Annotated in this window: 89 protein-coding genes (2 of these 89 only partly in view); 23 read left to right on the top strand and 66 right to left on the bottom strand. The window is 46.8% G+C overall.

Annotated elements, in window-relative coordinates:
- The 15 genes from H3H32_RS18140 to H3H32_RS18070 form a co-directional block, all read right to left on the bottom strand.
- A protein-coding gene (locus tag H3H32_RS18140; RefSeq protein ID WP_182464063.1) for a TonB-dependent receptor crosses the window boundary here: on the bottom strand, window positions 1-1,177 show its start. Its footprint begins 1,253 nt before the window's first position; the window shows 1,177 of its 2,430 coding nt (coding positions 1-1,177); its start codon is at window positions 1,175-1,177; the stop codon falls past the left edge of the window.
- A 5-nt stretch (window positions 1,178-1,182) separates the two neighbouring features.
- Entirely contained in the window at window positions 1,183-2,553 is a 1,371-nt protein-coding gene (locus H3H32_RS18135) for an HTTM domain-containing protein (protein ID WP_182464062.1), read from the bottom strand.
- 4 nt (window positions 2,554-2,557) lie between these two features.
- On the bottom strand, window positions 2,558-3,676 hold the full coding sequence (locus tag H3H32_RS18130) for an imelysin family protein (protein ID WP_182464061.1): 1,119 nt from the start codon (window positions 3,674-3,676) through the stop codon (window positions 2,558-2,560).
- 147 nt (window positions 3,677-3,823) lie between these two features.
- Complete coding sequence (locus H3H32_RS18125) at window positions 3,824-4,924, bottom strand: DUF4856 domain-containing protein (RefSeq protein WP_182464060.1); 1,101 nt, start codon at window positions 4,922-4,924, stop codon at window positions 3,824-3,826.
- Window positions 4,925-5,009: 85 nt separating this feature from the next.
- On the bottom strand, window positions 5,010-5,663 hold the full coding sequence (locus H3H32_RS18120) for a LuxR C-terminal-related transcriptional regulator (RefSeq protein WP_182464059.1): 654 nt from the start codon (window positions 5,661-5,663) through the stop codon (window positions 5,010-5,012).
- A 357-nt stretch (window positions 5,664-6,020) separates the two neighbouring features.
- Window positions 6,021-7,262, bottom strand: a complete 1,242-nt coding sequence (locus H3H32_RS18115; protein ID WP_182464058.1) for an exo-beta-N-acetylmuramidase NamZ family protein — start codon at window positions 7,260-7,262, stop codon at window positions 6,021-6,023.
- 376 nt (window positions 7,263-7,638) lie between these two features.
- Window positions 7,639-8,451 (bottom strand): C10 family peptidase, encoded by an 813-nt coding sequence (locus H3H32_RS18110; protein WP_182464057.1) that lies wholly within the window; start codon window positions 8,449-8,451, stop codon window positions 7,639-7,641.
- A 70-nt stretch (window positions 8,452-8,521) separates the two neighbouring features.
- Window positions 8,522-9,700 (bottom strand): helix-turn-helix domain-containing protein, encoded by a 1,179-nt coding sequence (locus H3H32_RS18105; protein ID WP_182464056.1) that lies wholly within the window; start codon window positions 9,698-9,700, stop codon window positions 8,522-8,524.
- Window positions 9,701-9,808: 108 nt separating this feature from the next.
- Window positions 9,809-12,421: an ABC transporter permease gene (locus H3H32_RS18100; RefSeq protein WP_182464055.1), complete on the bottom strand. Its 2,613-nt coding sequence runs from the start codon at window positions 12,419-12,421 to the stop codon at window positions 9,809-9,811.
- Window positions 12,422-12,515: 94 nt separating this feature from the next.
- Complete coding sequence (locus tag H3H32_RS18095; protein ID WP_182464054.1) at window positions 12,516-15,155, bottom strand: ABC transporter permease; 2,640 nt, start codon at window positions 15,153-15,155, stop codon at window positions 12,516-12,518.
- A gap of 136 nt (window positions 15,156-15,291) precedes the next feature.
- On the bottom strand, window positions 15,292-17,994 hold the full coding sequence (locus tag H3H32_RS18090; RefSeq protein WP_182464053.1) for an ABC transporter permease: 2,703 nt from the start codon (window positions 17,992-17,994) through the stop codon (window positions 15,292-15,294).
- A 101-nt stretch (window positions 17,995-18,095) separates the two neighbouring features.
- Window positions 18,096-20,756: an ABC transporter permease gene (locus H3H32_RS18085; RefSeq protein WP_182464052.1), complete on the bottom strand. Its 2,661-nt coding sequence runs from the start codon at window positions 20,754-20,756 to the stop codon at window positions 18,096-18,098.
- 127 nt (window positions 20,757-20,883) lie between these two features.
- A complete protein-coding gene (locus H3H32_RS18080) occupies window positions 20,884-23,517 on the bottom strand; it encodes an ABC transporter permease (protein WP_220472659.1) in 2,634 nt (877 codons plus the stop codon).
- A gap of 99 nt (window positions 23,518-23,616) precedes the next feature.
- A complete protein-coding gene (locus H3H32_RS18075; protein WP_182464051.1) occupies window positions 23,617-23,955 on the bottom strand; it encodes a PadR family transcriptional regulator in 339 nt (112 codons plus the stop codon).
- Window positions 23,956-24,210: 255 nt separating this feature from the next.
- Window positions 24,211-24,630 carry a hypothetical protein gene (locus tag H3H32_RS18070; RefSeq protein ID WP_182464050.1) on the bottom strand — a complete coding sequence of 140 codons (420 nt, stop codon included), beginning with the start codon at window positions 24,628-24,630 and terminating at the stop codon, window positions 24,211-24,213.
- Window positions 24,631-24,761: 131 nt separating this feature from the next.
- On the opposite strand from H3H32_RS18070, the gene H3H32_RS18065 reads away from it, so the two are divergent.
- Complete coding sequence (locus tag H3H32_RS18065; protein ID WP_182464049.1) at window positions 24,762-25,286, top strand: dihydrofolate reductase family protein; 525 nt, start codon at window positions 24,762-24,764, stop codon at window positions 25,284-25,286.
- 590 nt (window positions 25,287-25,876) lie between these two features.
- Window positions 25,877-26,233, top strand: a complete 357-nt coding sequence (locus H3H32_RS18060; protein ID WP_182464048.1) for a winged helix-turn-helix transcriptional regulator — start codon at window positions 25,877-25,879, stop codon at window positions 26,231-26,233.
- Between the two features lie 129 nt (window positions 26,234-26,362).
- Here the strand turns inward: H3H32_RS18060 and H3H32_RS18055 are convergent, their stop codons facing one another.
- The 5 genes from H3H32_RS18055 to H3H32_RS18035 all read right to left on the bottom strand — a co-directional run bounded on the left by H3H32_RS18055 (window position 26,363) and on the right by H3H32_RS18035 (window position 35,417).
- Complete coding sequence (locus tag H3H32_RS18055; RefSeq protein ID WP_182464047.1) at window positions 26,363-28,975, bottom strand: ABC transporter permease; 2,613 nt, start codon at window positions 28,973-28,975, stop codon at window positions 26,363-26,365.
- A gap of 99 nt (window positions 28,976-29,074) precedes the next feature.
- Entirely contained in the window at window positions 29,075-31,669 is a 2,595-nt protein-coding gene (locus H3H32_RS18050) for an ABC transporter permease (protein ID WP_220472658.1), read from the bottom strand.
- A 98-nt stretch (window positions 31,670-31,767) separates the two neighbouring features.
- Window positions 31,768-34,392, bottom strand: coding sequence for an ABC transporter permease (locus H3H32_RS18045; RefSeq protein WP_182464046.1), 2,625 nt, complete (start codon window positions 34,390-34,392; stop codon window positions 31,768-31,770).
- A 145-nt stretch (window positions 34,393-34,537) separates the two neighbouring features.
- A complete protein-coding gene (locus tag H3H32_RS18040) occupies window positions 34,538-34,864 on the bottom strand; it encodes a PadR family transcriptional regulator (RefSeq protein ID WP_182464045.1) in 327 nt (108 codons plus the stop codon).
- 151 nt (window positions 34,865-35,015) lie between these two features.
- Window positions 35,016-35,417, bottom strand: coding sequence for a winged helix-turn-helix transcriptional regulator (locus tag H3H32_RS18035; RefSeq protein ID WP_182464044.1), 402 nt, complete (start codon window positions 35,415-35,417; stop codon window positions 35,016-35,018).
- Window positions 35,418-35,572: 155 nt separating this feature from the next.
- On the opposite strand from H3H32_RS18035, the gene H3H32_RS18030 reads away from it, so the two are divergent.
- Both H3H32_RS18030 and H3H32_RS18025 read left to right on the top strand, forming a co-directional pair.
- On the top strand, window positions 35,573-35,929 hold the full coding sequence (locus H3H32_RS18030) for a DoxX family protein (RefSeq protein ID WP_182464043.1): 357 nt from the start codon (window positions 35,573-35,575) through the stop codon (window positions 35,927-35,929).
- An 89-nt stretch (window positions 35,930-36,018) separates the two neighbouring features.
- The gene (locus tag H3H32_RS18025) at window positions 36,019-36,480 is read left to right on the top strand and encodes a hypothetical protein (RefSeq protein ID WP_182464042.1); all 462 of its coding nucleotides are present in this window, start codon (window positions 36,019-36,021) and stop codon (window positions 36,478-36,480) included.
- Window positions 36,481-36,622: 142 nt separating this feature from the next.
- Here H3H32_RS18025 and H3H32_RS18020 read toward each other — a convergent pair whose 3' ends face one another.
- From H3H32_RS18020 to H3H32_RS17995, 7 genes are all read right to left on the bottom strand, one after another.
- Window positions 36,623-39,220 carry an ABC transporter permease gene (locus H3H32_RS18020; protein WP_182464041.1) on the bottom strand — a complete coding sequence of 866 codons (2,598 nt, stop codon included), beginning with the start codon at window positions 39,218-39,220 and terminating at the stop codon, window positions 36,623-36,625.
- Between the two features lie 70 nt (window positions 39,221-39,290).
- Window positions 39,291-41,918: a permease prefix domain 2-containing transporter gene (locus tag H3H32_RS18015; protein ID WP_220472657.1), complete on the bottom strand. Its 2,628-nt coding sequence runs from the start codon at window positions 41,916-41,918 to the stop codon at window positions 39,291-39,293.
- 64 nt (window positions 41,919-41,982) lie between these two features.
- Complete coding sequence (locus H3H32_RS18010; RefSeq protein WP_182464040.1) at window positions 41,983-44,586, bottom strand: permease prefix domain 2-containing transporter; 2,604 nt, start codon at window positions 44,584-44,586, stop codon at window positions 41,983-41,985.
- Between the two features lie 89 nt (window positions 44,587-44,675).
- Window positions 44,676-47,306: a permease prefix domain 2-containing transporter gene (locus tag H3H32_RS18005; protein ID WP_182464039.1), complete on the bottom strand. Its 2,631-nt coding sequence runs from the start codon at window positions 47,304-47,306 to the stop codon at window positions 44,676-44,678.
- Window positions 47,307-47,409: 103 nt separating this feature from the next.
- Entirely contained in the window at window positions 47,410-49,017 is a 1,608-nt protein-coding gene (locus H3H32_RS38035) for an FtsX-like permease family protein (protein WP_309547165.1), read from the bottom strand.
- Between the two features lie 184 nt (window positions 49,018-49,201).
- Window positions 49,202-50,047, bottom strand: coding sequence for a permease prefix domain 2-containing transporter (locus tag H3H32_RS38030; protein ID WP_309547164.1), 846 nt, complete (start codon window positions 50,045-50,047; stop codon window positions 49,202-49,204).
- 135 nt (window positions 50,048-50,182) lie between these two features.
- The gene (locus H3H32_RS17995; RefSeq protein WP_182464038.1) at window positions 50,183-50,521 is read right to left on the bottom strand and encodes a PadR family transcriptional regulator; all 339 of its coding nucleotides are present in this window, start codon (window positions 50,519-50,521) and stop codon (window positions 50,183-50,185) included.
- 218 nt (window positions 50,522-50,739) lie between these two features.
- Between H3H32_RS17995 and H3H32_RS17990 the strand changes: the two genes are divergently transcribed.
- Window positions 50,740-51,594, top strand: coding sequence for a sugar phosphate isomerase/epimerase family protein (locus H3H32_RS17990; RefSeq protein ID WP_182464037.1), 855 nt, complete (start codon window positions 50,740-50,742; stop codon window positions 51,592-51,594).
- Between the two features lie 84 nt (window positions 51,595-51,678).
- Here H3H32_RS17990 and H3H32_RS17985 read toward each other — a convergent pair whose 3' ends face one another.
- The 6 genes from H3H32_RS17985 to H3H32_RS17965 all read right to left on the bottom strand — a co-directional run bounded on the left by H3H32_RS17985 (window position 51,679) and on the right by H3H32_RS17965 (window position 63,072).
- The gene (locus H3H32_RS17985) at window positions 51,679-54,342 is read right to left on the bottom strand and encodes a permease prefix domain 2-containing transporter (RefSeq protein WP_220472656.1); all 2,664 of its coding nucleotides are present in this window, start codon (window positions 54,340-54,342) and stop codon (window positions 51,679-51,681) included.
- A 134-nt stretch (window positions 54,343-54,476) separates the two neighbouring features.
- The gene (locus H3H32_RS17980) at window positions 54,477-57,122 is read right to left on the bottom strand and encodes an ABC transporter permease (protein WP_220472655.1); all 2,646 of its coding nucleotides are present in this window, start codon (window positions 57,120-57,122) and stop codon (window positions 54,477-54,479) included.
- A 110-nt stretch (window positions 57,123-57,232) separates the two neighbouring features.
- The gene (locus H3H32_RS38025; protein WP_309547168.1) at window positions 57,233-57,649 is read right to left on the bottom strand and encodes an ABC transporter permease; all 417 of its coding nucleotides are present in this window, start codon (window positions 57,647-57,649) and stop codon (window positions 57,233-57,235) included.
- 101 nt (window positions 57,650-57,750) lie between these two features.
- Window positions 57,751-59,904 (bottom strand): ABC transporter permease, encoded by a 2,154-nt coding sequence (locus H3H32_RS17975; protein ID WP_309547163.1) that lies wholly within the window; start codon window positions 59,902-59,904, stop codon window positions 57,751-57,753.
- A gap of 92 nt (window positions 59,905-59,996) precedes the next feature.
- The gene (locus tag H3H32_RS17970; protein ID WP_220472654.1) at window positions 59,997-62,639 is read right to left on the bottom strand and encodes an ABC transporter permease; all 2,643 of its coding nucleotides are present in this window, start codon (window positions 62,637-62,639) and stop codon (window positions 59,997-59,999) included.
- Between the two features lie 94 nt (window positions 62,640-62,733).
- Window positions 62,734-63,072 (bottom strand): PadR family transcriptional regulator, encoded by a 339-nt coding sequence (locus tag H3H32_RS17965; RefSeq protein WP_182464036.1) that lies wholly within the window; start codon window positions 63,070-63,072, stop codon window positions 62,734-62,736.
- A gap of 296 nt (window positions 63,073-63,368) precedes the next feature.
- Between H3H32_RS17965 and trpF the strand changes: the two genes are divergently transcribed.
- The 3 genes from trpF to H3H32_RS17950 all read left to right on the top strand — a co-directional run bounded on the left by trpF (window position 63,369) and on the right by H3H32_RS17950 (window position 65,788).
- Window positions 63,369-63,998, top strand: a complete 630-nt coding sequence (trpF, locus tag H3H32_RS17960; RefSeq protein WP_182464035.1) for a phosphoribosylanthranilate isomerase — start codon at window positions 63,369-63,371, stop codon at window positions 63,996-63,998.
- Window positions 63,999-64,225: 227 nt separating this feature from the next.
- On the top strand, window positions 64,226-64,696 hold the full coding sequence (locus H3H32_RS17955) for a PspC domain-containing protein (RefSeq protein ID WP_182464034.1): 471 nt from the start codon (window positions 64,226-64,228) through the stop codon (window positions 64,694-64,696).
- 75 nt (window positions 64,697-64,771) lie between these two features.
- The gene (locus H3H32_RS17950; RefSeq protein ID WP_182464033.1) at window positions 64,772-65,788 is read left to right on the top strand and encodes a toast rack family protein; all 1,017 of its coding nucleotides are present in this window, start codon (window positions 64,772-64,774) and stop codon (window positions 65,786-65,788) included.
- A 104-nt stretch (window positions 65,789-65,892) separates the two neighbouring features.
- Here the strand turns inward: H3H32_RS17950 and H3H32_RS17945 are convergent, their stop codons facing one another.
- The 10 genes from H3H32_RS17945 to H3H32_RS17900 all read right to left on the bottom strand — a co-directional run bounded on the left by H3H32_RS17945 (window position 65,893) and on the right by H3H32_RS17900 (window position 74,273).
- On the bottom strand, window positions 65,893-66,342 hold the full coding sequence (locus H3H32_RS17945; RefSeq protein WP_182464032.1) for a hypothetical protein: 450 nt from the start codon (window positions 66,340-66,342) through the stop codon (window positions 65,893-65,895).
- 7 nt (window positions 66,343-66,349) lie between these two features.
- Window positions 66,350-66,814: a hypothetical protein gene (locus H3H32_RS17940; protein ID WP_182464031.1), complete on the bottom strand. Its 465-nt coding sequence runs from the start codon at window positions 66,812-66,814 to the stop codon at window positions 66,350-66,352.
- 73 nt (window positions 66,815-66,887) lie between these two features.
- Complete coding sequence (locus tag H3H32_RS17935) at window positions 66,888-67,460, bottom strand: RNA polymerase sigma factor (RefSeq protein WP_182464030.1); 573 nt, start codon at window positions 67,458-67,460, stop codon at window positions 66,888-66,890.
- A 103-nt stretch (window positions 67,461-67,563) separates the two neighbouring features.
- Window positions 67,564-68,517 (bottom strand): transketolase family protein, encoded by a 954-nt coding sequence (locus H3H32_RS17930; RefSeq protein WP_182464029.1) that lies wholly within the window; start codon window positions 68,515-68,517, stop codon window positions 67,564-67,566.
- Window positions 68,518-68,522: 5 nt separating this feature from the next.
- A complete protein-coding gene (locus H3H32_RS17925; protein WP_182464028.1) occupies window positions 68,523-69,095 on the bottom strand; it encodes a hypothetical protein in 573 nt (190 codons plus the stop codon).
- Window positions 69,089-70,063, bottom strand: coding sequence for an AAA family ATPase (locus H3H32_RS17920; protein ID WP_182464027.1), 975 nt, complete (start codon window positions 70,061-70,063; stop codon window positions 69,089-69,091). The genes H3H32_RS17925 and H3H32_RS17920 overlap by 7 nt, the downstream gene beginning before the upstream one ends.
- A gap of 40 nt (window positions 70,064-70,103) precedes the next feature.
- Window positions 70,104-70,961: a transketolase gene (locus tag H3H32_RS17915; RefSeq protein ID WP_182464026.1), complete on the bottom strand. Its 858-nt coding sequence runs from the start codon at window positions 70,959-70,961 to the stop codon at window positions 70,104-70,106.
- A gap of 64 nt (window positions 70,962-71,025) precedes the next feature.
- A complete protein-coding gene (gene bcp, locus H3H32_RS17910; protein ID WP_182464025.1) occupies window positions 71,026-71,475 on the bottom strand; it encodes a thioredoxin-dependent thiol peroxidase in 450 nt (149 codons plus the stop codon).
- 52 nt (window positions 71,476-71,527) lie between these two features.
- Window positions 71,528-73,450, bottom strand: coding sequence for a M23 family metallopeptidase (locus H3H32_RS17905; RefSeq protein WP_182464385.1), 1,923 nt, complete (start codon window positions 73,448-73,450; stop codon window positions 71,528-71,530).
- A 211-nt stretch (window positions 73,451-73,661) separates the two neighbouring features.
- Complete coding sequence (locus tag H3H32_RS17900) at window positions 73,662-74,273, bottom strand: fumarylacetoacetate hydrolase family protein (RefSeq protein ID WP_182464024.1); 612 nt, start codon at window positions 74,271-74,273, stop codon at window positions 73,662-73,664.
- Between the two features lie 203 nt (window positions 74,274-74,476).
- Here H3H32_RS17900 and H3H32_RS17895 point away from each other — a divergent pair, with 203 nt between their 5' ends.
- A complete protein-coding gene (locus H3H32_RS17895) occupies window positions 74,477-75,304 on the top strand; it encodes a M48 family metallopeptidase (protein ID WP_182464023.1) in 828 nt (275 codons plus the stop codon).
- A 126-nt stretch (window positions 75,305-75,430) separates the two neighbouring features.
- Here the strand turns inward: H3H32_RS17895 and sucC are convergent, their stop codons facing one another.
- Entirely contained in the window at window positions 75,431-76,648 is a 1,218-nt protein-coding gene (sucC, locus tag H3H32_RS17890) for an ADP-forming succinate--CoA ligase subunit beta (RefSeq protein WP_182464022.1), read from the bottom strand.
- A gap of 163 nt (window positions 76,649-76,811) precedes the next feature.
- On the opposite strand from sucC, the gene H3H32_RS17885 reads away from it, so the two are divergent.
- The 3 genes from H3H32_RS17885 (at window position 76,812) to H3H32_RS37540 (ending at window position 81,295) form a co-directional block, all read left to right on the top strand.
- Window positions 76,812-77,471: an ABC transporter ATP-binding protein gene (locus H3H32_RS17885; RefSeq protein ID WP_182464021.1), complete on the top strand. Its 660-nt coding sequence runs from the start codon at window positions 76,812-76,814 to the stop codon at window positions 77,469-77,471.
- An 88-nt stretch (window positions 77,472-77,559) separates the two neighbouring features.
- On the top strand, window positions 77,560-80,931 hold the full coding sequence (locus tag H3H32_RS17880) for an RICIN domain-containing protein (protein ID WP_240543807.1): 3,372 nt from the start codon (window positions 77,560-77,562) through the stop codon (window positions 80,929-80,931).
- The gene (locus H3H32_RS37540) at window positions 80,903-81,295 is read left to right on the top strand and encodes a T9SS type A sorting domain-containing protein (protein ID WP_240543806.1); all 393 of its coding nucleotides are present in this window, start codon (window positions 80,903-80,905) and stop codon (window positions 81,293-81,295) included. The genes H3H32_RS17880 and H3H32_RS37540 overlap by 29 nt, the downstream gene beginning before the upstream one ends.
- Before the next feature lie 446 nt (window positions 81,296-81,741).
- On the opposite strand, the gene H3H32_RS17875 is transcribed toward H3H32_RS37540, so the two are convergent.
- From H3H32_RS17875 to H3H32_RS17865, 3 genes are all read right to left on the bottom strand, one after another.
- Window positions 81,742-82,164 (bottom strand): DoxX family protein, encoded by a 423-nt coding sequence (locus H3H32_RS17875; RefSeq protein WP_182464020.1) that lies wholly within the window; start codon window positions 82,162-82,164, stop codon window positions 81,742-81,744.
- Window positions 82,165-82,394: 230 nt separating this feature from the next.
- The gene (gene groL, locus H3H32_RS17870; protein ID WP_182464019.1) at window positions 82,395-84,032 is read right to left on the bottom strand and encodes a chaperonin GroEL; all 1,638 of its coding nucleotides are present in this window, start codon (window positions 84,030-84,032) and stop codon (window positions 82,395-82,397) included.
- A 106-nt stretch (window positions 84,033-84,138) separates the two neighbouring features.
- Window positions 84,139-84,435, bottom strand: a complete 297-nt coding sequence (locus tag H3H32_RS17865) for a co-chaperone GroES (RefSeq protein ID WP_012925587.1) — start codon at window positions 84,433-84,435, stop codon at window positions 84,139-84,141.
- Window positions 84,436-84,690: 255 nt separating this feature from the next.
- Between H3H32_RS17865 and H3H32_RS17860 the strand changes: the two genes are divergently transcribed.
- A complete protein-coding gene (locus H3H32_RS17860) occupies window positions 84,691-85,398 on the top strand; it encodes a hypothetical protein (RefSeq protein ID WP_182464018.1) in 708 nt (235 codons plus the stop codon).
- A 71-nt stretch (window positions 85,399-85,469) separates the two neighbouring features.
- Here the strand turns inward: H3H32_RS17860 and secG are convergent, their stop codons facing one another.
- From secG to tamL, 7 genes are all read right to left on the bottom strand, one after another.
- On the bottom strand, window positions 85,470-85,874 hold the full coding sequence (gene secG, locus H3H32_RS17855) for a preprotein translocase subunit SecG (protein ID WP_182464017.1): 405 nt from the start codon (window positions 85,872-85,874) through the stop codon (window positions 85,470-85,472).
- A gap of 58 nt (window positions 85,875-85,932) precedes the next feature.
- A complete protein-coding gene (locus H3H32_RS17850) occupies window positions 85,933-86,763 on the bottom strand; it encodes a DUF8458 domain-containing protein (RefSeq protein WP_182464016.1) in 831 nt (276 codons plus the stop codon).
- Window positions 86,764-86,847: 84 nt separating this feature from the next.
- A complete protein-coding gene (gene lptE / locus H3H32_RS17845) occupies window positions 86,848-87,414 on the bottom strand; it encodes an LPS assembly lipoprotein LptE (RefSeq protein WP_182464015.1) in 567 nt (188 codons plus the stop codon).
- The gene (locus tag H3H32_RS17840) at window positions 87,404-88,762 is read right to left on the bottom strand and encodes a sigma-54 interaction domain-containing protein (protein WP_182464014.1); all 1,359 of its coding nucleotides are present in this window, start codon (window positions 88,760-88,762) and stop codon (window positions 87,404-87,406) included. Before H3H32_RS17840 ends, lptE begins: the two co-directional genes overlap by 11 nt.
- An 84-nt stretch (window positions 88,763-88,846) precedes the next feature.
- Window positions 88,847-90,328, bottom strand: coding sequence for a tRNA (N6-isopentenyl adenosine(37)-C2)-methylthiotransferase MiaB (gene miaB / locus H3H32_RS17835; protein WP_182464013.1), 1,482 nt, complete (start codon window positions 90,326-90,328; stop codon window positions 88,847-88,849).
- Between the two features lie 206 nt (window positions 90,329-90,534).
- Window positions 90,535-90,768: a hypothetical protein gene (locus H3H32_RS17830; RefSeq protein WP_182464012.1), complete on the bottom strand. Its 234-nt coding sequence runs from the start codon at window positions 90,766-90,768 to the stop codon at window positions 90,535-90,537.
- Between the two features lie 31 nt (window positions 90,769-90,799).
- On the bottom strand, window positions 90,800-93,472 hold the full coding sequence (tamL, locus tag H3H32_RS17825; RefSeq protein ID WP_374191830.1) for a translocation and assembly module lipoprotein TamL: 2,673 nt from the start codon (window positions 93,470-93,472) through the stop codon (window positions 90,800-90,802).
- Between tamL and H3H32_RS17820 the strand changes: the two genes are divergently transcribed.
- Together H3H32_RS17820 and H3H32_RS17815 are read left to right on the top strand one after the other, a co-directional pair.
- Complete coding sequence (locus H3H32_RS17820; RefSeq protein WP_182464011.1) at window positions 93,471-94,229, top strand: TrmH family RNA methyltransferase; 759 nt, start codon at window positions 93,471-93,473, stop codon at window positions 94,227-94,229. The two genes, tamL and H3H32_RS17820, sit on opposite strands and share 2 nt — an antisense overlap.
- A 53-nt stretch (window positions 94,230-94,282) precedes the next feature.
- Window positions 94,283-96,169, top strand: a complete 1,887-nt coding sequence (locus H3H32_RS17815; protein ID WP_240543805.1) for a cytochrome-c peroxidase — start codon at window positions 94,283-94,285, stop codon at window positions 96,167-96,169.
- Window positions 96,170-96,173: 4 nt separating this feature from the next.
- On the opposite strand, the gene H3H32_RS17810 is transcribed toward H3H32_RS17815, so the two are convergent.
- The 3 genes from H3H32_RS17810 to H3H32_RS17800 all read right to left on the bottom strand — a co-directional run bounded on the left by H3H32_RS17810 (window position 96,174) and on the right by H3H32_RS17800 (window position 100,417).
- Window positions 96,174-97,955 (bottom strand): purple acid phosphatase family protein, encoded by a 1,782-nt coding sequence (locus H3H32_RS17810; protein ID WP_182464010.1) that lies wholly within the window; start codon window positions 97,953-97,955, stop codon window positions 96,174-96,176.
- A 163-nt stretch (window positions 97,956-98,118) separates the two neighbouring features.
- Complete coding sequence (locus H3H32_RS17805; RefSeq protein WP_182464009.1) at window positions 98,119-98,925, bottom strand: queuosine precursor transporter; 807 nt, start codon at window positions 98,923-98,925, stop codon at window positions 98,119-98,121.
- 82 nt (window positions 98,926-99,007) lie between these two features.
- Complete coding sequence (locus H3H32_RS17800) at window positions 99,008-100,417, bottom strand: hypothetical protein (protein ID WP_182464008.1); 1,410 nt, start codon at window positions 100,415-100,417, stop codon at window positions 99,008-99,010.
- Window positions 100,418-100,562: 145 nt separating this feature from the next.
- Here H3H32_RS17800 and rbfA point away from each other — a divergent pair, with 145 nt between their 5' ends.
- The gene (rbfA, locus tag H3H32_RS17795; protein ID WP_182464007.1) at window positions 100,563-100,943 is read left to right on the top strand and encodes a 30S ribosome-binding factor RbfA; all 381 of its coding nucleotides are present in this window, start codon (window positions 100,563-100,565) and stop codon (window positions 100,941-100,943) included.
- Between the two features lie 94 nt (window positions 100,944-101,037).
- Window positions 101,038-102,249: an ABC transporter permease gene (locus H3H32_RS17790; protein WP_182464006.1), complete on the top strand. Its 1,212-nt coding sequence runs from the start codon at window positions 101,038-101,040 to the stop codon at window positions 102,247-102,249.
- A gap of 91 nt (window positions 102,250-102,340) precedes the next feature.
- Here the strand turns inward: H3H32_RS17790 and H3H32_RS17785 are convergent, their stop codons facing one another.
- The 6 genes from H3H32_RS17785 to H3H32_RS17760 form a co-directional block, all read right to left on the bottom strand.
- Window positions 102,341-103,447 carry a mevalonate kinase family protein gene (locus H3H32_RS17785; protein WP_240543804.1) on the bottom strand — a complete coding sequence of 369 codons (1,107 nt, stop codon included), beginning with the start codon at window positions 103,445-103,447 and terminating at the stop codon, window positions 102,341-102,343.
- Between the two features lie 2 nt (window positions 103,448-103,449).
- Window positions 103,450-103,677 (bottom strand): type II toxin-antitoxin system MqsA family antitoxin, encoded by a 228-nt coding sequence (locus tag H3H32_RS17780; RefSeq protein ID WP_240543803.1) that lies wholly within the window; start codon window positions 103,675-103,677, stop codon window positions 103,450-103,452.
- Window positions 103,674-103,991 carry a DUF4258 domain-containing protein gene (locus H3H32_RS17775; protein ID WP_182464005.1) on the bottom strand — a complete coding sequence of 106 codons (318 nt, stop codon included), beginning with the start codon at window positions 103,989-103,991 and terminating at the stop codon, window positions 103,674-103,676. Before H3H32_RS17775 ends, H3H32_RS17780 begins: the two co-directional genes overlap by 4 nt.
- Window positions 103,991-105,214: a sugar MFS transporter gene (locus H3H32_RS17770; RefSeq protein WP_182464004.1), complete on the bottom strand. Its 1,224-nt coding sequence runs from the start codon at window positions 105,212-105,214 to the stop codon at window positions 103,991-103,993. The genes H3H32_RS17775 and H3H32_RS17770 overlap by 1 nt, the downstream gene beginning before the upstream one ends.
- 93 nt (window positions 105,215-105,307) lie before the next feature.
- On the bottom strand, window positions 105,308-106,669 hold the full coding sequence (locus H3H32_RS17765; protein ID WP_182464003.1) for a Gfo/Idh/MocA family protein: 1,362 nt from the start codon (window positions 106,667-106,669) through the stop codon (window positions 105,308-105,310).
- Window positions 106,670-106,849: 180 nt separating this feature from the next.
- Entirely contained in the window at window positions 106,850-107,956 is a 1,107-nt protein-coding gene (locus H3H32_RS17760; RefSeq protein ID WP_240543802.1) for an MBL fold metallo-hydrolase, read from the bottom strand.
- A gap of 347 nt (window positions 107,957-108,303) precedes the next feature.
- Here H3H32_RS17760 and H3H32_RS17755 point away from each other — a divergent pair, with 347 nt between their 5' ends.
- The 3 genes from H3H32_RS17755 to folE all read left to right on the top strand — a co-directional run bounded on the left by H3H32_RS17755 (window position 108,304) and on the right by folE (window position 110,311).
- Window positions 108,304-108,951 (top strand): zinc ribbon domain-containing protein, encoded by a 648-nt coding sequence (locus H3H32_RS17755; protein WP_182464002.1) that lies wholly within the window; start codon window positions 108,304-108,306, stop codon window positions 108,949-108,951.
- Window positions 108,952-109,143: 192 nt separating this feature from the next.
- Window positions 109,144-109,605 carry a 6-pyruvoyl trahydropterin synthase family protein gene (locus H3H32_RS17750; protein ID WP_182464001.1) on the top strand — a complete coding sequence of 154 codons (462 nt, stop codon included), beginning with the start codon at window positions 109,144-109,146 and terminating at the stop codon, window positions 109,603-109,605.
- On the top strand, window positions 109,568-110,311 hold the full coding sequence (folE, locus tag H3H32_RS17745; protein WP_182464000.1) for a GTP cyclohydrolase I FolE: 744 nt from the start codon (window positions 109,568-109,570) through the stop codon (window positions 110,309-110,311). Before H3H32_RS17750 ends, folE begins: the two co-directional genes overlap by 38 nt.
- A gap of 97 nt (window positions 110,312-110,408) precedes the next feature.
- Here folE and H3H32_RS17740 read toward each other — a convergent pair whose 3' ends face one another.
- A complete protein-coding gene (locus H3H32_RS17740; protein ID WP_182463999.1) occupies window positions 110,409-111,335 on the bottom strand; it encodes a sugar phosphate isomerase/epimerase family protein in 927 nt (308 codons plus the stop codon).
- 120 nt (window positions 111,336-111,455) lie between these two features.
- Here H3H32_RS17740 and H3H32_RS17735 point away from each other — a divergent pair, with 120 nt between their 5' ends.
- The gene (locus H3H32_RS17735; RefSeq protein WP_182463998.1) at window positions 111,456-112,403 is read left to right on the top strand and encodes a threonine ammonia-lyase; all 948 of its coding nucleotides are present in this window, start codon (window positions 111,456-111,458) and stop codon (window positions 112,401-112,403) included.
- A 59-nt stretch (window positions 112,404-112,462) separates the two neighbouring features.
- On the opposite strand, the gene H3H32_RS17730 is transcribed toward H3H32_RS17735, so the two are convergent.
- Entirely contained in the window at window positions 112,463-112,714 is a 252-nt protein-coding gene (locus H3H32_RS17730; RefSeq protein WP_182463997.1) for a hypothetical protein, read from the bottom strand.
- A 41-nt stretch (window positions 112,715-112,755) separates the two neighbouring features.
- Between H3H32_RS17730 and H3H32_RS17725 the strand changes: the two genes are divergently transcribed.
- Together H3H32_RS17725 and H3H32_RS17720 are read left to right on the top strand one after the other, a co-directional pair.
- Window positions 112,756-113,178: a GNAT family N-acetyltransferase gene (locus tag H3H32_RS17725; protein ID WP_182463996.1), complete on the top strand. Its 423-nt coding sequence runs from the start codon at window positions 112,756-112,758 to the stop codon at window positions 113,176-113,178.
- 164 nt (window positions 113,179-113,342) lie between these two features.
- The gene (locus H3H32_RS17720; protein ID WP_182463995.1) at window positions 113,343-114,659 is read left to right on the top strand and encodes a PQQ-dependent sugar dehydrogenase; all 1,317 of its coding nucleotides are present in this window, start codon (window positions 113,343-113,345) and stop codon (window positions 114,657-114,659) included.
- A gap of 70 nt (window positions 114,660-114,729) precedes the next feature.
- On the opposite strand, the gene H3H32_RS17715 is transcribed toward H3H32_RS17720, so the two are convergent.
- On the bottom strand, window positions 114,730-115,343 hold the 3' portion of the coding sequence (locus tag H3H32_RS17715; protein ID WP_182463994.1) for a hypothetical protein. Its footprint extends 1,126 nt past the window's final position; only the last 614 of its 1,740 coding nucleotides appear in the window; its start codon lies beyond the right edge, outside the window — the gene reads right to left on this strand; its stop codon occupies window positions 114,730-114,732.

Here is a 115,343-nt window from a genome sequence, read left to right as displayed (position 1 = left end):
GATTGCCCAGTGCAAACCGACCAGCAGCCAGACCAAAAAAGCGGGAGTTGAATTTCAGTCGGTCGCTGATTTGATAATCCAGTATAGCAGCCCCCAGATTCCAGTTGACGTTAAACCAGTTCCGTGCCCGAACGGATTGATGCGGATCAATAGCAAACTGTGCATCCGTTAATCCACCGGGCTGGTGAGCGAGGTAGTTCATATAGGTGTACTGAACCGTAAGCGACAACTTATTCGTGAAGGCATAGGTAGCAGAAGCATAAGCGGTGTTCACGTTAAACTCCGAGTTAGGCCGCCAGCCGTTGCCTGATTTATGTTGGAAGAAGGTATAATACTGCAGCTTTTTAACGGTGCCGCCAATGCTGTTTGTCGTGTTAAAAAATCCCCATGATCCCGCCGTTGCCCGTGCCGTTACTTCAATGGGTTTATTGACTGGGCCTTCTTTCAATTTGAAGTTGATGAGCCCCCCGAATTGCGTCCCGTATTGTAGAGAAGAAGCGCCCCGCAGTATTTCAATCCGGTCGGTTAATTCGGCGGGTGGCGAATAGTAACTTTCTGGGTATCCAAGGGCGTCGGCGCTGATGTCGTAGCCATTCTGACGGGTGTTGAAGTTGGTTACCCGATTGGGATTCAGGCCCCGTCCGCCGATGCCTAACTGAATGCCAGCCCCGTCGTTTTCCCAGATGTTGAGCCCGGCGACTTTGGCATAAATCTGCCGACTGTTGTTGGTCGCTTTATTGGCCGTTATATCGTCCAGTACGATTACCTCACTTTTTTTACCCGCATTGATAGTGGTTCCTTCTATCGCATTTAGGCGAGTAATGCCAAACGTTTTACTCTTTTCAGCCCTCACTTCAACACTTGTCAATTGCTGAATAGATTCGTCTAAGGTTAGATTAATGGTCTGATTGCTAGTAAGTTTAAGTGTGCGGACTACCGACTTGTACCCAACCGCCGACACTTCAAGCGTGTAATCACCAGGTTTTATTCTTTTTAAACGGTAGCTGCCTGATGAATCACAAACCGTAGCATACTCGGTGTTTGTTAATACGAGGGAGGCATTGGGAATGCCTTCGCCCAAAGCTGTTTTTACGTGCCCCTTCACCGTGAAGGTTTGGGCCAGTACGGGTGAGGTTATCGTTAGAATCAGGAAAAGTAGTATACCGTTTTTGTTCATGCTGCTTATTGGCGAAAGGGCAGAATCCAGGGTTTGTGGCCAAACGTTTCCTGTTCTGTTGCCAGATTAATGGTACTGTCAATATAAAGACGGCTGCCGCTGCCATTGAGCGTTACGTAGCTTTCGGCCGTTACAATCGGATTTTTGATTCCTTTTTGCTCATAGTCTTTGGCCAAAAAATGGGCGTATTGCAGAATCATATCGGGCTGTGTAGCCATCATAGTTTCCTGCAAAGGAGTCAGGTATTGTGCGTTAACGATTTCGGATTGTCGCCCAGTTGCGGGATCTTTTACGTGAAAAAAAGCCGTTCCGCCTTTTTCCATGAGCATGACTCGCCACGAGAATCGATAGCCTTCTTCGGTCCAGTATAGTTTTCCCGGATATAATAGAAAGCGGAAAGGAAGTAGTAGTTGAATCGTAAAATGAAGCCCCAAAATAGCCCAGATTAGCTTTTCCTGAAAATTGGACACTGGCCACACCCCTAAATCCCCTTTAGGGGTGTGGTCGGCGCTAGGTTTCTGATAGTTTCGGAAAAATTGAATAATTCTGATATGCGTCTTTTCTGAAAAGAAAATCGGCGTTACGGCAATCATGATGTACGGAAACACGCCTATTTTAAAGAGCAAACCCGTAGCCAGATGAAAAAGGACAACAAAGGCATAAGCTGGTTTTCGGGTTTTATCCCATAACAGAAAAAAGCCTACGCCCAGATCGAACAGAGCCCCGAACCAGCTAAAAGCATAAGCCACCCATAGTTGGGTTAGCCAAGGGCCAATAATGGGTAAGTGACTGTTGGCCGGCAACCATATTCTGAGCGGAAGGGCGGCTATCAGCCAGTCATAATTGAGTTTGGACAGGCCCGCAAAAAAATACACCAGCAGCAACTGGAGCTTAAAAATGGAGATTGTCCAGGCAGGAACCTGCGTAACGGTAAGCAAGGGCTTACGGAAAACATCAATCGAAAAATACCGATTGGCAGGAACCAGTATCAACAGAAGCGCAAGGATGCTGATGAAATAGTAATGGTTGAGATAGGTGGTCTTATCAATGAGTTCTACGTACGTAAAGCACAGGAAAAACGTTAGGATAGCCACCCGATAAAACAAACCCAGGGCAATGAAAAGTGACGAAACGATGAGCAGCCCGAACAGACAATACATACCTGTTTCGCCGAGTGGCTGTACGCTTTCGAAGCCGTAAAACGTAAAATGAAACTTCGGTTTGATATAGAAAGCATACACCCAGCCCTTCAGTACAAAACGAATGGTGCTCAATAGCATAATGCTCCCGAAGGCGATCCTGAAGACGGCCAGGGGAGCAATGTGCTGTTGCCCAATAAAAAAGGAGCTGATTCTCTCCTTCAGGGAGTCGGACATAACCTTAATCGCCGTCGTTATCGCCGTAGGTTATCAGAATGCCCAACGAGGAGGTCATATCTGTTTTGAGCAATACGAGTAGCTTTTGTAATTCTGTATAAGTAGTGGTAACAGAGGTTGGGTTCGTTTTGATGGCATCGGATAGCGGATCGGACAAGGTTTGTAACTTAGCCGTAGCTGTCGCAAACTGCGCTTTGATTGCATCATTCAGCGAGCCACCAGTGCTTGATTTAGCCCCTATCTGCGTCAAATATTCGTCGAATCCCAGACCATCGCCCTGGGCGCTTTTTCCCAGGTAAATATTCTGAAACGCCTGTATATGTAGCAGAGCTAGTTGAACCGACATTTTGGAATAATACCCCTGCACCTTTTCGGGGTAGGTAACTCCCATCGATTGTATGCCAGCAGGAATACCGACCTCGTAATTTTTGAATACATCGAAATCGTAATCTAACTGATTGACTAGCTGACCTGTAGAGCTGCCAACATCCGTACCCGTAGCATTGAGAAACGTAGCGGTGTAGCCCGAATTCCAGGCGTTTACCACGGTTGTAATATTCGTTTTCATTTCGGCAGATAAGGCAGCCAGATAGGCTTTCCGATTGGCCGCTTTACTGTCAGTGGTATATTGTAGGAGGATGGCGTTGTTATCAGCTCCTATGCCAAACAGCAGATAATCGAGTGCCGGAAGTCCTTTTGCGGCCAGGTTAGCTAACAATACCGGGTTGTACGTGCCTGAGCTGATATTGCTATTGATCTGAGCAACATCGGTAGGATACGTGTTTGTGTTGACCCGCAAGTTCGCCTGATCGGCTGGCCCAAAACCAAAAGCCGATGTTGCCTGCCACTGTTTATAAGCTGCCTGAAAGGCTGCCTGTAAAGCCGTTAGTTTGGCTGCATCGGGGCTGGCAGTAAAGGCAGTGACAGCAGCATCCAGATTCGTGGCTGTTGTCTGAAAGGCGGTATAAGCCGGGAGAATCAGGTTGGTACTCAGATTGGTCAGCATAGCCTTCCGGTCAAATGAAGTGGCGACCGGAGTCTGGTCATCACTTGATTTCGAACAGGACTGGGCTCCGATAATGAGTCCGGTTGCGGCCAGGGTTATAAGAATGAATGTACGCATTTCAGGTTGTTTTTATGGTAGAAAAACCATCCACGCCAGACGGGTGTGGATGGTTTAGTCAAGTTGAGATTCTATTGATTCTGCGGATTCTTTAGAGGCTATCGAGAAGTCCACAGAATCGTAGCATCAATAGAAGCCACAGAATGCTTACAGTACATCTTTTACTGAATCAAAGTCATATTGCTTGGCAATGGCATCTCTAATGTTGTTGACATCTGTCAGCGTCAGGTCGTAGAAGTTTTTAGGAAATAAAGCCAGTATAGCGTCGATTTGGGCGTCGGTGATTTTGCGCTTTGGGTTGTATTTCAATGAGTACACAAACCCATAGCATTCTGAAAGGCGACTGTTTCTTACGATGTTATCACTGATCGACTCTTTCACTTCTTTCACTTCCTGAAGTGCGGCTGCTCCAACCACTCGTTCAAAAGCCTCTAAAATGATGGTAGCCTGCGCCTGATACGTTTTGGTATCCTTGTTGCTGATTGCAGCCCGACCTTTCAGGAAAGCATCCATGAATAGCTTATTCGCATGGTAACCCGAATCGACCTGGGTTGTGTAGCTGCCCCATAATTTAGCCCCCGTTTTATTGGTCGGAAAGTCAATAGGAACACCCCAATAGCCAAACGCCAGATCCCAGGCATGCTCCAGCGCTGTTCCTTTACCAGTTGTTACGGTCGCATTATCGAGCGAATTATTGATGGCGGCAGGCATATAATTATTTGCGATCTGATAACAGATCAGCCCGCCCATCATGGTTTTGTTAAACACCTGTGCATAGTTGACACCCGTTGCGGTCAGCGCATATTTCGATGCTGCATTGGCCGAACTAACGCCTACACCGGCAACACCCCGGCTAGCGGGTTTGCCTGTTTTGCTAACCGCTACCAGACTGTCGATAAATCGATTGACATCCGTCTGTAACAGCGAATAGCACTGATCTTTTAATTGCAAGCCTGACGCATTATAGGTTAAAGAAGTTGAGAACGGTGAGCTGGTATTGGTAAACATGTTTTTCAATTTGTCTCCATCCAGCGTACCTGTAAGTGCATTCTTCATCAGGTTCGACATTTCAGTAACCATGCCCAGGCGAGTAGTTGATTCCGAATAATCGACATTGGTGAAATTATAGGTGGTTGGTACTGTATATACCGGAACTGCATCAACTGTAGTGGGATTGTCTTCCTTGCAACTTACGGCAAGTAATAGAACGGCAGAAAAAGCGCTGAGTGCTAGAAGTGATCGCTTCATTATGACTTTGGATATGTAGACAATTAGTTCGAGCACAAAAGTAGAGGTCGCACTAAGGGCTATCAATACCCCCGAGGGGGTATATTTATAATAGGTCTAAATAAGATATGTCATTTAATGTGTTGATTGTCAGTACTAATTCAGACGCATTTTTGAACGTGAAGCCCATCTTTTTGATGATATTCTTCCGGTGTGTTTTTATGGTATGAATGCTCAAAAAGAGTTTTTCCGCGATTTCTTTGTTCGTCTTACCGTCTGCAATCAAATTGACGATTTCCGTTTCGCGGGCTGATAAAGTGGGGCCTTCTTCGCTCTGGTGGAGAATTGGCTGATTATCAAAAAGCAGCTCTACTGTTTTGTTACAGAGGAATTTATGGCCTTTCGCAGTGGCGTGAACGGCGCTGATGATCTCTTCGGGATTACATTCTTTGGAAACATGATTCCTGAGTCCCTGATTAATTGCCTGGAGAAGTTCAGCTCTGGAATGGCGGTTCGATACTACTAGTACCTTCTTTAAAACGGAGGCTTCCTGGCTGTTTTTTAATGTATCGATACTAAAATGAGCATCATAATGGGTATCGATCAGGATAACATCCGGGTTCAGATCAGCAATGAGTTGTATAAGCTCCGGCAAGGTGGTCGCCTGGCCTGTAACACGTATATCTTGCGTAGTAGATAGGATGTTAACCAAACCCTCTCGTGTCAATGACTGATTATCAGCAATTAGGACAGAGATCATGTAGGCTTTATTTTATTTATTCTTGTTATAAACAGTAGTGCGAAGATGGGGCTTTTGAGGTTGTTTGATGTTAAAAAGTAATTAATGACGCAAGGAGAGGCTCGTTTATGCGAGAATTGCTGAGCCGGGAAACGCGTTTAGCTGGGTAAAAACGCCCTAGGTTACCGAAGATGTAAGCCGGTAATTTGTCTTTGTAAGACCTATGTCAATGGCGGGTTGAGCACCGTTGGGTTCTATTTCTTGTTGGTGGTGTCAGTTTTGAGAAACTGACACCACCAACAAGAAATAGGGCTTTCGCTGCGCATCAATGCGTCGATGTGTCTGACTGAGATTCAGTAGCTGTGTTTAAGGCCTACACTAAGGATAAAGCAAATACTTTTTCCGCATCTGTTTATAGGCCGATAAACCCGGCTCCCAACTCTTCCGGATTTCTTTTTCGGAGACGCCCGCAATGATTTGCTTCTGGAGTGCTTCGTTCCCACTTCGAAAGTTAAAATTGCCGATTTGTTTGCTATAGCTCGTATCAAAAAAACGGGCTTTGTCGGGGTAGGCTTTGTATAACTCCATCAGCCATTGCAGATTGAGTTGCCGGGTTTTGCGAAAGATATTGGTGTCGTATTTTCGTAAGTCAAGTCCAAAGCAATCCTCATTCTGGTGGAGTGGTGTTTCGCTCATACCTTTGATACTGACTGGCTTAAACGAGAACGGATAAATGCCTTTGAGAGCGGGCGCACCCAAAACAGTAAATGGCATATACGTGCCACGTCCCTGGCTGATGATCGTTCCTTCGAACCAGCAAGTGCTGGGGTACAGCATGATCGACTGCTGCGTATTCAGGTTTGGCGACGGTAAAATCGGTAACGTATAGGGCGTATCGTGCGTATAATTCGCAACCCTGATGATTTTTAGTTTACATAAATCCTTGCCCGGTAAGCCACCCCAGCCTTCGCCGTTAATCATTTGTGCAAATTCAGCAATCGTACAACCATGCGTAATCGGAATGGGGTGCATCCCAATACCCGAATACAGATGTTTTTCCAAAATAGGGCCATCGATAATAAAGCCGTTCGGGTTGGGGCGATCCAGAATCATAAGCTCCTTACCGTGTTCGGCGCAGGCTTCCATCACGTGGTTGAGCGTATTGATGTAGGTGTAAAAACGGCAGCCCACATCCTGAATATCGAACACCATCAGGTCGATATTTGCTAATTGCTCTTTAGTGGGTTTCTTGTTTTTGCCGTACAGAGAAATAATCGGGATGCCGGTTTTTTCATCGACAGCATCGTCCACTTTAGCGCCGTTACTGGCATTTCCCCGAAAGCCATGCTCAGGTCCAAAAACAGCTACGATGTTGATTCCCAGACTCACTAAGCTGTCAACACTAGGTTTATTGCCGATAATGGACGTTTGGTTAACGACCATCCCAATCCGTTTGCCTTTCAGATAAGGAAGGTAAGCGGAAACCTGATCGGCTCCGGTCACGATCTTGCTGGCTTCAGGCGTAGCGACTGTGAGTTCCTGCTGAAACAAGTCTGGACGATTGATCGGGAACAAACAAACGAGGAATAACGGAAGTAAAACGAGGGTGAATGTTTTCATGAGCAAAGCTTCAACAATAGGGAACAATATCTTGCACCGGCGGACCAGCTGATTTTTAAGTTGGAAGCTGTTTAAACTTTTATAAATAAACCTAAAATTGAGTGTTTTTGTCATCCCGACGCAGGAGGGATCTTCAGTAGAGTCCATAAAAGAACCCTCTACCGAAGATCCCTCCTGCGTCGGGATGACAAAAACTAATTATGGCCCGATTATCGAAAGCTAAAAACAGGCTCATGATTAAATATGATTTATACAATTGAAATCTGCATAAATCTTGATCATCATAAAAATCAGCCGGTCCGCCGATGCGGGGCTATTAAAGAAGCAAGTTGCTGATAAATGAGTTTGTGAACAAACGCCCGCGTGAAACAAATCGTTATTGTGGTCTGGGGCTAACGGTTACAAAAGCTCTCAGTTTTATGTCATCAGCTACATCAATGGGCTTAAACAGATCGTACCAACCGCTACGTTTTCCGCCTGAACCATAATTGATGTGGACCCAAAACGTGTTGTTTTCGGATTGGTAGCCATCAATAACCGTCGAATGGCCGTAGGTTGAGAAGTTGCCGAAATGAAAATACACGGGCCGTTTGGCGTCAATTTCTGTTTCGATCAGCTTGATAACTTCATCGGATTTCAGAACATGCTCAATGTTTTCCTTCCGGGCAATGGCATTTAACTGCTCCTGAGGGATAGGAATAGGTTCAGTAAACGAAACATAAAATTCGGCCTGACAGGGAAAGTAGGTTTCGAGCTGCTTTACCGGATTGACCATTTCCAGGTAATGGTCTGTTCCAAAGTCCTTTCGGATAGCTTCGGCTGTCATGTAGGAAAAACGCGCCACCGTTTTCTGGGCTACTTCCGGTGTGTTTGAGTCAATGCGAGTCGCAAACTGATTCCACGAAAACGAATGATTCGATAAGGTATCCTGAATGGTGTATCCTTTGGAGCACTGATACGAAACAACGCCCGTAGGTCGAAGTTGGTGGTAGTAGAGAATTTGAGCCAGCGCTGTACTCCAGCATCCCAATACATGGTTGTCGGGGGCATATTGGGCGTATTTCCCAAATTGATCCCACTCGGTTTTTAGCAGATACGTGCCTTTCAGCGAAACGGGCTGCTGGAGTTGGGCGAAAGTCGTTTTGGCAATGAAGAACGATAGAAATAAAGTTAACCAGACGCGTTGCATAGCGATTGTGTTTTGCGTTGAACAAAAATTGTCGGGAGCAAAACAAAGGGCCTGGCACTCGAAAAACCTCTCATTTTAGCTTTTGAGAGTTCTCACTTTCGGTATTGGGAGCGATTTGGGCGCTATACTGCCGGGGCGATAGCCCGGTGATTGATTTAAAGACCCTATAAAAACTGGCTTCTGAATTAAACCCGGTTTCTAACGCGATTCCCAGAATGGACAGGTGTTTATAAGCCGGATCGGTGAGCCGGTGTTTGACTTCTTCAACCCGCCGTTCATTGATGAGGCTACGGAAGCTTTTATCGAATTCGCTGTTGATGACTGCCGAAACTAAGCCCGGTGAACTGTGCAGCCGACTCGCCAGACTGTTGAGGTTTAACTCGGGATCTAGAAAAAGTCGATCCTGCTCAAGGGCTACGTCAATGCGGTGCTTTATGGTCTGCACTTGATCATAAGGTAGTGTATCGACTACGCGCTTGGGTGATGGCTCGCTTTCCGATGCATCGAAAGCCACCTCGAAAGGCACTTGCTGGTAGCCCATAATGCCCAGATAATAGACGGTTGCGGCCAGATACACGTAAAACAGTTGCCAGTGAACGAAATAGCGATCGCTCAGCGACACACTGAAATCGAGGAAGATATTGATAACCAGCAAACCGAAAATTCCGCCGGTAGCAATCAGCACATTCCGCAGCCATAAGTAAGTCGGGTAGGATGTGCTGGCAATGGTATTAAATAACCACTGGCGATACCGGACAACGCGTCGGTAGCTTAAAAAACCGTAAATCGCCCCCGACAGTACCGACAGTATATCTTCGACCTCTTTAACCGCATTGAAGTGAAGAGCTTCGGCCAATTGATCTTTAAGGGCGAGGCTATCCGTTGTTTGTGTCTGGATATAAACCCAAAGAGCGTGCGCAAAAAAGATCAGGGTAGGGGCAAAATGAAGGAAATACGATCGCTTAACCGTAAAGCCCTTTTGCGTTAGCGAGACAACATAGAGATATAGTAAGGGCTGAAAGGTCAGATCGAAGGCTAATGGGAAGTAGCGTAGGTACGGATTTTGCCATAAGCCTAATGTATGCAGCAGGATTTTTGCGCTGAGAATGCAGAAAACGAACAGGATCAGTGCCAGAATCCGCTTACTGACATACTGGCCATACTTTACTAGCAATAAGGCACTATAAACCAGTCCCTGAGAAATACCCAGAATAACGATCAGATCAAAGAGACGGAAGTTTATGTCCAATGGATTTTCGGCCAGTTGTAGCGGCCAATGCTACAAAGCTAGCCGTAAAAATATCTTTCCGTATCCTTGATCTGATCGCCATAGCGGATAAGCTGGAATAAAGGCCAGTTACTCACTTCGTAAACTCTTCACCGGATTCACCAGTGCCGCTTTGAGGCTTTGGAACGAGATGGTTGCCAAGGTAACCCCAATCGCGACCAGCCCCGAGACGGCAAAAATCCACCAGGCGATGTCGGAATGATATGTATACTGCTGTAGCCAGCCATTCATGAAATAATAGGCTATTGGCGAAGCGATCAGGAGCGAAATAACGACTAGTCCAATAAAGTCTTTCGACAGAAGTTGCCATAAATTAAAGACCGATGCACCAAGCACTTTTCGCACCCCAATTTCTTTCGTCCGTTGTTCGGCGACAAACGAGGCTAAGCCAAACAAACCCAGGCAACTGATAAAAATAGTGAGGATAGAAAACAAAGAAGCGAGTTGACTGATACGCTCTTCATCCCGGAATTTCTGCTCGTGTTCATCGCTGGCGAATTTGTAATCGAATGGACCACCGGGATTATACTTCCGGAAAACGGGCGCAATTTTAGCGAGAGCCTCGCTCGCACTCACCTGCGGATTGAGCCGAATCGTAATGAAATTGGTCCAGTGATAATTCAGCTTGAAAACCGTTTGTTTGACAGGTTCGAAAGGGGAGTTCGTGACGAGGTCTTTCACGACGCCAATAATTGTGTATGTTTCGCCAGCCCATTTGATTTGTTCACCGACTGGCTGTTTCAAACCCATATACTTGATGGCGCTTTCGTTCATGATCAGGCCAACGGAATCGGTTGAGAAGGCGTGGGAAAAATCACGACCCTCTTTAATCTGCCAGCCGACCGTTTTGCCAAAATCATGGGTACAGGCAACTACGTCAAAATCGACGGGCTGATTGGGGTCTCTGCCTTTCCAGTCTAACCGGTAATCGCTCGAAAAAACGCCAGTCGTGGGCATCCATGATTCGGCCACGTTGGTAACCGCGCCGGTTTGCAGCAGGTCGTGGCGAATAATATCGTAATGCTCAACCAAATCCGGGGTATTCATTCGAATACTCAACAGACCAGCCCGGTCATAGCCAATGGGTCTGTTTTTGGCAAACTGAATCTGCCGGAAAACGATGATGGTGCCAATAATGATCGTAACCGATACCGTAAACTGAACCACAACCAACACCTTACGCGGCACAGTTGCAAAACGACCAACTCTAAACGTACCCTTTAACACTTTAATCGACTGAAAACCTGACAAATAAAAGGCCGGATAGCTGCCCGCGATCAAGCCTGTCAGTAGACTGAAACTCAGACTAAGGACCCAGAACAATGGATTACTCCATAAAATAACCATCTGTTTGTCGGCAATTTGATTAAACCAGGGGAGCGCAAGCTGCACGAGTAGCAACGACAACACAAAGGCCAGCGCAACGACCAGAAACGACTCGCTGAAAAACTGACTAATCAACTGACTGCGAACCGAGCCAACAGCCTTACGGATTCCCACTTCTTTAGCCCGTTTTTCGGAGCGGGCCGTGCTTAGGTTCATGAAATTGATACAGGCCAGCAATAGCACGAAAGCACCAATGATCCCAAATAGCCAGACAAACTGAATACGTCCCCGAACCGGCACTCCATTCTCCCAGTCCGAATACAAATGCCATCGACTCATGGGGTGCAAAAAAACCTTAGGATCAAACTTGGCTTCGTCTTTGGCATGAGTCGCTTTTGTGTGTTCGATTTTGGCCGAGATTTTGTCAAAATCGGTATTAGGGGCAATCTGGACGAGTAACAGGAATGAGTTCAAGGTCCAGTTATCTTCATCCTGCGCTCGTTTCACCCAACCCTGATCAGCCACAAATTGCGCCCAGGGAAGCAGGTAGGCTACGTCTCTGAATTCTGAATTGTTTGGGAAATCATCGTAAACGCCGGATACCTTAACGGCCAGTTGATTATTGACCTTCACGATTTGGTTCAACGGGTCGGTATTACCAAAAAGGGCTTTGGCTACGGAGGCCGATAATAGAATAGACGTTGGGTCGTTAAGCGCGGTCGGTGTACCAGCCTGTAGCTTTAGGGGTAGCAGTTGAAGGAATTCAGGCTCCACGTAAGATCCCCTTTTGGTAAATTTATTGGTATCATGTGCCAGAATCTGTTCACCTGTTCCGTGTGTGAGTACGACCTGGCTAAAATCGCTGCTATAGTCGTTTTTTAGCGCCTTCCCCAACGGAATGGGTATTGCTTCGCTGGTGGACGTTGTTCCATCAACCGTTTGTTGCAGCATGACCTTGGCAATGCGGTTGTAATTTGGATTGAATTTATCAAATGACAATTCATCATATATCCACAGGCCAATCAGCATGGCCACGGCCATTCCTGCGGCCAGTCCACCAATGTTAATAAATGAATAAACCTTGTTCTTAACGAGGTTTCTAAACGCGATTTTGACATAGTTGCGTAGCATGTTGGGGCTTAGAAAAAAGGGTGATGGATATTGACTTTTAGTACGTTTAGTCAGTGGCCGCAGTAACTTCAGTACGTTCAATACGTATCGCAGGCGGGCTTTTTGCTCGCCACTTGTTTCAACCCAAAAGGCGTAAAGTTCCATCAGGTCGCCCTGCACTTCTTCGCGGGTGTCAGGGTGACCGAAGCGGTCGAGCAGCCAGCTGGCAAGACGGGGTGGTTTCATGGGATTATGATTTGTAGAGACGCGATCCCTCGCGTCTCCTGACCGGATGGTTTATGGCTAACCCATAGGAGACGCGAAGGGTCGCGTTTCTACATTATTCTGAACGTAACGATTGCACTGGATTCACTAATGCCGCTCTGACGCTCTGGAAACTGACCGTCAGCAAGGCGATAACGCCCATCAACAAGCCTGTTAGCGCAAATACCCACCACTCGATGTCGACTTTGAATTCGAAATTCTGGAGCCATTGACTCATGGCGTACCAGGCGATGGGGGAGGCAATCACAATGGCCACCAGCACCAGTTTCAGGAAGTCTTTCGAAAGTAGGGTGATGATGCTGCCAACCGATGCCCCCAGCACTTTTCGCACGCCAATTTCCTTGGTGCGTTGCTCAGCCGTAAACGTTGCCAGACCGAATAGCCCAAGGCAGGCAATTAACACCGCCAGAAAGGTGGAGACCTCAATGAGTTGCGCGGTTCGGGTTTCGGACTGGTAGGCTTGTGCCAACGATTCATCCAGAAAACTGTAATCAAATACCTGATTCGGAAAGGTGGCCGTCCAGGCTTTTTCAATCTGGGTCAATGCGGTCTGTACAGTCTCGGCTGTGGGCTTCTCGCTTTGCAGCTTGATACTGGCCTGATAAAAATTATTGGGTACAACCTGGATCAGTGTCGGATCGATTTTCTGATGTAATGAGTTGACATTGAAGTTTTTAGTGACTCCAACAATGGTGGCAAACTCTTGGCCGTCTCCATAATACACCCGTTGCCCAATGGCCTCTGCGGGACGACTGATGCCCATTCGATTGATAAATACCTCATTGGCAATGACTTTAAAGGAGGCAGACGATGTATCGGTATCCTTCAGTTTCTCGCCGGCCAACAATTGAATGCCATAGGTATCCATGTAGTGCGAATCGCCCATTTTCATCTGGGTTTTGATCTGAAGCCACTTGGCTTTAGCACCCTTTCGGTATTCCATCCCCTGCATCCAGTTGCCCTCTGACGATGCACTGTTGAGCGAAAAACTCACGTCCTTGATCTGGGGCGATTCAATAAGTTGGCTTCGAAGCGCCTGCAATTTCGCGGGTTTGTTATCAGGAAGCCCAACCGTGATGATGGCCGCTTTATTGAAACCCAGATCCGCATTTCGGAAAAGGGTGAGTTGCTGGTTAATGAGAAAGGCACTGCTGATGAGAACCAGCGAAACGGTAAACTGAACGACTACCAAGCCCTGCCGCAACGTAAACCACTGATTCCCCTCCGGTAACGTATTGTTTTTTAACGCCCAGATCGGTGCCATGCCCGACAATCGGAACGCTGGATAAACACCCGCCAGGACAGTTGTTAGAACCGCCAGTATGAGCGCAAAGAGGGCCGTTTGCCAGGTGAATAAATCCGGGGATTTTAGTGGTACCACTAGTGTAGTAGCCATGGCCGGAAGCATAATCCAGGCTAAGAGAATGGCCAACACAACCGCGAGAAACGTAATTAGCCCGGCCTCTGTCAGGAACTGGTAAATCAGCGACCAGCGATTACTGCCAACCGCTTTCCGAATGCCCACCTCTTTTGCCCGTTTGAATGCCTGTGCTGTGCTTAAATTGATGAAGTTAAAACAGGCAATCAGCAGCACCAGCAGGCCGATGAACGACAGGGTTTTGAGTAAAGGTAAATTGGCAGACCGTCCGCCCAGGTTGTTACCATAATGAATTTCGGACAATGGGTTCAGGTAAAATCGGGTGGCAGCCAGCACGTCCTTACCCATGTATTTGACGACTATATGCTGGAAGCGACTGGTTAATTGGTCAGGGTTAATGTCATTTTTCAGCAGTACATACGTCTGAAAGTTATCATTCCGGCTATTCCATGTATTAAAATCAAAATTTGGATCGATGTTTTTAACCGTAGCAAATGAAATCAGTAGATCAAATGGAAAACTGGTTGTTATCGGATAATCTTCCAGCACACCAGCCACCAGTAAATCCTGCTTATTATCGAACTGAATGGTTTTGCCAAGCACGTCCGTTTTGCCAAAATACTTTTCGGCATACGCTCGTGTTAACACAACCGTATTGGGTTGCGATAGAGCTGTGCGGGGATCGCCTGCTACCCACTGATAATCGAGCAAATGAAATAACGCATTATCCGCAAATACGAATGATTCTTTGAATCGTTTGTCGGAGTTAGGCACGGCGAACGTATTTCCACCCCACCTCCGAAGCAAGGGAACGACTAGTTCTGCTTCGGGCAAGTCGTTATGTAAGGCGTTTACCATGCCGGTGTACGTACCCGGATACCTGTACTTGTCGTTAAGGTTTTCACCTTCAACCCGATACACCCGACTCCCATTGGCGTGATTTTGGTCATAGCTTGTTTCATGCCTGACAACTAAAAATATCAGTACTGTACAGGCCATGCCCACGGCCAGACCTGTGATATTGATGAACGAATACCCCTTGCTTTTAGAGAGGTTTCGAAAGGCGATTTTCACATAGTTGCGTATCATAGAAGGACTTAGTAAAAAGGGGTTTGGGTACTCTAACGATGACTTAGGTTTGGCCAGTGGCCGCAATAATTTCAAGGCATTCAGGCTGTATCGCCAGCGCGCTTTTCGCTCGCCCACCGTATCGACCCAATGGTCATACAATTCCAGTAAGTCGCCCTGCACCTCTTCGGCGGTATCAGGATGCCCGAAGGTCTTGAGGAGCCAGTTGGCCCAGCGGGGTGGGGTCATAATGGATAATGATTGTAAAATGGATAATGAATAATCGGGATCGCCCGTGCGGTAAAATGATTAATGGTCGTGACGGTGATTGTGTGTACTAGGCTGGGATTTCATTATGCATTATGCATTATGCATTAATCATTATTCATTCCGACCGAAGGGAGGTAATCGGGTTCGTTAGAGCGGTTTTAAAACTTTGTACGCAGATCGTTATCAACGTAATGGCTAGCAGTAAGGCGGGTGGGATAACAAAGACCGTCCAGCCCAGATCGATGTGAAACGCGTACTTGTTGAGCCAGGCGCGGGCGACCAAATAAATGATTGGAATGGCAATAACCGACGCCACGCAAACCAGCTTCACGAAATCTTTGGATACGAGCACCAGCAAACCACCAACGGAGGCTCCAAGTACTTTCCGAACACCGATTTCTTTGGTCCGTAATCTGATCACAAAACTGGAAAGTCCCAGCAGCCCCAGGCAGGCAACGACGATGGCGAGCACGGCAAACAAACTAAATACATTTCTCAGCCGACTGTCGGCTTCATATTGCCGATTAAAATGTTCATCGAGGAAAAAGTACTCAATCGGATTTCCCGGAAACGCTTTTTTGTAAAGTGTTCCAAGATCGGCAATGCTGCGGGCGGCATCAGAAGGGTTCAGGTTCACCGATATATATTTCCACTCCGTACGGGTTGGATAATAGAACAGGATTGGATCGTATTTTTCTTTTAATGAGCGCTGATGGAAGTTTTTCATGACACCCACCACTCTGCAATGAACTTCACTCTGGCCAAGCACAAAGATTATATCCTGATTGACGGCTTCTTTCGCCGTTTTATAGCCTAAGCCTTTCGCAACTTCTTCATTGATCAGAACCCGGTCATTTTTACTCTCCTTCGAGCCAATCGCTGAACTGTCCGTGGCAACAAAATTTCTCCCGGCTATCAGGTCAATGTGATACGTGGGAACGAATTTTTCGTCGATCTCCATCAGATACGTATCGAAATAATGCTGCTTATCCTGATTTGCTTTTCGCACAACGTTCCGGTAACGGATCATGGTGCCGGGAATATCCGACGTAGCCGTCGCGTTCTTCACGGAAGCACTGTTTGCTAGTTCAGATTTGAAATACGTGTATTTACCCCAGATCGTTGAGTCCGTAATGGCGGGTGCTTTTACAATAAGAACCTGATCTTTTTTGTAGCCCAGATTCCCATTGCGCATGAAATTGAATTGCTGGACGACAATAACGGTGGCAGCAATCAGAATAATGGACAGGATGAATTGAAATGACACCAGCACTCGTCTGAGCGAAATACCCGCGTTTGATTTTACAACCAATCCCTTCAGGACTTTCACGGGCTGGAAGGTCGACAGGACAAATGCCGGATACGCACCAACCAGCAACGCCCCCGCCACAAAAATGATCAGAACGGCGACCCAGAAGAATGGCTCATGCCCTAATCCAGTTGAGAAAAAACCTACACTTATATCCTTGCCAATGAGTTTGTTAAATAGAGGCATGAACAAAACGGCAATGACCATGGCGACCACCAGCGCGAACGTATTGATGATAAACGATTCAAGCAGGAACTGTCCAATCAATTGACCCTTTTCGGCCCCCACAACCTTTCGCAGCCCCACTTCCTTAGCCCGCTCCATTGATTTGGCGGTGGATAAATTGATGTAATTGATCCAGGCGATAAACAGGATAAACACGCCGATAATTGCCAGAAAATAAATCTCTCGTTGACTGCCATTCGCTTCGGCTTCTTTGAGATAATTAGAGTTGAGGTGAATATCCGTAATCGGCTGTAACTGGAAAGACGATTTGAAATTCAACTCGTTCATTTTTGCACCCAGATAGCGCTGGATGAATGCCGGAAATTTCGCTTCCAGCTTTTTAACATCTGTTCCGGGAGCTAATACTACGTAGTTGTAAAACTCCGGCCAGGTCCATTCATTGTAACCCCATTTAGGGCCAACCGTAGCGAACGAAATCAGCATATCAAATTTGATATGTGAGTTTTCTGGAACGTCCTGAAACACGCCTGTTACGTTCATGGGCATTCGCCCGTTCATTTTAAGCGCTTTCCCCAGCGGGTTCGTAGTGCCGAAATATTTCTTCGCTGTACTTTCAGAAAGTACAATCGAATTACTTTCTGACAAACAACTTTTCCGGTCTCCTGCAACTAAGGGGTAAGAAAAGACAGAAAAAAATGAGGCATCTGCCAGATAAATATTTCCTTCGTTGAATGTTTTGGGTTCGCCTTTCGCATCAGCATACGAAAGGGTTGAGGCATTCATAAACAGCGAAACGCTGACCATACGGACAAAATCCACTACTTCCGGAAAATCCGCTTTCATAGCCGGACCTACCGCCGGATGATTTGCAGCCGTAGTTGTTACATTGGCCATGTTCCCGGTATTCGAAAGAGGAACGCGGTAAATGTTTGTCACATTAGCATTGAAGCGGTCGTAGCTTGTTTCAAAATAAACGTATTGAAACACAAAGAAACAGGCCACTATACCAAGTGCCAGTCCGACTATATTAATGGCCGAGAACGCTTTGTTCCGCCACAAATTCCGAAACGCGATTTTGATATAGTTTTGTAGCATGTCGGGATTCAGAAAAAAAGGTGAAGGATACTCAGTTTGTGCTTTTGGTTTGGCCAGTGGCCGTAACAGTTTCAATACATTCAGGCCATACCGCCAGTTGGCTTTTCGCACGCCCACCGTTTGTACCCAATAGCCATAGAGTTCCAGCAGATCGCCCTGCACCTCCTCGCGGGTGTCAGGATGACCGAAGTGGTCAAGCAGCCAGGTGGCAAAGCGGGGCGGGGTCATAGTGGATAATGGGCAATGAACAATGGTTAATGGTCGTGACGGTGATTGCTTGCCCTATGCTAGGATTTAATTATTCATTATCCATTTTACATTATTCATTATTATTCACTCCGAAGGGAGGTAATCGGATTCGTTAAGGCGGCTTTGATGCTTTGGAAACTGACGGTGATCAGGGCAATGGCAATGGCGATGAAAGCCGCCAGCACGAATACCCACCACTCAATGTCAATTTTATAGGCGAAATCCTGTAACCATTGGCTCATGGCGTACCAGGCGATCGGTGTGGCAATTACAATGGCAACCAGTACTAGTTTCAGGAAATCTTTTGATAACAAGGCCACTACACTGCCAACCGAGGCTCCTAATACTTTCCGTACACCAATTTCTTTGGTACGTTGCTGGGCCGTAAACATGGCCAGACCAAACAGACCCAGGCAAGAAATGATGACAGTCAACCCGGCGAAGATGCCAAACAGTTGTCCCACACGTTGCTCAGACTGATAAATGCGGTTGAAGCGTTCGTTCAGGAACGAATAAGCAAAGGGGGTATCTGATTGCGCTTTCCATTTCTGCTCTAGCGTTTTCAATAAGCCTGGCATATCGGTGGTGCGAATACGCAGGGCCAACTGGTAATTATCTGCCCCATAAAACATCACCAAGGGAGCAATTCGCTGGTGCATCGACTCGAAATGGAAGTCTTTGACAACACCAACGATGGTGTATAGACGACGACTTTCCGGGCTGCCATTGCCGATGGTCCAGAGTCGATGACCAACGGGGTTTTTCCAGCCGAACCGCTTGGCTGCGGCTTCATTGATCAGGATGGCGACGCTGTCGGAAGGAAAGGCTTTCGAGAAGTTTCGTCCCTGGGCAAGGCCAATACCTAAAGTCGGCAGGTAGTTTTCGTCGATGTAGTAGGTTTTTTCCCGATAGATGGCCGATTGGGCAGAGGCACCCTCTGGCTGGAAACCATCGTTGCCGCCGTTAGAGGCCCCCGCGGGCAAATACCCGGCCTGCGTTACATCGACTACCTGCGCTAGTTTCGCCAGTTCATCGCGAAATGCTTTGCCTTTAGCTCCGAGCGAATACGAGTCGTGTAATACCAGCACCTGATCTTTATCGAAGCCTACCTTTTTGTTCTGAATAAAATGCAGTTGTCGGTAAACAACCATCGTCCCGATAATCATACCTATCGAAACCACAAACTGAGTTGTGACGAGGGTATTGCGTAGCCATCCACTCCGGAAACCGGCCCGTATCTGGCCTTTCAGAACACTTACGGGTTTAAATGCCGATAGAAAAAAAGCAGGATAGCTGCCCGCCAGTAGGCCAATCATTAGGGAAGCCAGAAGAACACCTGGTAACATCATGCCCTTCAATAATGCCGTAAATTCAAACTGCTTGCCGGATAATTGATTGAAGCTAGGCAGTGCCAGGGCAACAATCCCTAAGGCAACCAGCAACGCCATGAACGTGACCAGAATCGACTCGCTCAAAAACTGCCAGATTAGTTGCTGCTTAATTGACCCCAGTACTTTCCGAATGCCCACTTCCTTAGCCCGGCCTGCCGAACCGGCGGTGGATAGGTTCATGAAGTTGATGCATGCAATCAGCAACACAAATACGGCGATGATCGAAAAAATATAGATGTACTTGACGTCGCTGTTGGGTTCGATTTCTCCCTCAAGATCCGAGTGCAGATGGATGTCGGTAACAGGCTGGAAACCAAACCCGAATTGATCTCCTTTTTTTGTGAACTCAGCCAGACTAATACCGAAAAGCTGTTGAATTTCAGAGCCGATGTGCTGGGCTACCATACTTGGCATTTTAGCCTGTAAACTGGCAATTGAATACCCTGGGCGTAGCACTACGTAGGTGTAACAACCACTGCTGAGCCACGTATTCCGGGATTCAGTGGAGCTGAATGACCCGAATATATCATAGTGGAAGTGCGTATTCGACGGAACATCCTGGCAAACGCCGGTTACCCGATAAGTGCCTCGCGTTCCTAGTGTCAACGTTTGGCCAATGGGGTCCTGTTCGCCGAAGTATTTCTTCGCAATCGTTTCGGACAGGATGAGGGTATTGGGTTCAGTTAATACTGCTTTGAGACTCGATCCAGTCCCCCGGCCTTTTAGCAAGGGTATCGAGAAGACGTTGAAGAAGTTGGAGTCGACAAACACAACATGTTCTTCCTTAAAGCTGTCGTTATTATGTTTCACGATAAATGTTCCTTCCTGATCAAACCGCGTAACTGCTTCTACCTCTGGATAATCGCGAAGCAGCGTTGGCCCTAGTGGTACGCTTACGGGAGCCGTATTGATGTCCTTCCCGCCAACCTGCCCGTGGATATTCGCGCGGAAGAGTCGATCCGCGTTGGCGTGATAACGATCATAGCTGAGTTCATGAGTAACAAACAATACAATCAGCAGGCACGTCGCCAGTCCAACGGCTAGCCCAACGATGTTAATGGTCGTGAATGCTTTGTGAAGAACAAGATTTCGCCAGGCGATTTTCAAATAGTTGCGTAGCATGTTCGGGCTTAAAGAAAAGGGTGATGAGTAGTCAGTTAAGGGTTTCGGCTTGGCAAATGGACGTAGCAGTTTCAATGCACTTAGCGTATACCGCCAGCGCGCTTTTCGTTCGCCCACCGTTTCGAGCCAGTAGGCATAAAGTTCGAGTAGGTCGCCCTGCACTTCTTCTGAAGTGTTAGGGTCGCCAAAGGCTTCTAAGAGCTTTTGTGCAAAGCGGGGCGGTTTCATAGTTTTGGACTATGTAGAGACGCAATCCCTTGCGTCTCATTGGCGTCAGCAATATTTCGTTTCATCCCAAAGACATCCAGTGTAAAAACCATCCGGAGTAGGAGACGCAAAGGATTGCGTCTCTACATTATTCCGACCGCAACGATTTAACCGGGTTAAGCAATGCAGCCTTTATACTCTGATAACTGACTGTGAGTAGCGTAACTGCCAGCGCACCCGCACCCGAGACAACGAATATCCACCACGATAACTCCGTTCGGTACTCGTATTTGTGGAGCCAGTTGCCGAGGAAATAATACGCGATGGGCGTAGCAATGCCGAAGGAAATGATAACCAGCAGAACGAAATCTTTCGACAGTAAGCCCCACACACTGAAGACAGAAGCCCCCAGCACTTTCCGCACACCGATCTCTTTGGTCCGTTGTTCGGCTACGAACGAGGCTAATCCAAACAGACCGAGGCAACTGATTAAAATGGCAAGAATAGCGAAGCCTGAAGCCAGTTTTCCAATGCGCTCTTCGGCGGCAAACTTTAACGCATATTGCTGATCCGTGAACCGATAATCGAACGGGCTGCCTGGATTGAATTTCCGGAATACCGTTTCGATTTTAGCCAGCGACTCACGCGTACTTCGATTCGGGTTGAGCTTGATATTAATGACACTGGCCCAGCCATAATCCAGCATATAAACCGTCTGAAAAACAGGTTCGAAAGGAGAGGCCATGAGCATGTCCTTAATGATGCCGACTATTCGGAACGTCTTGCCGTTCCATTTCATCTGCTTGCCTACAGGGTCTTTTAGTCCCATATACCGAGCGGCTGTTTCGTTGATAACCATGCCGGATGAATCGCTCGGAAACTGTCGCGAAAAATCGCGTCCCTGAACAAACTGCCAGCCCACCGTTTTTCCGAAATCGTGCGTTACGGCAATCGTGCCGAAACTTTCCTTGAAATTTGGGTCTTTGCCTTCCCAACTGAAACCGCTGTTCTGCGAATTCAGGTCGGTTGCTGGCGTCGATGAGGTCGACATATCCATGACAGCGCCGGTTCGGATCAGATCATCGCGGAGGGCATTATAATGCTGATGCAATTCCGGCGTATTCATCGCAACCGTAATCAGCCCACTTCGGTCATAGCCTACCGGCCGACTCTTGGCGTACTGAATTTGTCGGAACACGATGATCGTTCCGATAATCAGCGTCACCGAAACGGTAAACTGTATAACCACCAATACCTGCCGGGGAATCGACGCAAACCGACCAACCCGGAAGGTGCCTTTAAGTACTTTAACCGCCTGGAACGAAGATAGATACAACGCCGGATAGCTTCCTGCAATCAGGCCCGTTAGCAAGCTAAACCCAATGCCCGTGAGCCAGAAAATCGGATTGGTCCATAAGATCCCGATCTTTTTATCCGCTATTTCATTGAAAAGGGGGAGGATTAACAAGACCAGTACAATCGATAGCGCAAACGCGAATGTAACAACCAGTAACGATTCGCTAAAAAACTGCGCAATTAACTGGCTACGAACCGAACCCACCGCTTTGCGAATGCCGACTTCTTTGGCCCGTTTTTCGGAGCGTGCCGTTGACAGATTCATGAAATTGATGCAGGCCAACAGCAACACAAACACGCCGATGATACCGAACAACCACACATACTGAATCCGCCCCTCCAGGTTTCCCGATTTATCCCAACCCGAGTAAAGGTGCCACTTGCTCATGGGTTGCAGATAGACTCTAGGCTTGATAAAGGCCACTTCAGGGTTATGTTTTAGGCGGACATCTTTGATTTTCTCCGACACGCCTTCAAACGTTGCATTGGGCGCAATCTGAGCCAACACCTGCCAGGAGAAATTGCCCCACTCCACGTTGTCTTGTGCTCGTTTTACCCATGCTTCCGACGAAACGTATAAATCCCAGGGAGCAATGAATTTCATATCTCTGAACTCCGTATTGTAGGGGAAGTCTTCATACACGCCCGTTACTTTTACGTCCAGTTTGTTATCGATTTTTATCAATTTACCCACCGCATCAGTTGTCCCGAACAGCGCCTGCGCTACCGACTCCGACAACAAAATCGAAGCCGGGTCTTTTAAGCCAGCCCGTGTACCACTGAGCATTTTCAGCGTGAGCATATCAGGCGCATCGGCACTCAGGTAGTTACCGGTTTTGGTGAATTTGTTGTCGCCATAGGCCAGGATGTGATCGCTCGTCCAGGAAGACATGATGACGTGTGAAAAGTCATCGGCGTAAATTTTCCGCAGCTCCGGGCCAATGGGTGCTGGATTATATTCGCCATGAAAGACTTCTCCATTGAACTCCCCGGTTTGCATGACCTTGGCGATGCGGCCGTAGTTCTGAAAATACCGATCGTAGGAAAGCTCGTCGTAGATCCAGAGGCCAATCAGCATAGCTACGGCCATACCTACGGCTAACCCACCGATGTTGATAAAGGAGTATACCCGGTTCTTGACCAGATTTCTCAGCGCGATTTTTAGATAGTTTCGTAACATAGCAGGACTCAAAAAGAAAGGTGGTACGGCATTCCGGATTGGATCATGTTCGGTTGCTTTTCGGTTGGCCAAAGGCCGCATTAGTTTCAATACATTCACACTGTATCGCCAGCGCGCTTTGCGTTCGCCCACGGTTTCGACCCAGTATGCGTAGAGTTCGAACAGGTCGCCCTGGACTTCTTCCAGTGTGTCGGGGTCGCCCCACCACCTCAGTAGTTCGGTTGCCCAGCGGGGTGGTTTTTTCATAATGAATGAAGATTAATGGATAATGATTAATGGTGTTGTGGCTGAGATTGGCTTTGCCAAGGCTTACAGTATCCATTGTTCATTACTCATTGTCCATTTTTAATTTCCCATTAATTGAAGCGTTTGGGGAGGGAGCGCATTCCATAATTCCTCACGAACCTGTTTAACCTCCTGCAAGGCTCTCCGCCCAGCAGCCGTAACGCTGAAAAACCGCTTTCGACGACCTCCACGCTCGGCGGTAGCTCCACCCATTTCGGAAGCTAGAAAACCCTTTTCGGCCAGACGTTGCAGCGTTGTATGAACGGTACTAAAGCCGACAGAACGTCCGGTTTTTTGCTCAATTTCCTGCGTAACCGTTACGCCGTAGGCGCTTTCGCCTAGTATCGCAACCGTTAGCAGAACGATCTCTTCAAACTCTCCCAAAAAGGCCCTTTTCATAGCAGAGGTTATTTTATACGATAATGTCGATCAAATGCGGTGCCAACTCGGGAATTGTGCCTTAAATGGTCTTTAAAGGCTGATTTTATATGAAATAGCTTACATCAGATGTCCGATTTTGGACAATGGGTGTCCGCAAAACGGACATCTGGAGCAATCTGCCCGAGTGCGGCCGATTTATTGGATAGGGTATCAAAAAGAGCGCCCAACCAGTTAACTGATTGGGCGAAGGGGAGAAGAAAAGATAACCTAATATTAGACTGCTTTTTTTGCCGTATAGATAGCCTTTAAATCTTTGACTATCGTTGCGATGTAGGCAGATTGGTCCTCAGGAGCACATGCCTGTATATCGGAATCAAGAAGTTTATAGTGAATAGTGATGTCTGTTTGTTCATCCCAGAGCGTAATAATAATACCTACGTGATCGGAATCGTCAACTTCAATGAACGGGACTACCTGAGGTATAGCCTTTCGAATACCGTTCATAAGGCGGTACTCAAAGCTCGGTTGCGAGCTTTGATTGTTAAATAATTGCATGGCAAAATAGTGAGTAGGGGGGTAAATATAGCCGTTCTGGACCTGTAGGCCATATTCTATGTGTTGGAAAGCGGTTAAAGGAATGGTTTGCTTAAACGGACAGATCCTTATAACGGGTCGAAAACGGATATTTTTCATTGAGAAGGACAACGACGTGTTAGACTTCATTGTTTATATAACGAGCTAAGCGTTTTTTTAGCCGCCGATTTTTATTTTTACTCTTGTTGGGCTTTCGCTTAGTTCTTGACTAGTAACAGAATAGTTTACCTATGCGCGCTATAATTTTAAATCTCGCTGTCAGCTTAGATGGCTTTATTGAAGGGCCTAATGGAGAATATGACTGGTGCTTTACCGATCAGGACTACGGCATGACCGACTTCTTAGCACGTATTGATGCCCTGTTTATGGGTCGGAAAACCTACGAACTACTGACCAACCCAGACGAACCGGCCAGTAACTACGCATTTCCCGACTATAAACGGTATGTCTTTTCGAATACCCTTCAGGAAGTGGAAAGTGGCTTTGAGCTGATTCGTGGGGATCTAAAAGCCCAGGTAAATGGGCTTAAAAGTCAGTCTGGTAAAGATATTTGGCTATTTGGTGGGGCCGATCTAACAGCCGCGTTTCTGGAAGAAGGGTTAGTCGATGAGTTGCTCCTGGCGATTCACCCCATTATTCTGGGAGGAGGCAAGCCATTGTTTACGAAGAGTAAGGAGCGAATTAACTTGACATTAAGTGATTCTAAAACATATTCAAGTGGTCTTGTTTCAGTTTCTTACAAACTAAAAGAGTGAACCAGAAATCTGCCTATATGAGTAAATAAGGATGATTTTTTGCTTAAGTAGAATGAAAAAGCATAGCAGAAAATCCGCTATGCTTTTCAAACCAACCTAATCTGAAAAACGGTATCTCCTTCCCAAATGGGGAGTAGATCAACCGCATCATTGTCTTTGCGGCTTTTGCAAAAGCCTTACTATAGCCACCCTGCCGTTTCAGCCACTAATACTTTTCCGTTCTGGTTGAATTTAGCCGTAAGCCTTCCTTAATCATTCCTCAGACTGAGATTCCCCAAAGGGTAACACAGACAACATAAAAAATTTAATAAACCAACAGCAGATAGATATAGAACAAGACTTTATGGTTACTTGTTCGCTGGAGGCAAGGAAAAAGGAAAGATGCCCTCTATAGAGTAATGGATAGACTTTTTCTCTAAAAAAGCCTTGATGGTAAGTTGGTTGACAAATGAGTTTTTAGAAAAGGAGTAGAGCCGATACTTTATTTCTTTACTTTATTTGAGAAGTCCATCAACAAAGTTCTGGGTAAACGGTGCGTTGGGTAATCGCTCAGCGTAGCCTGAGTTACTCCTAAAAAGTTAGTTACAACCATGAGAAAACTAAGTTCTACGAACTACTACAATCAAACATTTCTGGAGGAGAAGTGCCCGTTGAATGAGCTTATCCATCTATTGAGCAAACGCTGGCTAACAGAAGTTTTATTTAGTATCGAAGAAGGCAACAATCGGTTTTCGAGCCTGAAAGACGATTTAGAACACATTAGCGATAATATTCTGGCCGATCGCTTAAAACTTCTGGAACAATACAAGTTGATTGTCAGGAATGATACAATCCGGGAGATTCCCACCAGAGTCGAATATGCTTTAACACCAACTGGCGAACGATTAAGCGAAATGCTGGATGGCTTGTGTAAGTTTTCGGAACATGAAATGAAATTGGGGGAATAACGGGGTAATAATGGGTAATGATTAATGGATAATGGATAATGGATAATGAGGTTTGCTGAGCTGTTTGGGCCAAGCAACATTATCCATTATTCATTGTCCATTAATCATTAATTATTCAGACCGCAACAATTATTCAGACCGCAACGATTTAACCGGGTTCATCAAGGCGGCTTTGATGCTTTGGAAACTGATAGTCAATAACGTAACCAGCAATGCCCCCAAACCCGCGACGGCAAAAATCCACCACGAGAGTTCGGTTCGGTACTGGTAATTCTGGAGCCAATTTGATAGCACGTAATACGCAACGGGAGCTGCCAGGCAGAAGGCTACCAGAATCAGGATCACGAACTCTTTTGAGAGTAACCCCCAGACGTTGAACACCGAGGCACCAAGTACCTTTCGAATGCCAATTTCCTTAGTCCGTTGCTCGGCTATAAAGGATGCCAACCCAAATAAACCCAGGCAGCTAATCAGAATCGCCAGGATGGCAAAACCACCAGCCAGACCGCCAATACGCTCTTCGTTTCCGAATTTTCGGGCGAACTGATCATCGGCAAATTTGTAGTCGAAAGGGGAGTCTGGGCTGTATTGTTTAAATACCTGTTCTACTTTCGCCAGCGCTTCATGGGCTGATAGCTGCGGAGCCAGGCGAATATTGATCGTGTTGACATTTCGGTAATTAATCGCAAAAAAGGAGGGGTTGACCGGCTTGAATGGATCTTCTTTCACCATGTCTTTGATGACACCAATTACTGTATAATCCTTGCCGCTCTGCCGTACTGTTTCACCAATTGGGTTTTTGAAACCCATTAGTTTTACGGCCGCTTCGTTCAAGATCATCGACGAACTATCTGTTGTAAAATCTCGAGAAAAATCCCGACCTGCTTTCACTTGCCAGCCAATCGTTTTGCCGTAATCGTGCGTGATGTAATTCGACATCACTAGTGGTTTACTATCGTTCTTTTTGCCTTTCCACGAGATGTCGGTTGTACCACCAGACTGCGATGTAATAGCGCCCGATGATTCGGACATACCCGCCACGGCTCCTGTATTGAGCAGATCAGTACGCAAAGCCGTATAATGTCTGGCCAGTTCAGGGGCATTCATTCCAAGTTCAATCAACCCACTGCGACTATACCCTATGGGACGGTCTTTGGCGTGTTCGATCTGCCGGAATACGATGATGGTGCCAATAATGAGCATTACAGAAACCGTAAACTGAAATCCCACCAGCACCCGACGGGGAACGGTAGCCGAACGACTGGTTCGCATGATGCCCTTCAACACTTTAATTGGCTGGAAAGAGGATAAGTACAAGGCTGGATAACTACCTGCAATCAAACCGGTCAGCAAACTGAAGCTTAGGCCGGCGATCCAGAAGGTTGGATTTGCCCACAAAACGACCATTTTTTTGTCGGCCACTTGGTTGAAAAACGGCAAGGTGAGCTGTACAAATAGAAGAGAAAGAATAAACGCGAGTGCCGCCATCAGCAGTGATTCGCTGAAAAACTGCGCAATGAGTTGGCTTCGTAACGACCCAATCGCTTTTCGAATGCCCACTTCCTTGGCGCGCTTCTCGCTTCGGGCCGTAGATAGATTCATAAAATTGATGCAGGCCAGCAGCAACACAATAATGCCAATGGCGCCAAACAGCCAGACAAATGTGATGATCCCACCCGTATTGATCCCGTTTTTGAAATCGGAATACAGATGCCATTTGCTCATCGGATGCAGGAAAAATTCGGGTTTATAGCCCGGTGGATTATCCCGCTTCATCCGAATGTCCTTGATTTTAGCCGATACCAGATCGAAATCAGCGTCTGGCTTGAGTTGGGCGTAAATCTGGTACGAATTGGAATCCCATTGGTCCTGGTCGCGTTTGGCCCCTTCATCATTAGCCGAAAAGAATTTCCAGGGAACCAGAAAGGTTACGTCGTTGAAGGTGTTGTTGGCTGGGAAATCTTTGTAGACACCCGCGACCTTCACTGTTTGTTTATTATCCAGTTTGATTAGCTTGTTGAGCGGATTTTCGGTGCCGAACATTGCCTTGGCGAGTGATTCGGAGAGCAGAATCGAATTGACATCATTGTCTCCGAACCGTGTGCCCGACACCACATTCAGCGATAGCATATTGATAAAATCAGGCTCAACATAATTCCCTGTTTTCAGCAACTTCTGTTCTCCAGACGCCAGAATGACCTCACGCGTTACCGTCAAGCCAACCGATTCGAAATCAGGGTATTTACTCCGAAGTTCCTGCGCCAGCGGAATCGGTAGCACATCGTAGGACGATTTCTCTGCATCGAACTTGACAAACTGCCAAACCTTAGCCAATCGGTCGTGGTTGTCAAACTGCTTATTGAACGACAGTTCATCATAAATCCATAGGCCAATGAGCATAGCTACGGCCATTCCAGAGGCCAGCCCAAAAATGTTAATGAAGGAATACACCCGGTTTTTGAGCAGATTCCTAAACGCGACTGTGAGATAATTACGTAGCATAGTGGTAAACGCTGGGGTTGGGTATGAATTTTTATTTGTAGAGACAAGGCATGCCTTGTCTTTGCGTAATAGGCTAGGCCGCATCAGACTGATTACATCTTTCACGTAGCGCCAACGGGCTTCCCGCACGCCAAACTGCTGGACGCGTTGCTGAAACAATTCGTCCAGATCACCTTCCAACTCATCCACGCGATGCGCAGGGAGGAGTAGGCGCAGGAAGTAAGTGGCTAAGTGTTTCATGAGTTTGGGATATGTGTAGAGACGCAATCCTTTGCGTCTCCTGACCGGATGGTTTTGGCTGACGCATAGGAGACGCAAAGGATTGCGTCTCTACACAAATTACTCCGACCGAAGGGAGGTGACCGGATTCATTAACGCGGCTTTGATGCTTTGGAAGCTTACGGTTAGCAGTGCTATGCACACGGCCAGCAAACCAGCCAGCGCGAATACCCACCATTGGATGTCGATGTGGTACGCGAAATTTTGCAGCCACTGATTCATGGTATACCAGGCAATTGGGCTGGCAATCAGAATGGCAATGGCAACTGGTTTTAGGAAGTCTTTTGATAATAAGGTAACTACACTGCCCACCGATGCGCCCAACACTTTCCGAACGCCAATCTCTTTGGTACGCTGCTGGGCCGAAAAAGAGGCCAGGCCAAACAAACCCAGACAGGCAATAAAGATGGCTAAACCCGCAAAAACGCTCAGAATTGTTTGCTGACGCAGGTCCGCCTGGTACATCTGGTCGAATTGCTGATCTAAAAAGTGGTACTCAAACGGATAAGCGGGTCGCGTTTTGGCGTATAGTTGCTGGATGGTCTCAATCGTAGCGGGTAAGTTGCCGGGTTTCAGTCGGATTAAAGCCGCCCGTCGATCGTCGTTTGGAGTAATCACCAACGGCTCGATGGCATCTTTCAGGGATACGAAATTGAAATCTTCAACCACACCAATGATTGTCCGGTTTGTGCTGTCGTGCAATGTATTTTTTATCCATTTTCCGATGGCCTGATTCGGAGTCCAGCCTAATCGGGTAGCCGCCGTCCGATTAATCAGAGCCGCCCGTGTTGTATCGGAAGGGTATTGGGGCGAAAAGTCCCGACCCGCTACTACTTTGAGACCCAGGGTTTTTACAAAATCGAAATCGGCAAACTCTGTTCGGGATTTCCATCGATTGGGATGGGCTTCGACATCAAACATATGCCCATCGAAAAACCCACCCGGCTCACCCGACATCATCGAAACGGCCTCTATCCGGCTCTGGGCCAATAATTCCGGTTTATGCTTCAGGATGAAATTATAGATATCCCCATTGTCAATAGGAATAACCAACGTTTGCTCTTTGTTATAGCCAAGCTGTTTGTTTTTCAGGTAACTCATTTGTTGAGTACCGATGGCTGTTCCGAGCATCAGTAGAAGCGAAATGCTGAACTGTACCACCACCAGCACCTGCCGTAACGAAACACCGCCTTTGCCCAGGCGCAATTTGCCTTTTAGAGCCTGAATAGGTGAAAAAGCGGCCAGCACAAACGCCGGATAGCTACCCGACAGGAAGCCCGCTACCACGATAATCCCGACGAGAAACAGCGCAATGGGTCCTGCATAAACGGGTAGGTTTAGTGGGTAGCCGAGCAGTTGTTTATAGAAGGGTAGGGCCAATGCCAGCAAGCCCAGCGAGAGTACGCAGGAGAATGCCGTTAGTAGGAGCGACTCGCCAATGAACTGCCAAACTAGGTGTCCTTTAATAGCTCCCAGTACTTTTCGAACCCCAATTTCTTTTGATCGCTCGACTGCCCGAACCGTCGACAGGTTCATGAAATTGATACAGGCTACCAGGAGAATCAGAACGGCAATCGACAGGAAGATGTAAACCACCCGCTTATCGCCATGCTTAGTGCTGTCGGGGGCCGCCTGTTCGAAGTAGATGTCACGTAACGGGGTGAGTGATAGGTTGAAATGAAATCCATATTCTTTCATAATCAGTCCCATATGCTTCTCCATGAAGCGCGGAAAATTCCGCTCAACCTGCGCTTCGGTTGTTGTTGGGGCCAACTGCACATAGGTGTAAATGCCGTTATTGATCCATTTGGTCATGTACCCCCGGTCCTTGTAGTTTTCTAGTGGTATCACCAGATCAAAATCCAGGTGAGAGTTGGCGGGTACGTCCTGCGCAATGCCCGTAACTTTTACGGGTAAATCTTTATCTACTTCAACGATTTTGCCCATAGCATTGTCGATACTACCGAAGTATTTTATGGCTGTCGACTCGGTTAGTACAACACTCGCTGGTTCGAGCAATACCGTAGCCGGATCACCTTTGAGCAGCGGGAAAGAAAAGAAGGTGAAGAAAGAAGGGTCAGCGTCAATGATTTTCCGCTCGTGAAACGATTTGTCCTGGGCTTTCACCAGTGCATCGGTAGGATTTACCCGCACTGCCTGAGTGATTTGTCCTTTAAAATCGTTCAGCAGCGCCGGTCCGTATGGTCCCGACAGGTATGAGACGCCTACCTCTTTCCCTTCGTGTTCTATACCCCGCATGACGCGGTAAATGGATTTCCCCTCTTTATGGAAATTGTCTACGCTAAACTCGTTCATGATGAACAGGAAAATCATCAAGCATACCGTAATGCCCGTAGACAAGCCCAGGAGGTTAATGATGGAAAAAGCCTTGTTTCGGGTCAGGTTCCGAAAAGCGATTTTGAGATAATTACGTAGCATAGCTAAATGGCTTGGTCTTGGGTATTCAGTAGGTTGTTGTTTCAATAAAGAAGGCCGCATCAAACTGATGACATCTTTCACATAGCGCCAACTGGCTTCCCGGACACCAAACTGCTGGACGCGTTGCTGAAACAATTCGTCCAAATCACCTTCCAATTCATCGAGCCGATGCGGAGGGATGAGTAGGCGCAGGAAATAAGTGGCTAAGTGTTTCATGAATTTGGGATATGTGTAGAGACGCAATCCTTTGCGTCTCCTGACCGGATGGTTTTGCTGACGCATAGGAGACGCAAAGGATTGCGTCTCTACACAAATTACTCCGACCGCAGAGACCGTACAGGATTCACCAACGCGGCTTTGATGGCCTGGAAACTTACCGTTAGCATAACAATCACGAGCGATGAGAGTAACGTCAAAACAAAGACACCAGCTCCGATAGCGATGCGGTAGTTATAGTCCTGAAGCCATTGATCCATAGCGTACCAGCCAATGGGGGCTCCAATAACAAAGGCAATAACGAGTAGCTGTATGAAGTCTTTGGTTAACAGGCCAATGATGCTGGGAATGCTTGCCCCCAATACTTTTCGGACGCCAATTTCTTTCGTGCGCTGTTGAGCCGTATAAGCCGCTAAACCAAACAAACCCAGACAAGAAATGAAGATCGTGAGACCTGTAAACAAGCTGGTTAACAAGCTCGTCCGTTGTTCGTCGGCAAACTTGGCTTTATAAGATTCGTCGGCAAAAGTGTATTCGAACGGATAGCCGGGATTGTATTTCTTGAAAACGGCCTCTGCAAGCTCCAGATTCTGAGCGGTCGTGTTTGCTGGATTTAATCGGATACTTGTCCAGGACAATGGAACTGAACCCTTAGGGCCATGAACAAGAACCGGATTAATGGCTTCATAGGGAGAGGCAAAAATGAAATCCTTCACTACGCCAATTACTTGCCAGTTGCGGTTGTCGAACGAGACAGTTGCGCCAATTGGCGTTTTCAGGTGCATCGTTTTGACGGCGGTTTCGTTGAGTAAAACGGCGGACGAATCGGTTGGATATTGCCGGACGTCAATTTCTCTACCCGCGATCAATTTTGTGCCGGTTGTTTTCAGAAAATCGGCATCGGCGGCAAACCGATCGAATTCAATATCCTTGTCGGCTTTTGTACTGCCGGGCCAGGAAAGCCCCCATTGTCGGGACGAGATTGTTGTGATCGGGCCGAGGGATTTGCTCACGGCAACAGCCGCCCCACGCTGAATCAACTCCTGTTGTAAGGAACCATAATGGTCGGGCAAGTCGCCGGAGAGATATGAAAACAGAAGATTGTTTCGATCGTAACCGCTTTCCCGATTTTGGGCGTAGTTGATCTGGTGTTTGATGACCAACGTGGCGATAATCAGTACAATGGCGAACGTAAACTGAGCAATCACCAACCCTTTTCTTGGCGAGAATACGGCATGTACTGACTGAGAAATTCCTTTCATAACTTTAACCGGCTGAAAATTAGCGAGGTAAAAGGCGGGGTAGCTGCCAGCCAGCAAACCCGTGAACAGTACGAAAGCAAGAGCCGCTCCCCAAAAACTAATCGATCCAAACGATAAGGAGAGTTGCTTGCCTGTTACGTCGTTAAAGGTTGGAATGCACAGCACGATCAGTAGTAGGGCCAGGATACCTGAAAGAAACGTAAGCAGTACCGACTCGCTGATAAACTGAAAAATCAAGGCTGATTTCTGGGCGCCAGCTACCTTTCGAACGCCAACTTCCTTGGCTCGTTTTTCGCTTCGGGCGGTACTCAGATTGATGAAGTTGACAGCCGCTATGAGCAGAATAAGGGCCGCAATTATTCCGAATAAGCGTACGGTAACAATCTTGCCTTCAGTGAGTTGGCCATTTTCCTGTTTGGAATACAAATGCCATTGGCTAGCTGGGTGCAGGAAAATCTGCCGGTTTGTTACATCTTCGACCACCCCTTTAAGATGATTTGCGGTCAGGCGCTTGATCTTCTCATCGACAAGGTCTGAGTTGACTTTATCTTTTAGCAGGACAAATGTGTAATTGTTATTCGATGCCCATCCATCCGAATCCCAGCTTGGCGTTACAAACGCAGTCCAGGGCAGAAGAAAGGATACATCGCTAAATTGAGTATTCGTTGGTAAATCATCCAGAATACCCGTCACCGAAAAGCTATTCTTATGATCGAGCTGGACGACTTTTCCTAACGCATCGGTTGTGCCAAACAGCTTTTCCGCCAACGCTTTTGTAATAACGATGCCATTATTTCCCGAAAGAACTTTTTCGCGATTGCCAGCCAGTAAAGAAAAGTCGAACAGGTTCAAGAAGGAAGGGTCAGCGTAGGCACCTTCTGAGTTCAGTTTTTTATCGCCCGCCGTCAACAGAAAACCGGTGGGGCGGAAGCGAATAGCGTCTTCAATATCAGGATAATCCTGTTTTAGAGCAGGTGCCAACGGCTTTGGCGTAGTGCCCCAAACCTGTGCATTTCCACTGAATATATCCCGGTTATAGACTTGAAAAAGCCGATCTGTTTTGGTGTAAAATCGATCGTAGGTCAACTCGCTTTGTATCCACAGGAAAATCAGTGCCGATGCTGCCATTCCGACAGCCAGCCCAGCGATGTTAAGCGATGCATAGCCTTTGGCCCTCATCAGGTTCCGCCAGGCGATTTTAACATAATTGCTAATCATAGTTGGGGTCAGGAAAAAAGGTTGAGGGTATTCGTTAGTCAGTTGTTGTTTTAGTAAGGAGGGTCGCATCAGGCTGGGCCGCATCAGGCTTATGACATCCCGAACGTAACGCCATCGAGCTTGCCGAAGGCCAATCAATTCGACCCGTTGCTGGAACAACTCGTCTAAATCGTCCTCCAGCTCGTCGGCCCGATGAGGAGCGAAGAACCAGCGAATCAGGTATTTCGCCCAGCGAGATTTCATAATGGATAATGTAGGTGAATTAAGTAGTACTGTTGTACCTACGGGCTTCAGCCCGTTTTTCAGTTAGGCTCATACACGGGCTGAAGCCCGTGGGTACATTCAAGAAAATTGATCATTCATTATCCATTATTCATTTTAAAAGCCATCACATCCAGATCGTGTTTGGAATCGACTCCCACATCTGATTGCGTACCTGCCGAATTTCTTCCAATGCCCGACGACCAGCCGCCGTAACCGAGTAAAGCCGCTTTCGACGGCCACCGCGTTCGGCAGTCATGCCGCCTAGCTCTGATGTCACCAAGCCTTTTTCGCCAAGTCGGTTTAGCGCCGAGTGGACTGCGCCCAGATTGACCGAGCGCTTCATCTGTTGCTCAATTTCGGTGACAACGGTTGCGCCATAGGCATCTCCCGACCGAATAGCTACCGCCAGCAGTACGACCTCTTCAAATTCGCCTAAGTACGTCCCTTTCATCAGCGTTTATTAGATGTGTATATGTATAACAAATGCTTGGCCAAAAACGAAAAAGTGCCATTCCGGCTAGAAATGACACTTTTTCGTTTTTCAGAACAAATTAATTTGTCCAGAAACGGACAGTTTTTGTACGCATCTGGACAGCAAACAGCTACGATTCGACTTTGTCTTTTCCCAGGATTCGTGCCCGGTGCTGAATGCCCCAATGACGCAAAGCCTCAATGATACTATCTAGTGAATGACTGTATTCGGTCAGTTCATATTCGACGGTGACGGGCGTTGTGGCATACACATGCCTAATGGCAAACTCATTAAGCTCTAACTCCTTAAGTTCTTTGCTGAGGACTTTGGCTGTAATGCCCGTAACCAGACGCTGCAACTCCCGAAAGCGCCGTGGACCTTCGCTTAGGGCAATGATAATAGGCAACTTCCATTTTCCATTTAACACATACAATGCGTCCTGTACTGCCTGCAAGCTCTGATTACAGGCAGCTGCAGAATGCTCTCTGCGGGGGGGCGTTGCTGGAATAGCTTCTTCAACGATTGTGCTCATATACTAAAGGTAGTATGTCAGATTTAATTGACCATGCGGTATCCTGAAAGATAGTGGTATCCTTTGGGATACTGATAACAAATAGATAGCGGGTTTCACTAGGTTTGTGCCATCAATATGTGGCCAGCGAAGGTCATAGTAAAACCGTACAAATCATGAATCCAAAAGTAATGCGTATACTGACTATCGTTATGACTGTTCTGGCCGCTGGAATGGCTATATTGAGTGGCGTGATGAAACTAACAAAATCACCGCAGGTAATGGAAAGTCTGAACAAAGTGGGCGTGGGCGACCATGTTATCCCGTTGGGCCTGATGGAAATTGGCTTTGCTGCTCTTTTCATTTATCCAAAAACAATGAAAATCGGCTTCATTCTATTGACGTGTTACTTTTCGGGAGCAATAGCTACTGAACTTTCTCATGGTACGCCGTTTAACGCGGTTATGCCGCTCGTACTGATCTGGATTGCGGCCTTCTTGCGCGATAAAACGATTTTTTTACCCGCAGCCTAGAATGTAGAGACAAGGCATGCCTTGTCTCTACCCCATCTATATTTCAATAAATGGTATATTTCGGCGCACATTGTTCAACTGCCTATACCATGAAAACCGTCGATAAACGAATCAGGGCCGGATTGCTGTTGTTCTGGGCGCTTTACTTCTCCATTGTATTCACCAGCAATAGCGCTGATGCACTTGGGGCGTTATCGTTGCTGCCGCCTAACTGGCACTTTGTTTCGGGGAATTTTGGATTAATTCAGCGAGTGGTGGCTATGTATGAGCCGCCAACCTGGCTAGCTGGTTTTCTGTTTGCAGGTGTTATTGTCTGGGAGGCCATCGGAGCGATTCTTTTCTGGAAAGCGTTTCGAATTACGCTGCAACTGAATCAAAAACAGAACGTTACTATGCACGCGGCATTCGGCATCACGATTGGCTTGTGGGCCTCGTTCATTCTGGCCGACGAAATCTTTCTGACCTACTTACTCGGCGGTTTATCGTCAACTCACTTTAATCTTCTCCTGGCCGAATTGGGGACTTTTATTCTGATTCGGTTGGTGGATTGATGGCGCAAGGCTCCAGCCTTGCGCCTACTATTTTCCGGCCTCTGGCCGATATTGAACTGATGTTTATTAAAATCCGGCCAGAGGCCGGGAATAATAGGCACAAGGCTGGAGCCTTGCGCCATCAATCCAGCAATTTTCCTTATTACTCTGATCGCAAACTCTTCACCGGGTTCATCAAAGCCGCTTTTATGCTTTGGAAGCTAACCGTTACTAAGGCAATGCTCAAGGCCAAAGCGCCCGTTAAGGCAAATACCCACCATTCGATGTTGATGCGGTATTTGTAGGCTTGGAGGAACTTGTCCATCGAATACCAGGCAACGGGCGATGCAACCAGAAAGGCGATGAATACCAGTACCAGGAAGTCCCGGGAAAGCAACGAGACAATGTTGGGGATTGTGGCGCCAAGTACCTTACGCACGCCAATTTCCTTGATGCGCTGTTCAGCCATGAAGGACGACAAACCGAACAGGCCCAGGCACGAAATGAAGATGGCCAGAATGGCGAAAATACTGGCCAGTTTCCCAATACGTTCTTCGGCCGCGAATTTTTTTGTGTACTCCTGATCGGCAAAGCGATACTCGAAGGGGGCAGCCGGATTCAGTCGTTTGAAAACGACCTCTAGTTTCGCCAACGCATCCCGAACGCTCACTGTAGGCTTTAGCTTGATATGGATAATATTGAAACTTCGCTCTTTTGAATCGATCATAAAAACTGTGGGTATAACTGATTCGAAAGGCGAAGTCATGACCATATCCTTCACAACGCCAAGAACTTTCCAGTTTTTACCGTGCCATTTGATGATCTCGCCGACTGGGTTCTTTAGGCCAGTTTGCTTAACGGCGGCTTCGTTCAGAAGAAACGTCGCGGTGTCGCTCGTGAACTGCCGTGAAAATTCGCGGCCTTCTTTAATTTTCCAGCCAATCACTTTACCAAAATCGGGCGTGACCAGGATGGTGCCGAACGAGGCTGCCCGGTTCGGGTCTTTGCCGCGCCAGTCCAGATTATTGGCCGACGACCAGATGCCGGTGATTGGGCTTGATGACTCGCCCATGTCGGCGACCACGCCCGTTTCGAACAACTCATTCCGAACCACATCATAGTTTCCCTGTATTTCGGGCGTGTTCATGACGATGTTAAGCAGCCCTTCCCGGCTGTAGCCAATAGGGCGATTTTTGGCGAACTGAATCTGTCGGAACACAATGATCGTTCCAATAATCAGCGTGACCGAAACCGTAAATTGGATAACAACCAGCACTTTGCGCGGAATAGATGCAAAACGGCCAATAGTAAAAGTCCCTTTCAGTACTTTAATAGGTTGAAACGAAGAGAGATACAGTGCAGGATAACTTCCGGCAACTATACCTGTGAAAAGGCTGAATCCAAGACTGAATAACCAGAACCGGGGATCGGCCCAAAGCATTGTCATCTGCTTGTCAGATACTTCGTTGAAATAGGGAAGAATGAGCCACACCAGCGCTATTGCCAACCCGAAGGCTAAGGCCACAACCAGAAATGATTCGCTGAAGAACTGGCGGATCAATTGCCCTCGCAACGAACCAATTGCCTTCCGAATACCGACTTCTTTGGCCCGTTTCTGAGAACGAGCGGTACTTAGATTCATGAAATTGATGCACGCCAGCAGCAGTACAAATACGCCGATAATGCCAAAAAGCCAGACAAACTGAATACGCCCACCTGTGTTAACCCCATTCTCCCAGGTTGAATACAGATGCCACCGATTCATTGGGTGTAGGAGGAGTGCCGACTGGGTTTTGTCCTGCGTATTATTCCGAAACAGGTCTTTAATTTTTACCGAAACATCGTCGAACCGACTGTTTGGATTAAGTTGAGTGAAAATGCTGAATGAGCTGTTCCGCCAATTATTTTTATCTTCTTTATTCTCGAACAGCAGGTCGATTGGCGCAACGAACGTAACATCGGAAAATGCCGAATTGCGTGGTAAGTCTTCATAGACGCCCGTTACCTGAACCGTGTGTTTATTGCCAATTTTAACCGCTTTCTGAAGTGGATCGACATCACCAAACAGCGCTTTGGCGACCGATTCAGACAAGAGAACAGAGGTAGGGTCTTTCAAGCCCGAACGGGTACCCTTAATCATTTTCAGCGTCACTAATTCGGGAAACTCCGTTTCGGCATAATTTCCTGTTTTCGTGAATTTCTTATCCTTATAGGCAATGATCTGCTCAAAACTTGTTGTAGAGGCTACTACGTATTTGAAGTCGTTAGGGTATTTGCTTCGGATCTCCTGACTTAGTGGCATGGGCAATGAGGTAAACGTTTCAATGCCGCCCTCCAGCGTCTCGTTCTCCAAGACCTGCGCAATCCGATCGCGGTTTGGGTGATAGGAATTGAACGATAGCTCATCGTATACCCATAATCCAATGAGCATCGCAACGGTCATGCCGACAGATAAACCAACAATATTGATGGCCGAATAACTCTTGTTTCGAATGAGATTCCGCCAGGCGATTTTGATATAATTTCGGAGCATAATCGGGTTCGTTAGATAGGTTGTTGAATACGGTTTGTCTTGTCGTTTTATAGCGAATGGTTTGATGAATCCGATCACATCCCGCCAGTAGCGCCAGCGCGCCCGGCGCTCGCCGATCCGCTCGACCTGATAAGCGAACTCCTCATGCAAATCTCCCTGTACTTCCTCCAGCCGATCAGCAGATAGAAAAAAGCGGAGAAATTGGTCGGCGAGTTTGGGCGGGGTCATGATTTATTAGTTGGTTTTGTTGGTTATAGAGACAGGGCATGCCCTGTCTCTACGGCGAATGCGAACGGTCTTATTCAGAACGCAGGGATTTCACGGGATTCATCAACGCGGCTTTTATGCTTTGGAAACTGACCGTCAGTAAGGCGACGGCCACGGCCAGTAAACCCGTCAGGACAAACATCCACCACTCAATTGCTATCGGATAGGCGAAGCTCTGTAACCACTGCTTCATGGCCCACCAGGCTAGTGGTGAGGCAATAACAGTTGCAATCAGTACCAGTCGGAGGAAGTCTGTCGATAGCAATACGATGATGCCCGACACCGTAGCTCCCAGTACTTTCCGAATGCCGACTTCTTTGGTGCGCACTTGAGCGGCATAGGCCGATAACCCAAATAGTCCCAGACATGAAATGAACAGGGCAAAGACGGCAAACGCATTTAGTACATTGCCAACTCGTTGTTCTGAATCGTACAACCGAGCCATTTTCTCGTCCAGAAATGTATAGATGAACAGGCTGTTAGGGGCAAGACGTGCCAGCGACGATTTTGTGAGTTCTAAAGTCTCAGCCAGTTTATTGCCTTTGATCTTTAACAGAAAATAGTTTGCCTGACCCGGATGCTGGACAATCACTAGGGGTTCTACTGTCGTATGCAACGATGCAAAATTGAAGTCTTTGACAATACCTACGATCTCGCCGGTGTCTCCCAAGGCTACGGCTTTCTGTCCAATAGGCGAATCCAGTTTAAGGGCTTTAGCCGCTGCTTCGTTCAGAATAAATGGGAAGTGCGAATTGGCAACTGTTTTGACGAAATTTCGCCCCGCTTTCAGCTCAACCTGCAAGACCGGAAGCGTATGTTCGTCGGCCCACATGAATCGCAGTTGGCTGGCATCATCGGATTTACCCAATGGCGTAAACATGTCGGTGCCGAATCGGTCACCGGGTAAGGTCGAGATTCGGGCAACGTTTGTAATGGCTGAGTTTTTCTGAAATTCCTGCTGGATCGTGTTGGCCTTGTCCCACATTTCCTTCCCATAAAGTTTTACCGCTACCACCTGATCCTGATCAAAGCCCAACTCTTTCGTCTGGAAAAACTTCATTTGTCGGTACACCACAATGGTACTGAAGATCATAAACACCGACACGCTAAACTGAAAGACAATCAGCCCTTTGCGAACCAACGTAACCGATGATACCTGATTTTTCTTCCCTTTCAGTGAGGTAACAGGATCGAAATTGGAGATGAACCAGGCGGGGTAAAAACCGGCAATCAAACTGATTAGCATCGTTAATAACACCATGAGCAGCACATTCGATGGGGTGAATAACTGGCCAAAGCGGAGGTTTTTGGCTGCCAGCTCATTATAAAAGGGAATGGCCAGCCGGAATAAGAGAAACGCGACTGAAGCGGCTATCAACGTCAGAATGAATGATTCGCCCAGAAATTGCCTGACTAACTGCTCTTTGCGGGCACCCAATACTTTGCGTACGCCCACTTCTTTCATCCGATTAAATGCCTGAGCCGTAGCCATGTTGATGAAATTCACCGACGCGATCAGCAGGATAAACAGGGCAGCAATCGAAAAAACGTAGACATAGGTGATATCGCTGTTCGGCCCCATTTCCTTTTCCAGCTTTGAGTGCAGGTGAATATCCATAATTGACTGGATGGGTGTTCGCCGAGTTGCCAGGATTTCCTTTCTGGTTTCCCCCTTGACCTCGTAGAATTTCACCATGAATTCGGGTATCCGCGCTTCCACATCCGCGCGCGAGGTGCTACTATTCAGTACGATGTAATTATAGAACCCAGACCAGCCCCGGTTTTCCAGCGTATTTTTATCGGTAGACTGATAAAAGGTGGACATGGAAATCAGATAATCGAATTGCAGGTGCGTTGGGAATGGGAAGTTCCTGATGACACCCGTTACCATCAACGGACGCTTGTCCAGATCGTCCTGAATCCGTTTGCCAATAGGGTCTTCGTTGCCAAAGTATTTTGTCGCCATGGCTTCGGTAAGCACAATAGCGTCAATCTGTTTGAGGGCGGTTTTGGGATCACCTTTAACAAACGGAAGGTCGAACACATCAACCACGGTCGAATCGGCGAAATAGCCGCTCTTCTCTTCAAACTGCCTGACCGTTCCTCCCGACGGTATATAACTGAACACCCGATCGGGATACGGTCGATGAAATCGGGCCACCGTCTGGATTCCGGGGATTGCTTTTTGCATCTCCGTCCCCAGAATAGGGGATGTGGCGGCCCACTGCCGGTTTTTCTCGCCCATATTTTCCGACGTAATCCGGAAAATATGGTCCGCTTTCGAGAAGCCTTTATCATAGTTTAGTTCTTCCCGTACATGCAAAATCATCAACAAGCCACAGGCCAGTCCTAAGGCAAGTCCAGTGATCGTAAGCGTGCTGTTTAATTTGTATCGGAGTACGTTCCGCCAGGCGATGGTGAAATAGTTGCTTAGCATAGTAGTTGTTGTTGGGTTTGGGTACTCTCCTGACTTTTTCTTGATAGCAAATGGTTTTATGAATCCAATCACATCCCACCAGTAGCGCCAGCGCGCCCGACGTTCGCCAATGTTCCTGACTTGCCAGGCAAACTCCTCATGCAAATCACCCTGTACCTCCTCCAGCCGGTGGGGAGCACAGAAGAATTTGAGCAGGGAGTCAGCTAAACGGGGCGGGTGCATAATGAATAATGGTCAATGGATAATGACCAATGGGGTTTACGGGTCATTTGGTGTATCCATTATTTTATTCCGACCGCAATGATTTAACGGGATTCATCAAGGCGGCTTTGATGCTTTGGAAACTGACGGTCAGTAAGGCGATGCCAGTGGTCAGGCCGCCAGCCAAGGCAAATACCCACCAGGCGATGTCGATTTTGTAGGCAAAGTCCTGAAGCCATTTGTCCATCGCCCACCACGCAATGGGTGAAGCGATCACTATGGCTAGCAGAATCAACTTGACGAAATCTTTCGAGAGTAATGTGACAATACTGCCAACCGATGCACCGAGCACTTTTCGAACGCCGATTTCTTTGGTGCGGGCTTCGACCGAGAAAGTCATCAGACCCAACAAACCCAGGCAGGCCACCAATAGCGTGAGGGCGGTAAATCCGTTGAACAAACGGGCCAAACGTTCCTCTTTAGCGTAGAGTTTATCATAGGCTTCATCCAGAAAATAGTAATCGAAGGGCGCGGATGGACGGCTATGATCGTATAACTCCTTGAGCTGGGCAAGTGCTTCCGGTACGTTGGTTTGTGGCCTTAAGCGAATTAATAGATAGCCACCATTGTCCAGTATAGAACGACTAGTATCGCTGATAACGGTTAATTTCATTGGGGAAACAGAGCCATGCAAACTACGCACATGAAAATCGACTGCAATACCATCTGCGGGCTGATTTTTAAAAGGAGCGGGCTGTTGCATCGGATTTCCTTTAATGCCTGCCTCCTTCATAACCGTCTGGTTATAAACGCATAATTCTTTTGTTATCGGACCTGTTTCCCAACCAACTGGACGATGTACCCAGTGAACGCCCATCATATCAAAAAATGGCTTGTCAACGGTCAGAAGATTTACCATAAGCTGCTTCTGATTCGTCTCCGTTTGGGTAAACATCGTTGGTATGTTATTCGTAAATAATGGTCTATCTGCAAAGGCTACATTTTCGCTCCCAGCCCATTGCCGTACATGATCACGCAGACCCGTAAATTGCGATTTCATATCTCTGTCGATATACATGGCCATTACCTGAGCCCGATTGATACCTAGGCTTTTCGTCCGTAGAAATCTCATTTGCGAATAAAGGACCACGCTGCAAATCAGCAGGCCAATACTCGCCGAAAACTGGATCGTGGTGAACACCTGGCGCAGACCAGTCCCGCCATACCTGAAATTCGTTGCCCCTTTGAGTACCAGCGCAGGCCGGAACCCGGATAAGAGAAGGGCTGGATAGGCACCTGCTAGCAGTGAGCAGCTAAGCCATAAGGCAAGCATCAGTCCCCAGTATGGCCCCTGCGACAATACCCGATTATCTATGTGTAAGTCGAGCGCGTGGTTGGCCCAGGGGAAAATAGCTTGTAAGAGGGCTAGTGATAATGCAAAAGCCAGTGTAGTAGTCAGGAACGATTCGAAAAAAAACTGGCCGATAAGCTCACGTCGCTCACCACCAATGGCTTTTCGGATGCCTACTTCTTTGGCTCGTTTGGTAGCACGGGCAGTGGTTAGGCTTACGTAGTTGATAGCGGCTAACGCCAGAATAATCAGGGCAATTGTCAACAGAATATATAGGGACTGTCGAGAATCTTTTGGCGTACCCCGACTATCTAAATGGATTGAGGATAAGGACTCCAGGAAGTATTTAGGTGTAATATCTGCAAATTGTACATCGGGTTTTACATTTTGCAGTTTTTTCTCAATGGCCCTTAGGTTAGCTCCCGGCTGCACGACGAGATAGGTCATTAGAAATCCTCCTCCTTTGAACATACCTTGTTGAGCTGGTCCAAGTGTGGGCATCGAACTCAACGAAACCAGCGCATTGAACTCAATCTCTGAATTAGTTGGTAAGTCGTCGAGTACTGCCGAAACGGTGAGCGGGAAATGCTTATCGAAAATCAGCGTTTTGCCTATGGGACTTTGCTTGCCGAAATACTTCTCTGCCAATGGTCGGGTCAGTATAATACGTCCCGGTTCGCTCAGTGCTGTTTTAGGATCGCCCTGAAGCAGTTGAAAACCCATAGCTGGCAGGAACGATCCGTTAGCATAGCCAATCTTTTCTTCTTTAAAGCGATGATTCACGTCCGACTCCAACACAATACTATTTAGTCCCTCCGACAGTTGGATAACTTGCTCTACCTCGGGAAGTTGCTGTTTGATCTTCCGCCCAAACGATTCCTGGTGGCCGCTAAACGTGACATCGTCACCACCATATTTAACCATCGATATAATTTGATACGTACGATCGGCGAAGGGCTCGAACCGATCGTAGTGAAACTCGTGCCAGACGTAGAGTGCAATAAACGTACTAACGGCAAGCCCAACGGTCAGCCCGACAATGTTTAACGTGCTGAACAGCTGGTTTTTCCACAACTGACGCAGAGCAATGGCGAAATAGTTTCGAAACATATCCATACTAAACAAAGGGGTTGAGGGTAATCCGTTGGGTTTTCTCTTAATGGCAAAGGGTTTAATAAATCCGATCACATCCCACCAGTAACGCCAACGGGCGCGTCGTTCACCGATCCGCTCGACTTGCCAGAAAAATTCCTCGTGCAGATCGCCCTGCACTTCCTCCTGCCGGTGAGGAGCGCAGAAGAAGCGAAGTAGACGGTCGGCTAAGCGGGGCGGGGTCATAATTGATAATGTAAAATGGATAATGAATAATGAAGAGAGATAATCGTGATCGTTGAGGGGACATTATCCATTATACATTGTTCATTAATTTACTCCGACCGTAGGGAACGGACGGGGTTCACCAGTGCAGCTTTAATGCTTTGGTAACTGACGGTTAGCAACGTAATAAGCAAAGCACCAGCGGCTGAGCCTGCAAAAATCCACCACGATAGTTCAGTACGGTAATCGTAATCCTTCAGCCATGTGCCCAGATAATAGTAAGCAATTGGCGACGCGATCAGGCAGGAGATGATGACTAGTACGATGAAGTCTTTAGAGAGCATACTCCACAGATTCAGCACTGAAGCGCCCAGCACTTTGCGAACTCCAATCTCTTTGGTGCGTTGCTCGGCCGTGAACGAAGCTAAGCCAAACAACCCCAGGCAGGAAATGAAAATGGCCAGTATGGCAAAGCCACCTGCCAGCTTACCGATCCGCTCTTCTGAGGCAAACTTTTTACCAAACTCCTGGTCGGCAAATTTGTAATCGAACGGAGCCGAGGGAATGTGTTTTTTGAAAACAGATTCAATTGTCGCTATGGATTCGCTGGTGCTTCTGCTTGGGTCCAGTTTGAGCATGATCCAGTTGACATTACTGTAATCCATGAAGTAAATGGCTTGTTTCACTGGCTCATACGGCGATTCAGCCAATACATCTTTGATCACACCGATGATGGTAAAATATTTTGTTCTGGGATCTTTTTCATCCCCCCATCTGACAACCGTACCAATGGGATGTTTGAGCCCCATAAACTTGACAGCCGTTTCGTTGATGATTATGGCCGATGAATCGGTTGTGAACGCTCTCGAAAAATCGCGGCCCTCTTTAAATTGCCAGCCTACTGTTTTGCCGAAGTCGTGTGTTACCCAAATGGATGAAAAATCGGTGTCGAGCGATGGGTCTTTGCCTTGCCAGCTAAAGCCACTCGTGTTTGACCAAACGCTCGTCATTGGGCTGGATGATTCGGCTATTTCCTGAATAACACCTGCATTTTTGAGGTCGGTTTTCAGGACGTCGTATTTGCCGTAAAACGCTGGCGATAGCATTGGAATCATCACTACGCCGTTGCTATTGTAGCCGAGCGGTCGATTTTTCGTGTGCTGGATTTGTCGATAAACGATGATAGTGCCAATGATCAACGTAATGGAAACGGTGAACTGAATCACAACCAGCACTTTGCGCGGAACAGCTGCCAGACTGCCCACTTTAAACGTACCTTTTAAGACTTTAATCGGCTGGAACGATGATAGATAGAACGCAGGATAACTACCTGCCAATAGTCCAGTAATTAGGATGAACCCCAGACTCACTACCCAGAATGGAACCTTCGTCCAGGGGAAAACGAGTTGCTTGGCGGCTACCTCGTTAAACCAGGGGAGTAAAGCCAGAATAATCAGTATGGCTCCGCCAAATGCAACGAAAACCACCAAAAACGACTCGCTAAAAAACTGCTTGACAAGCTGGCTACGTACTGATCCAACCGCCTTGCGAATGCCCACTTCTTTGGCCCGTTTTTCCGAACGAGCCGTGCTCAGATTCATAAAGTTGATACAGGCTAGCAGCAAGACAAAAAGGCCAACGATAGCAAACAGCCGGACATACTGGATATAGCCGCCCGTCTGAACGCCCTCTTCCCAGCCAGAATGCAGTCGCCAGTCGCTCATCGGGTGCAGAAAAATCTCCGATTTGTATTTCTTATCTTCGGTGGGTACGTTATCCAGTTTAGCGTTTATGATCCGATCACTCACTGTTTTTATATCCGTATTATCGGCAAGCTGGACAAGCAGTTGAAACGAGTTTTCACCCCAAATCTGCTTGTCAAGCGCCTGCTTTACCCAGGGCTGCGTTGCTACGTATAACTTCCAGGGAGCAATGAATGTAAGGTCATGAAACTCTGTGTTGAACGGTAAGTCCTCGTAAACGCCCGTTACCTTCACATCGGCCTTTCCCTCAATATTGATGAGTTTACCAATCGGATCGGCATCGCCAAAAAGGGCTTTTGCCGTTGAGGCCGATAGCAAAATAGAATTGAGTTCTTTCAGCCCATTACGGCTGCCTTTCAGCATATGCAACGACAGAATCTCGGGCATTTCAGCATCCATGTAGTTTCCTGGGCGAGCCATCTTTTTTTCACCATATGACAGAATCCGGTCGCCTGGATAGGCCGCCAATGCCAGGTGTTTAAAATTGGTACCGTACTTGGCCCGCAACTCGGCATCCAGCGGAGCAGGAATGGATTCTTGTGAACTAATGTGCCCATTGACCGTTTGGTGCTGCATAACCTGGGCAATACGGTCATAATGCTGGTGATACGTGTTGTAGGAGAGTTCGTCGTAGATCCAGAGGCCAATCAGCATCGCTACGGCCATGCCAGCCGATAGCCCACCAATATTGATGGCCGAGTACCCTTTGTTTTTGACCAGATTTCGAAAAGCGACTTTTAAATAATTACGTAGCATGTCCGTGTTTGTTGGTTTTGGATATTGATTCGACTCCCGCTTTACGGCAAATGGTTTGATGAATCCGATCACATCCCACCAGTAGCGCCAGCGCGCCCGACGTTCGCCAATGCGACTGACCTGATAGACGAACTCCTCATGCAAATCACCCTGTACCTCCTCCAGTCGGTGGGGAGCGCAGAAGAAGTGGAGCAGTTGGTCAGCTAAGCGGGGTGGTCTCATAATGAAGATGAATAATGTAAAATGGACAATGAGAGCAGGCAGCCACGATCGTTTAGAAGGCATTATCCATTCGGGGCCGCCCACGCGGTTCATTATCCATTAATCATTCCGACCGTAGGGAGGTAATCGGGTTCATTAAGGCCGCTTTGATTGCCTGGAAACTGACGGTCAGTAGCGTGATGACAAGGGCGCCTATACCGGCGGCTGCAAAAATCCACCATTCAATGTCGGTGTGGTATTCGTATTTCTGGAGCCACTGATTCATGAAATACCAGGCGATGGGCACCGCAATCAGGCAGGAAATAATGACCAGAAAGACAAAGTCTTTGGAGAGTAGCCCCCACAAATTGGTGACGGTAGCTCCCAGTACTTTGCGAACACCGATTTCCTTGGTGCGTTGTTCCGCTACAAACGAAGCCAGTCCGAAAAGACCCAAACAACTGATGAGAATGGCGAGTGCAGCGAAAACAGAAGCGAGTTTGCCAATTCGCTCTTCGGCCGAAAACTTGGCGGCATACTGCTCGTCCACAAATTTATAATCGAAGGAAGCCGAAGGGACTATTTTTTTGATCACGCCTTCTATCTGCGGAATAGCAGCCGCAGCACTAACCGTTGGCTTGATCTTGAGCGTCAGTTGGCTTGACCCCGCATAGTTTTTGTCCAGAAAAAAGAATGTCTGCTTGACGGGCTCATAGGGCGATTGCATCACCAGGTCTTTAATCACGCCGATTATCTTCCAGGTCGATACTTTATCGTAGCCTTTCACAAATTCGCCAACCGGCTTTTTTAAATGCATGTATTTAGCCGCTGTTTCATTGATAATCAGGCCCGATGAATCAGTCGAATACGCTCTTGAAAAATCGCGACCATCAATAAATTGCCAGCCAACCGTTTTGCCAAAATCGTGCGTGACCTCGCAAACGGCGAAATCATTGTCTTTTTCGGGTTCTTTGCCTCGCCAGTCGTAGCCTCCCGAATTACTCCAAACGGCCGTTAATGGATTGGACGAAAAGGCCACATCGCTAACCATGCCTGTATTGATCAATTCACTTTTTAGTAGCTCGTGCTTCCCTTTATAATTAGGGTCGTTCATGGAGAGGTTGATCAATCCTTCCCGATTATACCCGATTGGTCGGTTGCGGGCATGCTGGATTTGCTGGTAAACGATGATGGTCCCAATGACCAGAACCACCGAAACGGTAAACTGAACAACTACCAGAATTTTGCGGGGCAATGCCGCAAAGCGACCCAGCCGAATCGTTCCTTTAAGGACTTTAACGGGTTGGAAAGAAGACAAGTAGAAAGCCGGATAAAGCCCCGCCAGAAAACCCGTTAGGGTAATAAACAGCAGCGAAATAAGCCAGAATACAGGATTAGTAAACGGTAAAGTCATATCCTTATCGGCCAATTCGTTGAACCAGGACAGCGACGTTACAACCAGTAGTACGGCTAAGGCAAAGGCCAGGACAACGACTAAAAATGATTCGCTCATAAACTGGTTGATGAGCTGCCATTTTATAGAGCCAATGGCTTTTCGAATACCCACTTCTTTAGCTCGTTTCTCGGAGCGGGCCGTCGAGAGATTCATGAAATTGATGCAGGCCAGCAACAACACAAATACCCCAATGATACCAAATAACCAAACGAACGTAATGCGCCCGGCAGCGGGTTTGCCGTCCACAAATTCCGAATATAAGTGCCAGGTACTCATGGGAACTAGCTGAGCAAATGGTTTATATTTTTGCATTTCTTTGAAAAAACTGGTAGGTGAATTTTTATAATAAAAATCCCGAATACCGGCGTTGGCACTTGCCAGTGTTACAGCTGGCTGTAGCTGGACATAGATGTTAAAGGATCGGTTATCCCATTTGAATTCAGCATTTTTTATCCACTCGTTAGAAACAACCCACAATGGCCAGGGAGAAAAAAAACTGCACTTCGCCGAAACGGGCATTCTTCGGTATATCCTCATAAACGCCTGTTACTTTTACATCAATTCGATTGTCAATTTTTAAGGATTTGTTGATAGGATCATCGTTGCCAAACATCGTCTCGGCCGTCGATTTCGACAGAATGATGGAATGCATGTCGCTTAAGCTCGCATAGCTTCCTTTTAACATATGTAGCGAAAGCATTTCCGGCGCGCCGGCTTCGATGAATTCCCCCGTTTTCTGGAAATTTTTATCACCCAGTTTTAATGTATAACCGCCTACCCACCAGGCCATCAACACATGTTTGAAATAGTGTTTGTACTTCGTTCTAAGAATGGCTCCCATTGGAAATTGTAGCGAAATAGACCCCCCAATTTTACTGGTTTGCGGGTCAGTTCCACCACTCCATACCTGGGCGATACTGTCGTAATTCTTATGGTATTTATCGTACGATAATTCATCCCACAACCAAAGGCCAATCAGCATCGCTACGGCCATGCCAACAGCCAGTCCGCCGATATTAATAACTGAATAGGCCTTATTCTTAACGAGGTTTCTGAAGGCAATTTTGAGATAGTTTCGTAGCATAGTTGTATTTGTTGGGGTAGGGTATGCTCTGATTGTACGTTTAATCGCAAATGGTTTCATGAATCCTAACACGTCCCGCCAGTAGCGCCAGCGTGCTCGCCGTTCGCCAATCCGCTCGACCTGATAAGCGAACTCCTCGTGCAAATCGCCCTGCACTTCCTCCAGCCGGTGGGGAGCGCAGAAGAAGCGGAGGATTCGGTCGGCTAGGCGGGGCGGGGGCATAGTGGACAATGAATAATGTAAAATGGATAATGTAAAATGGACTGCGAGGGCGGCCCCGAATGAATAAGGAAGTTCACGAGTTATGAGTCGGCCATAGGATACATTTTACGTTATCCATTGTTCATTATCCATTAGTTATAAGCTAATAGCTGGGTTGAATGGGTCGGGCATCCGGGTCCACAGATTTGCCCGCACATCCTGAATTTCCTGCAACGTCCGCCGACCGTAGGCGGTAACGGTAAACAGCCGTTTCCGGCGACCGCCCCGTTCGGCAGTAGGCTCACCCATTTCAGACTTCACCATGCCTTTGTCTTCCAGTCGTTGCAGGGCCGCGTGAATCTGATTCAGGCGAACCGAGCGCCCGGTTTGCTCAATGATTTCGTGTGTGAGCGCTACGCCATACGCCTGTCCTTCCATCACGGCAACAGTCAGCAGAACGATCTCTTCGAACTCGCCCAAATAGCTTCGTTTCATGGCCATTAATTAGTTCTAGTTTTGCTGAGCAAATGCTTTGCCAGATTGAGATAAGTGCCTTAAGCGCTTGGAAACGCTGTTTTTAAAGAAAGGGGCAAATTCCTGTTGTCCAGTTTCGGACAATTATTGTACGGTTTGGGACAGGGCCAATTTTAGCGCAAATAGGTAAACTGACTTTCGTTGTTCCTTTGGTTTAGAAACAACTCATTCGCTTTTCTATGAAACATTTGACAAAATTCCTGCTCTTCGGACTGCTCTTTTCGATAGGCGTCGCTCCCGTACTGGCGCAGAAAGGACCCGAAGACAAAGCGGGCTGGAAACTGGGCTCTCAGGCCTATTCGTTTCGGTTATTCACCTTTGCTGAAGCGCTACGAAAAATTGATAGTTGCGGCCTGAAATATGTAGAAGCTTTTCCGGGGCAGACCATCGGCGGTGGCGTAGAAGGGAAAATGGATTTTACAATGGATGCCGCTACTCGCCAGGCGGTGAAGAAGCTAATCAAAGATAAGGGCCTGACGCTTACCGCCTATGGGGTTGTGAATCCCAAAACGGATGAGGAATGGAAGACGTTGTTTGCGTTTGCCAAAGACATGGGTATTCTGAACATCAACTCAGAGCCTACGCCTGCGCAAATGCCGCTGGTACGGAAACTGGCTGATGAATACAAAATCAACGTCGCGCTGCATAACCACCCCAAACCATCGCGCTACTGGCATCCCGATACTGTGTTGGCAGCTATTGGCAACAGCAAATACGTAGGTTCCTGCTCCGACATTGGCCACTGGGTTCGGTCGGGACTTGATCCAGTCGAGTGCCTGAAAAAGCTGAACGGACACGTTTTGGGCATGCACTTCAAAGACGTTAAAAAAGATACGCCTGATGGCAAATACCACGACGTTATCTGGGGCACAGGCGACTGCAAGATTGAGCAGGTTATTGCCGAGCTAAAACGCCAGCATTTTAAAGGACCCATCAATGTGGAATACGAATATCACTGGGAAAACAACGGCCCCGAAATTGCCGAAAGCGTGAAGAATTTCCGTGAGATGTATAATCGGGTGAAGGTGCAGTAATGTAGAGACGCAATCCCTTGCGTCTCCTCTTGCGTCAGCCAAAACCATCCGGCAAGAGGAGACGCAAGGGATTGCGTCTCTACATTATTCACTCCGCAAACTTTTCACCGGGTTCACCAAGGCGGCTTTAATGCTTTGAAAGCTAACGGTTAGTAAGGCTATTGCTACGGCCAGAATGCCAGCCAGGGCAAAGATCCACCAGGCCATATCGATCTTATAAGCAAAGTCCTTTAGCCATTGATTCATGCCCCACCAGGCAATTGGCGAGGAGAGTAACAAAGCAATAATGATTAACTTCAGGAAGTCTTTCGAGAGGAGCACAACAATACTACCTACCGAAGCTCCTAATACTTTGCGAACGCCAATTTCTTTGGTGCGTTGCTGGGCTGTAAACGTAGCTAAGCCAAATAATCCCATACAAGAAATCAGAATCGCTATAGCGGTTGCGGTATTGACGAGCTGACTGGTTTGCTGTTCTTTTTCGTAGAGCCTGGCAATGGAATCGTCCAGAAAGGAATAATCAAATTTGTTGTCTGGATAAACGGTCTTCCATTCCTGCTCGATACTGGCCAGAATCTCTTTTACATCGCTTAGTTGCCCGCCTTGGGTTGCTAATTTAACCCCTATGTTTTTTGATTGCCGGGGTAAATAGCCGATGAACGTCGGTTCGATCTTTTCGTGAAACGATTGCTCATGGAAATCGGCTACTACGCCCACAATTGGGTATTTTCTGCCTTGAAATTCAATGAGTTCGTTAATGGCGTCGGTTGGTTTTTTAAAGCCTAGCGCTTTCGCATACGTAGCATTGATGACCAGTTCCCGGAGCGAATCACTTTTCAGGTAGTTGCGACCTGCCAGCAGTCGGAGTTTATACAGCGGAATAAAGTTTGCATCGCCAGCCTTCGCCGACACATCCATCTCGATTTCCTTTTTGCCTTGATATTTGAGCTTGGTTACCATGTACGCCGAACCCATCGGAGGAAACCATTGCAGGGTAATTTGCTCAACACCAGCCAGATTTCTAATTTTTTCGGCTAACACAAGACTCTTGTCGTCATGATGAGTGTGGACTTCAATAATGGCATTGGTCGAGAAGCCCAGATCGGCATTGCGCATAAAGTTGAGTTGCCGACTTACAATGAACGTGCTGATAATAAACACCAGCGAAACCGTAAACTGGAAGACAATCAACCCTTTACGTAAATAGCCTTTTTGGCCGCCCGTTACGGCCGTCTGGCCTTTTAATGTCAGCACAGGAAGGTAGGACGACAATACCCACGATGGATAGAAGCCCGATAGGAGTGAGGTAACCAGGGTAACAATCCCTAAGAAAATCAACGTTTGCCAACTGAATAAATCAAAGGTTAACCCTTTGGGCGTTAGCGATTGAAAAGCGGAAAGAATTGGATTGACGAGTACCAGCGAGATAAGGACAGCGACGAACGTTAAAAAGACAGTTTCGCTCAGAAATTGCATGACAAGATTAGCCCGACTACTTCCCATCACCTTACGAATACCGGTTTCTTTGGCCCGTTGTACCGACTGCGCAGTAGATAAATTGATAAAATTGATGGCGGCAATCAATAGAATAAAACCGGCGATAGCCATCAGTCCATAGAGCGTTGGTAGGTGGGCTTTCCGGCTGTAATTGTCCTGGTATGTTTCGTTGAAATGAAGGTCGGATAGCGGTTGAAGAGCCGGCCAGAATTTCATGTCTGCCTGAAAATGTTTTTTCGAGAATTGCTGGAGCGAGGCCGTTAGTTGATTGGGCGTTGAACCAGCTGGCAGTTTCACAAAAGCTTGTGAAGCCGACCAGTTGTCGTTCCAATCGTCAAGATTGATGCCTCGTTTTAGTTGACTGGCGCGTATGGTCGCAAACGAAATGAAATCGGTAAATGTAAAATCGGTTGGCTTGCCCCAATCCTTCACAATACCCGATACACTAACCCGAACCGAATCTTCGTAGATAAGCTCTTTCCCAATAATTTCCGAAAGGGGTAAATCGCCGAAATAGGTACGGGCTTTCTGTTCGGACAAAACCAGTTTAAAGGGCTCATTCAAGGCTATTTTGGGATTGCCAGCCAGCCACTGGTACTTGAAAATATCAAAATACTGCGGTTCAACCACAATTATATTCGCGTCTCCTCCAGTCCGCCGTCGGCTTTCAAATCGTATCGGTTTTTCTTTACCGTTCGGGATCAATACATCCGATTCGAGATTATGAAAGGCCGCAACGGTTTCGAGGCCTGCCACTTCTTTCCGTAAGGCTTGCGGGACAGGAGCTGGCAGAAAACCCACCGAATGTTTTTCGTCGGTTGCGTTGTACTTTACATCCCCAACAACTCGATAAATGCGTTCACCATCAGGATGGAACGTATCGTAGCCCAGTTCATAACTGGTAATTAGGTAGATCACCAGACAGGCCGTAACGCCCAGCGTAAGTCCCAACAAATTAATCAGCGTACTGACTCTGTGTTTGGCCAGATTACGAATCGATGTTTTGAAATAGTTGCGTAGCATAAGTGGGTTAACTAGACTTGGTGCTGAATATTGATTAGGTTGTCGTTTCAACGCAAATGGACGGATGAAGCGCAAGACGTTGAACCAGTATCGTTGATTTGCCGCTGGAATACCCACCTCCCGCACATCGCGAACGAAACGCTCGTATAAATCGCCCTGCACTTCCTCCAGCAGATGAGAAGCACAGAACCATTCGAGTAGGCGGTCGGCGGAGCGGGGTGGTTGCATGGTTTTAATGGATAATGAATAATGGATAATGTGGGTCACGGATTACAGGAGATACAATCCACTATCGGAGTTGCCAATGCGGTTCACTATTCATTCGGGGCCGCCCGCGCGGTACATTCTCCATTATTCATTCCCTATTCCGACCGCAGGGAGCGCACCGGATTCATCAGGGCGGCTTTAATGCTTTGGAAGCTCACCGTTAGTAAGGCTGTACTGAGTGCCAGCAAACCCGCTAGTACAAACACCCACCACTGAATCGAAACCTTGTAGGCAAAATCATGGAGCCATAGGTTCATGCCGTACCACGCGATGGGTACAGCAAGTAGATTGGCCACAACTATCAGACGTACAAACTCCCTGGAAAGAAGCGCTACAATACTCGGTACCGATGCGCCTAACACCTTTCGAATGCCAATCTCTTTAGTACGTTGTTCCGCTGAAAAAGCAACCAGCCCGAACAGCCCTAAACAGGCAATCACAATGGCAATCAGTGTGAAATAGAGGACTATGCTGGATGTTCGCTGATCTTTTTGGTAATTCCGTTCAAAATCCTGGTCGAGGAATGAATACGAAAAAGGTGTATCCGGGTTTATCTTTTTCCAGGATTGCTCAATGTCTGCCAGAAGTTTAGAGTACTCTTTTGTTTGCACGCTAGCGATAAAATAATGGTGTTTATCGCCAATCGTAGTCGTTAACCCATACGGTTTTATTTCCTGATGTAGACTCTCGTAGTTATAATTTCTGACCACTCCCACGATTTTCATTGGATGGCGCACATTCTGCCAATCAAAATAAATGTTCTTCCCTACAGCCGTTTTGGGGTCATAACCTAGTTGTTTGATGGCTACTTCATTGAGGATGATGCTCGCAGAGTCGGCCGTGAAGTTTTTTGAAAAAGCCCGGCCGTACAAAAGTTTGAAGCCCAGCGTTTCAACATAATCGTTCTCGACCGTTGCAAAATTTATATCCACGGCCTCATGAACCGATTTCCCTTCTGCATAAAAAAGAAGATCATTATCACTCGGAATACCGGGATAAGTGGAGCCGCTCGCTGCCGAAACCACACTCGGATTTTTAAGGACTTCATCTTTAAACGCAGTATAGTTAGTGGTCGCCTGATTACTATGTAGCGGTATGACAATTTTTTGGCTTTTGTTGAAGCCCAACTGCTGGTTTTGAACGAACGACAATTGTTGCCAGATGATGATGGCGCCCAGGATCAGAACAATTGACACTGTAAACTGAAAAACCACCAGCCCTTTACGGAGCGCCGTTGCCGAAATACTGTTAATGAGCTTCCCTTTAAGTACCGTAATTGGCCTGAATGAAGAGAGATAAATTGCAGGATATAGGCCTGATAACAAGCCTGTTAGTAATGTTGTGACTGCAATCGATACAATGAAGACAGGATTCTGGAAAAGCGCTAAGTTCTTTTGCGTAAGGCCATTAAAGGCAGGAAGAAAGAGTTGAATAAAACACAATGCCAGAAAAAGAGCCAACAGAGACATAAGCAACGATTCGCCCAAAAACTGGCTTACCAATGATGCCCGGATGGCCCCCATTGTTTTCCGAATACCAACTTCCTTTGCCCGTTTTTCGGAACGAGCCGTCGAAAGGTTCATGAAATTGATGCAGGCAATCAGTAGCAAAAAGGCCGCTATTGATCCAAAAATGTACAGATACGTCATGCTGCCGTTCGCCGAAATCTCATTATCCATGTTGGATTTTAGATAGATGTCTGGCACGTGTTGGAGGGTAAGTGTTTTTGAAACCCCTAGAGCTTTTAAATCTGCGGCTCCATGCCGATTCAAAAAGGCGGGCAATTTTGCTTCGAATGCCTCCGAATGCACCCCATCCTTCAACTTTATATAGGTGTAGAAAATGTTATTGGTCGCCCAGTTTTTTTGCTGATCTACCCAATTGCCTATATCGCCATTCCGCATCGAAAGGAAAAAATGAGCATCGATATGCGATTTGTTTTTGTCGTCAAAGACCCCACCAACGGTATAATTGTAATCGCCAAAGGGAAGCCCGACCTTGATGACTTTGCCAACAGGGTTTTCCTTGCCGAATAATTTGCTGGCCAGGGTTTCAGAAATAACGATCGTATTGGGTTGGTTGATCGCTTTTCGCGGATTCCCATAGTTGAATGGATACGTGAACAGTTCGAAAAAGGTAGAATCCACATAATAGCCATTCGTTTCAAAGAACTGCTTCTGTTGATGGTTATGCGTATACCGCAACAGCATCTTATCCATGTTCGGTAATTTCAGTAACCGGGTAGCCTGCTCAACTTCAGGGAAGTCGTTTTTTAAGGCCAGAGCAGTAGGAGCGCCAGTGGCTGCCCAATTCTCCTGTTTTGTTCCAGTAACTACCCGGTAGAGCCGATTCGCATCTTCGTGGTGCTTGTCGTAGCTAAGTTCATCAAAAACATACAGCGTAATGAGCAGGCAGGTTGCCAGCCCTACGGCTAACCCAAAAATATTGATGGCTGAATACACCTTGTTTTTAACGAGGTTCCGCCAGGCGATTTTAAAATGGTTACTCAGCATAACAGGGCTTAGTAAGAGTGGAGACGAATACTCCGTGTGTTGTCGTTTTAGGGCAAATGGTCTTAAAAAACGGATGACGTTGAACCAGTATCGCTGGTTAGCCGCTGAAATACCCACGTCCCGTACATCGCGGACGTAGCGCTCGTACAAATCGCCCTGCACTTCCTCCAGCAAGTGAGGAGCACAGAACCATTCCAGTAGGCGGTCGGCTAAGCGGGGTGGTTGCATAGGTTTGTTTGGTGTAGAGACGCATCTTTGCGTCTCCTCTCCCGGATGGTTTTCTCTAGTTGGGTACTAATTGCTGACGCACAGGAGACGCAAGGATGCGTCTCTACATATTACTCGGTTCGTAGGCTTTTTGCCGGATTGGTAATGGCTGCTTTTAGTGATTGATACGATACAGTCGCTAACGTGATAGCCACAATAACCCCCAACGCCAGCGCGAAAATCCACCAGCCGAAGTCAATGTGATAGGCATAGCCATGTAGCCAGCCACGCATCAGGAACCAGCCTAGGGGAGCGGCCAATGAAAAGCCAATGAGCATCAGCTTACTAAACTCTCGGCCAAATAGCCAAAGTACCTGATTGGTCGTTGCTCCCATTACCTTCCGAATGCCAATTTCTTTCGTTTTCGATTCGCTCATGAACGATACCAGGGCGTATAAACCCAGACAGCCAATCAGGATGGCGATCAATGAGAAAACCTGTATCAGCCCCAGCAGAACGCGCTCTTTGAGGTAAAACTGGTCGAGCATTTCATCCACAAAAGAAGCTTTGTAGACGTACTCGGGAAATAACTCGTTCCAGCGAGATTCGACCAGTTTGGTAGTTTCTGATAAATCGGCCGGATTCAGTTTCAGAGCTGCCAGATTGTTCTCGGGGTGGTAATTGATGAGCGTAGTGGGGGAATTGTTGCGTACAGCTCATCGGTGTTAAAGTCGTTGACAACGCCAACAACAATTCGGTTCTGTCCCCAAATAGTAAGCCGTTTTCCTAGCACATCACCAGGCGAACGCAGACCCAGTTGCTTTATCATGGTTGCGTTGACGATGGCCTCGCTGTTGGTCGTATCGTTGTTGCTGAAATTGCGCCCGGCCAGGAGTTTCAATCCGAAGAGTGGTATGTAATTCATATCACCAATTTTGGCGCGAGTTGGAAATTTTTCGGCTTCGGTATGTGTGTCGAATGTAAACTGAACCGGGTCGCGTTGGCGCGAGGTTGGTGGTTCTGCACCTAACGAAACCTGTTCAACGCCAGGTAAGGCACGTAATTGCTCACGTAAGGTTTGCTGTCGGATGGGGTCATCGGTAGGAACAGGCACGGTTAGAACGGCATCTTTGTAGAAACCCAAATCCTTCTGCTGCATGTATCGCACCTGCGACATCATCACGATAAGACCGATAATGAATAGCTGTGTGATGAAAAACTGGACCACCACTAACCCACGCCGAACAGATACGCTACCCACTTGTTTCGTCGTGAGTCGCCCTCGTAAGGCGGCCACCGGGTTGAAGCGGGAAAGCACCAACGATGGATAAAAACCTGCTACCAGAATCACGCCCAGAATCAGGGCACCAAACCAGATAAGCGACCGGGGTTTAACGAGATCGAGTACCGACAGATCGGTGCCTAAAATGGCTAAGGCATTGTTTAGCAGCGGTAAACCAAGTTGTGCGAATAGAATCGCGATAACCACTGCTGTGAGCGTAATGAGCGTTGTTTCAATCAGGAATTGCGCAATCAATTGCTTCCGTGTACTGCCCATTGCCTTTCGAACGCCCACTTCCTTCGAACGCTTAAGTGCGTAAGCCGTAGCGATATTGATAAAATTAATACAGGCGGCAATGACCAGAAATAAACCAACAATAATCAGGGCGTACAGAATCGGGCGAGGAGCCGTTCCGCCGTATTGTGGATTATGGTTTAAATCGGAAAGAGGCAGGGCATGGAAATCGAGCAATTTGGCATCCTGGGTCTTCAGGTATTTACGGCCCGTAGCTGTCAGTGCGTCCACTAAACGCTGAGGGGATGTTCCTTCGCGTAAGGCGACAAAGCACAGGGCGTTAATGCGTTCCCAGTTTTGCATCGCCTGTTTCCCATTTTCGCCCATCATAGCCGGAACGGTGCCGTACGAAATCAGAACATCGTATCGAAGTTTGGTATTCGAAGGCGGGTTTTTAATGATGCCCGTTACGGTCAGATTCGTTTGATTATCAAAGCGCAACGTTCGGCCGATTGCGTTATCTGTATCGAAATATTTCTGCGCGTAGCGCTCCGATAACACAACAGTGTTTGGGGCTGTTAGCGCCGTTTTTGGGTTTCCGTTCAGCCATTTTACGTCGAAAACGTCGAAGAATTGGGACTCCGTAAAACAGATATTCCGCGATTCTTCAAACTTCTTCCCAAAACCACCTTTACCATTCGGCACGCTTATGATTCGCCCAAACGTATTCTCCAGTCGAACGGCGCTTTCTACAAATGGGTATTCCTGCCGGAGCACATCGGCCAACGGTCGGGGAGTGGCATCGGTTGGAACTACGTTTTCGTGGCGGATATCCGTTACAATCCAGAACGTCCGGTCTGCTTTGGCGTGGTAGCGGTCGAAACTAAACATGTAGCTGACCAATAGGAAGATAACAATACCACAGGCAAGCCCAGTGGCTAAGCCAAAGGTATTGATGGCGCTAACCTGACGGTTTCGCCATAGGTTCCGTAAAGAGATAGTCAGATAATTGCGAAACATAAAGGTAAGTGTAGGTTTAGGATAAGCATCTTGGTGTCTGAACGCTTTTGGTAATCCGGCGAACCGTTGCCCCGACCGAGGCAGTAGAAAGCCCAACACCTCTTTGCCGAACTGGCGTCTTGCTTCGGTAACGCCGAGTGTCTCGACTCGCCTATTGAATCGTTCATACAAATCGCCCTGCACTTCTTCCAGCAGCAACGGATTGCAGAAAATTTCCAATAATTTGTTGGCCCAGCGGGGCGGTCCAACGGGTCGGGGAGGTATCATAATGGATAATGAAAAATGTGCAATGAATAATGGTGTGGACAGCTCATTTATCGCTCATAAAAAGTCATTATAACTTCTTCATTATCAATTACTCACTCCGACCGAAGGGAGCGAACGGGATTGATCATGGCGGCTCGTAGTGATTGCCAGCTAACGGTTAAAAACGCGATGGAAATGGAAATGAAAGCGGTTATCAGGAAGATCCACACGCTTATGTTGATACGATAAGGGTAGTTTTCGAGCCATTTGCTCATAGCGTACCAGGCGGCAGGAAAGGCAAAAATGAACGAAAGGGAAACCAGCTTCAGGAAGTCGGTGGAGAGTAGTTGGACAATTCCCGTAACCGAGGCTCCCAGTACTTTCCGAATCCCGATTTCCTTCGTTCGTCGTTCGGCCGAGAGCGTGGCTAATCCAAACAGACCAATACACGAAATGAAAATGGTCAGTATAGCTCCGAAGAGCACCATTTGTTTCCATTTGGCCTCCGACTCATACCGCTTAATGTTTTCCTGATCCATGAATTGATAGGAATAAGGGGTTAGCGGAAACAGCTTTTTGAATACGTTTTCGATAGATTGAAGGCTCGCCGTCTCGGTATTGGGTCTGATTTTGATGAAGGCTTTCCCGTATTGATTTTTGGGTTTCATCGTAAATAATTGCGGGCCGATTTCCCGATTCAGTGCCATGAAATGGTAGTCTTTAACAACCCCAATGACGTTGTATTTTGTACTGTCGAGCCAGAAATCAACTACTTGTCCAACAGGGTTTTTCCAGCCCGCTTTCTTGACAAATGTTTCATTGACGAGAACAGAATGAGTCGAATCGGAAGGGAAATTTTTTGAGAAATTTCGCCCTTGAACGATCGGTATTTTAAAAAGAGGCAAATAGGTTTCATTAACGGTTTCATAGATAAAGCTCAACTGGGTATCGCCGTTAATTTTGGCAACAGTGCCCCACGTACCGCCATTTTTGGGCGCAACGTCTACAATGTTTTGATCTTTTTGTAGCTCTTCTTTTAACAGTTTCGCTTCGCTACGGGTCAAATTTGATTTATCGACGATAACCAGGTTTTTATCGTCGTAGCCTAAGTCTTTGCTCGTTAAATAATTGAACTGCGAATAGATGGTCAGCGAAGCAATGATCAGAAAAGAAGCCAGCGAGAATTGCAGAACAACTAATGACTTTTGCAGGTAATTCTTCCCCGAAAGGTTAAAGCGACTATATAACGTTTGAACAGGGTTATAGCCTGATAGAATAAGTGCCGGGTAAAATCCAGACAGTAAGCTGGTTACGATAAATAAAGCAACGTAACCAATGACCAGTTGCGTATCGAAAAGATAGGAGAGGGCAAGGGCTTTGTTCGCCAATTGATTGAACGTAGGTAAGGCGAGTTCGATCAAAATCAGGGCAAGTGCAAAAGCCGCAAAGCACAGAATAAAGGATTCGCCCAGAAACTGGATGATGAGCTGCACTCTGGCTCCACCAACTACTTTTCGGACGCCAATTTCTTTCGCTCGCTTTAGCGAACGGGCCACGGTTAGGTTAACAAAGTTGATGCAGGCAATTAGGAGAATGAATAAGGCAATACCCGATAAGATGTAGGAAAACGTAGGATTGCTTTCGTCGACAAGACCGTTACTGGCAGGAAGCTCTTGGCTTAGGTGCATGTCTGTGAAAGGCTGGAGCGCATATTGAGTCAGATCCTGATTGCCAAACTTTTTGGTAATCAGTTTGATAGCCTCCTGTGCATCAGCCAGATACACCTGATTCATTTTGGCTTCCACAGCGTTAAGATTGGCATTTGGGCTAAGAACGACGAACGTGTTCATAAACACACTGAACCAATTCTCATTGTTGGCCATCTCCTCCGGCTTTACTAGCATCGGCATCAATACATCAAATTTGATGGATGAATTCTGCGGACATTTTTTCGCAACAGCCGTTACTGTATGCGGTTCAAATTTGTCGTCTTCTTTAAAAAACAGGGTCTTCCCAACTGCATTTGTTGTACCAAAGTTCTTCTCGGCGATCTCCTCCGAAATCACAACCGAGTGAGGATTTTGTAAGGCGGTTTTAGGGTTGCCGCTTAGTAAAGGGAACGTAAATACCGAGAAGAAGCTAGTGTCGGCAAAATAGACGCTCTGGCTGTTTACTTCATTGCCTTGTTTCATATCCCGATGATTTTCCCGGTAGCGCACAAACGCCTTTATTTCAGGAACACCAGCATGGAATTTTGGCCCCGGAAAAAGTCCGGTATAGGGTTGTTTATGGTCAGGAACACCTGCAGGGGTTATGTTTTGGCTGGTAATCCGGTAAATAAGCGGATTGTTGGCATGAAAGCGGTCGTAACTGACTTCGTCTTTGGTGTACAACATAATCAGCATGGCAGCAGCCAGCCCAATGCTTAATCCAATAATGTTTATGGCTGAGTATGCCTTGTTTCTAGTCAGATTCCTGAAGGCGATTTTGAGATAGTTTTCTAACATGGCAGCTCTGAATAAAGGAGTGGTCCGGCACTCCGGTTGAGAATTCGGATTCGGTTTTCGTTTAAGGGCAAAAGGACGGAGGAAACGTAGCACATTTAAACTATACTGCTGGTTCGCCTTGGGAGCGCCCAGCCGACGCACATCCCGCATGTAACGTTCATATAAATCGCCCTGCACCTCTTCCAGCAAGTGCGGAGCACAGAACCATTCCAGTAGTCGGTCGGCCCAGCGGGGTGGTTGTGTATTCATAGCGAAAGGGTTTGGGGGCAGAGAGGTAAGGGTAGAGGGAGTAGTTGATTAGAATAGCTTCACCCTCTGCCCCAAACCCTACGCCCTCTGCTATTTATATGCTGATGGCCGGTAAAGCGTTTGGCGAAATTGAATTCCATAACTGGTCGCGCATGGCTCGGATATCGTGTAAGGCCCGACTGCCCAGTGCCGTAACCGTAAACAGGCGTTTTCGTCGACCGCCCCGTTCAGCTGTAGCTTCGCCCATGTGTGAGCTAAGCATGCCTTTCTCTTCGAGCCGGTGTAAGGCTGCGTGAACGGCACTGATACTGACGGAGCGCCCCGTTTGCCGATCCAGCTCGTCGGTAATAGCGACCCCATACGCAGCGTCGTTCAGGACCGCGACTGTTAGTAAAACGATTTCTTCAAACTCGCCTAAGTACGTTCGTTTCATGACTTACCTGATAATATTAACTTTTGTAGAACAAATGCTTTGCCAATTCTCGAAAAGTGGCTTTATGGCTTATTTGAGACGATGTACTTGATAAGAGTTGTCCGAAATCGTACAGTTTTTGTCCGGTGCCGAACATGTGTACGATGATTTTTGTTGGGAAATTCCACAACTAATTTTTCCCGATCTGCGTCAAATTATCTAGTCTACCGGTAGCTAGTACAATGCCCGACTGTCCGTAACTTTGTAGCTCCACGATGGCGACTATTCGCTGATTACCGATAACTGCTTATTGACGTATGGCTCTCAAAACGATCGTTAAAATATCTAACGTTACCAATCTCAGCGATGCTCGCTACTGCGCCGGTATGGGTGTAGACATGCTTGGCTTCTCAATGGATGCCGACTCGCCGGATTATGTAGAGCCGAAAAAGTTTGCTGAAATCAGAGGCTGGGTAGCAGGCGTGCAGATTGTTGGCGAAACAACATCGGTCGATCCCGAAGTAATTGAGCAACTCCTCGATACCTACCAACCCGACTTATTACAAGTTGATGAAGCTGCGCTATTACCTTATCTGAGTACGAAAGTGAAGGATAACCTGCGCTTTATTCTACAGGTCGATTTGGCGCAGTTAACGCTCGATCAACTCGACACTCTATTCCAGACCGCTGCAACTGGAGCCGACTACATACTGCTCGAAAGCAACAGCCCGCTTCACCTCGACGACGAACTAAAAAGTGCCCTTCAGCGGCTGGCGTCGCGTTATCCTGTCTTATTGGGAATTGGCGTATCAGCCGAGAATATTCATGAGCTACTGGCCGATTTGCCCGTTCAGGGGATTTCGCTCAGCGGGGGCGACGAAGAACGACCCGGTAATAAAGAATTCGGGGAGCTAATGGATATTCTGGAAGCGATTGAGGAAGAGTAGTAGCTGGTTTACGGTTTATGGTATTTAGTTTACGGTTGGCTCATGCGTTAGTATCTTCTTGCGTCAGCCAGCCGTAAACTAAATACTATAAACCATTTACCACTACTATGTATTACCTACTATCATTGAAAACATACTTCCATCCATAACCGCGTCCATTCTTCCAATTCTCCTTTTGCCAAATAGGGTTATCTAGTAGGTTTACATCGTTTTAAACAACAGCAATCATGAACAAGCGATTAGAACGTATTGCCGACCAGGCCCAAATTGGGGGGGTATGTGCTGGTTTGGCCGATTATTTTGGCATTGACCGTGCATTGGTGCGCGTCCTTTTTGTAATCGGAATTTTCCTGCCCCACTTTCCGGCTATTATCATTTACATTATCTTGTGGATTGCACTTCCCGAACGTCGTTTTGGTAGCGCAACATCCCAATCAACTGCTTTTTCTAATCCTTATTTTGCCATGAATCCCTACAATCCGAACAAGCCTGCATCTCCCGACCGTAGCATTATTGGCGGGGCCGTTTTGATTATCCTTGGTGTCCTGTTTTTACTGGACCGTTATTTCGACATTGACTTTGGTGATCTATGGCCGTTTGTTCTGATCGCAATTGGTTTGTGGCTGATTTTTAAGGATCGGATCAAACCTCCTTACGACACAACAAATACAAACAACGACCCGAACGGAACACTTTAATAGATGTATGCTATAGGATATATGATGTATTCAGGCAATATATCATATATCCTATAGCATACATCCCTAAGACTTATGCAACGAAAAAATGGATTGTTCTGGGGCATTTTTCTCTTAACGCTAGGCGTGTTATTTCTGGCTCGGCGGGCGGGTATGCTCGATATTGACTGGCATTTATTAGTGAATTTATGGCCAGTGCTGCTGATTCTGGGAGGTATAAACCTGATCCTGGAACGGCGTGGGAATCCGGCGGCTTTTATTACAACTGTTATGTTAGCCGTAGCCGTACCTACTACATTATTTGGTTTTCTATCGCATCATCGGGATCGTGATGAGTTCAATATGCGCTGGCATGACGACGATGATGATCATGGAAATTCTGATGATGACAATGACAACAACGACGACGATTATCAGTCGGAGCGAGAGCGCCGGGAATCGGAAAGTGTTAAGGTGCAGACTAATACGTTTGCCGAAAACATGGATGCCGATACGCGCGAAGCTGTCCTGAAATTGTCGGGTGGCGCTGGACGGTTTATCATTAGCGAGCCAAGCTCTGAACTCATCAAAGCCGACACCAAGCAAACGACGGGTAGTTACTCAATGTCGGTAGATCGGGACGAAACCACCCATATTCCAACTATCGAACTTAAGCCAACAGATGAAGATCAACATATTGATTTTAAAGATGGCAAGTTCGAGAATCGCGTTGACGTGCATCTGAACTCTACTCCCGTTTGGTCAATGGATGTAGCTTTGGGCGCCGGTCAGGGTGATCTTGATTTGAGTGCTTACACCGTCAAGAGCTTAAAAGTTGGCGCTGGTGCTGCTGAACTTGATCTGAAACTCGGTGCCAAAGCCGACGTGTCGGACGTGAAGCTGGATGTAGGAGCGGCTTCGGTAACCGTCCGTGTTCCGAAAGAAGTGGGTTGCCGGATCAAAAAAGATGGCGCTCTTAACCTGGAACAGCTAGATGATTTTACCAGTGTGGGCGGTGGCGAATTTATTAGCCCTGGTTACGATGGCACTAAAAAGAAAATAACCATCCGTTTCGATGGTGGTATTTCGAGATTTAAAGTAGTGCGGTATTAGTCTGAACCGGGATTTTAACAAGATTTGAAAGATTCATACGATTAATAAAGCATTAGCGGATAATCGTGTAAATCCTTTTAATCTTGTTAAAATCCCGGTTCAGATTAGTTTTGATTCAACTTATTGAGCAGCATCCTGTTAAACATCTGCTCAGTCTTATAAAGCTCCGCCAATTGAGCGGGCGAAATTACTTTCAGGAATCGGCTCATATACTCGTCGTCAAGGTCGGCGAGTTTTTGTTTATTGGAATTGACTTCCCGAAGGCCGTTTACTAACTGATTATCGTTTAGGTTTGTGCGCGACGGTTCGTTATTCAATTGCCGAATCCGACGATTCAGTTCCTGCTTCTTGGCATTGTATTCATTATAAATTGCCCAGAACTGGGGAGCCTGATCCGTTGTTAAGTTGAGCCGGTTCGTAATCAGCCCAATCTTAGCTGCTTCAATTTTCTGCCGTCCGTTAGGGTCGTTCTGTGCGTTGGCCACTTGTGCTATAAACAGTAGTCCAACCAGCCAACCAATCCATGCGTGTCTCATTGTGGTAAAGTTAACCATTCAAAAATCAGGAACCGAAGTTCGGACTATCCAGTGCAGTTTGTTCTTTAATGTGCTGTTGAATATCCTTTGGCTGCACATTAAGGAACTGAATCGCGGTTGTGTCGCTGCCCAACGACGAATGAATTTGTTGTGCATCGGCCAATTCGCTGGCGTCTACCCCTTGTTCATCAAGATAAGCCGTAATAGCTTCGTCACTCACACCGGCCAACACTTCATTTCCCAATGACTCCTGCCGTTGGGGTAAAGTTTGCCAAACCAGCACGGCAATCAGACTAGCCCCAGCCAATGACGCTATCGAGCGCTGCCACGACCAGGTGATACTAAAAGCCGGCTTTGACTTACGAACCGCGCGAGCTTGTACACGCGATGGTAACGTGTCAAAATACCCTTCTGGAGTCGTAAACGGCAACTGCCTCAGTCGATGTTCAGGGGGCAGTTCGTCAAGCCGAAATTCGTTTTTGTCATTCATTATCGTGGTGTGTATCAAATACACAATTAGGTTCCCGTGTTGTACGAATTGGACAGTCTAAAGCGGCTGGGGTTTAATCGGTTGTATCAGTTTTTGTCAGATAATCTTCAATTTTTTTCACTGCCAGATGATACGATGCTTTCAAGGCCCCTACCGATGTTCCCGTAATATCTGAAATGTCCTCATACTTCATATCATCGAAGTACTTCATGTTGAACACCAAACGTTGCTTATCGGGTAATTTTAGTAGCGCCTTCTGTAACTTCAACTGTACGTCTTCACCACTGAGTTCGTTGCCGGATGTAACATAATCGCTGTTACTCTCCAGTTTTTCCATCAATTCGCCTTCAACGTCGCCAATGGGCAGAAAAAAGCGTCGACGTTTCTTGTTCAGAAAGTTAAGGCACTCATTGGTAGCAATGCGATATATCCAGGTATATAACTGACTATCACCCCGAAACTGTTCCAGGCTGTTCCACACTTTTATGAATGTTTCCTGCACCAAATCATCGGCATCGTCGTGATCAATAACCATTTTACGGATATGCCAATAGATTTTCTGCTGGTACTGTCGCACCAACAGATTAAAGGCAAAATTCCGGCTCGACGGGTCGCGGTATTTGGCGAGAATTTCTGCGTCAGTCATTGGTTCATGGTTTTGGTTTTTGGTTTTTGGTTTACGGTTAGCTGGTGCATTTAAACTATTTTCGCGCCAGCCAACCGTAGACCGTAAACCGTAAACCAAAAACCTATTTTCTTGCTATTGCTTTTTTCGCCTGCTCAACAATTTTGTCGGCAGTCAGGCCATATTTCTGCATTAACTGGTCGGGTGTACCACTTTCGCCAAAGGTATCGTGAACGCCGATGTATTCCAGTGGGGCAGGGAAATTTTGCGACAGAACCTGTGCAACGCTATCACCTAAACCACCGTTAAGCATGTGTTCTTCTGCCGATACAGCACAGCCGGTTTTCTTCACCGATGCCAGAATGGCCTCTACATCTAACGGCTTAATTGTGTGAATATTGATAATATCGGCGTCAATTCCCTGTTCAGCCAGGATTTCGCCCGCTTTGATGGCTTCCCAAACCAGGTGACCTGTGCAGAAAATCGATACATCTTTACCTTCGTTTACCGTCCATGCCTTGCCAATTTCAAATTTCTGATCGGCGGGTGTAAACACCGGAATCACGGGTCGACCGAAGCGTAGGTAAACTGGACCAACGTGCTCCGCAATAGCAATGGTAGCCGCTTTGGTTTGGTTATAATCGCAGGGATTGATAACGGTCATGTTGGGCAGCATTTTCATCATGCCCAAATCTTCCAGAATCTGGTGAGTTGCCCCATCTTCGCCTAGCGTCAAACCGGCGTGGGAAGCGCAAATCTTCACATTCTTGTTTGAATACGCTACCGACTGACGAATCTGGTCATATACGCGACCCGTAGCGAAGTTGGCGAAGGTCGTTGCAAACGGAATATGGCCACCAATGGTCAAACCCGCCGACACACCAATCATATTAGCTTCGGCAATACCGCACTGAACGAAGCGTTCAGGATATTCTTTAATGAACGTTTCCAGCTTGAGTGAGCCAGCCAGATCGGCTGTCAGAGCGATCACATTAGGATTCGTTCGGCCTAGTTCAGATATACCCGCGCCGAAACCCGACCGCGTGTCTTTTTTCTCTGTGTATTCGTATTTTTTCATGTCTATTAATTCGCCGAAGCGAGGGTTTGCAATTTAGTTAGAAAATAGTGGGCACTAGGGCAATTTGGATGTTGAGCTGCATTTTCGATGGTAAAGCCGTATTTCAACATGCGTCGAGCCAACATTGGTTTTGTTCCGATACCTCGACCAGTTTTTAATTCAAACAAGCGCTTTAAAGTAGCGAATGGATTGTTCTCTGCCTCTGGATTACTAAACTCAAATGCATTATCTGAAAACAGCCTACGTAAAGTAGTTGAATCACTTAGAAACCAAGATTCAATTTGCTTTACAGCAATAATCACAACTTGATTATCTTGTTGAGTTATACGCTGACGTGTTACTGTAATACACTGATCTTGATCGAGGTCAGTTATAATAACAATGACATTGGCTCCATTCCTAAATAGTGTATCCCGAATATCTCCCAGGCGATGAGGCAACAGATTACCACTTCCAGCAACATCGAAAACAGGATTAACACATCTTAAGCCATTTCGATCAAGCCAATCTTGAAAATTGCTTGATTCAATAATTTCTTGTTCCGTTTTACCTTCACAAATAAAACCAACCTTTACCACGCAAGCCCACCTCCGAAAGCATTCATTAGTAAGGCTTCGTCCATCCGCCAATTTTTAAATTCCTCTTTTGAAATCTGCTTAATTCGAGTAGTGCCTTGCTTTTTATCAACGATAACCATTTCTTCTGGCTTTACCCTGGCTATCATTGATTGCGAATGAGTATTCAACCAGATATGATGCCCACGCTCCTCACACATGATTCGGAAGAAATCAACTAATTCCCGTGCAACTTGTGGATGTAGGCCATTTTCAGGCTCTTCAATACACAGGAATTGAGGCTTATCGTCGCTTTGATAGACAGCAGTGAGTAGAGCCAGAATATTATATGTACCGTCAGAAATTAAGTCCTTGGTAAAATAATTTGGAGCAAACTCCTCAAACCAATGTAACTCATCTCGATCGTCGATTTCAACGGCTTTGAACTCTGGAACGAATAGTTCAAGCCACTCGAAGATTTCATTTTTTAAAGTATTATCGGACAAAATTCGCTTCAATACTTTTTCAAGATTACTCGCAGATAATGATAGGCGTTTATTATCATTACGCTCCAACCTATTTTTATTGCCGACAAAAATTCGGGAGAAATTAAGAAACTGCTGAAACTCTTGATCTTTGTAAGAAATTCTTCCTGTGTTTTCTTCAATAGTAAGAGCGCTATCTTCTTCAGACTTAAAATTGTAAGTCGTTGTCTCTATAGAATTATCACGTTCAATAAGGAATTTTTCTAGTTCATAAGAGAGTCTAAATTCTGCAGTAGTGTTTTGCTTTCTCCTTATACTATCCAACCCGCCAAATAAACTGCTAGCGTCTTTATATTGAGATACTAGATCGAAAAACTCCAAAGCCTCGAAAATATTCGACTTGCCCGACCCGTTAGGGCCGACAAAGACCGTAAACGGATTCGGCTCAATAAGCTCGATCCGCTCAATGGACTTGAAATTTTCTATGACCAGGCGTTTGATTTTCATAATATACGTAGAGACAAGGCATGCCTTGTCTCTACAAATTTTAATAATCCGTTACACCTACTGATAATGGCAACCCGTTCAAGGCTTGCGTTAATTGCTCAGCATTAGGAGCCGTACCGTGCCATTTGTAGTTGCCCACCATGTATTCAACGCCGAAGCCCATTTCGGTGTGCATCAGAATCATCGTTGGAACATCGGGGTCTTCCTGTGATTTCTTAAGCGTATGAATCACATCGGCAATGTCATTACCTTCCATCTCTTCAACGTACCAGCCGAAGGCGCGGTATTTGGCAGCCAGGTCGCGGTTGCTGTTTACGTTGTCGGTCGTACCGTCAATTTGTGCGTGGTTGAGGTCAATGATGGCGGTCAGGTTGCCAAGTTTTTTATTGGGTGCAAACTGAGCTGCTTCCCAAATTTGGCCTTCCTGTTGCTCACCGTCTCCCATTAGCACATATACATGGCTTTTATCGCCGTTGAGTTTTTTGGAATAAGCGGCACCACTTGCTACCGATAAACCCTGTCCCAATGAACCCGACGCGATGCGGATACCCGGCAGGTGTTCAGCCGTGGTAGGGTGCCCTTGTAGCCGACTGTCTAACTTGCGGAAGGTGGCTAATTCAGAAACCGGGAAATAACCTGCCCGCGCAAGCACCGAATAAAACACTGGCGAAATGTGCCCATTCGAGAGGAAGAAGATATCTTCATCCCGGCCGTCCATGTCAAAAATAGGATTACCATCCGCATCTTTTTTTCGGTTCATTACCTCGAAATAGAGGGCGACCAAAAAATCGGTGCAGCCTAATGATCCGCCGGGGTGACCCGAATTAACAGCGGCAACCATGCGAAGAATATCGCGCCGAACGGCCGTAGCCGTGCTTTTGAGTTGTTCGATTTCCATAAAGTAGCGCGGACTTCCAGTCCGCTGTAGCAATTGGTAGATAAAGGCGGACTTCCAGTCCGCGTTACATTAAAATTTGTTGGGCGTGATTTTGGGTATCTACTTTTCCAATGATATCGGTAATGATACCGTTCTCATCGATCAGGAACGTGGTCCGAACGATACCCATAAACTTTTTACCATACATGGACTTCTCTTTCCATACATCGTAGGCTTCTACGAGTTGGTTGTCGGTATCCGCAACGAGTGTAAAGGGTAGATCGAATTTGTTGATAAACTTCTGGTGTGATTTCTGATCATCCACACTAACCCCTAAGACCTCGTAGCCTGCTGCCTGTAAAGCGCTGTAATTATCGCGCAGGCTACAAGCCTGGGCTGTACAGCCCGGTGTATTGTCTTTGGGATAGAAATAGAGTACCACTTTCTTGCCCCGATAATCAGACAACTTAATAGGCTGACCAGTTTGGTCAGCGCTCGTAAAGTCGGGAGCTGGATCGCCGATGGATAGGCTCATGTAGTTGTTGGTTTAATAAACCTATAGGGTTTTAAAAACCTTATAGGTTTGCTTATCGTCTTCTCTTTTTCCCTTTTGGGGTTGCTTTTCGGTGTACAGGTGCTCTGGGTACGTCAATAGTCGTACTGTCAGAACCAATATTACCCGACCGATCTTTTACTTGTACTAACACTTCGGCACCAGCCTCAAACGGTTCGTCTGGGTCTAACTTATCTGACCAGAGCAATGCTCGCTTGTAGTCATATTGCATCAGCACCCACTCACCATTCACCAATGCTCTAAACTCGGCAATACCTGACAAATCATCCCGAATACGCGCTGTAATGCCTTTCGGCGTTGCGGATAGAATCTCAACTCTGGGCGGATTGATGTCCGTCATTAATTGAAATCGCCCCAGCGAACGGGTTTTGAATTCAATTCGCCCTTTAGTCCAGGTACCCCCCAGAAAACTTTCGTTACCACCACTAGTCCAATACATTTTGGTTCGAGCTGTATCAATGGCAATCGGGTAATTGGGTGTGTACTGAATCGTCAAGTAATCGTTGAGTGGAATTGTAGACTGGTTAATTTCTAAGCCTCCTCCTGGTATCGACCGCATGGCTAAATGCAATGTATCGAACAGAGTTCTCGGACTAAATTCCAACCGGGCGCTTCCATCGACAACCACTTCATTTCGGCCGGGTATGATACGCTTCTTGAAATTTGTTCGTACAACCCCCCGACCAAACTGAACAGAATCAGGTAAAGTCTGGCGCAAATCTATAAGATAAACGGCTTGGTTGTTACGGACATAGCTAACAGGCTGCTCCGTTACAGTGCGACCTGAGATCAATTTAGCAACCGGTGGATTTGACGCTGTTATATTTTTGACGGTTAGCTTCAGTACATTTTCGTCGGTAGTAATGGTAGCAGTTGGGTCACCACTTAGTGACTCTCCTCTGAAATTGGCTGGAGGAATCGTTAATGAATCTGCCCGAGCTGAACTGGTAGATGCAACTTCTGGCTGAATCGTAAAGGTTAATTGTGTTGAGTGATCAGACGCATCGTAGAGTGTCAACGTAACCTCATGCGGCTGGCCATCCAGTAAAGGTAATCGGCCGCGATAGGCTGCGTTGCTTTGTAGTTTATACAGATTCAGAATGTTGCCATCGGCAATGTAGCCTCGGTGATAACGTTGCCCACTGGTTTGTTCAACTTCATAGTTTTCGTGGACGTTCATGAACCGCGTTTGCTCATTCGGGAAGCTGTTCATGTTGTAGGCAAACACTTCGCGACCATCGAGCCTAATTTCCAGACAGCTAATGCCATTTCGGTAAGGCGAGCCGCTGGTTTTGTCGTAGGCCAATACTTCCATGCCAATCAGCCCCGACGCTGTAATGGGCTGTACAATCGTAAACGTACCATCGGAGCGCCGAACAGGTGCATAACTGACACGCTGGTATTCGCCGTTAATGCGCGAAGTGGCTGTCATGGTTTTCAGGGCAACACGCTCAAAATAGGGCGGCACATTGTCCTGGATCTCGGAGAAATTATAGAGCAGCGGGTTAATCAGATTGTCTTTGTTATCCCGAATCTCGAAGTGCAGGTGTGGCCCGCCAGATCCCCCAGTATTGCCTGATGCCGCAACAACATCACCTTTTTTTACCGGAAATTGGCCCGGTTGAGGCCGTAGATCAATCTCAAACGTTTTTTTCTGATACTGTTGCTCTCGAAGGTAGACGCCCAGGGTATCTTTTAACGCTTTGAGGTGGCCATAAACGGTTGTGAGGCCATTGGGATGTTTGATAAAGATGACATTACCGTAACCACCTGTGAAAACCGCAATTCGGGAAACATACCCATCGGCAGCTGCATGAACGTCAAGTCCTTCGCGCCCGCCGGTACGTATGTCTAAACCAGCATGAAAGTGATTGGGTCGCAAATCGCCCATACCACCCGATAACGAATTCGCAGCCCCAGGTTGAATTGGAAACATAAAATAACCATCGACAAGCGTACCCGGCTGAATATAGCCTGTTTGTGGTTGTCCTGATTCGGTGGTTGAGACTGGTTTAGTCGATTGTCCAACCGCCAGTTCTGTACAGGTGAAAACTGTAATAAACGTATAAAAAAGAAAACGTATCAATAGCAAGGTTGTAAATGGTTTTTGCCCGACCGAACTATGCTTTTGGTCGGGCAAAATGGAATTACTTCACGTCAAACGTCAACATGGGTTTATCCTCAATATAAGCCGTAAGCCGGTCGCCGATTTGCACAGGTCCAACGCCCTTTGGGGTACCCGTGAAGATAATATCGCCCTGTTGCAGCAAGAAATACCGCGACACGAACGAAATCAGGTAATCGATTTTGAACATCATCAGATTGGTGTTGCCCGTTTGCCGGATTTCACCATTGATGTCGAGGTGGAAGTTTAAATTTTGTAGATCCGGGAAATCGGTCTTGGGTACAAAACCCGAAATAGGGGCAGAGCCATTGAAGCCTTTCGCCAACTCCCAGGGTAATCCTTTCGCCTTTAGCTTACTCTGTAAATCTCGGGCTGTGAAATCAATACCAACACCAATTTCGTCGTAATATTTATAGGCAAACTTTTCATCGATATTTTTGCCCACCCGATTTATCTTGACCAGAATCTCAACTTCGTGATGGACATCGCTGGAAAAATCTGGGTAGAAAAATGGTTCGTTTTTGAGAGGAATAGCCGTTTCGGGTTTCATGAAGATAACCGGATCTTCGGGCTGCTCGTTGTTGAGTTCTTTAACATGGTCGGCGTAATTTCGACCAACGCAGATGATTTTCATAGAGAGTAACGCGGACATCCTGTCCGCTCTTATCAGGTAAAAAGCGGACAGGATGTCCGCGTTACTAAACTTTTTAGATTGCTACAAATCTAAGGACTAAAGAGGGGCTGACCGCATTGGGCTGGAAAAATTTGAACAATTCTGGTACCTTACGCGTCATATAACGTCAGAACACCATCTACCAATTAATAAAACCACCAAAGATGAGAACAACCTTAATTATCATGTTGTCGCTGGCTTTCGCCATTACTGCCTGCGAGAAAGTGCCCCTTACGGGACGCCGACAATTAATTTTAGTGCCTAATAATGATATGCTTTCGATGAGTTTCACTCAATACAAAGCATTTTTAGATACCAGCAAAGTAATCAATACCAGCAATAGCGATGCTGAGATGGTTAACCGGGTTGGTAACCGTATTCGTCAGGCTGTAGAAAGTTACATGAATAGCAATGGGTACGCTAAGCGTTTGGAAGGCTTCAAATGGGAATACCACCTGGTGCAAAGTAATCAGGTAAATGCCTGGTGTATGCCAGGTGGAAAAATTGTGGTGTACTCCGGCATTTTGCCCTACACGCAGAATGAAGCAGGTTTAGCGACTGTACTAGGACACGAAGTTTCGCACGCCATTGCCGAACACGGGAACGAACGGATGAGTGAAGGATTGGTAGCCAATGGACTGTTACAAGCTGGTCAGGTAGCAACGGGTATTGCAACATCGGCACGAAGTCCGCAAACTCAGGCTTTGTTTCAGCAGGCGTTTGGTGTTGTAGGGCCACTCGCTTATCAATACGGTGTTGGCCTTCCACATAGCCGCGGTCAGGAATCCGAAGCCGACCATCTGGGGCTTATTTTTATGTCGATGGCGGGTTATGATCCGAGAGAAGCCATTACGTTCTGGACCCGGATGGCAAAAGCAAGTGGTGGAAAAGCACCTGCTGAATTCTTGTCAGATCACCCATCTGATGAACGCCGAATTGCTGATTTGCAAAAATTATTACCTGAAGCGCAGAAATATTACGCACGTCGTTAAGTAGAAACGTATAGACATAAAAAAGCCGGGACTCTGATCCCGGCTTTTTTATGTCTGGGCCAAGTTCTGGCTTGGCCTATTCTTAATTACTTCAATGGCCAAGCCAGAGCTTGGCCCAGACATAAGTTATAAAGCAGCTACAACCTGACGTACTTTTTCGGCAGCTTCTTTCAACTCAACCGCCGACTGTACTTTCAGGCCCGAATCATCAATGATTTTCGCGCCTTCGGCTGCATTTGTTCCTTGCAGGCGAACAATGATCGGAACCGGAATATCGCCAATGGCTTTGTAAGCCTCCACAACGCCAGTAGCAACACGGTCGCAACGAACGATACCACCGAAGATGTTAATCAGAATAGCTTTTACGTTCGGATCTTTCAGTATGATACGGAAACCAGCTTCTACCGTTTTCGCATTGGCACCACCCCCAACATCGAGGAAGTTAGCAGGCTCACCACCCGATAGTTTGATGATGTCCATCGTGGCCATAGCCAGACCGGCACCGTTTACCATACAACCCACGTTACCGTCGAGTTTTACGTAATTCAGGTCGCTGGCAGATGCTTCTACTTCGAGAGGATCTTCTTCGGCCAGATCGCGCATCGATTTCAGGTCAGGATGACGATACAGAGCATTGTCATCTAAATTAACCTTCGCATCAACGGCCAGAATTTTATTGTCCGACGTTTTCAGAACTGGGTTAATTTCGAACATCGACGCATCGGTGTCAACATACGCTTTGTACAGCGATGTAACGAATTTCACCATTTCCTTGAAGGCATCGCCTTCCAGTCCAAGACCGAAAGCCACCTTGCGGGCCTGGAAAGGCTGCAAGCCAACGGCTGGGTCGATCCATTCCTTCACGATTTTTTCGGGCGAATGCTCTGCTACTTCTTCAATGTCCATACCACCTTCGGTACTGGCCATAATTACGTTGCAGGCTTTGCTACGATCGAGCAGGATGCCGATGTACATTTCTTTGGGCGAAGACGCTCCTGGGTAGTACACATCCTCAGCGATGAGAACTTTATTAACCCGTTTTCCTTCTGGGCCTGTCTGATGGGTAACCAGTACATTGCCAATGAGGTTTTTAGCAATGTCGCGTACAGCATCGACCGATTTGGCTAAGGCTACTCCGCGTTGCTCCGAACCCACAATCTGACCCTTTCCCCGTCCACCAGCATGGATTTGGGATTTAACCACAACAAACTTCTGGCCCGACTGAGCGATAATCTGTTTAGCGGCTTCAACGGCTTTTTCGGGTGACTCAGCAACAATGCCCTCTTGAATGCGGACACCGTACTTTTTGAGAATTTCTTTACCCTGATACTCGTGTATATTCATGACAACTGCAACAAGGAGGATTGGAAATCGTATTTTTGTGCGGCAAGTTAACAGGAAATGATGAATGATGAATGATGAATGATGAACGTAATCGACTAAAATGGATTACGAAACCTTCTTTTCTCCGACATCATTTATCATTTTTCATTCATCTTTAATGTACATGTCGCTTCTTCAAACAATTGATATACGCCGGAACTACGGTAAGTTACCTGTTCTGAAAGGAATTAATCTGAGCATAGAACCGGGTGAGGTTGTCTCAATTGTAGGCGCATCGGGTGCCGGGAAAACTACACTGCTCCAAATTCTGGGTACACTTGATCGGCCCGACTCCGGCGAACTCCAGATTGCCGGGCAAAATGTTTTTGGACTGAATGATCGTCAACTGGCTCAGTTCCGTAACGAACGTATCGGATTTGTTTTTCAGTTCAACAACTTGTTGCCTGAGTTTACAGCCCTTGAAAATGTATGTCTGCCTGGATTTATCGTGGGTAAGGACGAGCGAACTGTTCGGCAACGAGCTACCGAATTATTGGAGCTGCTTGGCCTACGTGACCGGGTATCTCACTTGCCGTCTCAACTATCAGGCGGTGAACAACAACGAGTTGCTGTAGCCCGGGCATTGATTAATCAACCAGCGATTGTTTTCGCTGATGAACCTAGCGGTAACCTTGATTCGCACAATGCTCAGGAGCTGCATCAACTTTTCTTCAAACTTCGTGATGAGTTCGGTCAGACACTTGTCATTGTGACGCATAATGAACAACTGGCCGATCTTGCCGACCGCAAGCTGATTATTCGGGATGGAATGATGTTTAGCTGATTCTCTTAAGAATATTCTCTCGTGTGCATACCCCGTTTTTCGGGGTAGTGGAAGTCTATTGCCCTAACCCTGTTTTTTAATAAAGCTTATGAAGAAATCCTCTACGAACTATTCAGCCAAACGATTTACGTTGCTCATGGCTGGCCTACTTACGCTGCTGAGCGTACGCACATTGGCTCAATCGCTGCCAACAGGTTTTAACAACAGTTTAGTCCAGAATGGTTATACGACACCGATGGGCACGGTCTTCTCGGCCGATGGAAAGCAGCTCTTTGTGTGGGATAAAGCGGGTCGTGTTTGGGTATCTACCTGGAATGGTACTCAATACACAAAACAGACGATGCCTGTTTTAGACATTAGCGAAGAGGTAGGCAACTGGCGCGATTTTGGTTTGGCGAGCCTATGCCTCGATCCAAACTTTGCCACGAATGGTCTGATTTACCTTTACTACATGGTCGACCGCCATCATCTACTTTACTTTGGTACAGCCTCGTATAGTGCCACGAAAGATGAGTATTACAATGCCACAATAAGCCGGGTAACGCGTTATAAAGTTACCGCAACGAACAACGTACTATCGACCGACCAGAGTAGCCGCAAAGTGTTACTTGGCGAAACTAAGTCAACTGGGGTGCCATTGACGCATGAATCACATGCGGGTGGCACCATTCTGTTCGGTGCCGATGGTACATTATTGGTATCGACGGGGGATAATGCCAGTTACAGCTCTACTGATAAAGGCAGCGCCAGCGAGACTTACTGGCAAACAGCCATTAACGATGGCATTCTACGGACGAATGAGAATGTAGGCGCTTTTCGTGCGCAGATGATTACGTCGCTTTGTGGGAAAATCCTTCGGCTGGACCCCAATACCGGCGATGGCCTGAGCAGCAATCCATTTTATAACGCAACTAGCCCACGTTCGGCGGCTTCAAGGGTGTGGGCCCTTGGTTTTCGTAATCCCTATCGGATGGGTATTCAACCCGGAACGGGCACTACGAATCCAGCCAGTGGAAACCCTGGCATCCTGCTCGTTGGTGATGTTGGCATGAATACCTGGGAGGATATGCACCTGATTCGGCAGGGGGGCGAGAATGCGGGCTGGCCTATTTTTGAAGGCATTCTGGAAAATAGTTCGTATTACGCAGCCGCTCAAACGCTCGAAAATAAGGATGAGCCGAATCCATCCAATACGTGCAATAAGCCTTACCTAACCTTTGCCAATCTGCTCAAACAGGCTGCTAGTTCAACCACTACGGTGACGAATCCTTGTAGCGGGCAGGCTTTACCTGGCTTGCAACGGCGCTATGTGCACAGTGTGCCTGCTTTAGACTGGAATCATAATGCTAATATAGCCCGTGCCCCGAAACTGACAGCCACTAGTACAACCACTGCTTTGGTGGGCGCGGCTGGCTCTTCGGTAACGGGCACGCCTTTTAAAGGCAACTGCTCAACCGGAGGAGCTTACTACGCAGGCACCAATTTTCCCACAGCTTACCGTAACCTGTACTACTTTGCCGACTATGGCGCTAACTGGATCAAAGCGGCAACCTTAGGTAGTAATGGGACTATTACCGACGTGAAGGAGTTCATTCCGGCCGGTGGAACCAATGGCGTGGTAGATCTGGAATATAACCCGTTGGATGGCGGACTTTACTATACCAATATCAATAACGGAGAGATACGAAAAGTTAGTTATGGGACTAACCAGCCGCCAGTAGCTGTGCTATCGGCTGATAAAACAAAAGGAGCGAGTCCGTTAACGGTACAATTTAAGGGCGATGGCTCCAGCGACCCCGACGGCGATGCACTTACCTATGCCTGGGATTTTGGTGATGGGACAAAAGCTACAACGGCCAATCCGAGTCATGTATTTTCGGGAACAGGGACGCAGGGGTTTACAGTGCAACTAACCGTAACCGACACAAAGGGTTTAACGGCAAGTCAACAGATCATTATTTCGCTAAACAATACAGCTCCGACGGTTAAGATTACTAACCCTGTCAACGGGAGTTTGTACCCACTCGACCGGGAAAGCGTATATCAACTGAAAGCCACTGTCACCGATGAGGCCGTCAGTAGTTTAGCGTATAGCTGGCAAGTGACGCTACGGCATAATAACCACCAACATGTGGAACCAGCCATAGCTGGTATATCGCCCAGCGTGAATATTTCGCCTGTAGGATGCGATGGCAATACCTATTATTACATGATTACGGTGCAGGTTACCGATAATGGCGGATTGACAGCTATGGATTCCGTTAAGGTTTACCCGGATTGTGCGTCGTTGAATCTGGCTGTGCAAAATTTGAAGGCGGTTTTATCCGGTACAACCATCACTAGTCTGACCTGGAATTACCCAACAGCTCCTTTCGATGAAGTGCTGGTTGCTGTTCGGGCGGGTAGTAGTTTTTTAGATCGGCCGTCAGGTACCAGTTATACGGCTAGTGCTGATTTTCAAGGAAACGGATCGGTTATAGAAGGAGGGAAAGTCGTTTATCGCGGCCTAGCGACCGCAATGACAGTTACGAATTTAAATCCGCAAACGACGTATTATTTTCGGGTTTACACACGGGCGGGTAATGCATGGTCTGGTGGCGTAGAGGTTAGTTTAACAACCGGTACGGTGTCAACACCGGGCCAGTTTGATCCTGCTTTGTGTTATAAGATCACGAATCGGATTAGTAATAAGGTGTTAGGTGTAGAAGATGCCTTAACGACCGATGACGCTTCAGTTAAGCAGCGCACCTTTGTCGATATGCCCTGGCAAAAATGGAAGTTTCAGTCACTAGGCTCGAATACGTATCAACTCACAGCAACTCATAGTGGGAAAGTGCTTGCCGTACAGGGTGCTTCAACGCAGGGGTGGGCGAGTGTTGTACAGACTACGAACACAAATGCTGCCAGCCAAAAGTGGGTTATTCAGACAGATGGTGATGGTTATTCGACGCTGAAAGCTGTGCATTCCAATATGCTGTTGGATATGGCGAATCAGGACGAAGGAAGTCAGATCATTCAATATTCGGCTAGTGGATCGTATGTTCAGTACTGGAAAATTGAAACCACCGGCTGTTCAAGTACCACCACATCTACACCCCCCGTGTCGGCTACGACCTGTTATAAAGTTACGAACCGGATGAGTGGGAAGGTATTAGGCGTAGAAGGTGCGTTAACATCTGACGGAGCCTCCGTTAAACAACAGACCTATAGCAATCAGCCCTGGCAAAAATGGGAACTTCGACCAACAGGCGCAACGAATACCTATCAGCTTGCCGCGATTCACAGTGGAAAAGTGCTTGCCGTACAAGGTGCGTCAACGCAGGGTTGGGCAAGCGTTGTCCAATCGACGAATACCAGCGCCAGTAATCAGAAATGGGTTATTCAAACGGGGGGGAGATGGCTACTCGACACTGAAAGCTGTTCATTCGAATATGTTGCTGGATATTGCGAATCAGGATGAAGGAAGTCAGGTTATTCAGTATACCGCGAGCGGATCGTATGTCCAGTACTGGAAAATTGAAACAGTAGGTTGTACAACAACGAGCGGAGGACGTCTTGGTGCTGAGTACGAACCTGTCGTGAACGTTTATCCCAACCCGGCACAAACCTACGTGAATCTGGACTTGCCCCGTATGGACAATTCGCCTGTTCAAATCGACTTGCTTAACACTACCGGACAATCGGTGCGATCAGAAACGCTTAAAGTGGACGGTAGTACAACACATCGTTTATCTGTTGCAGATTTGCCAAATGGGCTCTATTTAATCCGAATACAGTCCGGAAGTCTGTGGAATTTTACTCATCGGCTACTCATTGCTCGATAAGTTGGACTGAGCGTTTGAGGACCTCTATTTTTAGCCAGCTTATGACCCGACCGTCGAATAGGCTAATAAAAATACTTGGTTATTAATACTTAATTTATTTTTATAATGCATTGATATTGAGATTGTTATGTATGTGAGAAAAATTTTTTTTGATCAGAGGATAATTTTTTGATAAATTTGTTTTATAATTGTGTCGAAAAGAAAAGTTTTTCATAACGTTGAGTAAATCAGAAAGCCAAGAGAGTATCTCGCTTGGCTTTTTTGTTTGCCTATATGTTGCCTAATTGCACAATAATAGATACTATTTGAATCGTATAGTAACAAGATTAAGCCGATTTAACTAACTCTCGGTGTTCTCAAAGCCCAGTATAAGATTAGTTTATCTGGTTACAATTACCTCTCCCGTCAGGCATCTTTTCCTATCTAAATCGGGCTATATATCTACATCATTTTTTAGGATACGTTCGTTCAGCAAGAGCATCTATACTCCATTTGCCAGGGCCGATGAAAAAGAAAACTGCAGCAAGCAAGGCAAATAGGAAAGGATGCTGATCTTCGTACCAAAATTTTCCGTGGCCGACAAAAAAGGTAATGTACAGCATCGTACCAATAATAAGCAGGCAGGCCAATCGGGTGAATAAACCAGCACTAAGGAAAACGCCTGCAGCAAACTCAGAGCCTTTGCCAAGATAAACCATGAAAGAGGGCGATGCTGATTCTTTAAAAACGTCCCACACGGCATAGTCTTTCATCTTACTAGCATCAAACACTTCCCAGCCGTGATAAGCGAGGAATAAACCCACAATAATACGTATGGCTGTCAGGCCACTGTCCTGTAAAATGCTTTCGGTAGAGAAGAGTTTTTTCATAGAAGTAAAGCTGGTTATTAGAAAGTGAGTTATATCGGAACATCTCAATATCTCCTGCCAAAACTACAAGAAGTAATGTCGTAAATTTCAGTGTGGACTTATAGGCAATCAATAGTAATAAGCTGAAAACTAAAAACGCTCCTAATCGTGAGATCAGGAGCGTTTTTAGTTTTCAGGAAAATCTTTTTAATCAAGAAAATCCTGCCGGGCCGCCGAAGCGGTTCAGACGACTACATCATACCGCCCATGCCACCGCCTGGGTGACCATGACCGCCACCGGCTGGAGCTTCTTCTGGCTCGTCGGCAATAACACATTCGGTCGTTAGCAACAGGCCAGCGATCGATGCTGCGTTTTCCAGAGCCAGACGTGTTACTTTCTTCGGATCGATAACACCCGCTGCGAACAGATCTTCGAAGGTGTCATTTTTAGCGTTGTAGCCAAATCCACCCTGACCATCTTTCACTTTGTTCACGATAACCGAACCTTCGCCACCGGCGTTAGCTACAATCGTACGCAGAGGTGATTCGAGAGCAACACGGATGATGTTAACACCTGTTTTCTCGTCTTCGTTGATTGTTGTGATACCGTCAAGCGAAGAGATAGCCCGGATCAGAGCGATACCACCACCCGTTACGATACCTTCTTCAACAGCGGCACGAGTTGCGTGCAGAGCATCGTCAACACGGTCTTTCTTTTCTTTCATTTCTACTTCGGTAGCAGCACCGATGTAGAGGATAGCCACACCACCTGACAATTTGGCCAGACGTTCCTGCAATTTCTCGCGATCGTAATCCGACGTGGTGTTTTCGATTTGGGCTTTGATTTGGTTTACGCGGCCCGTGATATCGTCTTTATGACCAACACCATTCACAACAGTTGTGTTGTCTTTGTCGATCAGGATTTTTTCTGCTTGACCTAAGTAATCGATCGTAGCGTTTTCCAGTTTGAAACCACGCTCTTCGCTGATAACCTGGCCACCCGTCAGGATAGCGATGTCTTCCAGCATAGCTTTCCGGCGATCACCAAAGCCTGGAGCTTTAACAGCAGCTACTTTCAGGGCACCACGGATTTTGTTAACAACCAGCGTAGCTAGAGCTTCGCCGTCAACATCTTCAGCGATGATCAACAGAGGACGGCCAGTTTGAGCAACTTGCTCCAGAACAGGCAGCAACTCTTTCATCGACGACACTTTTTTCTCCGAAATCAGGATGAACGGACGCTCCAGTTCAACTTCCATTTTCTCGGTGTTCGTCACGAAGTAAGGAGACAGGTAACCGCGGTCGAACTGCATACCTTCAACGGTTTTAACTTCCGTTTCGGTACCACGAGCTTCTTCAACCGTGATAACACCTTCTTTACCTACTTTCTTCATAGCTTCGGCAATCATTTTGCCGATTTCCTCGTCGTGGTTAGCCGAGATCGTAGCAACCTGTTCGATTTTACCGAAGTCATCGCCAATGGTTTGCGCCTGCTCAGAAAGGTTCTTAACAACAGCCAGAACCGCTTTCTCAATACCACGCTTCAAATCCATTGGGTTTGCACCAGCCGCAACGTTTTTCGCGCCAATCGAGTAGATCGCCTGTGCCAGAACCGTTGCAGTGGTTGTACCATCACCAGCCGAATCAGCTGTTTTCGATGCTACTTCTTTAACTAACTGAGCGCCCATGTTTTCCATGGCGTCTTTCAGTTCAATTTCTTTTGCTACCGTTACACCATCTTTGGTGATCGTTGGTGAGCCGAATTTTTTGTCAAGAATAACGTTACGACCTTTAGGTCCGAGCGTAACTTTTACCGCGTCGGCGAGGGTATCAACACCCTTCTTAATGCGCTCACGGGCTTCAGTATCAAAAAATATTTTCTTAGCCATGATAAATTAATGATGAATTATAAATGATGAATTATGAATGACAATGCAATGATGACGGCCCTCCGAGAACCAATTCATCATTTATCATTAATCATTCATCATTGAATTAAAGGATTGCGAAAATGTCTGATTCACGCATGATGAGGTACTCTTTGCCATCAACGGTGATTTCTGTACCAGCATATTTGCCATACAGTACCGTGTCTCCCACCTGAACCGTCAGCGGCTCATCTTTCTTACCTGCGCCAACGGCAACGACTGTACCACGCTGGGGTTTTTCTTTCGCCGTGTCTGGAATGATAATTCCAAACGAGGTTTTTTCTTCAGCCGGTGCGGCTTCTACCAGCACCCGGTCGGCCAGCGGTTTCACGTTCACTTTAACGCTTTCCGTTTCTGCTACCATGATAATGAGTTGATTAAGGTTATTAACTGTTTGTGTACCGTATTATACTTACACGACGTTCTCGACCCGCCAATTACTGTGCCAATGCGCTAAACTGCCAATTTTTCAGGTTTTTGCCTGACATACTGCCATTCGCTACATTGGCTAAACTTCCTTTGGCAGAGACGATACTCCTGGCGAATAGAATTTGGTTTTTTGATAACAAATGCTTAGATTAACCAAATCATACACCCACAAAGTCACTTTTTTTGGTTTATGAAAAAATTACAACCTGACTGGTTTACGCAAAATTGGCTTGATGCCGAATATCAGAAATATGTCGTGATGGCATACTTACAGGCTGTTCAGCAGAACTTTACGGAATACAAACTCTGCCCTGATTTACCCGAACTACGTAGTCACTACGATGCTGGTATTCGTTTTTCGAGGGGCAAAGGTACGTTAAATGCTGCTTTCCCCAAGCGAGTTAGTCGAGTTAGTGGACCTCCACCCCGAATCGAATATAAATCTGAGGTAACGGACCCGGACTTTATGACCGAGGTGGATGCGATTATGGAATTTGCTTTGCCTCGTTTTCAGGCTACACTGACCGAAGGCCACCAACGCTGGGCAGATATTGCTCAATCGCTGACGCTTGCGCCCGTAGGTTTATTGCCATTAAGGCCGGAGGAAGGCTACTTGCTTATTCATGCGACTAATCAAGCCGAAACGCAGGTCTATTATTTCTCCATGACATTTTATTCAGAACAGGAGCCAGGAGGACGATTGGTGCAGTTTCGGTTTATTGAAGCTGTGCAGAAAAGCTTAGTGAACACTGTTGAAAATATTAAACTCGATCTGATTCGCCGACATCGATACCTGCCTAATCCGGCGACGTATATGCTGGAAAGTAAGCGGAATTATCCTGTTCAGGAAACACTATTACCTATTGCCCGGCAACTATTGGCACAGGCTGTTGCCTGAGTTTAGGTACAGGTCCATAAAAAATGCCACGTCTTTTCAGGCGTGGCATTTTTTATGAGGTAAGAATGTGCTTACTTCTGTGGTGTCAGAGCCGAGGTTGATGCGCCTGGAGTCTGAGCACCTGGAACTGCCTGACTTGGTGCTGCGCCATTGGCTGCACTAGGAGCAGGTGTTGGAGCTGCTGCGCCCGGAAGCGTTTGGGTTTGTGCCCGATCTACGTTAGCACTGTTGATACCACCTACCTGATTACGGTCGACCATGATATAAGAGGCCATCGACAGCACCATCATAGCGATACCAAGTCCCCAGGTGATTTGTTCTAATAGATCGGTGGTTTTCTTTACTCCCATAAGTTGGTTAGAACCTAAGCCGCCAAATTCGCCAGATAGGCCTCCGCCTTTTGAGTTCTGGATTAATACGATAAGAATTAACAGAACTGTGATAATACAAATGATGACAATAGTTGCCGTAATCATGAAAAAAAGGTGCTAAATTTTTAGTTAATGCGTTTACAGGTTTAGAGAAATATGAAACTTAGTCCTCTGCCGAATTCTTAGTATTCTCTAACTCGCTGATTTTTGCCGCAAAGTACGCGTTTTTTTCGGGATTTTTTAGCATAAGTTGCTTGTACATTTCACGAGCCTTATCTAGCTTACCTTGCTTTACAAGAATTTTGGCGAAACTTTCTGTTATCAAACCACCACCACTTGGCTTAGCCCGTTTCGTTAAATCTTCCTGCTCTAGCGGTGCGTCAAGTTTAGTTCGCACGGGCGAAATACGAGGCTCATTCTTAATAAAGCTGTCGATTAGCTCAAATTGACGTTGACGTTCAAGGTCGGCTGGGGAAAGTTCGGGCTGAAGAATCACTGGCTCAACTATTTGCGTGAGTTCGTGCTGGAGATTTGTTTCAGCTAATGTTGGATCTTCTGGAGTAGGGGTCGTTGCTTCTTGTTCGCCCATGCCAGGAACTGGCAAGCGAAGGAGCGATAAATTGGGAAATGCGTTACTCAAACCTGCTTTTGACTTAAAAAGGGCGTAGCTCTCTTGTTGATAATCTTCTGGAATAGGGACGTGTTTAGCTGATAATTCATTCAGTTTCGTCAGTAAATTATCTGACCACTGAAACTCATTTTCAATCAGCTTGCGGAGCGAATTACGACTGAGCGCATGAGCCGCTGCCTGACGCACAAATGATATAGCCTGACTTCGGTTGTGCAATGAAGCAGCCTTAGCGGTTAGTGTATGCAGTGATTGACAGTATGGATAGGCAGATAGACTCTCCTGCAACTGAGTGAAGTCGGTAGTTGTTAAGTCGTCGGGATGGGTGACCCAGTACGAGAATGTTTCTTTATCGAGGGCAAGCACGGAGGGAATTGCGATTTACGAATTACGATTTACGAAAGTAGGTGTTTCAATTGTAATTCGTAAACTGTAATTCGTAAATCTTTTTTACCAGTCGGCGGCAGTTTTATTGAAAATATCAAGAACGATCTGGTCCAGAATTTTTGGCACTAAGCGACTTTCATTCTGGCTAAGAGTTTGCCCCTGTGGGAAATCCTGATAGAACGAAAACGACTGTTCGAAGTTCTTACTCTCGTCTTTATTGTTATAAAAACGGGCCAAAACAGTGATTTGTAATCGGTTAACACCCGCCTGATCTTGTGCTGTTGGAGCCACTGCCAACAGGTCGTAGCCTGTAATATTACCCTCCAGCACCATATCGCCGTTGCTTGGAACTACTTTTAGGTTCGTGTAGCGTTGGTAATATTCCTTTAGTTTCTCATTAAACGTCAGCGGTAGGTTGGCTGGCCCCCCAGCTGTTGCCAATACAAAATTATTTACCGTTACGGTTTTTATATTGGGATTAAGCGTTGTTCCCGTGAAAGAATACACTCCGCAGGACTGAATGATGAATGATGAATTAAGAATGATGAATAACAAAAAGAGTCGCTTGATCTTATTGGCGGCCTGGATCATTCTTAATTCATCATTCATCATTGAAAATCTATTCTTCATCAATCTCATACTGTTTAATTTTTCGGTATAACGTCCGCTCTGAGATACCAAGTGCTTGGGCTGCGTATTTACGCTTATTGTTGTTGCGTCGGAGCGCTTTCAGGATCATTTCTTTTTCCTGCCGTTCGAGCGAGAGCGAATCGTCTTCTTCCGTTTCATGAGTTACATCTTCTACTTCGGTTACTTCGTTGACATCACCATCTACATTATCAAAAATCTGAACGGGGGGATGGGTACCGTAGGTTTCTGAAGGCGGTGGCGTCTCCGCGCGGATTGAGCCATTCGTAGCAGGCAAAAAGCGAGTAACGCTTACATCCGTCGATGGACGCAAATCGACATCGGGCGAGATCGAATCGAATAAATCTTTGTGATTATGCAGAATCTGCCGACCATCCTGTTCATTGCCGAGTACATCGCGAACGAGTTTTTTTAGATCGTTCACATCCCGACGCATATCGAACAGAACTTTATAGAGCAGTTCCCGTTCCGAAAAATTCTCACCGTTGGTACCGGGAGCTTGCGGAAATAAGGCTAGTGTTCGGTTCGGTTGTTGAGAAAGAGGCAGGTATTTGGCCAGTGTTTCCCCATCAATTGGCTTGTTCTGTTCCGACTCAAGGATGGATATTTGTTCTGCAATATTTTTCAATTGCCGAATATTACCCGGAAATGGGTAGGCCATGAGCGTTTGCTTGGCGCTCTCGGTTAATTGTAACGGGTTGATGCGATAGCGTTCGGCAAAATCGGTCGTGAACTTCCGAAACAGAAGTTCGATATCGGCACCGCGTTCGCGGAGGGGCGGCACAAAAATGGGAACGGTGTTCAGACGATAGTATAAATCTTCCCGGAACTTTCCTTTTTCAACCGCATCCATCAGGTTGACATTAGTCGCAGCAACAACCCGAACATCGGTTTTCTGCGTCTTCGATGACCCAACCCGAATAAACTCTCCATTTTCGAGTACACGTAGCAACCGGGCCTGTGTACCGAGCGGCATTTCGCCAATTTCATCTAAGAAAATAGTTCCTCCGTTGGTCGTCTCAAAATACCCTTTTCGGGAATCAACAGCACCAGTAAATGAGCCTTTTTCGTGACCAAACAACTCCGAGTCAATTGTACCTTCAGGAATAGCTCCGCAGTTGATGGCAATAAACTGGCCGTGTTTACGGGCACTCAGGCTATGGATTATCTTCGAAAAAGACTCTTTACCACTACCGCTTTCACCCGTAATGAGTACAGTCAGATCGGTAGCAGCCACCTGCATCGCTACGTTGATAGCGTAGTTGAGAGCTGGTGCATTACCAATTATACCGAAGCGCTGTTTAATGCTTTGAATTTCCTGTTGATTCATCTTTTTAATGAATAATGAATAATGTAGAATGAATAATGTGTAGGAAATTGCGGCTTTAGGCCATTATACATTATCCATTCTACATTATTCATTAACTACTTCACCCCTCAGCGTTGCTGAGGTACATTCGGTGACAAGCACATTTACATACTGGCCTTTTGTATGATTCCCTTTCGGAAAAACGACCATTTTGTTCTGATCATTTCGGCCACACAGGAAGTCTTCAGAGCGTTTAGACGTTCCTTCGATCAGGACGCGTTGAACCTGACCGATATGACGTTGATTCCGTTCCGAAGAGTGCGCTAATTGCCGGGCGATGATCTCATTCAGCCGCCGTTTTTTTACGTCTTCGGGAATGTCATCCGCATATTTTTTAGCGGCTAGCGTACCAGGACGTTCCGAATAGGCAAACATGTAAGCATAGTCATAGCGGACATAATCCATAAGCGACAGCGATTCCTGGTGTTCCTCTTCGGTTTCGGTGCAGAAACCCGAAATCATATCGGTCGAGATGCCGCAGTCTTCGCCCAGAATTTCCCGGATTCGATCAATTTTGCCGATATACCAGGGGCGGTCGTACGTTCGGTTCATTAATTTCAATACCCGACTGTTGCCGCTTTGGGCCGGTAAGTGGATATAGTTACAGATGTTTTCGTACTGTGCCATGGTATGTAGCACATCATCCGTAATATCTTTTGGGTGTGAAGTCGAAAACCGTACGCGTAGGTCGTGATGAATCAGCGCCACCATTTCGAGGAGATTCGCGAAGGTGGTAATAGGCTCGGTGCTCGGAGCATGGGAATGAGCCTCTACTGCATTTTCTGTTTCTTGTACTGTACCCTCGGTTCCCTTCCATTTATAACTATCCACGTTCTGCCCCAGCAAGGTCACTTCGCGATAGCCCCGATCGAAAAGATCCTGTGCTTCACGAACGATGCTGTAGGGATCGCGGCTGCGTTCGCGACCACGAGTGAACGGCACCACGCAGAAACTGCACATATTATCGCAGCCACGCATGATCGAAACGAAGGCCGTAACCCCGTTCGAATTCAGGCGAATAGGCGAAATATCGGCGTAAGTTTCTTCACGCGACAAAAACACGTTTACGGCTTTCTGGCCCGATTCAGCTTCTTCAACTAGTTTGGGAATGTCGCGGTACGCATCTGGACCAGCCACAATGTCAACTACTTTTTCTTCTTCCAGTAGCTTGACTTTCAGTCGCTCAGCCATACAGCCAAGCATGCCTACCAGCAGCTCAGGCTTCTGACGTTTAAGGCCGGTGAGGTGTTTGAGCCGATGCCGAACTTTCTGTTCAGCGTTATCACGAATTGCACAGGTATTTAAAAAAATAACGTCGGCATCTTCGGCCGTTGAAGTAGTCGCAAAACCTGCATTCCGCATAACGGCTGCTACAATTTCGCTATCTGCGAAATTCATCTGGCAGCCATAACTTTCAATATAGAGCCGTTTTTTACCTACTGCCAACTCGTCTTCCGAGGTGCGTGGCAGATCAATCTGTTCCTTATCAGCCGGTTGTAGTATGGTAAGTTCGGGAATGAGCGTCATAATAGTTGATAGTCAATAGTCAATAGCCGACAGTCGGCAGTAGGAGTTGGCTAGCGACTACCTACTGACGACTATCGACCGCTCCGGCGGCCCGGTGTTTTTACAAAATTACGAAGAAAGCCCCGATTATGCTGTCATTTTGGCAGGATATGCCGTTAATTTCTCTTAAAGATTAGCTAGATGCAGCAGTAAAAACAAAGAGATCGTTAAGCAAACAAGGCTGGAACCATCGTTATTTGGCCGGTATAAGCCCAGCAGGCTGTGGCATTACCAACATAATCATTGATTTGAAGCCGATCTGTGACGATCACTCCAAAAGTTCCATTCCAGCGGCCAATAGGGCTATCGGGAGGAAGTGTAGGAGGCCTGGATTCTGAGATGCCATAGTGCACAAGCTGCTCATCCTTAGGTGCATTGTCTTTAAAATACGTAGCAATCATGAGTTTATTTATGGGTATATATGGGTAATGCTTAAAAGGGGTAACCGATCCCAAAGTTGATAACCAAGGGGTTAGGGCCGCTCGATAACTTACTTAGAGAGAACTCAGGGAGGGTAAATCGTTTGTCAACTGGCTCCCCGCTCGTTGGATCAATATACCTCCGGGCAGGGTCCCAGACTTTAATACCGCCATCGAAGCGGATCACAAAAAAGGAGAAATCGATTCGAAGACCAACGCCGGTACCGACGGCAATTTGTGGAATAAACGTATCGAACCCAAAGGTGGTACCAGGGCGTTTCTCGTTATATCTTATGTTCCAGACGTTCCCCGCATCCACAAAAATAGCCCCATTAACATCGGCCCCAAGATGAAATAACCTACCTCGTAGCTCAGCCGACCCCTCGATAATCATATCGCCAGGTTTTTCAATGATATAAAGAAATTGTTGTTCATCAGGTGAACTGAATACAGGTTTGCCGCCTACGGTTTGTGGCCATTCGGAGCCAGGGCCTAGTCGCCGGGGAAGCCAGGCCCGAATGCTGTTGCTACCACCCGCGAAAAACAGTTTTTCGTAAGGTGCAGTATTGTTTGATCCATAGCCATATACTAGCCCCGTATTGAATCGGAAGGCGAGTGTAGTACGGGGCCGCAAAGGAATGTAATGCCGATAATCCAGGTTGAAACGCAGGAATTTATAAAACTGTAACCCTGTAGTGTCGGTCGTGTTGAAAAACTTTCGCAGCTGCGCTTCTGGAAAGAAGTTTAAGGTTGTACCTCCTGATTCAACTACTGCACGGAGAAAATTAGCCCGATGATTTTGGTTCGGCGTATTCGTATTATACGTGTAGGCAAAACTGAAACTTGAACTAATTGACCGCCGGAAGCTTAAATAGACTGTGCTTCCTGTCTTCTGGAGACTATCCAATTGATCTTTAAAAGCATCGCTTATAATCTTGTTGCTACCATCGCCAGCATTAATCAGGTTAATGTCGGCAATAAAAAAACTGAATTGCTTAGTAGGTGTTGTTTGCCAGTTATAAGCCATGGAGGCCCGAAGAAGTGATCGTCGAAAATCGGGTCTAAACGTATTATTGAGGCTTAAGCTGACTTGCGTGCGGGGGGCATAGCGGTTAAAGCCAAACCGAAGAGGACCAGGAAACAAAATTTGAGGAAAAGTCAGTGAGCTACTTACACCTAATTCCTGCGATTTATAAACAACTTTAGTGGGATTCGTTGGATCGACCACAAATCCAGTCTGAGCTTCTATCCCGTAGCGGGCAGAGATTTCGAAGGTTTCGAGCCCTCCCAGCATATTACGTATTCGGAAAATCAAGCTGCCAAAACCACCCGGAAAGGCTTGACCTTGATACAGCAGGCTTGTTGCACCTCCCTCTGCAGTGGCTTCGTATTTGTCTAATGGAGAGGCTGTTACGAGTGTTCGTAGCAATCGATTGGTGCTATCAATAAAGTTGAGATTGATGTATTTAAACTGATTGAGCAGAAACAGCTGTCGTTGGGTATCCCGGTAGTTAGTTTGGTTATAGAGCTGACCAGGGCGAACAAGAATTTTGGCGTCTAATAATCGAGTTGAGATATCACGCCCGCCCAACAGGTAAGTGATTCCGTTACGACGTACTGTATCCAACGCCATTGCTGACGCCGTTGTCGTGGAGCTTCCCGAAGCGTCTATATCGGGGCTGACTCGCACTTCCACATCGCCAATGCGATAAATTGGATGTGCCGATTTGCCGGGTGGATTGACAATCTGCAACGCTACATCTACATTTCGACGAGTCGAATCGCCGGGTTCGAGCCTGTCATGGAAACGGCGATCATTACCCCGGCGTACCGTATCCACGTCAGTAGCCCGGATATACTGCCGCGAAAAAGTGTAATAGCCCTGGTCACGCAAGAGCGTTTCAATGCGAATACGCTCATTCGCCATGTTATCAAAATCGAATCGTTCGCCGGTTTGGAGTTTTGATTTGTCAAATGATTGACGAACAATAGAGTCGACCCGTGGATCGGCAATTGTATACGTAATGTTGCGTAGATAAAAGCCTTCGTTTTCGCTAATCAGGTAATTCACCCGGATCTGCCGACGGCGTAAGGTATCGAGCGAATACGCCGTTTTGGCATTGAAAAAACCTTTGTCAGACAGGTACTTCTGCATTTTGGCTGCATTGGCTTTGGCATCGCTTTCGGCAAAATAAGAGGGAGGCTCACCAAGACTCCGCATGAGCCAGTTTCCTTCTTCAGCTTTTACGCGCAGATGCTTCAATTTTCGACCATACCGACGATTCAGTTTTTTTAGCGCCTGGGGTTGATCGGCTAATTGCTGGCTTTGCTCTTCAAATTCGTTAGTTTTGGCCTGTAACTCCTGTAGGGCCTTCTCGCGGTTGTACCGATTCGCGCCCAATTGATAGAACCAAAGTGGCGGAGTAATGGGGAGGGCCAAAATCCGGCGGTTGGGTTTTTGGGGAATCAGGCTTTCCAGAGACTCACTCGAAATCGTATGATTGCCCCGTATCGTTTGCGCCGTCAGGATATAAGAGTTCGTACGTAAGTTCTTCGAACTCAAACAACCGGATAAAGACACAATTAGTAAAAATAAGCCTAAGCGTGATGTATGATGTAGGATGTAGGATATATTGCTAGTTAGCCTCTCATACATCATATATCGTATATCATACATTTTTTTCATGCTTTCTAAAAATCAACTTAAATATATTCAGTCGCTGCACCAGAAAAAATACCGGCAGCAGTATGGGGCATTTCTGGTCGAAGGGGCCAAGAGCGTTCAGGAAGTTCTACAGTCTGATTTTCAGATTGAACTTGTTGTAGCGACCGAAGCATTCTACAAAGAAAACGCTCGCTTAACAGACCACCAACGAACGCCCGTCGAAATTGCATCGGTTGGTGATCTTGAACGCGCTGGCACCCTCGAAAGTAATAACGCAGCGCTCGCTGTGGTCAAAACGAAAGAGAACCGTCCGCTATTGGCCGAACCAGGCGAGATCGCTTTAATTTTAGATGATATTCGGGACCCTGGTAATCTTGGTACCATCCTCAGAATTGCCGACTGGTATGGCGTCCGGAAAATTCTCTGCTCCGAAACCACAGCCGATGTGTATAACCCCAAAGTTATTTCGGCTAGCAAAGGCTCCTTTACCCGGGTGCAGTGGTGGTATGGCAATGTTGTTGAAGTGCTGAATCAAAAAAACACCCCATTGGCTGTTTACGGCGCTTTTTTAGGCGGTGAGGATGTGCATACACTGGCATTTAGTCAATCGGGTTATCTGGTGATGGGCAATGAATCGAACGGAATCCGCCCCGAAGTAGCGCAGTTCGTGACGCAACGTGTGACGATTCCGCGCTATGGCGATGCTGAGTCATTAAACGTTGGAATCGCTACCGCTGTTTTATTAGATAATATTCGACGGGTTAATGCAGGGCAGTAAGTAGCTCTCAATTATCAATTTACGGAGGGTGTTTGTTCCGTATCTTCGTGAAAATGAACGTTTCAATGTATCGGGCGCTGGGATTGTTTTGTATACTGGTGGCTACTGCGGCTTTTTTACCTCAGGAAACACCTACTGAGGGAGAGCAGGTATACGCCCGATTTCTGGCTGATAAAAGTCGGTTTCATCAGCAGGTTCAGCAACTGGCAACCTATGTACAAAGCGATGCCCCGCAAGATTCACTACAGGCGGCTTTCAAACGAAGTCGGTTAGGGTACAAGCGTCTCGAATGGCTATTGGAATATTATCAGCCCGTTTTGGCTAGTCGCGTCAATGGCCCCCCGGTCGTGGAAGTTGAAGTAGATGAGCCTGGCGAGATTCTTATGATGCCCCGTGGTTTGCAAGTTGTTGAACCTTACCTATTTCCAACCTACGATCGGACGCAAAAAGATAGCTTAGTCCACGAGCTAACGGTATTATTATCGTACTCAACCCGATTAGAGCAAGGTATACCTGCTAACAAACTATCAGATACCGATATTTTAGAGGCCATACGGGAGGAACTTTTCCGGTTATTGACCTTGGGGATCACTGGGTATGATGCGCCCGAAGTCCAGACCGGATTACCCGAAGCTGCCGTTGTTCTTACTACCCTTCATGAAACATTCCAACCGTATGCCAACCGTCTTCCTAATGCGTTGGCAACGCAGGTAGAAAAGCACTGGCTAGCCGCTATTCAGGCCGTAAGCAAGGCTTCTGATTTTAGTAGTTTCGATCGGGTTACGTTTATTCGGGAACAACTCTATCCACTTTGTAACGTATTACAGCAGGCTCGACAGACGCTAGGCGTTGGGGTGACAGCTAGTGGCCGGTTTCTGTCGCCTATGGTTACCACACTCTCTGATTCGGGTGCTTTCCGACCCGATTACTTGATCAACTTTGGTGATTTTAGGAGTTCTCCCCAAAAAGTAGCGTTGGGTAAGGTGCTGTTTTTTGATCCCTTATTATCGGGGAATAATGCCCGGAGCTGTGCTTCGTGCCACCAGCCAGAGCGGGCGTTTACCGATGGTCGCGTGAAAAGCCGGGCGTTTCGGGGGCGGAAATCGGTTCTGCGAAATGCGCCCACCTTGCTGAACGCTGGCTTGCAAAATGTCCAGTTTTACGATTCGAGGGTTTTTTATTTGGAAGACCAGGCTCACGATGTGCTCAAAAATGCCCACGAGATGCGAACGTCTCCTGATGAAGTCGTTCGTAAACTGTCGGGAAGCAGTGAGTACAAAAAATGGTTCACTGAAGCTTTCTCGGGTGGCTTGACTGCCCCGAACGTACGCAATGCGCTGGCGTGTTATATCCGTAGCCTGACGAGCCTTAATTCCCGATCTGACCGCTATCTGCGTGGAGAAGAGGTGTCACTAACGGCCGACGAAAAGCTGGGCTTTAACTTGTTTTTAGGCAAAGCCCGTTGCGCAACCTGCCATTTCTTCCCTATTTATAATGGCTTTACACCTCCTCATTTCGACAAGACCGAAAGCGAAATTATTGGGGTGCCCAATCGCCGAAAAATAGAAAACGCCCGCATTGACTCAGACCCTGGGAAATTTATGACGTACCAGAAAGAACTACATCGGTTTGCGTTTAAAACGCCAACGGTACGTAATGCAGCCCTTACAGCTCCCTACATGCATAATGGCGTTTATAAAACACTCGATCAGGTTGTGGATTTCTATAACCGGGGCGGAGGGCGAGGGATTGGTATTCATCTTGATGGGCAAACCTTAGCCGATAAACCCCTCGATCTGACGCCTGTGGAGCAGAAAGCACTGGTTTCGTTTCTAAACTCATTAACAGATACAACCGGCCTGACTAGCCGACCGACCCAGTTGCCAATTGTTGAACGTGAACCCGCCTTGAATCGACGGAAGCCTGGTGGCAGGTACTAAACGGCTAGTTGGCGATCCTTACTTTGGCTTGCAAACCAATCTGGAGCTTAATCCCGGGGTCGTAGTTTATCGTCAATGCATGTACTTCGGTATTATTCGGAATGCTCACCAGATGTTTTAACTGCAGTGTATCGGAACTGGTAGGAACTCGATTGCCAGACCAGATGCTGGGATCGTTCCAGTTTCCCGATTTAAGCGTGAACATAGGGCCTGAACTAATCACTGTGAAAACATCCTGTACGCAATTCTTGCTATCGCGTACGGTGTAGGTGCTGGTAGTGCCAGCTAATGGGTTAACAACGATCGAACGGGTGGAGGCCGAGAAGCCCGTATTGGCAGAACTGCTCCACTGATAATCGCTAAGATAACTGGCCGTTAGCGTCATTGATTGACCAGAAGGAGATGTCAAGGTTTGCGTTAATCCAACATCTTTCAGGATCGTGAATTGATCACTAATAGAATAGTTGGAGGAAGAACTCGGTTGAATGAACTTGGCATCCAGACGGTTATCTTCAACTTCGAAGTAAAAAGAGCCGCCCTGCAAGCGTTGCGTCGAAACCATCACGGCATGAGTGCCTAAGTTGGGGTTTGTTCCTAACGCTCCCGATGAGCCTGCAACAACGTAAACCGTTCCCTGTTTCTTCTTTTCTGATGTGCTTTTGTAGGCACAGGAATTATCGGAGCCATCGTAACGCCCCGAGCCATTATCTTCGGGAAAGCGGTAGGCGGAAGGGTTCGAACTGAAATCGCTCATGGGGCCATATTGGTCATGAATTGGGTACGAACGCTCATAGTTATGGCTATGACCCAGCACAACCATATCGACGCCATAGCGTTCTAAAATAGGGTTAATGCGTTGACGGATAGCCGTTAAATCCGGGTCGCCTTCTGAGCTATGCCCTCCCATGCTGTAAGGTGGAAAGTGCAGATACACGATTTTCCATTTTTTTGTCGTTGCGGCCAGATCCTGCTTCAACCAGACTGTTTGCGGATGATTGAGCGTATCCGCGTAAAATTTAGTCGCTACCCCATTGACCGGACGAGTTCCGTAGCCATCAAGCATAATGAAGTGAATCGGCCCATAATCGACTGAGTACCATTCTTTAGTTCCCGAAGCTACTCCGCCAGATTCGGCATTGGTTGGCAGGCTGAAATTTGAGAAATAGGGAATATTGTGGTTATCTGCAAGTGTGCTATTGTTGCTGTAATCGTGATTGCCTGGCACCGAGAACAGCATCGAGTTTTTCATGAGTGTGGTTTGGTAGGCCTCAAAAAAATTGACCTGGTAGGCGGGGTCATCGCCATCATACGAATTATCGCCGATGAGCATCCAGAGATCGGTTGGCGTGCTACCCCGATAATTCAAGAAGGCGTTCCGAACGTTTGTCTGGTTACCATTGGGATTCATGCCACTATCACCAAAGGAAACTACCCGGATCTTACGTTTGGTGGTGGCAGATGGTGCCGTCAGAAAGTAGTTATCAGACCCTTGCTGCAATACCTGAGTTGTGGTGCCCACGCTATAGAAATACTGGCTGTCGGGGGCTAAACCCGTAATCCGAACCTCGTGCTCGGTAGTGCTGACCGCTTCGCTGACACTGGCAGATAGGTTACTGGCTGATAATCCGTAGCTTACTTTGCCTATTGTAGGTACATCGGTACGCCAGCGTATGCTGACTGCTGTTTGACTGCCCATTTGCAGGTAAGGCCCCCGCGAAATCGTTTGTGCACTAGTTAATGTCCAGGTGAACCAGAAGAAGGTACTAACCAATAAAAAACGTTTCAATGATTGACAAGTTGACGGTAGAGGTATGTTCTATATGATTGATGTTTAGAACGAAGAGTAAAAAGTAAATAGCTAATATACTAAAAAACGCATGACCATCTTTTAGATAGTCATGCGTTTTTTGCTAACCAGGGGTATAGGTAGACTGTTGACGAATAGGAAGTTACATAAATGAACTCATAGCAGATTCATTAGCTAGTTCTTCGGCGTGTTCTTTGCCTAAATAGCGGTCAATAAAATAATGGGCTACATAGAGGAGTGGCGTCAAAACAACCGCCGAGGTGGCTTTGTAGATATAATTGATAATCCCAACGGCCAAAACCTGACTTAACGACCAATTGCCGAAAACGTAAAAAGCAATCCCAAGCACAACAAACGAATCGACCAACTGAGATACCAGAGTTGAGCCGGTTGCCCGGAGCCATATTTTTTTACTTCCGGTAATCTTTCGGAGTGAGTGAAACACATACACATCCAGGATTTGACCGATCAGGAAGGCGGTTAGAGAACCGATAATAATCCCTAATCCTTGCCGGAAAATCATCTGGAAGGCATTGTTAATATTAATGGCATTGCCAGCTGCATCTTTGGCGTTTACATCGAGCCAGAACTGAGCAGGAGGTAGCGTTGTAACGGCATAAATAATCAGGAAACTGTACCCTACAAATCCGGCTGTCAGGAATGAAATACGCCGAACACCCGCTTTGCCAAAGTACTCGTTGATAATGTCGGAGGTGATGAATACAAACGGCCAGATAACTGCCCCCGCCGTCAGGTTGAAATCCAGAACAAAATCGTCGAGTAGATGAATTTGGGCTGGCTTGGTACCCAGCAGTGTTTCGACAGAGAATATTTTAACCCCGATGATTTCGGCAATGAGTGCATTGGTCAGAAAAACGGCGCTCAGAAAGATGTAGAGATTGGTTCCGGTCCGCCGGTGCGGTTTATTGGTAAATGTGTAGGAAGGCATATTGATTTACGAATTTTGATGTACGATTTACGAATTATTGGTGATACCCCAAAATCGTAAATTGCACATCAAAATTCGTAAATCACTTACGTTTATACACGTCAGCCACGGCTGTTTTTTCGTATTGGCCCGCCAGAGCCGGAGCACGCTGAAACAATTTACCGACTACATTCTCCCGGTCAATAATGTAGTCGGGTGGGTCTTTGCGGAAATGATCGAATACGTTGATAACCGCTTCGTAATCGTCCAGATTTTTTAGATCATACTTTGCTAAATCCCAGTTGAGGTAAGGCGTAGCTAATTTATTTTGTCGGTAGGCACTAAAGTCTTCACCAATAATCAAGACACGTCGGTCTTTGATATCGCCTGGTAGGGGCGAAGGTTTCACTTGTAGACTGCTTAGTCGCCCCAGTTCACCTCCCGGAATGAGGCCCAGAGCACCCTGGTAAAACAGCAACAGAATCAGGATGAACGTGATTAAAAAGGTCACCTCGGCCAGCCAGGCCCTACGAATACCTTCAAAGTAAAAGTGGGTAAAGTAGGCCATTGGAGGAACAAAGCTCAGAAAAACCATGGGGGCCAGAAAAGGCATTAAGCCAATTGTCAGCACGGCAATAACAAACCAGATAGCCATAATCTGCTGTATCCGTTGCTGAAAATTGACATACCGTCCTCCTCGATTGAGCAGGCTTAAAAAGCCAAGTACACCCAAACCTAATGGAATCAATAAGGAGGCTAACAGCGACTGGAAATCGGATAAGGAATATTGCCGAACCCGAAATACCGATGATAGCAAATTTCGATTAAAATCGTCAAGGCTATCGTAGAGATAATAAAACAGCACTGTTGTGGCGAATGGGAACAAAAACCCAAATATTGACAGCGAATACTGCCGAAAGCTAGCGCCTGTGTAAAAAAGCAGCGATAAGGCCGCCCAGATAATGAATAAGGCTGATGGCAGATAGAACAGAGCGGCAATACCAATGTAAAACCCAACTTCAAACACTTCGTCGGTAGCGCCCCGCCGGTCCATCTGCCGAATCAGGGTTCCGAAGGCTAACAGAAGGAAGCTCGTCGACATCAAAACCGGCGAAAGCGTCAGGCAATCGAAGGAAATGTGCATGAACAGCATATAAATCAGCCCCGGCCAGAAGGAACGATCCGGATAAAGATCCCGGTTATTCGTTAGGTAATTGAAATAAACAATCTGGAATACCGAAACCAGTAGCGCGGCTCCGTGTAACGCCAGTGGCGACCGTCCGAACACACTGTCGATTCCCCAATACACAAGCGCCGAGAGAGGGCTAATACTATCCCAGATGTCGCGGTACAATAAATTCCCCTGGCTTATCTGCTCGCCAACGATCATCCAGTTCAACTCCGGAATCAGCAACGGAAATGGATGGAGCAGGAGCGGTAAGCGAATCAATAGCAGCAACCCGAGCAGGCTGACGTATTGATAAGGAAAATAAGATTGAAAGAAACGAAGCAAAGCAGTTATCAGTTAATAATCGATAGTCGTCAGTAATAGCATCATCTACCCTTGACTAACGACTAATACCGGTAAAATTACAGTCAATTTCGGCAGAACGGAAAAATGGGTGGATATTTGCAAAATAGATTAAGTGCCAATTTGTATGGAATCGAAACGACAGCAGAAAGTAGCCCGGCAGTTGCAGAAAGATTTAAGTGAAATTTTTCAACGCGAAGTGCCTCATTTATTCAACGGAGCGTTTATTACCGTTACCAGTGTGCGTGTTTCGCCCGATTTGAGTGTAGCCCGTGTTTATCTAAGTTTTCTGGCTACCAAGAATAAACAGCTGTTGCTGGAAACAATTCAGGAAAAAGGAAAAGTACTGCGCCAGCACTTGGGCGAGCGGGTGCGTCACCAGCTTCGCATTGTCCCTGATTTGAGTTTTTACTTAGATGATACAGCTGAATACGCTGATAAAATGGATAAACTCTTCGCTGGTTTGGAAATTCCCCCTGCCCCAGACGAGGATGAGGATAATGAGTAAATTGTGAATGAATGAATGAGCGACTAAGTGAATAACGGCAATGGCTGGTTTCACTCATTTGCTCATTCACTCATTCACTCATTCACAAAGAAGAATGAACCTTCCTGCCTGGATTGCCCGTCGTTATTTTTTCTCCCGTAAGAAACGCAGCTTTATTAGTTGGTTGTCTATCCTGTCGATGCTTGGCGTAGGCGTTGGAACGATGGCCTTAGTCGTCGTACTGTCGGTTTTTAATGGCATGGATGAACTGAATCGGCAGATTTTCAAGACGTTTGAAGCGGATATAACCATCTCGCCAAAACAAGGAAAACGGTTTTTGGCCCCACCAGCCTTGCTAACGCGCTTACAGCAGGTATCAGGTGTTCATTTGCTGACATCCGTAGCGCAGGACAACGCGCTGGGCCGGTATGCGAATGGAACAACCGTTGTGAAGCTTAAAGGAGTGGATGATAACTACCTGCAGCGTCAACAGCTCGATTCAGCGTTGCTGGAAGGCAAACTGTTGTTACGTCGCAATGGCGTGAATTATGCCATTGTAGCTGAAGGCGTCCGAAATGATCTGAGCATTTCGCCCGTCGATATTCTGACACCACTCGAAATTCTGTATCCGCAAAGTGGGCAGAGTTTCAGCGTACTTAATCCCGATGCCTTTAACCGGGAGTTACTGACGGTAGCGGGTGTATTTTTCATTGAATCTCGTTACGATAATTTCGTGCTGGCTCCATTGGCCGTAGCGCGATCTTTATTTAGCTATAAGCCAGATGAAGTAACGAGTCTCGAAATTCAATTACAACCCGGCGCGAAAGAGCAGGTTGTCAAGCAGGCTCTTCAGGCAGTGCTGGGCGATAAGCTGCTAGTACAAACCCGCGACGATCTGAATGTCGACCTTTATCGGGCTATTTATATCGAAAAATTATTCGTTGCCCTGACGCTTTCCTTCATTATTCTGGTTGCGTCAATCAATATTTTCTTTTCGTTATCGATGTTGGTAATTGAGAAGAAAAGCGACATCCAGATTTTATTTGCCTTAGGCGCTACGAAGAGTATGGTCCGGCGTATTTTCCTGACCGAAGGAGCTATTATTGCCTTAACAGGAGCTTTTACGGGTCTGGTACTCGGTGTCTTTATTTGTTTGGCGCAGGGACAATACGGCTTTATTCGGATGGGGACCGTTAGTTCAATTATCGATGCCTACCCGGTACGCCTGGATGTTCGGGATATTGCGCTGACTAGCATTCTTGTTGTCTTGATGACTGTCTTAACGTCCTGGTTCCCAGCCCAGCGGGCGGCTAATAGTCAACAGTAAGGCGTTAAGGGTATTAGGTGATTAGGTTGTACCCATGGGCTTTAGCCCGTGTATAACTCATACACGGGCTAAAGCCCATGGGTACAATGCGTTAGGCTTCAACGGTTGTGCCAGCATCAGCCGTAATGACGTACGCTTTTCCGCCTTCCCTTTCAATGGCTTCTGCTACTTTTTCCGGATCGTTCGGCGCGTAGACGAACATGCAACCACCACCGCCTGAGCCGTTAATTTTCCCGCCGAGAGCCCCGGCATTTAGGGCAGCATCAAGCATGCGGTCAATTTTAGGTGTGCTGATGCGTTGTGCTTCGCGGAGATTGGTTTGATGATTGGTTAGCAATTGACCAAACCGCACGTGGTCGAGACCAGCAGGATTCTGTAGAACGGTTAGCGCATCACGCAGAATGTCGCGATTCTCGATATTGCCTTTCAGCAGAATATAATCGTCTTTGCTTAAGATGTCTTTGAACTCTACTACCTCAGTAATCTCAGAATCGGTCAGCGAAAACGTGGGACTAATGGCTTTCAACCGGGCAACAATATCGAGCATACCGAATTTTACCCGCTTCAAAATCCCAATGGTATCCTTCGGCTCCTGCGAATCGCCCAGAACAAATGTGCCCAGGGCTGGATTCAGTTTTTCTAAATGAATCTTCGGTTGTGACTCCAGGTATATAACGTGGCCAACAGCGGTCGAGTAATGGTCCATCATGCCACCTGGTTCGCCAAACTCCAGAACTTCGGCTATATAGGCCAGTTCGGCTAGTTTTTCCTGTGGCAGTTGCTGGGGAGAATCGGACAGTTGAGTGAGCACATTGAGCCAGGTAACAAGCAGCGCCGACGAACTCGACGTGCCTGAATTAATCGGAATATTGCCATGGACTTCCCCCTCAATCCCTTTTGAAAATGTAAACCCTTCGCGTAACAACACATTTACGGCCGATCGGAAATAATCTCGAGTTTCTGGGTAAGGGAGCTGTGTCCCATCAAAAGGAATATCAACCGACTGACCGATATCGGGGAGATTCAACCGGAAGCTGGGTTGTGTAGTTGTCGTGGCTTCAATCTGAATCCGACGTGAAATAGCTGCGGCAATAACGGGCAGACCCAGATAATCCTGATGCTCACCAAAAAGGCAAATGCGGCCTGGTGTTGAAACTTTCAATTCTGGTGTTCGGGCTAGTGGACTAATTGATGACAAAATCAAAGTGACAATACTTCTAGTTGATGCTTTTTTTGACGCGCTTCTAATACAATATCTTCCAATTGTTGTGCTGTTTTATTGTCAATCCACTCGTCCCCGCATTGATTGCAAATCATGGCTGGAACATGGCGTACAACCACTAATCCATCACCTAAATCAGCACTAAATGTGGTATGGCCGGCTTCCCTATGCCCTCCACACATTGGACAAATTTTTGATGTCGTCATTGCTTCTTTGTCTTATAGTCTGACTCAAATACATCGAGAGATGGTTCATAAACCGTAATGATGTATACCATATCATCTGCTTTAGCATAGGAGGCTACCACATGCAACGGTCTGTCTTCTACCCATCCAAACATCAATACACTCGGAAAAGGTCGGTCATCATAATAATAGCGAATGGCCTCACCTAAACTCAAAACGTTGAGAACGTCTTTCTGACGAATTTGCCGTTCCACTAAGCGTTGAAGCGTATGTTTTCGCCATTCAATATGCCCTTTTTCTACAGCTAGTTGTAACTCTGTAACGTCAAATGGCATTACCAGCTCGTTTTTTTGTAGCCTACTGTAGCGTAATAAAGTATATAGCCAAACAGGGGTAGCAACAATCCATACGCCATTTTAGGGTTAATATGGTCAAACAAATAGCCATGTAACGGAGGCAGAATGGCCCCACCCGCAATCGCCATGATGAGTAAAGCCGAGCCCATTTTTGTGAATTTTCCCAGACCATTCAACGCCAGCGGCCATATGGCAGGCCAGGTTGGTGCAATGGCAAATCCAAGCAGGGCAACGCAAAGAATGGAAGTGAACCCATCAGTAACTAATGCGCCAATCGTCAGGATGATAGCCAGAATCATTCCGAAACGGAGTGAGTTCTGTTGCGAAATCCAGCGCGGAATGGCCACAATACCAAGTAAATAACCGGCTAGTAAACCGTAAAGCGTGTATTCGGTAAAGTATTTAGCTTCGTCGTTGCCAAAGCCGATGGCTTTACCATAGTTGATAATCGTATCGCCCGAAATAACTTCGGCTCCTACGTAGCAGAATAGCGCAATAACACCCAAAACCAGGTTGGGGAACTGCCAGACGCTCGTGTGAGAAGTGGCATCTGAAGGCAGATCGTCCTGTTCTTCAGATACTTCAGGTAAATTGGATAACCTAATCAAGCCTGCCAGTACGATCAATATCGCTGTGAGAACCAGATAGGGAGTAACTACTTTTTCTAAACTCTGAGGACCTACAGCCACACTGGCACCTGTTAGAAACAAACTACCAAACACCCGCTGACTGATAATGCCCGCCATTTTATTCGCAATACCCATAAAGCTAATCCGCTGGGCTGCACTTTCGCGAGGGCCGAGGATGGTAGCGTAGGGATTAGAGGCAGATTGTAATACGGTTAGACCAACGCCGATCAGGAACAAACCCACAAGAAACAGTGGATACGAAAACGCACGGGCGGCTGGTACAAAAACCAATGTGCCAACGGCCATAGTGAGTAACCCTAATGACATGCCATTTTTGAAGCCAGTACGTTTCAGTAAGGCCGATGATGGAATGGCCATCAGCGTATAGGAAATAAAAAACGCAGAGGCTACGAGACTTGAGCCAACGGTACTCAGATTGAAGGCCTGCTTGAAAAAAGCCATCAATACACTATTTGTCCAGGTAACGAAGCCAAAAACGAAGAAGAGAGCACCAATAATAAGTAAAGGACCCGTGTAATTCTGGGATTTTGGCGGAGCAGTAGTTGGTGTCATTGACTGATTCGTAGGTTAAGCCGGTTAGGGAAATGACTTTTTAAAATTTTTTACAAATTAAAACGAGAAGTTGATTAATCAGCAACTATCTCATCAATAGTTATCTGTTAAGCCAAAAATGGGTTTGTTGGTCTTCCACTTCCCACGCGTGAAATCGGGGACTTCGACGGGCTTGCTGCCGCCTGCAATACTTTGTTCCGACAATGGGCTGATGGCGCTCCAGACGGCCGCATCATACACATCGATTGGGGGAGCTGTTTTTGCTTTAATAGATTCGATAAACGCCCGAAGTACAAAGAAATCGATGCCACCGTGCCCCGCATTCTCAGCCGTTTGGGCATGACGTTTCCAGAGTGGATGGTCGTATTTTTCCTGATAAGGAGCGAAGGGTTCCCAGTTATGGGCTTTTGGCGTGACACCTTCCAGATAGATCATATCGTTATCGTCCATCCAGATTCCGTTGGTGCCTTGTGCCCGGAAACCAAGTGAATAGGGGCGAGGGGAGTTGGTATCGTGAATGATGACGATATTCTCGCCATTAGCGCACTGAAGTGTTGTGGTAACAACATCGCCCAGTTTAAAATTAACCTTGGCGTTTGGATGGTTGGGACCACCTTTATCGACAACGTATTTATGAAGACCCCGGCTTTTGGTAGCCATGCTGGTCAGGCGTGTGAAGCGATTGCCCCGGTTGATATCGAGCCAGTGCGCAACGGGCCCAAGACCGTGTGTAGGATAGATGTCGCCGTTGCGATCAACGGAATGCTGTGTACGCCAATGAGCTTCTGAATACCCTTTAGCACCAAATTCTGCGCCTACACCACCAATCGATTTGCCATCGTTGAATTTGATGTTTCGTAAATCATGCTGGTAGCCACAATGCGCGTAGACCATCTCGCCAAACATGCCTTTCCGAATCATGTTCAAGACCGACAACACATCGCGTCGGTAGCAAACATTCTCCAGAATCATGCAGTGCGATCCTGTTTTCTCGGATGTGTTGACCAGATCCCAGGACTCTTTGAGCGTCACGGTTGCCGATACTTCAACACCCGCGTATTTGCCGGCTTGCATGGTCGCTACGGCCATCGGAACGTGCCATTCCCAGGGAGTTGCGATCACCACACCGTCAATGTCATCGCGTTTGAGCATGTCCTTGAAAGCCTCATCGCCTTTTGTGTAGGCAACCGGGAGCTTGCGGCCCTTCTTTTCAATCATCGCATTGGTGCGGCTGATGGCCTCAGGGTCGGGATCGCAAATAGCTGTAATCTCTACGTCATCGCGGAAGAGTGCCTGATCAACATGGCTTCGTCCTCGTGCGCCAACCCCAATAAAGGCCAGACGGACTTTCGGGTCTGCCGGTTTCGCACCAGTTAGAATAGTTGGAAAAACAGAGGTGGCAGCACCCGTAAGGGCGGCTGTTCGAATAAACTGACGACGAGTAGGCGATTGCATAAAGGTGACCTTGCGTATAAACGATTAACCTGTCAAAGAACGAGATTTCAGGTCAAAAAACATACGATAAGGTCATTTAAGGGTTTTCTTTGACAGGATTTACAGGATACACAGGATTTTCTCTTGGTATAATAATCTTGTGTATCCTGTAAATCCTGTCAAAGAAGCCTCTTTGTCTTATCAGAAATTCCACCAAACAGCTCTTGGATAGGAGGCATTCAACACGACAGGTTCTCCAATTTTAGGCGTCGTTACGTCGAAGCCCTCTTTTTCGGCTTTTTTCATAAGTCGCTTAATAGGCTCGTTCCAGGCGTGGTACGATAAGGAAAATTTTGCCCAGTGTACAGGAAGTAAAACTCTGGCCCGCAAATCCTGAGCCGCTGATATTACTTCTTCGGGCATCATGTGGATGTTGGGCCAGTCTAGACCATATTGCCCACATTCGAGAATGGCCAGATCAAATGGTCCGTATTGATCCCCGATTGTCTGGAAGTGTTTTCCATACCCTGAATCGCCACCCAGAAACAGCTTATAACCGTGTAGATTCAGTACGTAGGAAGTCCAGAGCGTTTTACCACGAGCAAAACTACGTCCCGAAAAATGGCGTGCGGGTGTGGCGGTCAGGTCAATGCCATCGGCTACGGGTTGATGCTCCCACCAGTCGAACTCCACAATCCGATCGGCTGGCACACCCCAGCGTTCGAGGTGGGCACCTACGCCTAGGGCGGTGTAGAATTTTTTGACCTTCGGAATCAGTTTGACAATGGTCTCATAATCGAGGTGGTCGTAGTGATCGTGAGAGAGAATCAGATAGTCGATGTTGGGCATGTCATCGACGTCATAGGTGTTTGATCCGGCAAAAGCTCCTCCGAAAAACGATACGGGCGAGGCATGACCACTGAAAACGGGATCGAGCAAAATGGTCACACCTTTCGATTTAATCAGGTAAGACGAATGCCCGAACCACACAATTGTGGGTTTGGCATCGTCTAAGGCTTTAAGGTCCGTTTTTACCGAGGGTATTGGCCTGGGCGGAATATTGTCTTTATCTTTTTTTATAAAGTCACGCATCATGCCCACATACGATGCGTTCTCTCGCATAACCTCTGTAGGCTCTAAATTCTGGAATGAACCATTCTTATAGTTTGGTGATTGCTGGATACGTTCTAATCGGGCTTCGGCTGGGTCCTGGCCAAATGGACTCTGTTTCATAAACAAGAACACAGCAGCTACTAACCCAATCAATACAAGTACGGTAATTAACATAGCGGTCTTAAATCGTTTCATGGGGGCAAAACGGGGACTGTGGTTGTCCGGTTCCATTGCAGGCTAAGGATTTGATAGGCGGTAATGATAGAATAATAGATGGTTCGTGGTAACAAAGGCCGATGGGCAATTAACTTACCGGAGCGAAGGTTTTCTTTCTTATTTTTAATCAATAGTCCGCTGATTTTTAAGATTGGTATGATTCGCGTAGATTTCGACTACGATCAATAGCGTCTAATGGTGATTTTTATAATCTTAACTAGGAGTTCAGGTAAAACAATAAAATCATAATTCATCTTAATGATCATAAAAATCAGCGGGCTATCGTTTCACCATACATTTAAGCAAACTATAATTAGGTCTGTGCTATGATTCAGTTCGTTCGTAACTACGATGATCTTTCCACCGATAAAGGATTTCAGTTTTCGTTCCGATGTGATAAATGCGGGAATGGGCATATGTCTCATTTTCAAACAAATAATCTGGGAGTAGCTGGCGAACTACTCAATATGGCAGGCAGTGTTTTCGGCAGTTTTTTTTATGAAGCTGGTAACGCCACGCGTAACATGCAGCGGGCTATTGGCGGAAAAGCGCATGATGATGCGTTGACTAAAGCTGTTCAGGAAGGGAAAACGCACTTCCACCAGTGTACGCGTTGTGGGCAATGGGTGTGTCCAGATGTTTGCTGGAATGCCAGTGCAGGGCTTTGCGAAAGCTGCGCCCCCGATGAACGGGAAGAACTGGCTGCCCAGCAAGCCATAGCTACTTCGGAGCAAATCCGCGACAAAACTCGGCAGGTAGATTATACACAACACCTTGATTTTAATCAGCGGGCCGCTGTTGTTGCCTGTACGAACTGTAGTGGTAAATTAGCACCAACCGACAAGTTTTGCCCCTCTTGTGGCACGCCTAATGGGCAGATTCAAAAAGCGGAACGGTTCTGTACCAACTGCGGAGCGAAAGCCAAAGCGGATCAGAAATTCTGTTCTGACTGTGGAACGGGTATCCCCACTTAACTCGCCCTGTACCCCTAAAAAACACCTTATTGAACAACGCCCATCTTCCCATTTTTGAACGAAACTAGGGTAAGATGGGTTACTGATATGACTGCACACTAAGGAGCGTTCTGGCTACACGCTCTGCTGTCTGCCTGTGTTGTACACAAACTTTGTAACGACAGGTTGATTGACCTTTTTTAGATTCAGTTTATGAATACTTCTGGAACGGATGTTCCCCAAACAAGTGTCCCCCGGACAAATAGTCCACGGGTGGCTGTGTTTCGGAAAGAACATTTCAATGCGGCACATCGTCTGAACAATCCTAATTGGTCCGATGAAAAAAATGCACGTGTTTATGGCAAGTGCAATAACCCCAATTTTCATGGGCATAACTACGAGTTAGTTGTGCAGGTTATTGGTCCCATTGATCCCGAAACGGGCTATGTCATTGATATGAAATATCTTGGCGAGCTGATGCAGAAACATGTCATTGATCGCTTCGATCACAAAAATCTGAATCTGGATACCGAGGAATTCGCTGACCTGAACCCATCGGCAGAGAATATCGCCATCGTGATCTATACTCTTTTACGAAATCAGCTAAGCGAGGGCTTAGAGCTTAAAATCAGACTGTATGAAACAGAACGGAACTTCGTCGAATATCCCGTCTAATGGCCGAACGTTTACGGATATCCATAAAAATGGGCATTACAACGACGAATTAGTGGACGAGTTGGGTGATGATCATGGAACAAGCTCCATCGATACACCCATGCGTGATGATGCCTTTGCCCTCGATGATGACCTCAAAATTGACCTTATTGAAGAACATTTCCGTGAAATCATGAACATCCTGGGCCTCGACCTGACCGACGACAGTCTGAAAGGATCGCCCCGGCGTGTCGCCAAGATGTACGTGAAGGAAATCTTCAGTGGTCTGAACCCAGCCAATAAGCCAGCATCAACGCTGTTCGACAATAAGTTTCAGTACAATGAAATGCTGCTCGAAAAAGATATTACGGTTCAGACGTACTGCGAGCACCATTTTGTACCGATCATCGGTAGAGCGCACGTTGCTTATATATCGAGCGGAAAGGTTATTGGCTTGTCGAAACTGAATCGAATTGTGGAGTATTTCTGCAAACGCCCCCAGGTACAGGAACGCCTGACGGTGCAGATTGCGAACGAACTGAAGCGTGTTCTGGAAACGGAAGATGTTGCTGTAATCATCGATGCCAAACATCTATGTGTATCAACACGCGGTATTCGCGATCTGAACAGCACCACGATCACCTCGTCCTATAGTGGAAAGTTTGAGCAGGAAGCTACCCGCCAGGAGTTGCTTCGCTATGTAGCCCAGCCAAGTGTGGGACTTTAAGATAGTTATAAGGTTGAAGGGTTGAATAGTTGTAGAGTTACTGAACAGATCAGTTAACTCTACAACTATTCAACCCTTCAACCTTATAACTCAAATTCTATACAATCGGCCCTACGCGCTCCAAAATGGCCTTTGATTTCCGAATACCTTCATATTCTTCTAAACCATCTCCTTCATATTCGATACCGATGGTTCCTTTGAAACCGCTGTCTTTTACAATCTTCAGAATACGATTATAGTCGGTTTCGACGCAATTGCCATTGGCATCGAAATTATAGAATTTAGCCGATGCACCTTTGGCAAACGGCATTAGCTCGCTTGTGCCTTTGTATCGATCGTACTCTTCCTCACACGTATGACCCTGACCGTGCTTGATGCAGAAATTGCCAAAGTCGGGTAAGGTACCTACGTTTTTCATACCTACCTGTTTCATCACCCCCGACAACCACTGACCGTTTGAGGAATATCCACCGTGATTTTCTACGATGACGTTGATATTCATGGTTTTGGCAAATTCCCCCAACTTGCCTAATCCGTCAACGGCAGCTTTAGAAACCTCTTCGGCAGTGCCTTGTCCGGCAGCATTAACCCGGATCGTTTTGCAACCCAGGTACTTCGCACATTCTACCCACTTATGGTGATTCTCCACCGCTTTCGACCGCTCGGCAGCGTCTGGAGCCCCCAGATTGCCTTCGCCATCGATCATGATTAGGTGATTCGTAATGCCGTTGTCTTTACAGCGGGTTAACAAATCATTCAGATAGGTCTTATCCTGTGCTTTATCTTTAAAGAACTGGTTAACATACTCAACAATGCTGATATCGAACTCTTTGCGGGCAATGCCAGGAAAATCCAGATTCGTGATTTTCTTGGCGAATAAGGCTTTGTGTAATGACCACTCGGCTAAAGAGATATCGAAGAACATCTTTTTCGCTGATGTTTCGGCAAAAGCAGTTGGCATAACAGCCATGGCAGCCAGCGAGCCAGCAGCTTGTTTTAAAAACGAACGACGGTTGGAGGTCATAACTCGTAACGTTTGTAGTTTAGCGTTTGAAGTTGGTAGTTTGATGTCTGAAGTCCAATTCTTGGAATCAGTGCGTTACTCTATAAACGATAAAGCGCGAACAATATACCCTACTCATTCATGATTTCATTTGATACCATACAAGAGGCTCACGACCGTGTTCGGCCTTATATTCATCGCACGGCTGTTCTGACCAATCAAACGATCAATGATCGCGCTGGGGCGGAGCTATTTTTTAAGTGTGAGAATTTCCAGAAAATAGGCGCTTTCAAAGCGCGGGGAGGTCTGAATGCCATTTTACAAGTTGTTCAGAATGAGGAAGGTAACGCGATCACAACGCACTCGTCAGGCAACCATGCGCAGGCTGTTGCCTTTGCAGCTCGTCAGGTTGGCTTACCTGCATATATCGTGATGCCGCGTACGGCTCCAAAAGTCAAGAAAGATGCTGTTCGAGGGTATGGGGCAGAAATCATCGAATGCGAGCCCACGCTTGAAGCCCGCGAAAACGGCGTTCGGGAAGTGATCGAACGGACAGGAGCCGTATTGGTTCACCCCTTTGATGATGATCGTGTTATTGCAGGGCAGGCTACGGCGGCTAAAGAATTGATTGAAGATGCTGGAACAGATGTGCCATTCGATATAATTATGGCTCCGGTTGGGGGAGGAGGGTTGCTGAGTGGAACGGCTCTGACAACGCATTATCTATCGCCCAAAACGCGCGTGATCGCTGGAGAACCTGAAGGGGCGGCCGATGCTGTTTTATCGTTTCAAAGTGGCCGTGTAGAAAAAGCGCCCTTTATTAAAACGATTGCGGATGGATTAATGACCACACTCAGTGAGCGGACTCTGGCCATTATTCAGGCCCACGTTTCGGATATCATGACCGTTTCAGATGACGAGATTGCTGCAGCTATGCGGCTGGTTTGGGAGCGTATGAAGATCATTATTGAGCCATCGAGTGCGGTGCCATTAGCAGCTGTGTTGAAACACAAAGAGCAGTTTTCAGGGCAAAAAATTGGCATTATCATAACCGGCGGCAATGTCGATTTAGGAAAACTGCCGTTTTAATTCCTGTATTTAACAGTGCCTAATTCTAACTTTTCTAGTGTTGAAAATGGCTCCATTGCTTACATAGTTAGAACTACCAATTGACCTATTTGCAATTTATCGGCTTCAGCATTTTTACTAGGTGTAAAAGCCAGTAGATCAAATCTTGGTGGCTCAGTTCGTGGTGGTAATATCCTTTGTACTTCTATATCACTCAACTTTAAATTTTCGCCAGGTTTATAAGCAGGATCCCCTTCAACAAGAGTAGCTATAATCATAGGTTTCATTTTTGCCGCTTTCAAAATATGCTCAATTTGTAATATGGCAACCATTGTAATAACGATAAGAGTAATAAATGCTTGATTTTAAAGGAATGTCAGATAAAATCTTACTTCAACCCATAACCCCCGAACAGACTTATCCGCTCCGCCATTCGGTGCTTTGGCCTGACAAACCGCTTGATTATGTAAAAGTTGAAAATGATGATGAAGGCCATCATTTTGGGGCGTTTCTGAATGACGAGTTAGTGGCCGTGATATCACTATTTGTCAATGGGAAAGATAGTCGTTTTCGCAAGTTTGCCGCCCGGCCCGACTGCCAGCGACGAGGTATTGGCACATTGCTTTTGAACCACGCCATTGCTGAGGCAACGCGTCTTGGGGCAACCACTCTCTGGTGTGATGCCCGGCTTGATGCGGCTGACTTCTACAGTCGTTTCAGCATGGAAGCAGTGAGCGATGTGTTCTATAAAGGCCCAATCGCTTATGCTAAATTCTCGCGATCACTAGTCCACTAATAAAAGCTATTATATCCACAGAGGCACGGAGCACAAAAAGGAAGATATAATATGTCTCTGTGTTCTCCATACCTCTGTGGACATAAGGTTGTTAACGCAAGAGTGTCTACCTCGTAACCAAATGATTGTTCGGGGAGTTGAGTAAACGTAAAATTTACTCAACGATGAAAAAGACAACAGTTATTCTGGCAGGTATGGCCCTGTCTGCCTCCCTGGTGGGGTGTAACACAAAAAAAGAGACCAATCAGACCGGAGAAACGGTTACAACAGTCGATACGACGATTAATTTACCAGCTCCGTTCGCAACAAAATCGGCGAAAAACTTCAGTAATGTGGTTGGCTGGCCAGAAGGCAAAACACCCCAGGCCCCTGCCGGTTTTACGGTTACCGAGTTTGCCCGCGATCTGGCAAGCCCCCGCTGGATATACGTGGCGCCTAACGGCGACATCTTCGTGGCCGAAGCCAATACGGAGCGGACTGGTGCTAAAGCCAAAGTTATCAATGCCGTAACGGGGCGTAATAAGTCGGAGCGCGAAGGAACCAGTGCGAATCGAATTACCCTCTTTCGGGATACCAACAACGATGGTAAGCCCGACTTAAAAGAAACATTCCTGACAGGGCTTGATCGCCCATTTGGCATGCTGGTTTTGGGTAACAGCTTCTATGCGGCTGGCACGGGCGCGTTAATGCGCTATGATTACAAGCCTGGTCAAACGAAAATAACGGCACCCGGCAAGAAAATCCTGGACTTACCAGTGGGCGGCTACAACAATCACTGGACCCGAAACTTGCTAGCCAGTCCCGACGGAAAGAAGATTTTCGTTACCGTTGGTTCTGGCAGTAATGTGGGCGAACACGGCCCCGAAAACGAACTCCGACGGGCGAATATTCTGGAAATTAATCCTGATGGATCTGGCGAGCGTATTTATGCCAGTGGGTTACGAAACCCAGTTGGAATGGGCTGGCAGCCTACAACTAAAGTTTTGTATACGGCTGTTAATGAACGGGATGAATTAGGCGATGACCTGGTGCCTGATTACCTGACCAGTGTGAAAGAAGGCGCATTTTATGGCTGGCCTTATTCGTATTACGGCCAAAATGAAGATCCGCGCCGGAAAGGGGAGCGCCCCGATTTGGTTAAAAAAGCCATTATTCCCGATGTGCCATTAGGATCACATACGGCTTCCTTGGGCTTGGCCTTTTATGATAAAACACAGTTTCCTGAAAAATACCGAAACGGTGCCTTTATCGGTCAACATGGCTCATGGAATCGGTCGCAACTGGTGGGTTATAAAGTTGTATTTGTGCCATTTCAGGATGGTAAGCCCGGAAAACCAGAAGATTTCTTAACCGGTTTTCTGGGAGACAATAATAAAAATGTATATGGCCGGCCCGTTGGCGTAACTGTATTGCCTGGCGGAACTATGCTTGTGGCCGATGACGCTTCTGGTCGTATCTGGCGGGTGTCTGCCAATAAATAAGTGTGTAATTTAAAAAGGAACTGCCCGCGAAAATTCTTTCACGGGCAGTTCCTTTTTTGATAAGCTACGACTAAAAGTTGTACAAAAGCCTTGCCCGTAAACTAACCGTTGCCTTTTGCTGCCAGTTCTGATCAGGCTGCATCATAGTTGTAGCAGACTGTATAGGCATATTAAGTACTGGAGTACCTTGTAGGGCCCAATGTCGACTATGCCATTCGAGACCAGCTCCCAATGCCAGACTATTGATTAAGTCAATTGGTTGCTTTTTAATAAGATCGACCTGACCAGTGGCATACTTGTTTGGGTTCGGCTGAAATGGAAGAAGAGGCAAACGACAGTAAAACGAGACGTTCTCCAAGTTATTCAGATTCAAATACGTACCAACACTTGACAACAGCGTTAGCGATGCATTAAGCGGTATGCGGTAGCCGAGACTAATGGGTATTTGATAACGAGTTTGACGTGTATCAATGCCTACAATTTCACGGAACTGATCTATACCCGGACCAAATGCATTTTTGAAATCGCGGTGGGTACGTTTCTCAAAATCCTGGTCATCAGTAAACTTATTGGTATAGTTTGCTTTGACAAAGCCTATACCTAACGACCAATGTTTGCCTAGCAACACTTCAGAAAATACACCAAAATTCTGAGAGCCACTGGCCAGTTCGCCCCCTACACCCA

It is taken from the genome of Spirosoma foliorum (assembly GCF_014117325.1).
GTDB classification, from domain to species: domain Bacteria; phylum Bacteroidota; class Bacteroidia; order Cytophagales; family Spirosomataceae; genus Spirosoma; species Spirosoma foliorum.
The sequence above is the reverse complement of the archived record's forward strand: the minus strand, read 5'-3'. Positions and strand labels throughout refer to the sequence as shown.

Bases quoted from the DNA above. Each gene is read 5' to 3' on its own strand.
- H3H32_RS17830 (WP_182464012.1), bottom strand. From the start codon at position 90,768: ATGATTGCTACGTATTTTAAAGACAATGCACCTAAGGATGAGCAGCTT.
- H3H32_RS17920 (WP_182464027.1), bottom strand. From the start codon at position 70,063: ATGAAAATCAAACGCCTGGTCATAGAAAATTTCAAGTCCATTGAGCGG.
- miaB (WP_182464013.1), bottom strand. From the start codon at position 90,328: ATGACGCTCATTCCCGAACTTACCATACTACAACCGGCTGATAAGGAA.
- H3H32_RS18065 (WP_182464049.1), top strand. From the start codon at position 24,762: ATGCGCGCTATAATTTTAAATCTCGCTGTCAGCTTAGATGGCTTTATT.
- H3H32_RS17955 (WP_182464034.1), top strand. From the start codon at position 64,226: ATGAACAAGCGATTAGAACGTATTGCCGACCAGGCCCAAATTGGGGGG.
- sucC (WP_182464022.1), bottom strand. From the start codon at position 76,648: ATGAATATACACGAGTATCAGGGTAAAGAAATTCTCAAAAAGTACGGT.
- H3H32_RS18120 (WP_182464059.1), bottom strand. From the start codon at position 5,663: ATGATCTCTGTCCTAATTGCTGATAATCAGTCATTGACACGAGAGGGT.
- H3H32_RS18115 (WP_182464058.1), bottom strand. From the start codon at position 7,262: ATGAAAACATTCACCCTCGTTTTACTTCCGTTATTCCTCGTTTGTTTG.
- H3H32_RS17770 (WP_182464004.1), bottom strand. From the start codon at position 105,214: ATGACACCAACTACTGCTCCGCCAAAATCCCAGAATTACACGGGTCCT.
- H3H32_RS18030 (WP_182464043.1), top strand. From the start codon at position 35,573: ATGAATCCAAAAGTAATGCGTATACTGACTATCGTTATGACTGTTCTG.
- H3H32_RS18045 (WP_182464046.1), bottom strand. From the start codon at position 34,392: ATGAAATCTCGCTGGGCGAAATACCTGATTCGCTGGTTCTTCGCTCCT.
- H3H32_RS17930 (WP_182464029.1), bottom strand. From the start codon at position 68,517: ATGAAAAAATACGAATACACAGAGAAAAAAGACACGCGGTCGGGTTTC.
- H3H32_RS17985 (WP_220472656.1), bottom strand. From the start codon at position 54,342: ATGCAACCACCCCGCTCCGCCGACCGCCTACTCGAATGGTTCTGTGCT.
- trpF (WP_182464035.1), top strand. From the start codon at position 63,369: ATGGCTCTCAAAACGATCGTTAAAATATCTAACGTTACCAATCTCAGC.
- H3H32_RS17735 (WP_182463998.1), top strand. From the start codon at position 111,456: ATGATTTCATTTGATACCATACAAGAGGCTCACGACCGTGTTCGGCCT.
- H3H32_RS18080 (WP_220472659.1), bottom strand. From the start codon at position 23,517: ATGAAAAAACCACCCCGCTGGGCAACCGAACTACTGAGGTGGTGGGGC.
- H3H32_RS18135 (WP_182464062.1), bottom strand. From the start codon at position 2,553: ATGTCCGACTCCCTGAAGGAGAGAATCAGCTCCTTTTTTATTGGGCAA.
- H3H32_RS17875 (WP_182464020.1), bottom strand. From the start codon at position 82,164: ATGAAAAAACTCTTCTCTACCGAAAGCATTTTACAGGACAGTGGCCTG.
- H3H32_RS18100 (WP_182464055.1), bottom strand. From the start codon at position 12,421: ATGAAACCACCCCGTCTTGCCAGCTGGCTGCTCGACCGCTTCGGTCAC.
- H3H32_RS18010 (WP_182464040.1), bottom strand. From the start codon at position 44,586: ATGACCCCGCCCCGCTTAGCCGACCGTCTACTTCGCTTCTTCTGCGCT.
- H3H32_RS18005 (WP_182464039.1), bottom strand. From the start codon at position 47,306: ATGAGACCACCCCGCTTAGCTGACCAACTGCTCCACTTCTTCTGCGCT.
- H3H32_RS18085 (WP_182464052.1), bottom strand. From the start codon at position 20,756: ATGAAACCGCCCCGCTTTGCACAAAAGCTCTTAGAAGCCTTTGGCGAC.
- H3H32_RS17755 (WP_182464002.1), top strand. From the start codon at position 108,304: ATGATTCAGTTCGTTCGTAACTACGATGATCTTTCCACCGATAAAGGA.
- bcp (WP_182464025.1), bottom strand. From the start codon at position 71,475: ATGAGCCTATCCATCGGCGATCCAGCTCCCGACTTTACGAGCGCTGAC.
- H3H32_RS38025 (WP_309547168.1), bottom strand. From the start codon at position 57,649: ATGCTCGACCAGTTTTACCTCAAAGAGCGCGTTCTGCTGGGGCTGATA.
- H3H32_RS17885 (WP_182464021.1), top strand. From the start codon at position 76,812: ATGTCGCTTCTTCAAACAATTGATATACGCCGGAACTACGGTAAGTTA.
- H3H32_RS17990 (WP_182464037.1), top strand. From the start codon at position 50,740: ATGAAACATTTGACAAAATTCCTGCTCTTCGGACTGCTCTTTTCGATA.
- H3H32_RS17750 (WP_182464001.1), top strand. From the start codon at position 109,144: ATGAATACTTCTGGAACGGATGTTCCCCAAACAAGTGTCCCCCGGACA.
- H3H32_RS17720 (WP_182463995.1), top strand. From the start codon at position 113,343: ATGAAAAAGACAACAGTTATTCTGGCAGGTATGGCCCTGTCTGCCTCC.
- H3H32_RS17980 (WP_220472655.1), bottom strand. From the start codon at position 57,122: ATGCAACCACCCCGCTTAGCCGACCGCCTACTGGAATGGTTCTGTGCT.
- H3H32_RS17740 (WP_182463999.1), bottom strand. From the start codon at position 111,335: ATGACCTCCAACCGTCGTTCGTTTTTAAAACAAGCTGCTGGCTCGCTG.
- H3H32_RS17790 (WP_182464006.1), top strand. From the start codon at position 101,038: ATGAACCTTCCTGCCTGGATTGCCCGTCGTTATTTTTTCTCCCGTAAG.
- H3H32_RS18090 (WP_182464053.1), bottom strand. From the start codon at position 17,994: ATGACCCCGCCCCGCTTTGCCACCTGGCTGCTTGACCACTTCGGTCAT.
- H3H32_RS17970 (WP_220472654.1), bottom strand. From the start codon at position 62,639: ATGAATACACAACCACCCCGCTGGGCCGACCGACTACTGGAATGGTTC.
- H3H32_RS18060 (WP_182464048.1), top strand. From the start codon at position 25,877: ATGAGAAAACTAAGTTCTACGAACTACTACAATCAAACATTTCTGGAG.
- H3H32_RS17950 (WP_182464033.1), top strand. From the start codon at position 64,772: ATGCAACGAAAAAATGGATTGTTCTGGGGCATTTTTCTCTTAACGCTA.
- H3H32_RS18125 (WP_182464060.1), bottom strand. From the start codon at position 4,924: ATGAAGCGATCACTTCTAGCACTCAGCGCTTTTTCTGCCGTTCTATTA.
- H3H32_RS17815 (WP_240543805.1), top strand. From the start codon at position 94,283: ATGAACGTTTCAATGTATCGGGCGCTGGGATTGTTTTGTATACTGGTG.
- H3H32_RS38030 (WP_309547164.1), bottom strand. From the start codon at position 50,047: ATGCCCCCGCCCCGCCTAGCCGACCGAATCCTCCGCTTCTTCTGCGCT.
- rbfA (WP_182464007.1), top strand. From the start codon at position 100,563: ATGGAATCGAAACGACAGCAGAAAGTAGCCCGGCAGTTGCAGAAAGAT.
- H3H32_RS17905 (WP_182464385.1), bottom strand. From the start codon at position 73,450: ATGTTTCCAATTCAACCTGGGGCTGCGAATTCGTTATCGGGTGGTATG.
- lptE (WP_182464015.1), bottom strand. From the start codon at position 87,414: ATGAAGAATAGATTTTCAATGATGAATGATGAATTAAGAATGATCCAG.
- H3H32_RS17775 (WP_182464005.1), bottom strand. From the start codon at position 103,991: ATGCCATTTGACGTTACAGAGTTACAACTAGCTGTAGAAAAAGGGCAT.
- H3H32_RS18075 (WP_182464051.1), bottom strand. From the start codon at position 23,955: ATGAAAAGGGCCTTTTTGGGAGAGTTTGAAGAGATCGTTCTGCTAACG.
- tamL (WP_374191830.1), bottom strand. From the start codon at position 93,472: ATGAAAAAAATGTATGATATACGATATATGATGTATGAGAGGCTAACT.
- H3H32_RS18095 (WP_182464054.1), bottom strand. From the start codon at position 15,155: ATGACCCCACCCCGCTGGGCCAACTGGCTCCTCAAGACCTTCGGGCAT.
- H3H32_RS18050 (WP_220472658.1), bottom strand. From the start codon at position 31,669: ATGAAACACTTAGCCACTTATTTCCTGCGCCTACTCATCCCTCCGCAT.
- H3H32_RS18040 (WP_182464045.1), bottom strand. From the start codon at position 34,864: ATGAAAGGGACGTACTTAGGCGAATTTGAAGAGGTCGTACTGCTGGCG.
- H3H32_RS17915 (WP_182464026.1), bottom strand. From the start codon at position 70,961: ATGGAAATCGAACAACTCAAAAGCACGGCTACGGCCGTTCGGCGCGAT.
- H3H32_RS18025 (WP_182464042.1), top strand. From the start codon at position 36,019: ATGAAAACCGTCGATAAACGAATCAGGGCCGGATTGCTGTTGTTCTGG.
- H3H32_RS17820 (WP_182464011.1), top strand. From the start codon at position 93,471: ATGCTTTCTAAAAATCAACTTAAATATATTCAGTCGCTGCACCAGAAA.
- secG (WP_182464017.1), bottom strand. From the start codon at position 85,874: ATGATTACGGCAACTATTGTCATCATTTGTATTATCACAGTTCTGTTA.
- H3H32_RS17765 (WP_182464003.1), bottom strand. From the start codon at position 106,669: ATGCAATCGCCTACTCGTCGTCAGTTTATTCGAACAGCCGCCCTTACG.
- H3H32_RS37540 (WP_240543806.1), top strand. From the start codon at position 80,903: ATGTTGCTGGATATTGCGAATCAGGATGAAGGAAGTCAGGTTATTCAG.
- folE (WP_182464000.1), top strand. From the start codon at position 109,568: ATGAAACAGAACGGAACTTCGTCGAATATCCCGTCTAATGGCCGAACG.
- H3H32_RS18015 (WP_220472657.1), bottom strand. From the start codon at position 41,918: ATGCACCCGCCCCGTTTAGCTGACTCCCTGCTCAAATTCTTCTGTGCT.
- H3H32_RS17730 (WP_182463997.1), bottom strand. From the start codon at position 112,714: ATGGTTGCCATATTACAAATTGAGCATATTTTGAAAGCGGCAAAAATG.
- H3H32_RS17840 (WP_182464014.1), bottom strand. From the start codon at position 88,762: ATGAATCAACAGGAAATTCAAAGCATTAAACAGCGCTTCGGTATAATT.
- H3H32_RS17995 (WP_182464038.1), bottom strand. From the start codon at position 50,521: ATGAAACGAAGCTATTTGGGCGAGTTCGAAGAGATCGTTCTGCTGACT.
- H3H32_RS18020 (WP_182464041.1), bottom strand. From the start codon at position 39,220: ATGACCCCGCCCAAACTCGCCGACCAATTTCTCCGCTTTTTTCTATCT.
- H3H32_RS18055 (WP_182464047.1), bottom strand. From the start codon at position 28,975: ATGAAACACTTAGCCACTTACTTCCTGCGCCTACTCCTCCCTGCGCAT.
- H3H32_RS18110 (WP_182464057.1), bottom strand. From the start codon at position 8,451: ATGCAACGCGTCTGGTTAACTTTATTTCTATCGTTCTTCATTGCCAAA.
- H3H32_RS17965 (WP_182464036.1), bottom strand. From the start codon at position 63,072: ATGAAACGAACGTACTTAGGCGAGTTTGAAGAAATCGTTTTACTAACA.
- H3H32_RS17900 (WP_182464024.1), bottom strand. From the start codon at position 74,273: ATGAAAATCATCTGCGTTGGTCGAAATTACGCCGACCATGTTAAAGAA.
- H3H32_RS18130 (WP_182464061.1), bottom strand. From the start codon at position 3,676: ATGCGTACATTCATTCTTATAACCCTGGCCGCAACCGGACTCATTATC.
- H3H32_RS38035 (WP_309547165.1), bottom strand. From the start codon at position 49,017: ATGAGTACCTGGCACTTATATTCGGAATTTGTGGACGGCAAACCCGCT.
- H3H32_RS17940 (WP_182464031.1), bottom strand. From the start codon at position 66,814: ATGAATGACAAAAACGAATTTCGGCTTGACGAACTGCCCCCTGAACAT.
- H3H32_RS17760 (WP_240543802.1), bottom strand. From the start codon at position 107,956: ATGAAACGATTTAAGACCGCTATGTTAATTACCGTACTTGTATTGATT.
- H3H32_RS17780 (WP_240543803.1), bottom strand. From the start codon at position 103,677: ATGACGACATCAAAAATTTGTCCAATGTGTGGAGGGCATAGGGAAGCC.
- H3H32_RS17975 (WP_309547163.1), bottom strand. From the start codon at position 59,904: ATGATACCTCCCCGACCCGTTGGACCGCCCCGCTGGGCCAACAAATTA.
- H3H32_RS17725 (WP_182463996.1), top strand. From the start codon at position 112,756: ATGTCAGATAAAATCTTACTTCAACCCATAACCCCCGAACAGACTTAT.
- H3H32_RS17805 (WP_182464009.1), bottom strand. From the start codon at position 98,925: ATGCCTTCCTACACATTTACCAATAAACCGCACCGGCGGACCGGAACC.
- H3H32_RS17895 (WP_182464023.1), top strand. From the start codon at position 74,477: ATGAGAACAACCTTAATTATCATGTTGTCGCTGGCTTTCGCCATTACT.
- H3H32_RS17880 (WP_240543807.1), top strand. From the start codon at position 77,560: ATGAAGAAATCCTCTACGAACTATTCAGCCAAACGATTTACGTTGCTC.
- H3H32_RS18070 (WP_182464050.1), bottom strand. From the start codon at position 24,630: ATGAAAAATATCCGTTTTCGACCCGTTATAAGGATCTGTCCGTTTAAG.
- H3H32_RS17865 (WP_012925587.1), bottom strand. From the start codon at position 84,435: ATGGTAGCAGAAACGGAAAGCGTTAAAGTGAACGTGAAACCGCTGGCC.
- H3H32_RS17860 (WP_182464018.1), top strand. From the start codon at position 84,691: ATGAAAAAATTACAACCTGACTGGTTTACGCAAAATTGGCTTGATGCC.
- H3H32_RS17945 (WP_182464032.1), bottom strand. From the start codon at position 66,342: ATGGTTAACTTTACCACAATGAGACACGCATGGATTGGTTGGCTGGTT.
- H3H32_RS18035 (WP_182464044.1), bottom strand. From the start codon at position 35,417: ATGAGCACAATCGTTGAAGAAGCTATTCCAGCAACGCCCCCCCGCAGA.
- groL (WP_182464019.1), bottom strand. From the start codon at position 84,032: ATGGCTAAGAAAATATTTTTTGATACTGAAGCCCGTGAGCGCATTAAG.
- H3H32_RS17935 (WP_182464030.1), bottom strand. From the start codon at position 67,460: ATGACTGACGCAGAAATTCTCGCCAAATACCGCGACCCGTCGAGCCGG.